Genomic DNA, 112073 nt, shown 5'->3' on the forward strand with positions numbered 1-112073 from the left:
GCCTGGATGAGATAGGCTGCAAGGTTGTCCTTGGCCTCCTGAGGCAACGGATCCCAAACGAGATGGGGCAGCAATTTCATGGCAAAGCCGATGGCGGCCAGCTCAACTTGCCGTTGGTCGGTGCCGTTGACCGCACCCCAATATTCGGGATGGTTTGGGTCCGTGCCATTGGCAAGCCCACGCCGGTAGAGCTCCCAGTGCCCGAAGTCGGCGCCACCCGCGGCCAGTGGCGCCAGACCCCAAAGCGGCCGGGCAAAGCCTTCAAGATCGGCGGCGGCGCGATCGAAGTGTGCGCCTGCTTCGTCCAGTCGCACGCGCGCGCCACCCTTGGAGAAAAAGGGCAGAAGCGGCGCAAACAGATCGCGCAGGCCCTTTTCAACGTCCTCACGGGTTTGCAGAGGATTTCCGAAGAGCGGATTGGCAGTGACTGGATCGTAGGTCATCAGGCATGAACCGGTTGCGGCGCTGGCTCGTAGGCGCCCTGAAGATGGAGTGTCTCGGCGAAGTGGCAGGCTGCGAGTTGGCTAGTGCCGTTGATCGGGCGCAAAGCGGGCTTATCGGCGCGGCAGATGTCCTGCGCGTACTTGCAGCGTGTGTGGAATGGACAGCCCATGGGGCGATTGCCCAAATAGGGAATCTCCCCTCTGAGTTCCTTGTTTCGCCCCTTGCGGCGTGTGGGATCGGCTATGGGCAGCGCTTCCAGGAGCATTTCGGTATAGGGATGACGCGGACGCTCAAACAACAGTTCGGTCGGCGCGTTCTCGACCACATGGCCCAAATACATGACGACCACCCTGTCGGCGATGTAGTTGACCACACCAAGGTCGTGGCTGATGAAGATGTAGGTGAGCCCGAACTCCGCCTTGAGATCATCGAGCAGATTAAGAACCTGCGCCTGGATCGACACGTCGAGCGCCGACACGGCTTCGTCGGCAATAACCAATTTCGGGTCGAGCACCAGTGCCCGAGCGATGCCGATGCGTTGCCGCTGCCCACCCGAAAAGGCGTGCGGATAGCGGCCTGCGGCATCGGCAGCGATGCCCACCTTGGCGAGCGTATTGATCACCCGATCCTCGAGCTCACGGCCGCGAACAATGCCGTGCACACGAAGGGGTTCGGCGACGATGTCGAACACCCGCATGTTTGGATTGAGCGAGCTCATCGGATCCTGAAAGATCATGCGGATGTCCCGCCGGAACGGCTTGATTGCTCGCTTGTCGAGCGTCGTCAGATCCACCCGCGCACCATCGGGCTGGTGGTAGAAGACATGGCCGTCGGTAACCGGTTGCGCCTTGATGATGCAGCGCCCGAGGGTGGTCTTGCCGCAACCGCTCTCGCCAACGATGGCGAGCGTTTCTCCCGCCTCGACCGTCAGGTTGATGTCGTTAAGCGCCACCAGCTCGCGGCCCTTGCCAAACAGGCCGCTGCCAAGGGTGAAGACTTTCGAGAGGTTTTCGACCGTTAGGAGCGTCGTCATGCCAGGGCCTCCTCGCGCACATGGGTGAGAAGGTGGCAGCGTGCGAAATGACCTTCGCTGATCGCCGTCCGTTCCGGCCGCACCGTTGGGCACGGTGCAAAGGCATAGGGACAGCGGCTGGTGAAGGCGCAGCCTACCGGTCTGTCCTTGGGCGAAGGCACAGTGCCTTTTATGGGCGATAGTCTCTGCCGTTCCGCCCGGCGCATCAGCTTGGGCACTGAATTCATCAGCGCCTGCGTATAGGGGTGCTTGGGCGCGCGGAAGACGTCGAACACATCGCCCTGCTCTACCACATCGCCCAGATACATGACGGCAAGGTCGTCGGCGATCTCGGCCACGACGCCCAGGTCGTGCGTGATAAACAGCATGGCCATGCCATAGTCGTCCTGCAACTGGCGCAGGAGATCGAGGATCTGCGCCTGCGTTGTCACGTCGAGCGCCGTCGTCGGTTCGTCGGCGATCAGGAGCTTGGGCGTGCAAGCCAGAGCCATGGCGATCATTGCCCGCTGCCGCAACCCGCCTGAAAGCTCGAACGGATAGGCATTTGCCCGATCGCGAGCGCCTGGCACCCCCACCTGGTCCAGAATGCCAATCGTACGCTCCCGCGCCTGCTTCTTGCTCAGCCCTTCGTGGAGGATGATGATCTCGTCGATCTGGTCGCCGATCGTGTGCACCGGCGACAGAGAGCTCATCGGCTCCTGGAAGATCATCGAGATCTGCGCGCCACGGATCGAACGCATCGCAAGGCTGTCCGGCTTGAGTTGGGCGATATTCACCAAGCCGCCAGTGCCGTCGTAAACGATCTCTCCGGTTCGAATATCAGCGTTTTTGTCGAGCAGACGCAGCACGGCACGCGCCGTCACCGACTTGCCGCAGCCGCTCTCACCCACCAACGCCAGCGTCTTACCTGGTGTCAGTGTCAGATCGACCTGACGAACGGCCTCGATGTCAGCCTCATCGGGAGAGGTGAAAACGATCGACATGTCATTGATGGTCAGAAGAGGTTTAGCGCCCATGGGGATCTGCAGCATCGCGGAGGCCGTCTCCAAAGAAATTGAGGGCAAGGATGACAACCACGACGCAAAGACCTGGCGCCAAGAGCCAGGGTGCCGTGGCGAGGGTCCTGATATTCTGCGCGTCCTGCAGCAGGGTTCCCCAGCTGACGATCGGCGCCTGCAAACCGAGCCCCAGGAACGAGAGTGCCGTTTCGGCCAGAATCATGCCGGGAATGGCAAGCGTTGCCGCTGCAATGATGTGGCTGGTGAAACTGGGCACCATGTGTCTCGTGACGATGCGCCAGTCGCTGGCGCCATCAAGCTGGGCGGCCGTAACGAAGTCCTCCGTGCGCAGCGAGAGAAACCGCCCGCGCACCACACGCGCCAGCTCGGTCCAGCCGATCAGCGACAGGATAAGGGTAATGGCGAAATAGGTCTGGAGCGCGCTCCAATCCTTGGGCATGGCGGCAGCAAGCCCCAGCCACAGCGGAATCGTGGGCATCGAGCGGATGAACTCGACGACGCGCATCACCGCGCTGTCGAACCAGCCGCCGTAGAAGCCCGCGAACCCACCAATCACCACGCCGAAGAACAGGCTCATGACAACGCCGGCTAGGCCGATGGATAGCGAAACGCGCGTCCCATGAATCAGCCGGCTCAACATGTCACGTCCGAGGCGATCGGCGCCCAGGATGTAGAACGGGTCGCGAGGGTTCTCCACGCCGATGAGCTTGATCGACATCGGAATGACGCCAGCCAGCAGGTAAGGTTCGCTGGGGGCGAAAAATCGCACCGGCAGGCGCACTTCTTCGTCCACCACAAAGGTGCGCCGAAGCGCGACCGGATCGATCTCGGTCTTGTAGCCGTTCACGTATGGTCCGAAGGCCCAAGACCCGTCCCCGTTTTGCGCAAGGAAGTGCAAGCCCTGTGGCGGCGCATAGGTATAGCGCGCGCTGTAATCTGATGGATCTACCGGTGCGAGGAACTCCGCAAAGACAGCAACGAGGTAGAACAACCCCACGACCCAGAGGCTCACCAGAGCCAACTTGTGCCGGCGGAAGCGGCGCCACATGAGCCCCATCTGGCTTTCGCGCCGGGCGCGCGGCTTAGCGATTTCGGCATGTGCGGTAGGTTGGATCGTGTCCACGGCCATCACCTGCTCCCGTAGCGAATGCGCGGGTCGATGAGCGCCAGCAAGATGTCCGAGATGACTGTGCCGACCACTGTCAAAACGCTGAGCAGCAGGATGATCGCCCCAGCCAGATACATGTCCTGGGTGGTCAGCGATCGCAGCAGCATGGGGCCCGCCGTCGGCAGATTCAGCACGACCGAAACAATGACCGAGCCAGACACCAGCGCCGGCAGGAGCCATCCGATGGTCGACACCAGCGGATTGAGCGCCAGCCGCACAGGGTATTTCAGGATCACCTTCCACTCTGGCAGGCCTTTGGCGCGCGCTGTCACTACATACGGCTTCTTGAGCTCGTCGAGCAGGTTGGCGCGCAGGATGCGGATCAGTTCGGCTGTTCCGGCCATCGAAAGCACCAGGATCGGCGCCCAGGCATGCGCAAGAAAATCCCAGATGCGCGGCAGGCTCCAGCGTGCATTTTCGAATTCGGGTGAGAACAGTCCGCCCATAGTCGTGCCAAACCAGATATAGGCCAGGTACATCAGGATCAGCGCAAAGAAGAAGTTTGGAATGGCAAGGCCGATGAACCCGGCGACAGTTGCCAGGTAGTCGCCCAGCGAATACTTGCGCACCGCGGCATAGATGCCGATGGGCAGAGCGATCAGCCACATGACGACGACGGCGAGCCCTTCGATCAGCACCGAGTTGCCAAGGCGGCCCCAGATCAGCTCCCAGACGGGCCGCTTCCATTCAAAGCTATGGCCAAAATCGCCCCGCACAATGCCGGAAACCCATTTCCAGTACTGGACGTAGAACGGTTCACCCAAGCCATATTGGCGACGCAGGTTTTCAACGACCCTTGGATCAACCTGGTCGCCGGTGGACGAGAGCTGGGCGATATAGCTCGTCAGGTAGTCGCCGGGAGGCAACTGGATGATGGCGAAGGCCACGATGGACACGGCCACCAGGGTCAAAAGCATTGCGATGATGCGTCTAAATATGAAGCCGATCATGAGTGCTGCCTCTGGGCAAAGTGATCAGGTTTCCCTCGCGGCAGGGAGGCCGCGAGGGAGCAAAGCGGGAGGGAGGTCAGGCCCGCTTACTCGAAGTACCAGACGATAGGGTCCATCGGCGCCGGCGTCGGGAACAGCCAGGCGTTGAACATCGTCTCGGGCACGTTCTTGAGGTTGTTGCGGATGATGGAGTAGCTGTTCGGCATCAGGCTCACGCCAATGACCGGGAACTGCTCCTTGGTGATCGCCAGCACCTGGTTGAAGAGCTCCGCGCGCTTTTCTGGGTCGGCTTCGGCGCGGACCTGATTGTAGAGGTCCATCTGCTGTTTGGCCCAATCAGCGGGTTCCTGCGCAATTTCGGGCCGAGTTCCGTTGAACCACTGCGCCCAGCGGTAGGCCCAAACTGACTCATCGGAGAACGGGAAGTAGTAGCGCGGCTCCTGCAGCGCTTCGATGCCGCCGTCTCCAGCCCAGATCTGGGCGTCGAACTCACCGGCCGGGCGCTTCTCATAGAACAGCGTGCGGTCGATGTTGTTGAGCTCAAGGTCGATGCCTGCTGCCTGCAGCTGCAGTTGCATGATTTCGAGCATGTCGATCCATTCCGGGCGCAGCGCCGAAATCACGTCGACCGTGATCTTGGCCGGATTTCCATCGCTCATAAGATAGATGCCGTCGCCGTTGCGCTCGGTGAGACCGGCTGCCTCGAAGTGTTGCGCGGCAAGATCGGGATCAAACTCGGTATATTGCTTGGCCAGTTCCTCATCGTAGAACTGGGATTCAGGGCGCGGTGCGACCTGGAAGGGCTCCCCCTGCCCCGTGAACACCACTTCGATGATTTCCTGCCGGTCGATGGCGTGCGACAGGCCGATGCGGAAGTCCCTGCTGTTGAACAGCGCGTTCTTGACCGGATCGAGATGATTGAGGTTGAGCTGTAGAACCAGGGTATTGGACGCCGAAGGGATCACCTCGCCGAGGTGATAGCCGCCTGCTTCCTGGCCGTCGAAGAACAGAGGCTTGCTGACATTGGTGGCGATGTGCCGTTCCTGGAAATCAATCTCGCCGTTGAGCGCGGCAAGCGTCAGCTCCTCAACACCGCCCTGGCTCACGCGCATGTCGAGATTGTCGATGTAGGGCAGCTGGTTGCCCTCGGCATCGGTCTTCCAGAAGAAGGGATTGCGGGTCCAGGTGACGCGCTGGGCATTTGCCGACAGCGGCGTTTCGATCACCCAGCCATAGATGGTGGGAAGATCAGGGTTGGAAAAGCGGATGGTCTCCCAGCCCCACGCGCAGCGGTCCTGAAGATAGAGCGCCCAACCGTCAAAACCTGCCGCTTGCGCATCGGCGTCGGCATTCTCGTTGTAGTTTGGATGGAACTGGCTGCAATAAGCCTTCTGCAGCGATGTGATGTGAATGCCGTCCGTCGAGGCCAGGGTTTCGAGGAACATGCCGTTCGATTTTTCGAACGTGAACTTGAAGTTGTAATCATCGATGACGGTCAGCGTCATCGGGTTGTTCTTGTTGTCGATCCAGCTGTTGGCCGCGTAGTCGGGATCCTGGTACATTTCGACAGTGAAGGCGATGTCCTCGGTAGTGTAGGGCGTGCCGTCAGACCACTTCACGCCTTCGCGCAGCTTGAAAGTGAACTCGGTTGCGTCGTCATTGGCCTCCCAGCTTTCGGCCAGGTTAGGCAACACGCTCTTCCATTCGTGGTCGTAGCGAACCAGGCCTTCATAGGCCACGGTCTTGACGATCAGCCCATTGTCGCCGCCGCCATTCATGCCCATGCGCCAAGTACCACCGTATTTGCCAACACTGTCGCCTTCGACAACCAGCGGATTGGTCGGCAAGCGCTCTGCTACCGGCGGCAGCTCGCCGCTCTCCACCAAGGCGTCGAGCACCGGGGATTGCTGTTGCGCCAGGGTAGGCACTGCCGCCACCATCAAGGCCGCGAGGGCCACTGCCCCGGCAAGGCCGGTCTTTTTGTCCATCCTCATCACTTCCTCCCATATCCGGACTTTCCGCCCGGGGTTTCCACTGGCGTCGGCTGTTCCTCAAAAGCCGTCACCACCGTCCGATGTGCCCTTCAGGGCAAAACTCCCCACTCAATTGAGCGGCGAGATTTCGAGGCTGATCCGTCCCTCCCGGGCTTTGCGCCGTGGGGTGAACACCACGCGGGTAAGATCGACGGCAGGCTGGTATTGCTTCTCTACGCCAGGATGCCGGTCGAGCCTCACGTCGAGCGCTGCACTGTCGTAATCGATGCGAAGACCCGCGTTGCGGTCCCCGATACGCACTACTCCATTCGCCGCGTCAGCCAGAAGCGGCGTCACCAAGACCGATTCCAAGTCGCCTTCGGCATCGGCGAAGGCAAACTGGTCTTCCAGCAACACGCGGCCCCCGTTGGTCTTTCGGTCCAGTGTCAGCGTGCGCTGCAACGACGCCAGGCCCGCTTCCACTGGATAAGCGGCAGCCATCTCCAATTGCAGCCGATCCGCCTGCTCTGAGTGAGAATGATGCAGGACCCGAGCGCGGTGCTCGCGACCTTCGGCCTGCTCCAAGCCGTTCACGACCGGCACGGAGTGCCCGCGCGATGAGGCCATCAAGTTCTGATAGCGCTCCGGACCAAAATAGCTTTTGGAGTAACGCCCACGGCCCGGGTCAGTGAGAACCACCTTGCCGCCGGTCACCACCATGAACGAGCCCACGTCGTTCTGGTTATGCATTTCACCATTATGTCCGGCCTTGATCGCTAGACAGATGGATCGGGTATCAGCCGGATCGAGGCGGCTGATCATCCACCCCATGTCCTCGTACCAGTCATGGGAGCTGAGCTGCACCGGAGCTGCCTCAGGCAAGGGCCACGCAAACTGGCGCAGCGGCCAAGCGAACTGGTTGAACCCCGAGACTGCGAATTCATTGTGCATGCCCAAACCCAGGAGTTCAGGCATATCCATGTGCCGCGCCAGTAGCGTCAGCAGCCCAGGATGGAAGCTCGGATTGCTGTCGGAATCGGAAAAGCTGACCCAGACCCCCGGCGACAGCATGGTGCGCACGGGAAACTGCGCAATCGAACGCAGATAGTCGCCTTGCAGAAGATCGATCTTGCCGCCGCTGCGCTCCAACAGCAGATGAGCGAGCACGGCGTAGTTGCCAAAGCCATAGGTCCAGTAATCCGGACCTTCCGAGGATCCACCTTCGCTATCAAAGGCTTCAAGGTAGTCGGCAAGGCTGTGGATGCCACGCGTGACAATCTCGGCCAACCGGCTGGTGTCGGTTTCGAAGTAGAGCGCTGCGCCGACGGCTCCAGCCACGCAGACTGCGGTCCAATTGTTGACCTGCTTTGCTGGCGTTGTATGCAGCCACCAGTGATCGTTGCGATGAAGGAATGGCCCGACCACTCGTCGCTCGACTTCTGCCCGCAGCCGCGCACGCAGGTTGGGTGAAAGCCGATCGCTTAAAAGGTAATCCATCTCAGCCATATCCAGCGCCGTCATCGCTGCTGCCAGATCGAGCGTAGGGCGATCAGGATGGTCGAGATCCCTCGCGTGGGCCGGCCAAGCCCAATTAGTTTCCTCTAGCCGCGCCCAGGCGATCTCCTCCAGAGCGTCGAGGAAGCGTCCCTGCCCTTCCAGCCATTCGGCAAGCGTCAGCCGGTAGAGCATCGAACGGCGTTCGCGCTGCGCATCTTCGTAGCCTTCGCGCCGCCCCGTTTCACGGAACTCGGCATAAAGCCGCGCGGGCAGTTCAGGCATCGGCCTTTCGGTGTCACGTAGGGCAGTCGCGAGCAGATCGGCGATAACCTTGTGGCCAAGAGCCACCTTCAGCGCCTCCAACGCAGATCCGTTGCGTGGGAACGGCATGAAATCAGGTGCAGCCTCGAGCACCATCCTTACATGCTTGACGTTCCAACGCCTCAAATCCACCGATTGTCCCCCGCACCGCGTTAGCTGTTAACAATCTGCTAGCCGAACGTGCACCGACGTGGCCCGCAGGAGACAAAATACGCACGCCTTTAGCGCAAGTTCAAGAAATTTGCGTATTTCACGCAAATTACGCAAATCGGCAGGAATTCGATTGCGCTTTCAGCACAATAGCTTCAGCAAAGCCTTGGAAAACTGACGCGTTTCCACATGCAAGGGCAAAAAAAGCGCCCAACGACCTTAGGCAAGTTTGTGAACGGTCTCACCCTCAACCAGCGACACGCCTATTTCCAGCTGCTGCACTGCACTCTCACCATCAAGCTGACTGGTTAGCAGGCGCACGACACCCCGCCCGATCGCTTCGCGGTCGACGCGTATGGTGCTGAGCCGCGGATTGGCCATGCCGGCGATAGGCAAATCGTCGAAGCCGATCAGGGAGAAGTTTTCAGCCATGGGCGAATCCTGGCCCAGAAGTGCATCCACCATGCTGACCGCCACACTGTCGTTCCAGCAGAACACCGCCGTCACATCGTATTTGTTCTCGAGCAGGCCCGACAGCAATTCGCGGCTGGAATGCTCGTTGGAAATGACCACTGCGCCCTCTGCATCCGGATGATCGGCGATAGCCGCCTCGAAGCCGCGGCGCCGTTGCCGGATGGTCGGCCGATGCTGGTAAGTGTAGTGGAGGATCTTGCGATGACCTTGGTCGATCAGGTGCTTGGTCGCCATGTAGGCGCCGTAAAAATTGGCAGGCGAAACAGAGCTAAACCGCATCAGCGGGTCGCTACCATTGGCAAGGATGATTACGGTCCCTGTTTCCTCAGCCCACTGCGCCATGTCGTCATCCGGGTCGATGCCGGCGAGCACAACTGCCTGGGCGCCAGACTTGGCGACTTGTTTACGCACGAGGTCCAGCGTCACCTTGTCTTCATGCACCAGCCGTACATCCAGCGCGATACCTGCCTCCGCAGCCTGGGCGCGCATGCCCTCAACAATGCCGTGGTAGAAGCTGGCAAGATTTCCAATGGCGCTGTTGAGCGGCACCAAGGCCAGCGCCCTTCTGTCTACCTTGCCACTCACTAAGGGAGGATGCTTGCTCCTATAGCCCAGACTACGGGCTACCCGCTGCACCTCGCGTCGCACCGCGTCGCTGATCCCGATTTCATTGGCCAGTGCGCGCGACACCGTTGAAACGGAGACGCCCAATTGCTCAGCAATATCGGCCTGACTGGCCCGCTTGACTAGCGCCATCTGCACCCTCACCCAATATGCAATATTTGCGTTTATTGCACAAAGCAAGTGATAAATGCGCTTCGCCGCGTGCTGATGGATGCTGAAGGCCATAGACATGCCCGTGAAGATTTGGATCGGAGCGAGAGACACGATCACACCGCCCAGCCAGGCCATGTTCCTGCAGGACGCCTTGTCAGCTCAGACGTCGACCGAAGTCGCTATCGACGAGCATGCCGCCCACTTTACCTATATGAACGAGCCGCCGCCCCACACTGCCGATCCGCATCCCAATCGGCCGACGTTCCTCAAAACCCTCGCCACCGATCTCAACAGGTTCTTCACTACATAAAGCAGCGCCTCAAGAATTCGGCCTGCGGCGTGCCGCCTGCCCGACCGCCCCATCTACTCGGCCTCACCGTACTTTACGGCACGTTAAGCCTAAACCGTCAATATCGAGCTCGGACGCAGGATCACTCGACTGCGGCGATGGGGATCGCCGTGACATGTTGATGGTCGGCACAGACGGTCCGGGCGGCACAGCCTCCCCGGCCAGGGAAGGTCAGGTTTGGCCGTCTCTTTTCTCCCTCCATTGCATGCAGAAAAAGGTTCGGCTCCGCCTTGTCCGTGACAGGCGAGGCCTCGGTGGGAGGTGTCTTCATGCTCGGTTTGGGCAAATCGGCTAGGCGGAACACGAGGGACGACAACCAGGCCACCGTCGATGCCATCATGCGCAGTCAGGCGGTCATCGAGTTCGACCTGGATGGGACGGTGCTTTGGGCCAACGAGAATTTCCTGGCCACCCTGGGCTACGAGCTCGGCGAGCTCGTGGGCCGGCACCACAGCATGTTCGTGGACCAGGAGCATGCAGGCTCGGCGGAGTACAAGCATTTCTGGGACGACCTGCGCGGCGGCACGTTCCAGTCGGCGGCGTTCCGGCGCATCGGCAAGGGTGGCCGCGAAGTCTGGATCCAGGCCAGCTACAACCCGGTCTTTGATCGCAAGGGCAAGCCGGTCAAGGTCATCAAGTTCGCCACGGACATTACCGAAGAAAAGAACCGGGCCGCCGACCACGCAGCGCGAACTGCAGCCCTCAGCCGCGTGCAGGCCGTGATCGAGCTCAACCTCGATGGTACCGTGATCTGGGCGAACGACAACCTGCTTAAGACCATCGGCTATGAACTCGACGAGATCGTGGGCAAGCACCACCGGATGTTTTGCGACCCCTCCTATGTGCGCACTCCGGAATACGAGCAGTTCTGGGCGCGCCTGCGGAGCGGCGAGATCATTGCCGCTGAGTTCCAGCGCTTCGGCAAGGGCGGCAAGGAGATCTGGATCGACGCCTCCTACAACCCCGTCTTCGACGCGCAGGGGCGGCAGACCAAGATCGTCAAGTTCGCCAACAACATCACCGAGCGCAAGCGGTCCGAAGGCATCATCGCGCAGCTGACGGGGAGCCTTGCCAAGATGGCAGAGGGCGACCTCAGCGGCCGGATTGACACGCAGTTTACCGGCCAATACGAAGAGCTGCGGATTGCCTTCAACCAGTCGCTGGGGCGGCTTCTGGACATCGTCACTGGTCTGCAGAAGACCTCGCGATCGCTCAAGACGGCGACCAGCGAGATCCTGGCCGGCGCCAACGACCTTTCCGAACGCACCACAAGGCAGGCGGCCACCATCGAGGAAACCTCGGCGGCAATCGAACAGCTGTCCTCGGCGGTGGGCGAAAATGCCAGGCGCGCCGCGACGGCCAGCCGGAAGGCCAGCGCCGTTGCCGCAGACGCGACCGAAGGCGGACTGGTGATGGGCCAGGCCAACTCGGCCATGGAAGCCATCGAAGCGAGTTCAGGCAAGATTTCCAATATCATCGGGCTGATCGACGACATTGCCTTTCAGACCAACCTCCTGGCGCTCAATGCCTCGGTGGAGGCGGCGCGGGCCGGCGACGCGGGCAAGGGTTTCGCCGTGGTGGCGGTCGAAGTCCGGCGCCTGGCGCAATCGGCGGCGCAGGCTTCAAGCGAGGTGAAGGCCCTGATCGAGGCCAGCGCCAGGGAGGTCAAGGCCGGCTCAGGGCTGGTGGCTGCTGCCGCTGAAAAGCTCTCGGACATCCTTGCCGGAGCGCAGGACAGTTCGACGCTGATCGACTCCATCGCCCAGCTCAACAGCCAGCAATCGGGGGCGCTCGATGAAGTGGCCGTTGCCGTGCGGCAGATGGACGAGATGACCCAGCACAATGCAGCGCTGGTGGAGCAGACCAATGCTGCAATCGAGCAGACGGAAGCTCAGGCGGCTGAGCTCGATTCCGTAGTGGATATCTTCAAGCTCGAGGGGCAGCAGCAATCCGCGCCCTCGTTGCGCCCTGTTCGTCTAGCACGGCGAGCCTAGAGCGTTTTCCCCGCGGCCCGATCGCCGCTACGGGACGAGGAACAGCCTGATCACAAGACCAACCGCGGTGACGGCGAGGACGCCCGCCACCCAAAGGCCGACGAACCAAAGCCACTGCCGGGGCTGGGGCGCTGCCATCAGTGGTAGCCTTCGTCCGGGTCCATCTTCCCGCGGAACACCCAATAGGCGTAGCCGGTATAGGCAAGGATCGTCGGGACGAGGACGAGGGCGCCCACCAGGAGGAACAGCAGCGATGAGTCAGGGGCTGCTGCCTCTTCAATGGTGAGGGCGCCGGGCACGATATAGGGATAGAAACTGATACCGAGGCCCGCAAAACTCAGGATGAAGAGACCCAGAGCGGCCAGAAACGGCTGGAGGTGCTTGTCCTTGGTCAGCCCGTGCCAGAGAGCAAAGGCGCACAAGGCGATCAGTGCCGGCACGAGGAACGAGAAGATCGCCGTCGGCCAGCCGAACCAGCGGTCGAAATAGACCGAATTGATGAAGGGGCTCCAGAGCGAAACGGCACCGATCAGCGCCAGCATCAGCACGCCGCAGCGCAGCGCCACCTGGCGCGCCTTGTCCTGGATCGGTCCGACCGTCTTGAGGTTGAGCCAGCAGGCGCCAAGAAGAGCATAGCCCACGACGACTGCGACGCCGGTCAGCACGGAAAAGGGGCTCAGCCAATCCCACCAGCCGCCCACATACTGCCGGTCGGCGATATCGATGCCCTGGACAAGCGCGCCGAGGGCAACACCCTGGGTGAAGCCGGCAATGGTCGAGCCGATCCAGAAGCCATAGTCCCAATAGTGGGAGGCGCGCTGGGTGCGCCAGCGGAACTCGAAGGCCACGCCGCGAAAGATCAGCCCCAGCAGCATCAGGATGATGGGTATGTAGAGGGCGGGCAGCACGGTCGCGTAGGCCACAGGGAACACGGCCATCAATCCGCCACCGCCAAGCACCAGCCAGGTCTCGTTACCGTCCCATACCGGCGCAATGGAATTGGTCATGAGGTCCCGTTCCTTGCGATCGGCGAAGAAGGGAAACAGAATACCGATGCCCAGGTCAAAGCCATCGAGCACCACATAGGCCAGGACCGCAAAGGCGATGATGGCAGCCCAGACGGTGGGGAGATCAATCGGCATTCGGCAGGCCCTCCCGGATCGGTTCTTCCTGGGCCGGACCTGGCATGATGCCAGCGGCGCGGTGCGGCCCCTTGTCCAGCTCGTGATCTTCATCCATCACCGGCACGCGACGCATCAGGCGGAGCAGGTAGAAGACCCCGGCACCGAAGACCAGGAAGTAGACGATGATGAAGGCGACCAGCGAGGCGCCGACTGCCGGTGCGTCCACGGGCGACAGGCTGTCGGCCGTGCGCATGATGCCATAGACCGTATAGGGCTGCCGCCCCACTTCTGTCGTGTACCAGCCGGCAAGCACGGCAACGAAGCCGGATGGTCCCATCAGGAGCGCCGCACGATGCAGCCAGATGTTGCTGTAAAGCGTGCCCTTCCAGCGCGTCCAGAGGGACCAGAGCCCGACGCCCAGCATCAGGAAACCGATGCCCACCATGATGCGGAAGGTGAAGAACGGGATCAGCGCGGGCGGACGATCCTCGGGCGCCCACTCCTTGAGCCCCTTGACCTCGCCGTTGAGATCGTGGGTCAGGATCAGCGATCCGAGCTTGGGGATTTCCACGGCGAAATGGGTTGTCTCTGCCTTGTCGTCGGGAATGCCAAAGAGGATGAGCGGCGCACCATCTTCATGCGTCTCATAGTGGCCTTCCATGGCGGCGATCTTGGCCGGCTGGTGCTCGAAGGTGTTGATGCCATGCATGTCACCAACGAAAATCTGTACCGGCGTCACCAGGGCGGCCATCCACATGGCCATGGAGAACATGATCTGCGCCTGCCGGTTGGTGCGGTCGCGCAGAAGATGCCAGGCACCGACACCGCCCACGGCGAAGGCGGTGGTGAGGAAGGCCGCCAGCACCGTATGCGTCAGGCGGTACGGGAAAGACGGGTTGAAGATGATGGCCCACCAATCCTCGGGGAGAAAGGCGCCGGTTGCGTCGATGCTGTAGCCGGCAGGCGTATGCATCCAGCTGTTGGCGGAGGTGATCCAGGTCGCCGAGATCAGCGTGCCCACCGCCACCATGGCAACGGCGAACATATGGAGTTTGTCGCCCACCCGCTTGCGGCCGAAGAGAGCAATGCCCAGAAAGCCAGCCTCAAGGAAGAAGGCCGTCAGCACCTCGTAGCCCATCAACGGCCCGATGACGGCGCCGGCTCTTTCGGAGAACACGGACCAGTTGGTGCCGAACTGGTAGCTCATGACGATGCCGGACACGACACCCATGCCGAAGGTGATGGCAAAGATCGTCTTCCAGTATTCGAAGAGCTTGAGGTAAACCGGGTCGCGCTTCCAGAGCCAAAGCGCGTTGAGCACCGCGAGGAAACTAGCGGTGCCGATGGAAAATGCCGGGAAGATGAAGTGAAAGGATACGGTGAAGGCAAACTGTATCCGCGCCAGTATTTCGGCAGTCAGTCCGAAGGTCATCTCGTCCATCCCGGCACAAGGCGGTTCCGGCAGCGTTCGATCACTCGGGGTGAAACGCTGTTGCCTTTATGTGATGAGACGGGTGGGCAAAGATCAAGGCTCGCGCGGGCGCACTGTTGTCGCAGGTGGCTGCGGCGCTGCGCAAGGGCATCAGTTCTGCGTGCCGGGTTCCAGCGACACATCGCCGGGTGGCAGCACGGCACTGTCGCCTGGCATGAACCCGCCATAGTTGAGGGCAAAGGCCACTGCCAGAATAACGATCGCCAGCACGAAGCCGCCGATGATCAGTCTGCCGACCGTGCGGCTGTCTTTGGTGTTTGCCATATGCGACGTCCACTTCTTCGGTGAGAACGGCAGGCCGAAGGCGGAGTTGCAAAGCGTAATCCACAGCAAGCCACAAGGGCATAGCTCCTATCCGGCCCGAGCAGTTGAGGGCCTGTTAACTTCCTGTTAAAGCGACGCAGCCAGCCTTCGGGTGTCCAGGTGGGAGAGCGCATTTGAGCAACATGGATGTTTTCAGCGTGCAGCGCGTATCGCGCGACGGTGTTGTGGACGCTTCAGATTGCGTCACGATCCAGGCGCAATGCGCAGTGCGTGCCGGAGAGGTCGTGCTTGCTGAAAGGCTGTCGCTGCATGGCGAAGTCATCCGCGCCAAGGTTTGGACCCTCAAGGACGATTTCACGCCCCATTCCATCAGCCTCTATGCGGCCCAGCAGGGCTGCTAAGTCCCTACATCATTCCAGCCTGATCCAGGTCGGCGCATGATCGCTGGACTTGTCCCAACCACGTACATGCCGGTGGACGCCCGCGTCGGCCAGGCTTGAGGCGACGGCTGGCGCCAGCAGCAGGTGGTCGATGCGCAGGCCCGCGTCACGGGCATAGGCGTTGCGGAAGTAATCCCAGAAAGTGAAGATCCGCTCCCCGGGGTGCAGCGTGCGCAGCGCATCAGTCCAGCCCTGCCCCACAAGGCCATGGAACGCCGCGCGCACTTCGGGGCGGAATAGGGCATCGTCCTGCCAGCGCTCCGGCTTGTAGACGTCGAGGTCCGTGGGCATCACGTTGTAATCGCCCGCCAGGATCACCGGCAGCTTGCTGTCGAGCAGACCCTGCGCATGCGCCGTCAGCCGCTCGAACCAGCGTAGCTTGTATTCGAACTTCGGGCCGGGCGCCGGATTTCCATTTGGCAGGTAGAGGCAGCCAATGATCAGGCCCTGGACTGCGGCCTCGAGATAGCGGCTGTGCTGGTCCTCTGGATCGCCGGGCAGGCCGCGCCTGGTTTCTACCGGTGTCGCACCGCGCGCGAGAATGGCAACGCCGTTCCAGCTCTTCTGCCCGTGCCAGATGGCGCCATAGCCGGCCTCTTCGATTGCCTTGATGGGGAAGCGTTCATCCGGCGCCTTGAGCTCCTGCAGGCACACCACGTCGGGCGCCTCTTCGGCGAGCCAGCGCAAGAGCACCAGCAGGCGGCCATTGACCCCGTTGACGTTGTAGGTAGCGATCTTCATGGCGGGCCCTTGTCTCGTGACGGCACACAGAAGAGGTGGTGCCGCTCCTCCAATGAACTTTCGACCCGGGGCAGCGTTGCACCGCAAAGCGAAGTGGAGGCCGGACATGGCGAGCGACGACAAGAACCGCGACGGATTGCCGACGGGCGAGCAGCCCGGGATCAGCAATGATGTCGCCGATCCCCATCCCTCTACCGAAGAGCATTACGACCAGATACCGAACCCTGGCGGCGACACGGCGCACGAGCACGACGACATCGGCCCCAACAGCTATATCCACGACGGCAAGGCCGCGCCGCGCCCAAAGAACAAGGGTTCGAGGCCGAAATGACGGCGATCAAGCTCGACGACGAGCTCCTGGACGGGCTGGAGCGCTTCATTGCTGACCGCAACGAGCCGCCTCGCGGCAAGATGAGCTACGAGGACGCCGTAAACGTCATCGTCAACGATTGGCTGATGGCGCAGGGCTACCTCGCCCTGCCCAACGATCCTGACCGCATAACGCCTGCCCTCGAAGCGGCACACGTGGACAAGTGATGAGCACCGAAATCGACCTTGCTGATCCAGCAACCAGCGGCAATGCCCTCCCCGCTTTGCGCGAAGCCAACCAGCCTGCTCGAGCGTCGTTCCGCCTTGCTTGGCGCAACAGCCAAATCCAGGCCAACGCTGAAATCACGCCCCTGGGTCTTCTTGCCATTGGCGGCATGGTGGGCGCCATCCTCCTGGCCGTCGCGCCGATCGTCAGCGCAGCACGAAGCGGACGGCGCCACCGCTAGCGGCGCCACCGGTCAGATCTGGTCGTTGTGCGGGCCCTTGGTCTCACCGACCATCCGGGCGAGTTCGCCGAAGGTGGGCACCCCGGCACCGTCGGCCATGTTATTGGCAAGCCTCAGGAGCCTTACGGGAAAGGCAATGGCATCGCGGTTTGCCGGCGACAAGTCTTCCATCACGCGATCGTCGCCCAGCGCAGTCTGCTCGGCAACGGCAAGGGCGTGATCTATTTCAGCGGTGGAGAGCAGCCCCTTGCGTGCCAGGGCCTGGTTCAGGCTGGCAACGGCGATGAGCAGGCCTTCGAGCTGGAGATTTGCGGTGTTCATCGAGCATCCTCTCATGATCTTTGGTGAGGAACGACTTCAATCCCATACCGTTGCCTTGCCAAACAGGGGAGGCGAGCAATGACGACGCCCAACGATCTCAGCGACAAGGCATTGGCGGTGTTCGCCTTTGCCATCTACCACCAGCTCGAAAGCGGTGACGCAGTCACCAGCGTCGTGACGAGCGATGCCTCTGGCCACAAGGCCGATCCCGGTGCGATTGCGGAACTGGTGGCAGCGGAGCTTGCCACCGAGGGCGAGGGGCGGCTTCACTTCACCCCCGCCGGGCAGTTGATGCTGTCGCAGATCGTTGACCGCATCCGGGGCACTTGGTGATGACGGGCTCGAAAATCCTGATCGTCGAGGATGAACTCGACCACGGTCGTGAACTCAAGGCCATTCTCGAGCGGCATGGCCATACCGTCCTGGGGCCGGCGCCCGACTGCTCATCGGCGCTCGAACTGCTCTGGCGCGAACGGCCCGACTTCGCCTTTGTTGATACCCACCTGGGCTCGGAAACCTGCGAAGCTGTGCTGGAGGAATGTGACCAGCAGGACGTGCCGGTCATCATCACGGCGCCGGAAGCCAGCCTACCGCATTTCGTCGGCAACCGGGGCAGCGTCAACAAGCCGGTCGACGTCACTGCGGTTTCCGGCGCCATCGACCGGCTGTCGGCCTAGCATCAGGTGGGTGCCGACTGGTCGCGGATCACGGGCTTGCCGAGGTCGCCAATATCCTTCTCCAGATGCTCGGGATCCTTGTCTTCGCCGGGCACCGGCACATGGGCTAATGGGTCGCGCTCGCGTTCTTCCTTGAGCGCCTCAGCAGCGAGGCGCTCGGCCTCTTCGCCCTCGGAGAGCAAAGCGGCGGCACGACGCGGCGGAATGCCAAAGTTCTCGGCGAGAAACCGAACCTCCTCGACCTTGTCCTCGTCACGCTGAATTGAATCGGCCATCACCGCCTCCTTAAACCTGGGCATCATCTGGCCAATAATCCGTGGCGGTCGCGAAGGTTCATAAGCGTCTGACGTCTTCAACGATATTGACTCTCAGGTACTCGGCATCTGTCGAATGCCGCCCACAAGCGGCCTGATCGGGCCGGAACCTCCATATCATCCATCAGTTGTCCCCGGACCAACGTGAGGACATCCCATGACACACCATCATGACAAGCCGCATTTCTCCGTCGTCACCGGAGCATCAAGCGGTATCGGCCTCGAACTGGCCCGCATCGCCGCCGAAAATGGCTCCGACCTCTTGATCGCATCGGACGGGCCGGACATCCACGCAGCCGCTGCCGAACTCCGGGCCATCGGTGTTCAGGTCGAAGCCCTCGAAGCCGACCTCGCCACCACGGCGGGAGTAGACGCCCTTTATGAGCGCGCTCGCCAGGGCGGCCGCCAGGTTGACGCCCTCTATGCCAATGCCGGGCGTGGACTGGGCAAGGGTTTCCTGGACCAGGACATTGCTGACATCGAGCGGGTAATCGCCACCAATGTCACCGGCACGACCTATCTGCTGCACCGCTTTGTCCGGGACATGCGGGACCGCAATTCCGGCCGGGTGCTGATCACCGGCTCGATCGCCGGGCTGATGCCAGGCAGTTTCCAGGCCGTCTACAACGGCACCAAGGCCTATATCGACTCTTTCGCCTATGCGCTGCGGAACGAGCTGCAAGACACTGAAGTCACCATCACTGTCCTGATGCCGGGGCCGACGGATACCGACTTCTTCGAGACTGCCGACATGCTCGATACGAGCGTGGGCCAGGGCAAGAAAGACGATGCCTACAAGGTGGCGAAAGCCGGCTATGACGCGCTGATGCGCGGCGATGCCCATGAAGTGGCAGGCTTCGCCAACAAGATGCAGGCCATGATGACCCGTTTTACCCCGGACAAGAAGCTGGCCCAGATGCATCGCGGCATGGCCGAGCCGGGCAGCGGCAAGCACTAGGAGCGCACCATGGCACACGACAAGGACGATGCGCCGAAGCGCGCACGCAAGGACGACAAGGACGGCCAGTTGGCCATCGTCGGCAAGAGCATCACCATCAACCGCCCGCGCAGCGAACTCTTCGCCTTCTGGCGCGACTTCACCAACCTCCCCTCCTTCATGCATGCCGTCGACAGCATCGAGATGGTTGGCGACAAGCGCTCGATCTGGAAGATCAAGGCTCCAGCCGGCCAGCAGGTGACGCTCGAGACCGAGCTTACCGCTGTGGTCGAGAACGAGTCGATCGGCTGGCATTCGGTGGAAGGATCCCAGATCCGCACTGCCGGCGTCGTGACCTTCCGCGACGCGCCCGCCGATCGCGGCACGGTGGTGACCGCCGAAATCGCCTATGAGCCGCCCGGCGGCGACATCGGCCGACTGGCGGCCAAGCTCTTTGCCGCCGAGCCCAACATCCAGGCGCGGCACGAACTCAAGCGGTTCAAGATGCTCATGGAAGCAGGCGAGATCGCCACGGGCGCCAACCACAAATCCAATAACGGAGAAGCCTGATGCGGGCATTGACTTGGCATGGCACGAACGACGTTCGCGTCGATACCCATCCCGATCCGGAGATCATCAATCCGCGCGATGTCATCCTCAAGGTGACCTCGACGGCGATCTGCGGCTCGGACCTGCACCTTTATGACGGCGTTATTCCCGGCATGAAGTCGGGCGATATCCTTGGCCACGAATTCATGGGCGAAGTGGTGGAAGTAGGCGCCAAGAGCACCCTCAAGAAAGGCCAGCGGGTTGTGGTGCCGTTCACCATTTCCTGCGGCCAGTGCTTCCACTGCAAAAAGCAGCAGTTCTCAGCCTGCGACAACAGCAATCCCGTCGAGAAGCAGGATGCGTCCGAAATGCTCTATGGCCATGCCATGGGCGCGGCTTTCGGTTATTCGCATCTGACGGGCGGCTATGCCGGTGGGCAGGCGGAATATGTTCGCGTACCCTTCTCGGATGTGGGGCCCATCGTCATTCCCGATGGCATGGACGATGACACGGTGCTCTTTCTGTCAGACATCCTGCCGACCGGCTGGATGGCTGCTGAAAATGCACAGATCGAGCCCGGTGATACCGTCGCCGTCTGGGGTGCAGGACCTGTGGGGCTATTCGCCGTGCAAAGCGCCGTGTTGATGGGCGCCGAGCAGGTGATCTGCATCGATCACCATCCGCGCCGCCTGGACCTGGCCAAGAAGTTCGGCGCCCAGGTGATCAACTTCGAGGAAACCCATGTGCGCGAGGCCCTGATGGAGATGACTGGCGGCATTGGCCCTGACGCGGTCATTGACGCCGTTGGCATGGAGGCCCATGGCTTTGTGGTCGACAACGTCCTTGATGTGATCAAGCAGAAGATCGCGCCCGGCGCCGATCGCGGCCATGCCCTGCGCCAGGCGATCCTTGCCTGCCGAAAGGGCGGTCGCGTGTCGGTCCCCGGCGTTTATGGCGGCATGCTCGACAAGTGGCCCCTGGGCGCCATGATGGAGAAGGGCCTGCAGATCAAGACCGGCCAGACCCATGTGCAAAAGTACAGCCAAGACCTGCTGCGCCGGATTCAGGAGGGCGAAATCGACACCACCTTCCTGATCAGCCACCGCCTGCCGTTGGAAGAAGCTCCTACGGGCTACAAGAACTTCCACGACAAGCAGAACGAGTGGACTAAGGTGGTCCTGAAGCCGGGCATGTCGGCATAACGACTGCCTGTCGCATGTTCCACTCAGCCCTTTGCAAGCCGCGCGGTCAAACGCGCGGCTTAATCTTTTCGGGAGGCGGAACGGCTTTGTCACAAGGGCGTTGGCCTTCCTACTCAGCGAGGAGCAAAAACATGAATCCCTCCGATCCCCAATATCCTCAGTCCGGACAGGAAAACCTGTCCTCCAACGACAAACTGACCGACCGTGTACAGGCCGATGGCAGCGCTGTCGCCGAAACTGCCATGCGCGATTTGCAAGGCATAACGGAAGAGGCTGCGGCTCAGGTAAGGGCCTTGCAGCAGCAGGCCGGTGAGCAGATTTCTGGTGCGACCGAGAAGGCGAAGTCCTTCGCAACCGATCAGAAGGACCTGTTCGCGGGCCAGATCAACGGCATTGCCGACGCCGTATCCAAGGTGGCCGGTGAGCTCGACCAGTCCGAGCAGCAGACAATCGCCCGCTACGCGCGTGACCTGGCCGGGGGGATTTCCCGTATGGGTCGCGAGGTGGAAAACAACGACGTCGACCAGCTGATGAACAAGGCGCAGGCCTTCGGTCGCCAGCAGCCCCTCGCCTTCTTGGGCGCGGCGGCGCTTGCCGGTTTCGTGGCAAGCCGCTTCGCCCTCGCTTCGGCCCAGCGCCACCAGCAGACCACGTCGGGCAGCTCGACCGGATCGAGCTCCTATTCGCCTTCCGGTTCGTCCAGTTCCTACACGCCGTCGGGTTCCTATGGCTCCACCGGCACCTCCGGCAGCAGCTCGGGATCGTATGGCTCCACCGGCACGTCTGGTACGGGGACAGGTAGCGGCACAAGCAGCTACGGCTCCACCGGCACGTCCGGCACCGGAACCAGCAGCGGTTCCGGCTCCTATGGCTCGTCCTCGACCGGCTCCACGTCGTCGGGCACCAACTGGTCCAGCAACTCGACCTCGGGAGGAAACCAATAATGTCCCAGACAAACGAAGGCCGTCCTCTGGCGGAACTGCTGGGCGGGTTGGCAAGCGACATCTCGACCCTGTTCCGCAAGGAAATCCAGCTCGCAAAAGCTGAAGCGTCCGAGAAGCTTTCGGCGACCATGGCCGGCGTTGTGTCGCTGGTCATCGGTGCCATCCTCGCCCTTGGCGCACTGGGCGTTCTGCTCAGCGCCATCGTCATGCTCCTTGGTGCCTTCTTCATCAACCAGGGCATGGATCCAACCCTCGCCAACGCGATTGCGGCGGGCATCGTCACCGTCGTCGTGGGCATCATCGGGTTCATTTTCATCAACCGCGGCATGCACGCTTTGAGTGCAAGCAACCTCAACATGAACCGAACCGCTGCCTCGCTTGGCCGCGATGCCGACATTGTTAAAGAGAGGCTCTGATGGCTCACGATTCAGAACATAAAACGTCCGCCGAACTGCAGCGCGAGCTCGAACAGCAGCGCAACCGGGTGGAAAACACCATCGACGAAATCCAGCAGAAACTGTCGCCCGGCCAGCTGGTCGACGAAATGCTGGCCTATACCAAGGGCGGCGGCGGAGAATTCCTGTCGAGCCTGCAGCGCAACGTCACGGCAAATCCGCTGCCGGTTGCCCTGCTTGGCGTAAGCCTTGCTTGGCTCATGGCCAAGCCGGCACCAGCCGCCGGTTCGTCCGACGCGCAATGGGACAACTCCATCAACCGCAACCGCGGCTATACCGGCGACGTCGATGACTTCGACGATGGCTTCGATGACTATGATTATGACGACGTGGATTATCCCGTCGCCACCATCAGCGGCTCCAGCCTAACCCGCGTCAGCCAGACTGGCGAAAGCCACAACCGCTTTGCCGAATTCCTCGACGAAAGCGGCAAGAAGTTCCGCGCACGCACCGACTCCATGGGCCGTCGTGCCGGACATTTCACCGACGAAACTGGCAACCGGTTTAAGGGCTTTGCCAACTCGGCGGGTGAGCGCGTCGTCCATATTCGCGACGAAGCGGGCAACCTCCTCGACGAAGCGTCGGGCTGGGCCTCGCATACCTGGAAGATGGCACGGGAGCGCATGCATGATGCACGCGACGCCCTCCATGCCGGCCGTCGTCGCGCCGGCCACGCCGGCTCGAACATGATGGGCCAGATGGGCGGTCTCAACGAGACCATCATCAACCAGTTCCGCGATCAGCCCCTGGTTGGCGGCGCCCTGGCTTTCGCTCTGGGTGCAGCTCTGGGCACGGCCCTGCCACATACGGAGCAGGAAGATGCCGTGATGGGCGAGGCTGCAGATAAGCTCAAGGCGAAAGCCACGGAGCAGGCCGCGAGCCTTTATGAAGAAGGCAAGGAAAAGGTCGCCGACCTGCATGACAAAGTCGCCGGAAAGACCGGCGAAATCTACCAGCAGGCCAAGGACGGCATCACGCAAACCTCCAGCAGCCAGACCTGATAGCAATTGACCGACGAAGCGCCGGCGGCCCCTGAACTCGATCTTGACCGCCAGAACGCGGCGCAACCAAATCGCGGCCGTCATGCCACCGACCCGACCCAGATTCCTGGGCCGGGTCGGCTTGATATTGTCTGGCGCCTCTACCGTGCCATCATGGAAGACCGGATCCTGCTGGTTGCGGCAGGTGTGACCTTCTACATGCTGCTGGCCCTGGTGCCGTCTTTGACAGCTGTGGTCTCGATCTATGGCCTGTTCAATGATCCCGCTTCGGTGGTGGCGCAGGTCGACCTGCTGACGGGAATTGCCCCGCCCTCCGTCCTTCAGGTGCTGCGTGACCAGCTGACGCGGCTCACGACCGAAAGCAACAACACGTTGGGGATCACCCTCATCTTCTCCCTTGCCGTCGCGCTTTGGAGTGCGAGCGCCGGCGTGAAGGCTCTATTTGAGGCCATGAACATTGCCTATGGCGAGGAAGAGCGGCGCTCCTTTATCCGGCTCAATGCGATGGGCCTGCTGTTTACCTTCGGCATGGCCGTATCGGCCGTGATCGTGCTGGCGGTGATCATCGCCCTCCCCGCGATCATCGGTTTCCTGCCGCTGGGCGAGGGGCTGCAATGGGCGGTGCGGATTGCGGGCTACATCATCATGCTCGCGGTGTTGCTGCTGGCTCTCGCCACGCTCTACCGCTGGGGGCCCAGCCGCGAATTGGCCAAATGGCGCTGGATCACGCCTGGGGTCATCCTGATCGTTCCACTCTTCGGGCTCGTTTCGGTGGTGTTCTCCTGGTACGTCTCGAACTTTACCGACGACAACGCTGCATACGGCTCCCTCGGCGCCACGATCGGGCTCATGACCTGGCTCTGGATCACGGTCACGCTTGTGATTATCGGTGCCGAGCTCAACTCCGAGATTGAGCATCAAACGGCGCGCGACACGACAACCGGCCCAGAAGAACCGCTTGGCGAGCGGGGCGCGCACATGGCCGACAGCGTGGGCCGCGCCTGGCCCCCCGATCGTCACAAGCTGGAAAAACCTATTCGGCCGCCGCGCAAGCGCATCTCTTGGGCGACCATGGCCTTTGCCCTACCGGCCGCATTGGCGCTGGGCGCGCTGCGCCGTCGTGACGGCCAATAAGGCGACACCGACCATTCCCGCAACCTTGGAAGCGACAATGCCAACCACCTCGAACGACAACGATCCTCGCCCGGAGACGGATATCGCCCTGACCGAGCAAGGACGCGGCGCGGCAGAACGCGCGGTCTTGGGGAAGAACCCGATGGGATCCATGGCAAGGGTCATCCTGGCGGTGATCCTGTTCATCGTAGTCTTCGGCACGATCTTTTATTTCGTGCAGCGCTGAGCCCTACGGTGCAGCGATCAGCACGATGACGACGATCGCGACCGCAAGCGCGGCAATGGCCGCGAAATACAGAGCCGAACCTGTGGCGGGATGGGCAGGCGCTCGCTCGTGCCGTGGCGTGGACTTGACGTCAAGCCGTCGCTCCTGCGCCGTTGGCGTGTTGCCTCCAGCCTCGGCATCAGTGCCAAGTGGCGCAGCAGCGGGGTCAGGCATGCGGACCTTTTCGCCGGTCTTGCCGCTGTCGATGCTGTCTCGGATCTGGTCAGTCGTGGGTGCTTGCATAACTCTATCAAGCCACGCGCGCCGATCTGGTTCCCACCCGGTGCCGAACCGCACCAAGTGCTGCGCAACCAAATGAACAAAAAGCGGATTTGAGGGTTGATCCTCTACAACACCCGCAGGGAGCCGATATGCCTGAAGCTGACGACCCGTGGATCGACAAGGACTTTGAAGCGCAAGTGCGCGACACGGCCTATTTCCTCTGGGAGAATGACGGTCGTCCGCACGGGCGGGAAAAGGAATATTGGTTCACCGCGCTCGACCGCTGTCTGCGCCAGCGGGAGGCGGACGCCTTGCTGCAGAAGGAGCCACCTCAGGATCAGGGTCAGTCCGGCAGTGCAGAAGGCCGCGATACGCACCTGTCCAGGAAACAGGCTTAGCATGTGTTTGCTGCTCGGCGGCGAGCAGCGCAGGTTGAAGTGGGGGCCAACATGACGGCACAACCAGATCTGACCGGCATGCGGATTGTCGTGGTCGAGGACGATACGGTGCTCGCCAACGCGATCTGCCGGGACTTGCGGGAAGTGGGCGCTACAGTACTCGGCCCTGCCCCGACGCCATTCTACGCCACGCAACTGATCGGCCGCCGCAAGATCGATGCGGCCGTACTAGACCTCTACCTTCACGGCGAGGCCGTGTTCGGCGTGGCCGACCTCCTGCTCGAGCAGGGTGTGGCGATCCTTTTCCTCACGTCCTATGAGGGTGAGCCCATCCCAGCGCGTTTCCGCGGCTGCAGCGTCATGGTAAAGCCAGTGGAGGCAGAGAAGCTCATCGGCGAGATTGTAGCGATGACGCAGCGCCCCAAGGCGCATAAGATTGCCGCTTCCATGCCAGCGATCCTGTCGCGCCAGGCACCGATGCAGACCTTTGCGCGCGCTCTGGCGCGCGGCATATCCTCGACTAATTAGGCAGGAGATAATGGCCATCAAACGAGGCCAGCCCGGATAGTCCGGCGAAATCGAGGATAGTCACCTTGCCATTGGCCAGGGTGATCAGCTTTTGCTTGCGCAGCTGCTGGATCGTGCGGTTCACGTGCACGGTGGAGAGACCAAGGGCCTCTCCCAGTTCAGCTTGGGTCAACGCCAGGTCGAACTGGCCCGAACTGCTCACCAGTCCGACGACCTTGAGCCGGCTGTAGATTTCACAAAGGCAATGCGCCATGCGCTGCATGGCGTCTCGCGCACCAAGGCTGATCACCAGTTGCCGCGCGGAGGCCTGCTGGATGGAGGCACCACGCATCGCTGCCACGATGATGTTGGGCAACTTGTCGGCAAGTGCTGAGAGCTGTTCGAGCTCGATGCGGCCAATGGTGCTCGATCCCAGTGACATCACCGACTGGCGGACCGGGCTGGACGAAAGGAAGCCAAAGTCACAGAGGTCACCGGGGACAATGAAGCCGGTCATCTGCCGCCGGGCTGTATCCAGCACCTGATAATGGCAGGCAAGTCCTTCCAACAGCACCACCGCTTCCTTGGCCGGGCGCCCCTCGGGCAGTATCTCAGTATGACTCGGGACTGTTCTCACATCCTTGATCAGGCCAGCGACCGCAGCCGCCTCGTGCGCCTGTAGCGGATAGAATGCGTGGAGGCGCCGGATGAAGACGTCTGAGATAAGCGCCGGCCGCGCGGCAGCCGCTTCCACGAATTCGTGCCTGTCAACAACTTGCGAAGTGATCATGGATCGAGAGTCTCATTTCCAAGCGGATTGGATGATGCCGTCACCAAGCCAGCAATGGTGGGGACCATAGCACCCGTAACCATCGCCTTTGCTAACATACGTTATCAACGTTGCTCACCCAAGATGGTTCAAGGTTGAGCCAAGTAAACGCGCCGCACGATCTTCATAGCGTCGGAGCAATGCCTTGATTCGCTGGCGCTCGACTTCGCCGTTTCTGGACTGCGCCATGGTCCAAAGTCCAATTTGAAAGGCAATGTAGCAAAGCTCCATTGCCCGAAGGTAGTCGGGAGGGATGGTGCGGCCGATGCGCTGTTCCAGCGATGCGGTCAGTTCCTGTCCCTGTTGCTCTGCCAGACCCAGTTCCACTTTCGCTCCGGCGAGGTCCCAGGCGATGTCCTGACAGCCGATCAGGTCGTGCGCGGCATGGTGATCCAGGCCATCGAGCTTGAGCCAGGTGCCGTCCGCCTGCACCCATTCCCATTCATGCATGCGGTTGTCGGTGGCGCAGTAAATGGGCGTGAACCGCTCCGGGTTCCTGAGGACACTGCCGATCTTGTCAGCAGCGCCCTTTCCCAAAGCCTCGCCCAGATTGTGCAGCGCCATTTCAAACAGCGCTCCCGTGCTCGCACCCGGCACGCTGACGGGCAGGCTGGCTCTCCGCGCCAGGTAGTCAGCTACTCGCTCGAGCGGCGGTCCGGCGGAGCTGTTGGCATCCCTCTCCACCCACGGCATGATCAGGAAGCCGTGGCAAAGGCCGCGAGGCTCAGGTGCAAAGCCAGCTTCGGCGAGGTGCTGCGCCAGCAAGTGCTTCTCCTCGCCGCTGGCGCCGAGGCCAACGAACTTGGCCAGCCACGCCTTGCCTCCGGCACGCGCCAGGAACTTGCGCTTCTCCATCGCTGGATCGGCCGGTGGCCAGATCTGTTCGGAACCACACCAGCGTTCCCTCCAGGCGCCGCCCGAAAGGTCTACAAGCGGGCCTTCAAGCGGGCCGACAGCGGAGGCAATCCAGTGCTTAAGACGCTGATGGTGCTTCGCGGGATTGAGAATGACCTGTTCGAAACTGAGGACGTGCTTGCGGGCACGAGTCCACCGTTCCCAGTGCTCGGAGCTGGCATGGCTACCCAGGTCACCAGCGTGGCTGGGAAAGAAATGGATGCGGCTGTCGTCCACGCCATGCTGCACCAGCCAGTCAGCAACACAGTTGAACGAGCTGCCGGACAGACCCGGCCCCTCATCAACGATCGCGAAGTCGCCCCTCCCCGCCAGGATGTTGGCGGCAAGATCAGGTCCGATCTCGACACGCCGCGCAAACGGGTGGCCGACCGGCCGCACCGTGTGAATGCGGCCGACACCAAGCCCCGCAGCGACGACGGCGGCAAGCCCCGCCCCTATGCTGCGGATGCCGATGACCGTCGTATCCGCTCCTAATCCGGCCTCGCGCGCAGCCGCGAGATAGGCCTCAGGGTAGAGGGCGTAAAAGGCATAGCCTTCCGCCCGCTTTGTCTCGAGACGACCAGCATCAGCCAGGGTACGCAGAGGGTCCAACCAGTCCACCGGCACGACCTCGCGCCCATCGCTATCCCACGAGGCGGCAACTGCCCGTGCCAATCTGACCAGCAGTGCCTCGCCGATATGACGCCGTTCAGTGGTTTCATCACATTTGCTTTCCGCGAACTCGCTGTCGACCACTGCCTGCACCAGTTCGCCGGTGCGGATAAAGGCTCCGGCCAGTTGCTGGTGCCGCTTCATGCCCGGGGACGCCGCGAGCCAATCATCGAAGCGGTGCGCGATCTCGGCCGCCATCTCCTGGGCCTCTTCCCACCGCGCAACGTCCCCGAAAACCAGCATAATCGGCACTTCTCCCTGTTTGAGCAGGAACAAAGCTTGCGGGGTCCCGTTGGTCTCATGATCAAGGGTTTTTCAGGAGCATTCAATGACGGCACGCAAGGTGCGCATCGGCATAGTTGGCGTTGGAAACTGCGCATCTTCACTGGTGCAGGGACTAACCTACTATCGTGATGCCGATGGTAACGAACCGGTGCCGGGATTAATGCATGTTAATCTGGGTGGCTATCATGTCTCCGATATCGAGGTGGTCGCCGCCTTTGATGTCGCCAACACCAAAGTCGGCCGCGATGTGGCAGAAGCTATCCATGCCGCTCCCAACAACACCATCCGCTTTGCCGATGTCGCGCCCACTGGGGTGATCGTGAAACGCGGCAACACGCTGGACGGCATCGGCAAGTATCTCGAAGACGAGATCGAAGAAGCTGAGGAACCCGTTGCCGACGTGACGGAAGAACTGCGCCGCGCCGAGGTGGACGTTCTTGTCTCCTACCTGCCGGTTGGCTCGGAACTGGCCACGCAATGGTATGCCGAGCGAGCCCTGGAAGCTGGCTGCGGCTTCGTCAACTGCATTCCCGCCTTCATCGCCTCCAAACCCGAATGGGAGCAGCGCTTTGCTGCCGCCGGCCTGCCCATCGTCGGCGACGACATCAAGAGCCAGGTCGGCGCGACCATCGTGCACCGTATGCTCGCCAACCTGTTCCGGGAGCGCGGGGTCAAGCTCGACCGGACCTACCAGCTCAATTTCGGCGGCAATACCGATTTCCTCAACATGCTGGAGCGCGAGCGGCTTCAGTCCAAGAAGATCAGCAAGACCCAGGCGGTTACCAGCCAGATCGATGTGCCGCTGCCCGCCGAGGATATCCATGTCGGGCCCAGCGACCACGTGCCGTGGCTCAGTGATCGCAAGTGGGCCTATATCCGCCTTGAGGGAACAACCTTTGGCGGCATTCCGCTCAATGCCGAACTCAAGCTCGAGGTCTGGGACTCGCCCAATTCGGCAGGCGTGGTGATCGACGCGGTCCGCTGCGCCAAGCTCGCGCTCGATCGCGGCATCGGCGGCGCCCTGATCGGCCCTTCGAGCTATTTCATGAAGTCGCCGCCCACGCAGTTTACCGACGCCGAGGCGCGTCGGCGCACGGAAGAGTTCATCGCCGGCGTCGACGAGCCCCTGCTTGGCGCGGCCGAATGACGGCAACCATTTTTCTGCTGCGCCACGCCGCGCATGACCAGGTGGGCCTCTACCTGGCTGGACGCACGTCTGGAATTACCCTCGGCGTTGACGGCCTCGCGCAGGCGCAGCGCCTGGGCGAACGAATGCGCCGCGAACAGTTCGACGCGCTTTATTCCAGCCCGCGGGAGCGGGCGCAGCAAACCGCCGAGGCCGTTGCTGCGGCTCGTGGTGGAATGCCGGTCGAAACCGTCGAGGCATTGGACGAAGTGGACTTCGGTGAATGGTCGGGAAGCACGTTTGACCAGCTCAACACGCGCCCCGAATGGCGGCACTGGAACGAGCAGCGCAGCCTGGCAGCCACGCCGACCGGCGAGACCATGCTCGATGTCCAGCGCCGCGCCATTGATGTCGTCCGGCAGCTCGTTGCGCAACCGGGCGACACAAGAAGCGCCCTGGTCAGCCATGCCGACGTGATCCGTGCCATCGTCGGCCACCTCCTCGGCCTGCCCATCGATGCGTGGCAGCGCTTCGACATCTCCCCCGCCTCCATCACCACCCTGGTGGTGGGCGACTGGGGCAGCAAACTGATCACGCTGAACGAGATCACCCCCTAACCAGAGCAAGGTACGCGTCATGCCATTGTCTGCCGTAGAAATTCGCCAGCAGGTCGAAGCCTTGGGACCTTGGTTTCACAATATCGATCTGGGCGGTGTTCGAACCGCGCCCGACCACTTCCTGGGCGACTACCCCAACATGAAGTGGCGCAAATTTGCCAATGCCATTCCAGCCGATCTTACGGGCAAGACCGTGCTCGATATTGGCTGCAATGCCGGGTTCTACTCCATCGAGATGAAGAAGCGCGGCGCCGATCGCGTGCTCGGCGTCGATTTCGACGACGTCTATCTCAACCAGGCCCGGTTCGCGGCGGAAGTGGCGGAAGTCGACATCGAGTTCCGGAAGCTCTCCGTCTACGACGTTGGGTCGCTCGGCGAGAAGTTCGACGTCGTGATCTTCATGGGCGTCCTGTACCACCTGCGGCACCCGCTACTGGCGCTAGACCTCATCCGCGAGCATGTCGCCAAGGACCTCCTGATCTTCCAATCCATGCAGCGGGGCAGCAAGGAGGTGGGAGAAGTGGCCGAAAACTATCCCTTCTCGGAAGTGGCCCTGTTCAACGAGCCGTCCTATCCCAAGATGCACTTCATCGAGCATCGCTATTCCGACGACCCCACCAACTGGTGGGTGCCCAATGCCGCCTGTGTTGAAGCCATGCTCCGCAGTTCCGGCTTCGAGATCACGGCTCATCCAGAAGCCGAAGTCTATGTGTGCCGCACGGCTCAACAGCCAGAGCACGCCATTCCAGTCTATCCAAAGCAGGGAGCCAGAACATGATCGAAGCCGCAATGATCTGGAACGAGCCGAACAACAAGTCACACTGGGATCCAGAGCTAGATCCGGAATGGGTGCGCTTCGGCCAAATGGTCAACCTGGCCGCTGATGCCATCGCGGCCGCCAACCCCGACGTGACCCGCGTGCTGGGCGGCATCTCGCCGATCGATCCCGGATTCATGACCCGGATGAAGGAATATGGCGTGCTCGATCGGGTCAACGCCGTTGCCGTGCATGGCTTTCCGCTCGACTGGAACCTGTGGCAGATCCACGAATGGCCGCAAAAGCTCGAGGACATTCGCGCCATCACTCATCTTCCCGTCTGGGTCAGCGAGGTCGGCGTCTCGACCTTTGGTGCTGAAGAAGTGCAGCTCTGGGGCCTGCAGCGCACGGCCGAACTGCTCCGGGGCAATGCCGCGCGCATCCAGTGGTACAGCCTCTATGACCTGCCACGCGAGTGGGAAGCGACGACTCGCCACCGCGAGGCGGAGGGCTCCTCCTACTACCGGCACTTCTATATGGGCCTGCTCCGTCAGGACGGCACGCCCAAGCCGGCCGCGGAGGAGTTTGCAAAGCACACGCCGGAAATGGGCGTGGTGCAGTGGTTCCACTACCATGACCATCGGCTCGACGATGCCGTGGCCTGGATGAAACGCCTGGGCGTGACGCATTTGCGCACCGGCCTCTCCTGGGCCGACAGCTTCCGCCCCAATGCGCTGGATTGGTTCGACCGCCAGATGCAGGCGCTGGAGGACTTCGACGTCACCGTCACCTTCTGTTTCACGCCCGAGCATCGCGGCATTGCGCCTCATCACACCAGTCCACCGCAGGTGCCCGAGGAATTTGCCGCCTTCTGCTCTCAGATGATCGAACGCTACGCGCCCCGCCAGGCCGTCCAGGCAGCGCGGCCTCTCGAAGCGGAAGCTGCCCTGGTCTAGGTTCTGCCTATGCCAAGCAAAAAGGCCGATGCAGCGCTGGCTGCATCGGCCTTTCGTTTATTGGTTCACCGTGTCAGGGGTAAAGCACTAGCGCCTTGAGGAAGCCATCGGGCCGGTCGCGCGTCGCATCCAGCGCTGTGTCGAGCTCTTCCAGGGGATAGCGATGCGTATAGAGCGGCGCAGGATCGAGCCGCCCTTCCACCACTGCATCAATCGCGTCGCGAATACCCTGAATATAGATGCGCGGATCGCGCTCATGCGCATTGATCACGTCGAGACCGCGCCAGTTCCACATCTGCATGTTGACCTGACGCGGGCCGTCCTGATGGTAGCCGGCGATCACCAGCCTGCCACGCTCGCGGGTGAGTTCGGCGGCAAGGTCGAGCGGCCACTGCTTGCCCACGGCCTCGATCACGCGGTCGCAGAAGACGCCATTGGTCAGCTCCTTGACCCGCTCGATGATCTTCCAGTGGTCATCCATCAATATGGTCTCGGCCGCGCCGAGCTGTGTGGCGAGGTCGAGCGCAAAGGGACGGCGGGCGATGGCGATAACCCTTGCGCCGGCCGCTACAGCCAGTTGCGTTAGAAGGGCACCGAGAAAACCGATGCCAATGATGGCAACCGTCTGGCCTTCCGAAATCTCGGCGCGCTTGAAGATATTCATGGCACAGCCCAGCGGCTCACCGGGAAAAGGCACGCCGTCGAGGGCGGCCGGCAGCTTTACCACCGCATCGGCCTCGGCAATGTCGTGGGTGGCATAGCTATGGTAGGAAAGCGCAGCGACCCGGTCTCCCACCTGGAGGTCCTGGACGCCTTCGCCCACGGCATCGATGACACCCCAGCCTTCATGACCTAGGCCGCCGGGTTCGGTGGGAAACTTCATCCATTCCGGGCCGGCCCATGGTGTGAGGTTGGACGCACAGACACCGCAGCCTTCGAGCCGCACGCGGACCTGGCCGGCGCCCAGCTGTGGAAGCGGATGGGTCTCGACCGTCATGGTGCCCGGACCGGTGACCACCGCCGCCTGCATCTGCGACGGCGGGGACATAGCAACGTTCATATCGACCTCAGTCGCGGTTCACGAATTTGTTGAAACGGCTCTTACCGCCGTCGCTGGTCTCTTCCTGGTAAAGGAAGTCGAGCTTGTTCTCGTCAAAGATCTTGAAGAACTCGTCCCACTCGATCTGGGTGAGATTGTCCTCCGGCTCACCGAAGTCGATGCGCAGGATGCCGCCCTTGCCGCCGGTATCGACCTTGGCCGGATGGCCGTCGCGGGCTTCGGCCCATTTGCGGATTTCGTCGTGATCGGTGGTCTTGTGGGAACTGCTCATGTTCAGGCTCCTCTTCTGATTATGCTGGCGATGCGGCAACCTGTAGGCTGGCGGCGCTTCCCTGCCCGCGCCGCACCGGCTTCGGGGCCACGGAAGGCCGGCCGATGCCGTGGTAGTGGAGGCCCGCCCGAGCAGCCGCCTCCCCGGTCAGGATGTTGCGGAAATCAAGGAGCTGCCGCCCACGCATGGTCTTGGCCAGCCGCAGGAGATCGAGGGCGCGATACTCGTCCCATTCGGTCAGGACCACCGTGACATCGGCACCCCGGGCCGCCTCCATCGCCGTGTCGTGCCACTGCACGCCTGTCAGCAACGGCTTGGCAGCACCCGGCTGCGGATCGTGGGCATGGACTTCGAGGCCGGCTTCGATCAGGCGCGGCACGATGGTCAAGGCCGCGGCCTCGCGCACATCGTCGGTATTGGCCTTGAAGCTGGTGCCAAGCACGGCGACCCGGCCGCGCGCGGGGGTGGCGGTGATGATGCGGTCGGCAAGGGCGGCCTTGCGCGCCTCGTTGCTGTCGATCAACGTTTCGATCAGCGGCTGGGGCGCGCCGAACTTGCGGCCCGTACTGGCAAAAGCACGCGTGTCTTTGGGGAAGCAGGAGCCGCCAAAGCCGGGGCCGGCGGCGAGGAACGCCCCGCCGATGCGGTGGTCGCGGCCGATCCCGTCGGCAACTGCGGACACGTCGCCGCCCAGGGCTTCGCAGAGATCGGCCACGTCGTTGATGAAGCCTATCTTGAGCGCCAGAAGGGCGTTGGCCGCATATTTGATGAGTTCGGCATTGACGGTCTGCGTGGCCAGCAGCGGAATGCCGGTGTCGGTCAGCGGCTTATAGAGATCGAGCAGCAGCGCCTCGGACGACGCGTCGTCGACGCCAATGACGATGCGGTCGGCACACAGGAAATCATTGATCGCCGATCCTTCGCGAAGGAATTCGGGATTGGACGCAACGGCGATGTCGCTCGTGCCGCGGCTGGCGTCGACCAGCTTCTTGACGCGCCGCGCGGTGCCCGCGACCACGGTCGACTTGATGATGACAACAGCGTTTTTCCGCAGGTGCGGCGCAATGCCGATCGCTGCCGCCTCGACATAGGAGAGGTCGATGTCGCCGTTTGGTGCCGAAGGGGTCCCGACGGCGACAAACACGGCTGCAACGTCTCCGGCCATGGCCTCGGCGTCTGCAGAAAAGCGCAGCCGGCCCGCTTCCATCTGTGCGGCGATCAGTTCGGACAGGCCCGGCTCAAAAATTGGAACTTCGGCCCGGTTCAGGGAGGCCACCCGGGTATCGTCGATGTCGCAGCAGGTCACCTCGTGACCCAGTTCGGCAAGACATGCGCTTGTGGTCAGACCGACATAACCTGCACCCAGAACCAGGATCTTCATACTCGACGCCCTTTCGATCTGCTTCAGCGAAGCTTATTCCAGCAACAGGGCAATGACAGCTTTGTTCCTGATGAAGATGCTTGCGCGGGTCGAATGCTGGTGGCGGCGGCACCGGGATTCGCCCCGTGGTTGGGGGCCACAGCTCTACAACGTCGAATTTCGTTTGCGGCAACGAGGAGATGCATCGATTAACGCAGGATAATCGGCACACCCTTCCGCCGACCTGACACCAAGCTTTCACTTACGCCTCTCGGGCGCCGGTTCCGGGCGATTCATCCACGGTGCCTTCGGTTCCTACACGCTTGAGTCAGCGGCGATCAAATCTTTGGCGGAACTTGTCCGCCCAGGAACGCTTCCTGTCGCAGCTACTTACCTTCGCAATGGGCACCATGAAACAGATACTGATTACCGGCGGCTGCGGCTTCATTGGACGATACGTAACCGAGGAACTGCTTGAACAGGGCTATAAGGTTCGGGTGCTCGATAGCCTCATCGACCAGGTGCACGGCGAAGCGGCAGCGGCCGTGCCGGAAGGCGTTGAACTGGTGCGTGCCGATGTGCGCGACAAGGCTGCGGTGAGCGAAGCTCTGCAGGGCATCGACGGCGTGGTTCACCTCGCAGCCGAAGTCGGCGTTGGCCAGTCCATGTATGAGATTGCCCGCTATGTCGGCGGCAACGACCTTGGCACCGCGGTGCTGCTCGAGGCCATGATCGACTTGCCGATCAAGCGCATCGTCGTCGCCTCCTCGATGAGCGTCTATGGCGAAGGGCTCTACCGCTCCGAAGATGGCGCCACTTTCGGCTCGGTGCGCCGCCGCAGCGCGGACATCAAGGCCGGTCGCTGGGAGCCCGTCACCGCTGATGGCGTTGCCCTCACGCCTGCGCCGACCGATGAGCAAAAGCCGGTCGACCTCGCCTCGATCTATGCGCTGACCAAATATGCGCAAGAACGCGCCGTGCTGATCTTCGGCGAGGCATATGGTGTCGAGGCGGTCGCCCTGCGTCTCTTCAACGTCTTTGGCCCCGGCCAGGCGCTCTCCAACCCCTATACCGGTGTGCTTGCCAATTTCGCCTCGCGCCTCATCAACAACCAGCCGCCCATGATCTTCGAGGACGGCAAGCAGAAGCGTGACTTCGTGCATGTACGCGACGTCGCCCGCGCCTTCCGCCTGGCGCTGGAGCAGCGCTCGGCCGCCGGCCACGTCATCAACGTGGGCAGCGGCAATGCCTATGCCATTGCCGACATCGCCAACATGCTGGCCCGCGCCATGGGCGTGCCCCACCTGGGCCCCGACATCATGAACAAGGCGCGTTCCGGCGACATCCGCAACTGCTTTGCCGACATCTCCAAGGCGCGCGAGCTGCTCGGCTTCGAGCCCCGCTTCCGGCTGGAGGACTCGCTCGACGAAATGACAGAATGGGTCCGGCAGGCCCAGGCGGTCGATCGCGGCGCCGAGATGCGGCGTCAACTCGAAGAGCGAGGCCTTGTTTCATGATGGATGCAAACCCGTCCGGCACCAAAGGGGGGAACATCGTCATCACCGGCGGTGCGGGCTTCATCGGCAGCAACCTTGCCGATGCACTGCTGGGTGACGGCCAATCCGTCACCGTCCTCGACAATCTTAGCCGCAATGGCGTCAACCAGAACCTCGACTGGCTGAAGCAGCGTCACGGCGACCGCCTCACGGTGGTCGTCGCCGATATTCGCAACGCTGCCGCCATCGAGCCAGCGCTTGCGGGTGCCAGCGCCGTGTTTCACCTTGCCGCGCAGACGGCGGTGACCACGAGCCTCGTCGACCCGGGCGAAGACTTCGACATCAATGCCCGCGGCACGCTCAACGTGCTGGAAGCCGTGCGCAAGGGCGGCCGCAAGGCCCCGGTGATCTTTTCGAGCACCAACAAGGTCTATGGCGGCCTCGACGACCTCCGCCTGTTCGAGCAGGACGGCCGCCATACGCCGGCCGACGAACTGATCCGCGCCCGCGGCATAAACGAGGACCGGCGGCTCGATTTCTGCACGCCCTATGGCTGTTCCAAAGGCGTGGCCGATCAGTATGTGCTCGACTACGACCGCTCCTACGACATCCCCACCGCCGTGCTGCGCATGAGCTGCATCTATGGTCCGCGTCAGTTCGGCACCGAGGACCAGGGCTGGGTCGCCCACTTCCTGATCAGGGCCCTGCGCGGCGAAGCCATCACCATCTATGGCGATGGCAAGCAGGTGCGTGACGTGCTGCATGTCAGCGACGCCGTCGCCGCCTACCGGGCAGCCCTGGCGCAGATCGAGACTGTGCGCGGCCGCGCCTTCAACCTGGGTGGCGGACCGCGCAATGCCGTCAGCCTCAATATGGTGCTCAAGGAAATCGAGCATCTCGTCGGCTCGCCGTTGACCGTGGGGCATGACACGTGGCGCGAAGGCGACCAGCTCTACTTCGTCGCCGAAACCAGCCGGCTCGAAGCCGAACTGGGCTGGCGCATGCGCATCGGCTGGCGCGACGGGTTGCGCGATCTCGCCGAGTGGCTGATGGCCCGCGAACAGCAGACGGCACCCGAGGCGCGGCAGGTGCGGGCATGAGCCTTGCGGTGTCCGCAACGACGTCTGGGGCAGGACAAGGGCCACACATCCTGATGACGCTCGACGCCGTCGGCGGCGTGTGGCGCTATGCCATGGATCTTGCCATCGCCATGACGCGGGAAGGTTATCGCTTCACCTTTGCCGGCCTCGGGCCCCAGCCAAGTGCGGCGCAGCGCGCGGAAGCAGAGCAGATCGGTCAACTGCTCTGGCTCGATGCGCCGCTCGACTGGATCACCGAGGACGAGACGGCGCTTGATCGCATTCCCGATCTTCTCCGCCAGATCGTTGAGGCACACGAGATCGATCTCGTTCACCTCAACCTGCCGTCCCAGGCGGCAGGCCTCAGCCTCGATATTCCAGTTATCGCTGTTTCGCATTCCTGCGTCGTCACATGGTTCGCCGCCGTCCGGCACAGCGCGGTTCCCGCTGATTGGGACTGGCAGCGCCGGCGCAATCGCGAGGGCTTCGACCATGCCGATGCGGTGGTGGCGCCCAGTCATGGGCACGCGGCCATGTTGGGCGACAGCTATGGCAAGATCGCCAACCTCCATGTGGTCTGGAATTGCTCCACGGCCCGCCCCGAAAGCTTGGCCAAGGAAGAGCTCGTCTTTGCCGCTGGCCGATGGTGGGACGAAGGCAAGAACGGCGCGCTGCTCGACGAAGCTGCACCGCATTCTGCCTGGCCCCTTTTCATGGCCGGTCCCGTCCATGGCCCAAGCGGTCAGTGGCAAGAGCTCAAGCATGTAAAAGCGCTCGGTGAACTGCCGCATTCCGAGGTCAAGCAGTGGATGACCAAAGCCGCAATCGTCGCCTCGCCGTCGCGCTATGAACCCTTTGGCCTCGCCGCGCTCGAGGCAGCACAGGCGGGCGCGGCGCTGGTTCTTGCCGACATCCCGACATACCGCGAGCTCTGGGACGGTGCCGCGCTGTTCGCGCCCGCCGACGACCCCCAGGCTTTCGCAGCGGCACTCAATCAACTGGCATCCAATGATGTGCTGCGGCACGACTATGCCGCCCGCGCGCAGGAACGCGCCGGGCGCTATACGCTCGCCGCGCAAGCCGCCGCCATGCAGTCGATCTATGCCGATCTGCTGCAGCCCGCCCATATTCAGGAGGCGTGACCTTGCGCTTTGTCTTCTATACCCATTCCCTCGTCTCCGACTGGAACCACGGAAATGCCCATTTTCTGCGCGGCGTGATGCGCGACCTGGTGCGGCGCGGCCACCGGACGCTGGCGCTGGAGCCGGTGGATGCCTGGAGCCGGCAGAATCTCATCAAGACGCAAGGACAGGCGGCGGTCGACCGTTTCGCCCGCGAGTTCCCCGAGCTTCGTTCCGAGCAGTATGGGCCTGGTTTCGACCATGAAGCGGCGCTAGCCGATGCCGATGTGGTTCTGGTGCATGAATGGACCGAGCCGGCGCTTGTGGAGCGCATCGGCCGCATCCGCCGCGATGGCGCCCCTTTCACGCTCCTGTTCCACGACACCCATCATCGGGCCGTATCGGCCGAAGAGGATATCGCGGGCCTTCTGCTCAAGGACTATGACGGCATCCTTGCCTTCGGCGAGACGCTGCGCGAGCGCTACCTCAGGGCCGGCTGGGGCAGCCAGGTCTTTACGTGGCACGAGGCGGCCGACGACACGCTGTTCCACCCGCACCCCGAGATCGAGCGCGAGCAGGACCTGATCTGGATCGGCAATTGGGGGGACAACGAGCGCACCGCCGAGATCAGCGAGTTCCTGATCGAACCCGCTGCCGCCCTTGGCCTCAGCGGCACTGTGCGCGGCGTGCGCTACCCCGAAGAGGCCATTACCGCGGTGCGCCGGGCAGGTCTCTCCTATGGCGGCTGGATCGCCAATGCCGATGCGCCCGCAGCCTTTGCCAGCCACAAGGTAACCTTGCACATCCCGCGCCGGCCTTATGTGCAGTCGCTTCCCGGCATTCCCACCATCCGGGTCTTCGAAGCGCTTGCCGCCGGTATTCCGCTGCTGTCGGCCCCGTGGAACGATGCCGAGGGCCTGTTCCGCCCCGGCAAGGACTTCCTTTTCGCCAAGAATGGCGAGGAGATGCAGCGCCTCCTGCACGAGGTCACCACCGATCCTGCCCTGGCGCGCAGCCTTGCCGCCAGCGGCCTTGAGACTATTCTTGCCCGCCACACCTGCCGTCACCGCGTCGATGAACTGCTTGCCGTACTCGGCCAGGTCGGCAGCGCGCAGGTCACCCGCCAACTCGAAACCCTGGAGCCCGTCGCGTGAAGATCGCCTTTTATGGATCGAGCATCCTTTCAGCCTACTGGAACGGCGCGGCTACCTACTACCGAGGCATGCTGCGGGCATTGGCCGAAAAGGGCTATGATATCACCTTCTACGAGCCGGACGTCTACGACCGGCAGAAGAACCGCGACATTGATCCCCCCGATTGGTGCCGGGTCGTCGTCTATGACGGCACGGTCGAAGCGCTGAAGCAGGTCACGGCAGAGGCCACCAAGGCCGATATCGTGATCAAGGCCAGCGGCGTCGGCTTCGAGGACGACCTGCTGCTCGAGGAAGTTCTCCGGCATGCCGCCCCGCACGCCCTCCGCATCTTCTGGGACGTGGATGCACCCGCAACCCTGGCCGAGCTGCGCGCCAATGCCGGCCATCCGCTGCGCAAGGCGCTCGAGACTATCGACCTGGTGTTGACCTATGGCGGCGGCGACCCGGTGATCAATGCCTATCGCGAGATTGGCGCACATGAGTGCATCCCCATCTACAATGCCCTCGATCCGCACACGCACCACCCCGTGGAGGCCAATCCACGCTTCTTTGGCGATCTCGGCTTTTTGGGCAATCGCCTGCCCGACCGCGAAGCACGGGTGGAGGAGTTTTTCCTCGCGCCCGCCTCGCGCATGCCGTCGCAGCGGTTCGTGCTGGGCGGCTCCGGCTGGGGCGACAAAGGCATGTCGAGCAATGTCAACTATCTCGGCCATGTCGGCACCGCCGACCACAATGCCTTCAACATCTCGGCCAAGGCCGTGCTCAACATCTCGCGCTCCAGCATGGCGGAGACCGGCTTCTCCCCGGCAACGCGCGTTTTCGAGGCGGCCGGCGCCAGCGCCTGCCTCATCACCGACTACTGGGAAGGCATTCCGCTTTTTCTGGCACCCGACGACGAAGTTCTAGTCGCCCGCGACGGGCAGGATGTCGCCGAAATCCTCTCCGGCCTGACGCTTGAACGCGCGCGCCAGATCGGTGCCGCCGCCATGGATCGGGTGCTGCGCGAGCACACCTATGCCCATCGGGCCGAGGAGGCCGACCGCGTGTTCCGCAGCGCCGCCCGCCGCCACAGCGAGGCCGCCGAATGAGCGGCCACTACGACATCGTCATTCTGGGCCTGTCGCTCTCTTCGTCCTGGGGCAATGGCCACGCGACGACCTATCGGGCGCTGATTCATGGGCTGCAGACGCATGGGCAGCGTGTCCTCTTCCTGGAACGGGACGTGCCCTGGTACGCTAGTAGCCGCGACCTGCCCAATCCCGATTTCTGCACGCTCGACTACTATGGCAGCGTCGCCGAACTGCTGGAGCGCCACACCGAAACGCTCAGGCAGGCCGGCGCAGTGATCGTGGGCTCCTATGTGCCCGAAGGGGTCGCCGTAATCGACGCGCTGTCGGCGATGGCGCTGCCCAACTGGCACTTCTATGACATCGACACGCCGGTTACCCTGGCCAAGCTCGGTCGCGGCGACGAGGAATACCTGGCGCGGCGGCAGATACCGCTGTTTGACAGCTATCTCTCCTTTTCCGGCGGACCGCTTCTCCGGCGGCTCGAAACTGAATTCGGCGCCCGCGCCGCGCTGCCGCTCTATTGCTCGGTCGATGCCGACCGCTATGGTCCGACCGGCGAAGCACAGGAATGGGATCTGGGCTACCTCGGCACCTACAGCCCCGATCGCCAGCCGGCGCTGGAGCGGCTGCTGCTGGAGCCGGCCCGGCAAATGCCGGAGCGCCGCTTCGTGGTCGCGGGCTCGCAGTTCCCCGCCGACATCGTCTGGCCGGACAATGTCGAGCGCATCGAACACCTGCCCCCTTCCGAGCATCGTTCGTTCTATAACCGCCAGCGTTTCACCCTCAACGTTACCCGCGCCGACATGATTGCTGCCGGCTGGTCCCCCAGCGTTCGGCTGTTCGAGGCCGGGGCCTGTGGTACGCCGCTGATCGGCGACATCTGGGAAGGGCTCGACCAGATGTTCCCCTCTGGCAGCATCGTGCTTGCCCTCGATACCGCTACCGTGATCCGCACCCTGCGCGACACCACTGATGCCGAGCGCAATGCCATGGCCACGGCGGCGCGCCGCCATGTCCTGGCGGAACATACCGCCACGGCGCGCGCCGGCGAACTTCTCGCCATCCTGGGCAAGCATGCCCAAGCCATTCGTCCCTCTGCTTGAAAGGTCACGCCATGAAACCCACCAACGGCAAAGGCAAGACCATCATGGTGACCGGCGGTGCCGGCTTCGTCGGCTCGCACCTCTGCGACGCCCTGCTGGCGGAAGGGCACCGGGTCATCTGCGTCGATAACTATCAGACCGGCTCCGAAGCCAATGTCCGGGCGCTAGAGAACCATCCCGGCTTTCGCCTGATCGAAGCCGATATCTGCGAACCGGTCAGCGTCGAAGAGAAGCTGGACCAGATCTACAACCTCGCCTGCCCCGCTTCCCCACCACAATACCAGGCTGACCCGCTCCACACGATGATGACCAGCGTGGTAGGCACTGCCAACCTGCTGCGCCTCGCCGAGCAGCATGGCGCGAGCTTTCTCCAGGCTTCGACCAGCGAGGTCTATGGCGACCCCCAGCAGCATCCGCAGCAGGAGGATTACTGGGGCAACGTCAACTGCACCGGCCCCCGCGCCTGCTATGACGAGGGCAAGCGCGCCGCCGAAACCATGTGCTTCGACATGCTGCGCGCCGGCCGGGTGGATGCCCGGGTCGTGCGCATCTTCAACACCTATGGCCCGCGCATGAGCCCCGAGGACGGGCGCATCGTCTCCAACCTCATCGTCCAGGCGCTGAGCGGCGAACCGCTTACCATCTACGGCACTGGGGAGCAGACGCGCTCCTTCTGCTATGTCAGCGACCTGGTCGCCGGGCTCATCAGCTTGATGAATGTCGATCCCAATCCCGGGGCCCCGGTCAATATCGGCAATCCCGGCGAATTCACCATCGCCGAGCTGGCCGACCTGGTTCTGGAGATGACCGGCAGCACCTCACCGATCGTGCACCGCCCCCTGCCGGTCGATGACCCACAGCGCCGCCGCCCCGATATCACGCGCGCCAAGCAACTGCTCGGCTGGGAGCCGCGCATTCCGCTGGCGCAAGGGCTCGAGCTCACCATACCTTGGTTCGCGCAGTCCCTGCGGGACAGCCAGGCTCCCAGGGGTAAACCGATCCAACCGGCGCGCCATCCCGTCGCCGCAGCGCCCTTGTGAGCCATCATGACCGATCACGGGAAGATACCTGACCAGGAAAGCATCCCGCGCTCGGTGCTGCGCAACATCAAGTCGATCCGGCAGTGGCGCGAGGAGCGCCGCGCCAAGCGCTCGCGCAGCGACAAGGTCGCCGACGCGATCAGCCAGTTCGCGGGCAGCATGCGCTTCGTCTATATTCACCTAGTCGTCTTCGGTGGCTGGATCCTGGCCAATGTCGGCTTGATCCCGGGCATCCCGCGCTGGGACCCGTCGCTGGTCGTCCTGGCCATGGCCGCCTCCGTGGAAGCGATCTTCCTCTCGACCTTTGTTCTCATCAACCAGAACCAGATGACCGAAGAGGCCGAGGAGAAGGCCGAGCTCGATTTGCAGGTGAGCCTCCTCACCGAGCAGGAAACCACACGGCTGATGGTCATGACTCAGGCGATCGTCGATCATCTCGGCATCAAGACCGGGACCGGCTTCGATCTAGAGGATCTGGTTCAGGAGACCCAGCCTGAAGTTATCCTTGATGCCGTGGCCAAAGGCGCGCCTGGCGAGGAATGAGCCTGAGCCGACCCAGTTGCCGAAAAAGTTCCAAACTTAACCTTCTGCTAACGTGGATTAATTGACGCCGCTATGCGTTGGCCGCATGGTGGAACCATGTCAGGAGGCGGATGACATGGAGCGGCAATCCCAGATTCTCGAGGTCGAGGTGGAGCACGGCGGCAGTCCGTATCGTGCCAGTTATTTCGTCGAACAATCCACCATTCATGCAAGCATCGGCGGGCGCGTCATGACGCTTCCGCTGGGGCCGTGCCCGGCGGCAGATACGGTGCGAACCATGCTGTCGGGCTATCTCAACCAGGAAGCGCGCCGGCGCAAGCACCTGATGAGCTGGAGCCACGGCTAAGCAAAAAGGGCGCCCTCGCAGGCGCCCTCTTTTATTCCGCAGCTTCCGCGCCGCTTGAGCCCGTCTGGGTCTCGGTGCCGGCAGCGCCGGAGCCTGCTGGCCCAGTGGGTGCCGACGAGCCATCGGCGCCAATAAAGCCGCCCGTGCGGCAGGCTTCAAGATCGACCGTGGCAAGATCGAGCGTCGCGAAATCCACCGGGGCTCCAGCCGCCATCGCACCAGAAGTATTGGTCGCGGCAGCCGTTTCGCTGGCCGACTGATTGGCTGCCGCAGCGGCGCCCGCGCCCTCAGCCACATCGGACTCAGCGCCGGCATCGGCACTGCCGGCCGGGGGCGTTGCCGTTTCGTCCGCAGGAGCCGTCGCGGAACTGCTGTCTTGGGCTGATCCCTCCTGCTTGGCCTGCAGGGCATCGCAATGCGCCTGAAGCCGGCCGACCTGATCGGCAGGCACGGCTGCTCCGTTGAGGGTGAACGACTGCGCAAAGGCCGGTGTTGTCAGTGCGCAAAGCATGGCAGCGGCCGAAGTGGCCATGAAGTTCGATGTCATGGAATTCTCCTTGGCTGGGATAGAGCCCTTGCGTCCGAAACGGCCTCTGTCGTCCGTCGTTGCGCTGCTCCGGCACATCCAACGCAGGTTAAAGGGCTGCTCACGGGCTCCAGATCGCCGCATCGGCGGCATTATTTGCGCCGCCTGGCTTCAACAAGGCAACCGGTGCCGGGCACCCGCCGTTGCTGGAAGCAAACAGAGAGATCCCATGTCCGACAACATTTCGACTTCCCGCCAGATCCTGCCCGGCGACTACTCCGTCCTGGGTGCTACATGGGACGGCGAAGGCACCAACTTCGCCCTTTTTTCCGCCTATGCCACCCGGGTCGAGCTGTGTCTCTTCGATGCGGCAACGGGCGCGGAGACGGACCGGATCACCCTTCCCGAATATACCAACGAGATCTGGCACGGCTATGTGCCCGGCGTCGGTCCTGGCACACTCTATGGCTATCGTGTCCACGGCCCGTTCGAACCGGAAAACGGTCACCGCTTCAATCCCAACAAGCTGCTGCTCGACCCCTATGCGCGCGAGCTTGTGGGCAATGTGGAATGGTCTCCAGCTCATTTCGGCTACCTTGCCGATGCCGAGGAGAAGGACCTCTCCTTCAACGATGCCGATAGCGCGCCCTTCATGCCCAAGGGCAAGGTGATCGACCCGCGCGGCTATGACTGGGGCGACGATCAGAAGCCCAATATCGACTGGGCCAAGACCATCTTCTACGAGACCCATGTCAAGGGCTTCACCCAGCTCCATCCGGCAGTTCCGGAAGAGCTGCGCGGCACCTTCGAAGGCCTGAGCCAGCGCGAGGTCGTCGACTACATCAAGTCGACCGGCGTCACCTCGGTGGAGCTGCTACCCATCCACTTCTTTCCCGACGACGACTTCCTGCTGCAGAAGGGCCTGCGCAACTACTGGGGCTATAACACGCTGGGCTTCTTCGCCCCGGCCAGCCGCTACTATGGCCCCAACGGCATCAACGGCCTGCGCAACACCATCCGCGCCTTCCACGATGCTGGCCTCGAGGTCATCCTCGACGTGGTCTATAACCACACCGCCGAAGGCAACGAGATGGGCCCGACCCTTTCCTGGAAGGGCATCGACAACTTCTCCTACTATCGCACCATGCCCGGCGAGGCGCGCTACTACATCAACGACACCGGCACCGGAAACACGGTCAATACCAGCCATCCCCGCGTACTGCAGATGGTCACCGATAGCCTGCGCTACTGGTCCGAGGAAATGCATGTCGACGGCTTCCGCTTCGACCTCGGCACGATTCTGGGACGCGAACCGCAGGGCTTCGATCAGCGCGGCGGCTTCTTCGATGCCGTCGGGCAGGATCCGGCGCTGAGCAAGGTCAAGCTCGTTGGCGAGCCCTGGGACATCGGCCCTGGCGGCTACCAGGTCGGCGGCTTCCCGCCCGGCTGGGCCGAGTGGAACGACAAGTATCGCGACACCGTGCGCGACTACTGGAAGAACACCGACGACACGTCGCAGGACTTTGCCGCCCGCTTCACCGGCTCGGGCGACGTCTATGACCTGCGTGGCCGCCGGCCCTGGTCGAGCGTCAACTTCCTCACCGCCCATGACGGCTTCACCCTTCACGACGTCGTCTCCTACAACGACAAGCACAACGAAGCGAATGGCGAGGACAACAACGACGGCCACAACGACAATCGCAGCTTCAACTATGGCGCCGAAGGCGAGACCGACGACGAGGGCATCGTCGCCACCCGCGAGCGGCAGAAGCGCAATTTCCTGGCCACGCTATTCCTCTCGCATGGCACGCCGATGCTGCTGGCCGGCGACGAGTTCAGCCGCACGCAGGGCGGCAACAACAATGGCTATGCCCAGGACAGCGAGATCAGCTGGGTCCATTGGGATCACAGCGACAATGCAAAGGCTTTGACAGACTTCGTTCGCCGGCTGATCGAACTCCGTCAGGCACAGCCCCTGCTCCATCGCAGCAACTGGCGCGATATGATGGGGGTTACCTGGTACAACCCTGGTGGCGGGGAGCAACTGCCCGAGCACTGGAATGACAGCGGCGCCACGACGCTTGGCCTGCGCCTGTCGCGCGATGATCTCAAGGACCAGGACGGTATCTGGTGGGAGCTGGTGATCCTGTTCAATCCCCATGACGGCGATGTGGACTTCGTGGTGCCTGAGCGCAGCGAGGGTCGCACTTGGACCGTTGAGATCGACACGTCCGAGCCTGAAGAAACCCGCACGGTGCGGACCGGCCGCACCATCACCATGGGCGCCCGCTCCTTGCTGCTTCTGCATTAGAATCGATACGTCTGCCAGATCGACCCCGATCTAGCCCCCCAAGCGGAAGCAGCCCCACCGGCTGCTTCCGCCTTTCCTTGCGGCGTGGGTCAGTAGCTCCAGTGGAGGAAGCTGCGCTAACCGCAGAATAGCCCACCAGCCGTCACCCTCGGGGGTCCGAAGGTAACGGTCTGGCTGTCCCTGCGCAGTAACCCACCAGCCGTCACCCTCGGGCTTGACCCGAGGGCGCTGCACTTGCGGAACGTTGGTGAAGCAAGACCCCTCGGGTAAAGCCGAGGGTGACAGTCTGGCTGTGCACGAACCCCGCCACCCGTCAGCGGGGCAGTCCGCCGAGCCGGCACCCGGGCGCCGTTATTGCTGAGCCGCCTCCGCACCCTCCGGAAGCGCATAGGCGATAAAGTAGTCGCCGATTGTCGTCTCCATGAAGTCATGCCCGCCGGCATTGATTACTACGATCTGCCGTCCACCGGCTTCATAGGTCATGGGCGTTGCCTGCCCACCCGCCGGCAGTTCTGCCTGCCAGACTTCCTCGCCGGTCTCGATATCGATGGCGCGCAGGATATCGTCGGTCGCCGCCGAGATGAAGAACAGGCCGGAAGCGGTGATGACGCCGCCGCCATTGTTGGGCGTGCCGATGTCGACCGGCAGCATGGAGGGGATGCCGAAGGGGCCGTTCTTTCGAGCGGAGCCGAAGGGGCGATCCCACAGCACTTCGCGCGTGTTGAGGTCGATGGCCGCGATCCCGCCATAGGGCGGCGTCGAGCAGAGGAGCCCGGTAAAGGGCACGCGCCAGCCGGCATTGACCCTGATGCCATAGGGCGCACCGGCCTGCGGGCTGAGGCTGCCATGCGAGCCGCCGCCCGCATCGGCATCGTAGTTCGGATCGGTGATCGGCAAGACGCCGGCAGCGTCCACCTGCTCCCGCGGCACCAGTTGGTTGTAGTTGGGCATGTTGTTGTAGTTGGCGATCATGATGCCCTTTTCGGGATCGATCGCCACGCCACCCCAGTCCGTGCCGCCATTATAGCCGGGGAACTGAATCCAGGGCCGATCGACGGTGGGCGGCGTATAGACGCCCTCATAGCTCGCCTGCCGGAACTGGATGCGGCACCAGAGCTGGTCGAGCGGCGTCGCACCCCACATATCAGCTTCCGTGATGTCGGCCTTGAGCAGGTTGGGGAAGTCCGTGACGTAGGGCTGGGTCGGCGACAGGCGCTCGGGCTCGACGCCGCCTTGCGGTGCAGGACGCTCCTCGATGGTGACCAGCGGCTCGCCGGTTTCACGGTTGAGAATGAAGAACTGCGCCTGCTTGGACGGCATGACGATAGCCGGCACCGGACCCTCTGGCGTGGGGAAGTCGATCAACGAGCCCTGCGCCCCCAAGTCATAGTCCCAGACGTCGTAGTGGACCGTCTGGTAGTGCCAGGCGACATCGCCGGTCTCCACGTCGAGCGCCACAATGGCGGTCGAATAGGTGTTCTCCGCCTCGGAGCGGTCGCTGCCCCAATAGTCGACGGCCGAATTGCCCATGGGCAGGTAGACGAGGCCCAGGTCATCGTCGCCGGACATGATGGTCCAGACATTGGGCGTACCGGGCGTGTAGACCTCGCCTTCGGGCGGCAGTCCCTTCTGGTCGGGACGTCCCATGTCCCAGGCCCATTCCAGTTCGCCCGTCACGGCGTTGAAGCCGCGGATGACGCCAGACGGCGCTTCGCGAGACTGTCCGTCGCTGACCTGGCTACCGACAACCAGCACATCGCGCACCAGCGTCGGCGGCGAGGTCGGCGCATAGAAACCGGGCGCGGTATCGCCGATGCCTTCAAGCAGGTTGACCACGCCGCCATTGCCGAAGTCGGCGCACGGCTGTCCGGTTTCGGTGTCCAGCGCGATCATGCGCGCGTCGTGGGTCAGGTTGACCACGCGGGTGGCGCAAAGATCGGTCTCGCCAGCGGTCGGGTTCTCGAAATAGACGAGACCACGGCAGGAGGCATTGTAGCCGATGGCGTCGGTCGGTGTTTGAGGGTCATAGGTCCAGAACTCGGCACCGGTCGCCGCGTCGAGGGCACTGATCTTGTTCAGCGCCGAGCAGAGATAGAGCCGGTCGCCGACCTTGACGGGCGTGTTCTGGTTGCCGAAAGGCTCGTCATCCTCCGGCAGGTCGCCGGTGCGGAATTCCCAGATCTTTTCCAGCTGATCGACATTGTCGCGGGTGATCTCTGTCAGCGGCGAGTAGCGCGTCGCCCGATGCGTGCCGCCATAGGCTGGCCAGTCGGCGCCGGTTTCCAGGGCCACATAGGTGGGCTCGGGTGGCGCGGGTGGGGCAGCGGCGGCTGGTGCTGGCTCAGTTGCCGGTCCTGCCGACGGCTCGGCTGGCGTTTCAGGCGCGGCAGCGGGTGGAGCGGCCGGCGCTGGCGTAGCTTCCGGAGCGGCAGGAGCGGGAGAGGTCTCCTGCGCCTGCAGCGGCTGGCCGCTATTGCTGCCGATGCCGATGGCACCGACAAGACCGATGATCACCGTCGCGGCAGCCGCGACGCTGCTGCGCCACTGCCCACCCTGGCGCCGAAGCGCTGGCAGCGTCGTCAGCACCAGGACGAGAACGATCGTGGGCGCAACGAGGCGCGGCACCTGCGCCCAGCCGTTGAGGCCTGCTTCCCAGAGGGCCCAGGCGACGGTGGCCACATAGGTGACGAGATAGATCCACAGCGCCGCAATGTTGCGGCGGAACAGGAAATAGGCCGTCGCAACGAGGGCCAAACCTGCCGGCAGATAATACCACGAGCCGCCCAGCGTGATCAGATACAGGCCGCCGGCCGCCAACGGCAGGCCAAAGGCCAGCAGCAGCAGCGCCATCAGCATCGTCCACCAGAAGGAAAAGGTGCGGCGGCTGTGGTCGCTATAGCTGGGTGGCATCTTGGTCTCCTTGAACAGTCGGGAGCCAACGCCTCAATCGCGCCACAGTTCCGCCACGCGGTGCAACCTTTTTGCCCCGGCGGGCGTTTGTGGCGCCCGCCGCCTAGCCGACTTGTCGGTAACCCACGAAGATGCTGTCCAGCGCAGACGACGCCTTGAGCTCACCCAGCGCGTCGATCCACTCGCCGGTACCCGGCAAAGGCGTGACCTTGCCCGAACCCGTCGCCCGCAGGTCGACCGCCACCAGCAACTCGCCGGTGCCGTACTGCCGCCGGAAAGCCAGTTTGTCGGGCGTGGTCGGCACCGGCTCGTAGCTGCCGAGGAGAAACAGGTCCGGCATGCGCTGCCTCAGCTGCAGGAGCGCCTGCGTCAGCACCAGCTTATCGTCAAGCGCGCCCGAGGGCGCGGCCAGCCGCCTACATAGTCCTTCGAAGTCCACCGGCCGGCGGTTGTCAGGGTCGACGAAGCTCTGCTCCCAGTCCTCGGCACCACGGTAGATGTCGGGCACACCCGGCACGGTCAGCTTCAGCGCCACCTGCACCAGCGCCTTGCGCAGCCCCGTCTCGAGGAACAGGGCACGATCCTCCTGGAACCGAGAGAGGAATGCCTCGTCCGAGAGGGCGCGATCGATGAAGGCGTTGACCTCGCCCTCGTAGGCGCCGTTGCTGAAAGCCCAGTCGCTCCGCTCGCGGCCCTCGCGCAGGGACTTCTCCATGGTCGCATTGAGCCGCCCGGCTAGACCCTCGGCCTCGCCGAAGGCCGGCCAACCGCCCAGCAGCAGCTGGAAGAAGAGATAAAGGTCGTTGCGGTGAATGGCATCGCTCGGCAGCATGTCCCGCCAGGTCAGCACCGCCTTTTCCCATTCCTCTGGATGTTCGGCGATGGCGCCGCTGATAGCGCGCAAATCCTCGCCCCGCTTGGTGTCGTGCGTGGACGTCGCCAACAGGGCGCGCGGGAAGTTGGCCAGCCGCCGGCGATTGCCGTCATGGAAGGCTTCAGGGCTGACCGAGAAGCGCTCTGGATGGGCGCCCACTTCATTGAGGGCGATCAAGCGGTGATACCGATAGAGCGCCGTGTCCTCGAGCCCCTTGGCCATGACCGGGCCGGTATATTGCTGGAATTTGCCTACGGCCTGCGCAACCAGCTTGGGATCGTAGTGGTGGCCCAAATTGCCGCCTAGGAGCTTTTCGATGAAGTCGAACAGGGCTGGCGCGAAATAGGGGCTGGTGCGCCGCGCCTTAGCGACCGCCAGGCCAATCTCGCGCCGGTCCAGCTCAGTGGAGCCCGCGTCGTCCATATAGGTGCGATAGACCGCGAGATGGGCGACGACGTCACGCGCCGCCTTGCGCAAGCCGTTCTCGGTCAGCTCGCGCGTCTCCGGCACCGCCCAGGCTACCTCTGCCAGGTACTGTGCTAGCGTGGTCAGCTCGGCGGCAAGCTCATTGTCCATGACTCGCAGCTTGCACTGATATTCCAGTTCCTCAGGCCCCCGCACCGGGCCGGCAAAGTCGAGATAGATGTCGGTGAGCCGCTTCTCCGCCTCCCCCGGCACCAGCACACGGGTCAACTGCTCGCCAAACTCGTAGCCGGTGGTGCCATCGATCGGCCAGTCCTGCCGCAGGTGCTCATGCGGCGCCAGAATTTTCTCGATGAACAAGAGAATGGGGCGCGGCGACTTAACCCTGAGGTTCTCCAGATATCCCTTGGGGTCGAGCAACCCATCGACGTGGTCGATGCGCAGGCCCTGCACCAGCCCTTCCTCGATCAGCTGGAAGATCAGCTTATGTGCATGATCGAAAACTTCGGGTCGGTCGATGCGAATGCCGGCTAGGTCCGCGTTGATGAAAAAACGCCGGTAGTTCATTTCGTCGGCGGCCACCGCATGGTGAACCAGCCGCCAATGCTGCCGCTGGATGAGTGCGTCCAGCGAATTGCGGCCGGAAGGCTCGGAAAGAACCGCTGCAGCAGTAGACGGATCGCCATGGAGCCCGATCAGTTCCTGCTCGTCCTCCGGACGAATTGGCAGTTTCTCGGCGCGATAGGCCCAGACGGCGAAACCGTCTTCATCGCTGCGCAGCTCGATGTCGCCATCAGCCAGAACCTCGGCATAGGTCTTGCCCAGGAACGGCACCAGGATCTTGCCATCCAGCTCTGCCCGGTCCGGGTGCCAGTTGATGTCGAACCAGTCGGCATATTCGCTGGCTTCGCCGTGCTTGAGTACGTCCAGCCAAAGGCGATTATGGGCGCCGCCGACGCCCATGTGGTTGGGCACGAAATCGAGGATCACGCCCATTCCTGCTTCCTGCACCTTCCCGACTAAGGCTCGGAAATCCTCGATCGTGCCCAGTTCGGGGTTGATCCTGGTGTGATCCACCGTGTCGTAGCCATGCGTGCTGCCCGGCCGCGCCATCAGGATCGGCGAGAGGTAGACGTGGCTGATGCCGAGATCAGCCAGATAGGACACAAGGTCCGCCGCCTGGGCGAAGGTGAAGTCCTTGTTGAGTTGAAGACGATAGGTGGCGCGGAGAAGGGGCTGTGTTGACATGGCACCGCAACGGCAGGCCTGCGGCTTTGTTCCGCCATTCTGGTTGCGTCTAACGCAAGTCTGCCATCAGTTTGTCCCGTGCCGGACAAGTCACCACAGCTGCCGCTCCCTCGATCCATTCATCTAAATGACTGACACCGAACAACCTTTAAGCATAGATGTCCTCCACAACAATATACTTGCCAATTTAGTAAAAATGCAGGAGGCTCCTGCTGCACATGTCAGAGGCATCATCGATCGCTGGGAGGCAATACGATGTTTGTTCAAGACTATCCTGGTTCCACAACAACAAGTATCAATGATCTCCCCTCCGTCTCCGGGAGGGCAGTCGCCATTTCAATTTCCGATCCAATGACGAACGTCAGCCTCGACTACGGGGAGCCCGTGGTGCCCTTGTGAAAGAGCGCTGCCATGTCCGAAGCCCTTAGCCTGCTCAATGCCATCCTGGCTGACAATCGGCTTGAGGAAGCCCAACTCGCGGCAACGCTGGATGCGGCACTGGCGAGCGAAGTCGACGTCTTCCGCTATTGTGCGACCACGCTAGGCATTCCCCCTTCCGTCATCATGGAACGCGCCGCGGGGTGGAGCGGCTATCTTTTTGCCCACGCCATTCCGCCCGGCCTGCGCGGCAGTGTCGAGCCCACCCGGCTTGAGGCGCTGGCGGAAGTGCGCCTGTTCCGGATCAACGTCCATGGCCGCGACATTGCGTTTGCAGCGCCGGAGTTCTTTTCGGTGATCCGCATGAAGCGGCGCCTCGCAACCAAGCCGATCCTGCACGACTACATCTGCCTCGTGCCCGAAGCGGCGTTGCGCGAATACCTGGTAGACGCCGCCGGCCCGGCGCTGGTCGACGGAGCGCGGCAAAACCTGGCGCGCCGCTGGCCCTATGCCACTGCACAGCTGGAACTGACGCGCACTGTCCGCCTCGGCTTTGCCGTCGGGCTTGTTGCGCTGGTCATCATCGTGCTGATAGCGCCCCATTTCGCCCAGGTCCTGCTGCTGCCCTTCGTCGTGGTGCTCCTGCTGGCGCCGACGGCCATTCGGCTTGCCGCCCTGTTTGAGCCGCTGCCATCCCCGCCGGTGCTGCGGCGTCCAGCTGACGAGGAACTGCCGGTCTATACGGTCCTTATTCCTCTGCACAGCGAAGCCGCCATGGTGCCGCAGCTCTTTGCTGCCATGCGGGCGCTCGACTACCCGGCGGCCCGGCTCGACATCAAGTTCGTGGTGGAAGAAACCTCCAGTGAAACTATCGCCGCCGTTCGCGCCGGGCTGGGCGATCCGCGCTTTTCGCTGGTTGCGGTGACCGACTCCCGGCCGCGCACCAAGCCGAAGGCGCTCGACTTCGCCCTGCCGCTTTGCAGGGGTGACTTCGTCGTGGTGTTCGACGCCGAGGATATTCCTGACCCGGACCAGCTCTGGAAAGCCGCCGTGCGTTTCCGCGACGATCCCGAGCTTGTCTGCCTCCAGGCGCACCTGGTGATCAGCAATGGTCGCCGCAACTGGCTGGCTGGTCAGTTCGCCGGCGAATATGCCGGTCTCTTCACCGTGCTGCTGCCCGCCCTCGCCCGTTGGCGCATGCCCATGCCCCTGGGCGGCACGTCCAATCACTTCCGCCTCGATGCCCTCCGCCACATCGGCGGCTGGGACGCCTTCAATGTCACCGAAGATGCCGACCTCGGCACGCGGTTGGCGCGGCGCCGGCTCCGGGTTGATGTCCTGGCGTCGGCAACGCGCGAGGCCGCGCCCACCCGGTTCCGGCCGTGGTTCGGGCAACGAACTCGCTGGATGAAGGGCTGGATGCAGACCTATATCGTTCACAACAACAGCCCCACGCGGCTGCGTGAGGAGATGGGGCTCCATGCCTTCCTGGTGTGGGAGGCCCTTGTCCTGGGCATGATCGTGGCGCCGGTGCTCCACTGCGCCTTTCTCGCAACCTTCGCCATCCGGGTAGCGCTCGGCGCCCCCCTGCTCGATGGCTCGCTGTGGCCGGCCTTCTACTTCGCCATCCTGGCAGTAGGCTATGGCAGTGCCGTGGCGACGGGCCTTGTCGGCCTCGGCCGGGTTGGCGCCGCACACCTGCGCCTTAGCCAATTGTCGCTGCCGCTCTATTGGGCACTGGTGGGAGCCGCAACAGCCAATGCTGCATGGGATCTGGTCCGGCGTCCGTTCCACTGGTTCAAGTCGCCGCATCAGCCGGTCTCGGCCGCCGACAGGGCAACGAGCCCCAAAGCCACGACAGGCCAGCCGCAGCTTCAGCCGGTGCCGCAGCTCATAACTTGACCACTTCGTTCATGATAAGCTAGCACGGGCAGTGGCGTGTGGCGGCAGTCTCCGTCACTGCCCTTGTGCAAGACGGGATGGACGCCATGGCGGGAATGTTCTTTGAGGCGACGCTCCAGTCGCGCAGGCACCTTACACCGCGCATGCTGCGCCTGACCTTTGGCGGCCCCGGCCTTGCCGATTTCCGCACCACCGGCATTGCGGACGAGTATATCCGGCTGTTCTTCCCAAACGAGAAGACGGGCAAGCTGCACCTGCCCGAGATCAGCGAGGACGGCCGCTGGACCTATCCGGACGGTCAGGATGCGATCCGCTACTCCACTTATACGATCCGCCGCTATCGCGAGGATCCAGTAGAGATCGACATCGATTTCGTGATCCACGAGGGTGGCCTGGCCTGCGCCTGGGCGCTTGCGGCGCCACTGGGCGCATCCGTCACCATCAACAAGCCGCGTGGCCTTTATGCCCCGCCAGGCGACACACATTGGCAATTGCTGGTCGCCGACGCGACAGGCCTGCCCGCCGTGGCCCGGATCCTGGAGCAGGTCTCACCGCAGATCGAGACCCGCATCTTCCTCGAAGTCGCGGCGCCGGAAGACGAACAGGTGCTGCCGCTGCCCGCCAGGACCACCGTGACCTGGCTGCATGGGAGCGGCAATGGCGTGGCGGCCAGCCGCATGGACGAGATCGTGCGCAGCGTGCCGCTGCCCAAGGGACCTGGCTATGTCTGGGTGGCAGGCGAACAGAAGGTGGTGCGGGCCATCCGCAAGTTCGTGCGCCAGCACCTGCAGCTTCCGCCCGAGCGCTACCAGCTTGTCGGCTACTGGACCCATGAGGGCGAGGAATGGGACGCCAGGTGGGCCGCGCTCGACCCAGCCATCAAGGCGCAGATCGATGCCGCCTGGAGTTCGGGTCGCGATGCCGAGACGGTGCGCGACGAATATGACGCGACGCTGGAAAAGCTCGGCCTCTAGCCCTTGAAGCTATTCATGCGCGTAGCGCGCCTGCTTGGCCTTGACGCGCGTACCGAACACCCGGTCTCGGCCGGCCGCCTTGGCACTGTAGAGCGCCTCGTCGGCGGCCTGGATCAGTTCTGAAGCGCTGCGGTGGAAGTTATCCGGCATGTAGGTGGCCACACCAACACTTGCCGTTAGGATGCCACGCTCGCTGCCCTCGTGCGGGATGCGCGCATCGGCCAGTGACTTGCGGAAGGCCTCCGCCACAAGATAGGCGCCGTCTTCGTCCGTCTCGGGCAGGATGGCGGCGAACTCTTCCCCGCCATAACGCACCGCCAGATCCGCCGAGCGCTTGAGGCTCCTCTGCAGATGGCTGGCCACCAGCTTCAGGCATTCGTCACCCGACACATGACCATACTGGTCGTTATAGGCCTTGAAGCGATCCACATCGATCAGCAGCAGGCTCATGGGACTGCCCGCGCGACCGCTGCGGCCGATCTCGGTGTCCATGGCGCTGTCGAAGGCGCGGCGATTGAGCAGCCCCGTCAGCGCGTCGGTATTGACCAGTTCGTTGAGCTTGTCGGTCGCCGAATGCAGCGCCAGCTCCGCCTGCTTGAGCCGCGTGACGTCGGTGACCACGACCAGCGTCTTGCTTTCGCTCGTCGGACGCGTACGGACCTGCAGCCAGCGCCCGTCGAACAGGCTGATGATCTCTTCGCTCTCACGGTTCAAGTTGGCGAGGATGCGCTCGATCCATTCGGCCGGCGCCGTCGTCGGCTCGATCACCTGCTCACCCGACTTGATGACCTCCTCGAGGATTTCACGCATGTGCGCGCCGGGCTGGCGCAGCTTGCCTGTATAGGGAAAGCATTCCCGATACTGCTCGTTACAGAATTCGAGCCGCCCCTCACTGTCGAACATTGCAAGGCCATCGGACATCTCGGCGAGGGCAAAGGACAGCATGTTGCGGCTGTCGATCAACTCCTGGCGCAACTGCTTGTCCTCGGTGACATCATAGGTCACGCCGGCAAGCCCAATGAGTTCGCAGCTTGGACTATAGAGAGGCACCTTGGAGGTGCTGAACCAGCGCATGGTCCCGGCCTTGTCGGGGATGTGCTCCTCGATACCATACTGCCCCTTGCCGCTGCGCAGGATGGCTTGTTCGGTTTCGTAAAGCTCCTGCGCGCGCTCCGGCGTTGTCAGTTCGAAGTCGGTCTTGCCAATCATCGCCTTGGCGCTGGAATAGCTATTGAAGTCCACCACCCGCTGGTTAACGGCAACGAAGCGGCTGTGGTGATCCTTCACGTAGAAAAAGTTGGGTGACTGGTCGAGTGCCGCCACCAGCAGGTCGCGCTCCGCAGCGCGCCGGCGCGCATGCAGCACCACCAGGCCCGCCAAGATCGTGGCCGCGAAGTTCAGTGCCGCCGTGGGGTAGATGTAGATGGCAAGTGCCGACAGCATCGCATCCACCGGCACGGCGACTGTCAACAGCAGCACCAACAAGGTCACGCAGAGTGCCAGCGCCACGACCTGCGTCAGGTCGGTGTTCCAGCGTGCGGTCAGCACCCGAAGGCCGAGACCAGCGCCGGCGGTTGCCACCATCAGCAGTAGGCCCGGCACCACCCCTGAACCACCCAGTCCCAGGCGCCAACCGGCCGACAGGGCAGTGGCGACTGCTGCTGCCACCGGGCCACCGAGAAAGGCCGAAACGGCCACGAGCGAAAAACGCAGATCCAGGAAAAGGCCCGGACGCACCTCGGCGGCCATAAGCATGGAGCTGACCGCACCGACACCCATGGTCAGGCCGAACAGCGCGCTGCGGATCGGCCCGCGCACGGCGCGCAGCCAATAGCGCGCATGCCCCCAGCCGAGCACGAAAAGCGCAACGACAGCAAGGTTGCCGGCAAGCATCTGCCAGAATGACGTCACGACGCCTCCAGATCCAAGGGCACGCCTGGCCCCTCCTAGGTCATAGCACCTAAGAGTTTGTCATTCCTGAATCCCTTGCGACGCTTTCCAGTTGTTCCGGTCACGGCACCGTCAACTGCGCAGGCCCGGCGCCTCCTTGCCGGTCGACTGCACATATTCGGTATAGCCGCCGCCATAGGCATGCACGCCCTCGGGCGTCAGCTCCAGCACGCGGTTGCTGAGCGCCGCAAGGAAGTGCCGGTCGTGGCTCACGAACAGCATCGTGCCCTCATACTGCTGGAGCGCCGCGATCAGCATTTCCTTGGTGGCGATGTCGAGGTGGTTGGTGGGCTCGTCCAGCACCAGGAAGTTGGGTGGATCAAACAGCAGCATGGCCATGACCAGCCGCGCCTTCTCGCCGCCCGACAGGACGCGGCACTTCTTTTCGATCTCGTCGCCTGAAAAGCCGAACGCTCCCGCCAGTGCCCGCAGCGGTGCCTGGCCGGCCTGGGGAAACGAAGATTCGAGCTGCTGGAACACGGTCAGGTCGCCATCGAGCACGTCCATGGCATGCTGGGCAAAATAGGCCATCTTGACCGACGGCCCACGCGACACCGTGCCGGCATCGGGGTCGGCCGTGCCGGTCACGAGCTTGAGCAGCGTCGACTTGCCGGCGCCGTTGACGCCCATGATGCACCAGCGCTCTTTGCGCCGAACATGAAAGTCGAGCCCGTCATAGATGGTGCGCGCGCCATAGCTCTTGCTCACACCCTTGAGCAGCGCCACGTCTTCGCCCGAACGGGGAGCGGGGCGGAACTCGAACTCCACCGTCTGGCGGCGCTTTGGCGGCTCCACCCGGTCGATCTTGTCGAGCTTCTTGACCCGGCTCTGCACCTGTGCGGCATGCGAGGCGCGCGCCTTGAAGCGGGCGATGAAGTCGAGTTCCTTGGCAAGCATGGCCTGCTGCCGCTCGAACTGCGCCTGCTGGTTCTTGTCGGCAATGGCCCGCTGCTGCTGGTAGAATTCGTAATTGCCCGAATAGGTGGTCAGCGAGCCGGCATCGATCTCGACGATCTTGTTGCAGATACGGTTCATGAACTCGCGGTCGTGCGAGGTCATGAACAGGGCGCCCTGATAGTTCTGGAGAAAGTCCTCCAACCAGATCAGCGATTCAAGATCGAGGTGGTTGCTCGGTTCGTCGAGCAGCAACGCGTCGGGGCGCATCAGGAGGATCCGCGCGAGCGCCACGCGCATTTTCCAGCCCCCCGAGAGGCGGCCGACATCGCCGTCCATCATCTCCTGGGAGAAACCCAGCCCGTCCAGCACTTCACGGGCGCGGCCATCGAGCGAATAGCCGTCCAGTTCCTCGAACTGATGCTGCACCTCGCCATAGCGCTCGATGATGGCATCCATCTCGTCGGCCTTGTCAGGGTCGCCCATGTCGGCTTCGAGCTGGCGCATTTCGGTGATCAGCGCCGAGACGGGCCCGGCACCGTCCATCACCTCGGCCACGACGCTGCGGCCACTCATCTCGCCCACATCCTGGCTGAAATAGCCGATCGTGGTGCCGCGATCGATCGAAACCTGCCCCTCGTCGGGCTGTTCCTCGCCGGTGATCATGCGGAACAGGGTGGTCTTGCCAGCCCCGTTGGGACCCACGAGGCCGATCTTTTCACCCTTTTGCAGCACGGCGGACGCGTCGATGAAGACGATCTGCTTGCCGTTCTGCTTGCCAATGCTTTCGAGACGTATCATGCGCTTGCCAAAACCAGTTCTTCGGCACGCTCATAGGCTGATCAGCTTGAGCCGTATAGCCTCGACGACGGTATGGACGCGATTGCTGGTGCCAAGGCGCTTCTGGGCATTCTCGCAATGCTGGTTGACGGTGCGAGCCGTCATGCCGGTGATGGTGGCGATCTCGCCGGCGGTCTTGCCGGCCGCAACCCAGCCGAGCACTTCGCTTTCGCGCCTGGTAAGGGTGGGACGCTCCCCCTGCCTTTCCGCCAGCCTGCTCAGGAACCGCAGCTGGCCATAGGCATAAAGCGAGAGCATATGCACTTCGAGCCGCTGCCGCTCATCGAGCCGCTTGGGGTCCCCGGCAAAGGATACGACCCCCTGCAACTGCCCTTCGATATGAATCGGCACGCACAGCCCGTTTTCCATGCCGTGCGCCCTGGCCTCCTCCATGACGCGGTGCGCCATGGGGTCGGCCTCGGCGTCATAGCGGACCTCGGCCCACTCGAACGGCAGGCTGGTGACATAGCAATTGCGCGCCACCGGATCATGCTGGGCGTAGTTGAGGCTGGTATAGCGCTTGTACCACTCGGCGTTCCAGCCGGAGAGGAGAATGGCCGCCTCCGGGTCCAGGTCATCCTCGGGCAGGCCGGAAATGATGAAGCTGGTAAAGCCGTAGTGGCCAATGGCCTCCTGCATGATCCGGAGAATACCTTGGCTATCCTGCTGGTGCTGGATAGCGTCGATAAACTTCATGAGGTCGGCGTTCACCGGCATGCCCTCGCCAGAATCCATGTCCCAACTAAGTGACCATATTCCGCGCCGGGTGCAAGGCAGCCTTGCGACGAATGCTTAGGCAGGGCGACGGCGCCCTGCCTTTGCTCAGTGCTTGGCTTCAAACTGATGGGGGTTGAAGTGGTAGGCGGTTGAACAGAACTCGCACACCACCTCGATCTCGCCATCCACGGCCATTTCCTCGCGATCCTCCGCGGTGAAGCTCGTGGCCAGCATCTCCTCGATACGGTCGGCCGAGCAGGAGCAGCGCTCCACCACCTGCATGGGGGCAAAAACGCGCACACCGGTTTCATGGTAGAGCCGGAACAGAAGGCGTTCCGAGCTCAGGTCCGGGTCGGCCAGTTCGAGGTCGTCCAGCGTCTTGAGGTGCACCTTGGCCTCGTTCCAGCCATCGGCCTCGACAAAGTTGGGGTCCGCCGTCTCGGGATTGTTGAAGTCCCCGTCGCCCGGCAGGTCCGCCATATGCGAGATACCGTGCTCGGGCAGATGCTGGATCAAAACGCCGCCGGCCCGCCAATGGGGGCGATGATCGCCCTTCTTGGTGAACTCGGCCACCGCCAGGCGCACCTGGGTCGGGATCTGCTCGGACTGCATGAAATAGGTATGCGCCACTTCCTCGAGCGAATTGCCTTCAAGCGCGACGATGCCCTGGTAGCGCTCGGTATGCGGACCCTGGTCGATGGTCATGGCCAGATGCCCCTTGCCCAGCAATTGGCCAGGCTGGGTGCGGCCCTCTTCGGCGGCCTTGAGCAGCGCTTCTTGGTCGTAGCGGGCATAACCGCGCAGCCCGTCCGGCGCGTCGAAATCGACGACCAGCAGGTTCACCGGACCATCGGTCTGGGTCTGCATGATGAACTTGCCCTCGAACTTGAGCGAGGAGCCGATCAGCGCCGCCAGAACCACGGCTTCTCCCAGCAGCCGGGCAACCGGCGCGGGATAGTTGTGGCGCGACAGGATGGTGTCGAGTGCCTCACCCAGCCGCACGCTGCGGCCGCGGGTATCGAGCTTTTCCAGCGTGAACGGCACGACCGTGTCATCGCCGCTTTCCGGCCGGTCCAGCCCCAGGGCATTCATCAGGTTGTCGGTCATGGTCGTATCCGTTGTCATGTGGTCACGTCGCTTTGGGTGATACTAGGCCTGACCAAACCAGGAGTAGACCTCATCCTGAGCCTGTCGAAGGACGAGGTCGTGGCACCATTGCGTCACGCCCTCGTGGTTCGACAGGCTCACCATGAGGGCTACTCACGCACCCGATCAATATCGGGACTAATTGACATCAGCCCCGAAGGCCCAGCACAGGATAGCTTTTTGTGCATGCAGGCGGTTTTCGGCCTCGTCCCACACAACCGACTGCGGACCGTCGATTACCTCGTCGGTCACCTCGTCACCGCGATGGGCGGGCAGGTCGTGCATGAAAAGGGCGTTCTTGTCCGCCAGTGCCATCAAATTGGTGTTGACCTGGTAGGGTTTCAAGACCCGGCGGCGCTCGGCGATGTCCACGTCGCCCATCGATACCCAGGTGTCAGTGATGACGAGGTCGGCGCCCTCCACCGCCTCGCGCGGGTCCTCGATCAGCTTGACGAATTCGCCCGCCCGCTTGATGTCGTCCATCAGGTCCTTTTCCGGGCTGTATTCTTCCGGCGTCGCAATGGTCAGGTGGCACTGGAACAGTTCGGCGGCATTGACCCAGGAATGAAGCACATTGTTGCTGTCGCCCACCCAAGCGACCTTGGCGCCCTTGATCGGCCCGCGGTGCTCCTCGAAGGTCAGGAGGTCGGCCATGATCTGGCAGGGATGGGCCCGCCGAGTCAGGCCGTTGATCACCGGCACGGTCGCCGCCTCGGCGAGGTCCAGGAGGTCGGCATGGCTGAGGATGCGGATCATGATCGCGTCCACATAGCGGCTCAAGACCTTGGCCGTATCGCTCAGCGTCTCCTCGCGCGAGAGCTGCATTTCCTGGCCCGACAGCATGATGGTCTCGCCGCCCAGCTGGCGCATGCCGACGTCGAAGCTGACGCGGGTGCGGGTGGATTGACGCTCAAAGATCATGGCAAGGACCTTGTCCTTGAGCGGCTGCGGCCGGTCGCCATCCTTGAGGCGCGCCTTGAGCGAAGCTGCCGCATCGAGCATGCCGCGCAGTTCGCCATAGGTGAAATCGTCGATTGAAAGAAAATGCCGTGGGGTGCCGGTCGAGGTCATGGGCCGGGTTCCTTATGTGACGCTGAAGCTGGTCGGTTACACCGAAGTGGTTCCCCTCCCCCTTGAGGGGAGGGGTTAGGGGTGGGGGTTCTGGGCTCGCCTATGCTGCGAGCACGCGGATGGGTCGGAACCCCCACCCTAGCCCTCCCCTCAAGGGGGAGGGAACAGACCGCGTCGTCGGCGCCTTGCCTGCGCGAATTCAAGCATCTTCAATCAATCCACCGCCGGAACGGAAGCCTTTTCGGCCTCGATGGCATCGAAGGCCGCGCCGAGCTTGCTCATGGCCTCTTCGATTTCGGCCTCGGTGACGATCAACGGCGGGATCAGCCGCAAGACATTGTCGCCGGCGCCGATGGCCAGCATGCGGTGATCGTCGCGCAACCGCGCCACGAAGTCGCGCACCGGTGGCGCGATCTTGATCCCCGCCAGCAGGCCCTTGCCACGCAATTCGAGCACATAGTCGGGATATTTCTGCGCCAGCTGCTGCAGGTGCCAGGCGAGCTTTTGCCCCATCTGGTTGACATGGTCGATGAAGCCCGGCGCCAGGATACGGTCGAGCACGGCATTGCCCACTGCGGTCGCCAGCGGGTTGCCGCCATAGGTCGAGCCATGGGTGCCTGGCACCATCGAGGCCGCCACGTCGGCCTTGGCGAGGCAGGCGCCGAGCGGGAAGCCGCCGCCGATGGCCTTGGCCACCGCCACAATGTCGGGGGTGATCCCCGACCACTCGAAGGCAAAGAACCGGCCCGTGCGCCCGTAGCCGCACTGCACCTCGTCAAGGATCAGCAGCATGCCGTGCTCGTCGCACAGCGCGCGCAGCCCCTGCATGAATTCGGTGGTCATGGCGGTAACGCCGCCTTCGCCCTGCACCGTCTCGATCAGGATGGCGCAGGTCTGCGGCGTGATCAGCGCCTTGACCGCTTCGAGGTCGCCCGGCGCGGTGTGCTTGAAGCCGGGCATGGGCGGGCCGAAGCCTTCGAGATAGCTCGGATTGCCGCCGGCCGCGATCGTGCCCATGGTTCGCCCATGGAAGGAGCCGGTAAAGGCAATGATCTCGTAGCGGTCGACCTCGCCCTTGGCCCAGAAATAATGCCGCGCCGTCTTGATCGCGCATTCCAGCGCCTCGGCACCCGAATTGGTGAAGAACACCGAGTCGGCGAACGTATTGTCGACCAGGCGCTGGCCGAGCCGCTCCTGCTCGGGAATGGTGAAGACATTGGACGTGTGCCACACCTTGTCGGCCGCACTCTTGAGTGCGGTGACGATGTGCGGATCGCCGTGGCCGAGCGCGTTGACCGCAATGCCGGAATGGAAATCGAGATAGTCTCGGCCATGCTGGTCATACAGGCGCATGCCCTCGCCCCGCTCGAAGGCGAGATCGGACCGGGCATATGTGCCGTAGAGCGCAGACATGGTTATTTCCTTTTCAACAGGCTTCGGTGGTGCAGCGTTGCAATCGCGCCACAAATGGCAAAAACGCGCTCGTTGCGCAGCGCGTTTCGGAGCCGGAGTAAGGCGGTTTTTGCAAGATAAGTCAATGATCACGCCCCAAGTGCCTGATTTGACTCAGCTCTTCGTTAAGCAGATTTTAACCACTGAATAACCGGGGAAAGTTGCCCCCGACTCTTGATCCTGATTCCACCGATGTCGTAATCTCCCTGTCATTGGGAAACACGATATCTCGTGTGGCGGACCCATCTAGCATACGACGCCTAGCGTTTGACGGCTGCCATGGCCATTTGGCAGCGCAATGAAGGATTCTGTTTTGACGATGGTTTCAGGAGCACAAACGGCGGGCTGGACTGACGAGCGCGTCGAGACCTTGAAGAAGCTCTGGATGGAAGGGCTGAGCGCCAGCCAGATCGCGGGCGAACTGGGTGAAGGTGTCACCCGCAACGCGGTGATCGGCAAGGTCCACCGCCTCAAGCTTTCTGCCCGCGCCAAGCCCACCAATACAGCACCGCGCGCCCGGCCCGCAGCCCGTCCGGCGCCGCGCCGCGTGGCGAGCCCTGCCCCAAGCATGGCCGGCATAGTTGGCGGCGCCGCCAAGGCTGCGCGCCCGACCATGACGTCTGCCCGTCCGCAAACCATGGGCGCGACCGCGCTCGCCATGGAGCCGCAGATGGATACCGAAGTCTACGTGGCACCGGCCGCGGCCGAACTCTTCATCCCCGAAGACAAGCGCCTCAACCTCCTCCAGCTCAATGAGCACACCTGCAAGTGGCCAATCGGCGACCCGCTCAGCAAGGACTTCTACTTCTGCGGCCAGCATTCGCTCGACACCGGCCCCTATTGCGAATTCCACTCCCGCCGCGCCTACCACCAGCTGGACAAGAAGCGCCGCTGAGCGATCACCAGGAACTGCAAAGGGCGCCGCAAGGCGCCTTTTTTGTTGCGTGCTCAGACGTCGCCGAGTGCACCGGGTGAGCTTCCCTCCCCCTTGTGGGGAGGGAATGAGGGTGGGGGGCGGTCCAGCGCCTGAAGGACGAGCGTCAACACCCCGTCCATATTGCGCATGACGTCGCGATTGCTCACCCGCAGCACGCGATAACCTTCACGCCCAAGCAGTTGATCACGCCTGGCGTCATCGGCAATTGACCCGTCCTCGAAGTGCGTGTCCCCATCGACCTCGATGATCAGACGGTGCTTGTGACAGCAGAAGTCGGCATAGAAATAGCTGATCTGCACCTGCCGCCGGAAATGGTGTCCCATCGGACGCAGCTCACGCAGCGCGTTCCAGAGCTTGGCTTCCGGCACGCTCATGGTCTTGCGCAACTGACGCGCCCGTTCGACGCTCATTCCCCCACCCTTGGCGCTACGCGCCGTCCCTCCCCACAAGGGGGAGGGAGACGCCAGATCCGCCGCCAGAGCTTATCCTGATCTATGCGGCCGCTGCAGCCCCCCTCACGGCAGAAACACATCTACGCGCATGCCCTCGCCCGGCTTGCTCTTGAAGCTGAGCTGCCCACGATGGCGGTTCACGATGTGCTTGACGATGGCGAGGCCAAGCCCCGTGCCCTTTTTCTTGCGGCTGGCATCGGCGTCGATGCGATAGAAGCGTTCGGTCAGGCGCGGCACATGCTCGGGCTCGACGCCCGGTCCGCGGTCGATCACCGTGACCTGCTGGGCGAAACCGGGGCGGCTCGATGGCGCCAGGTCGATCTCGATATACTTGCCGCCCGCGCCATATTTGATGGCGTTCTCGACGAGGTTTTCGAACACCTCGTAGAGCTGCCCGCGGTCGCCCGTCACCGTGCTGGGCCCGTCGAACAGGGTCATGCGGATTTCGAGGTCCGCCGCCTTGGCCTGCATCATCAGTCCTTCGCGCACCTCGCGCAGCAAGCCGGCCAGCTCGATGGTGCCGGTGGGCCGCACATGCTGGTGCATCTCGATGCGCGAGAGGCTGAGCATGTCGTCGATCAGCTTACTCATCCGCTCGGCTTGCCCACGCATGATGAGGAGGAATTTTTCGCGCGCCGCCGTGTCGTTCGCCGCGGGCCCAAGCAGCGTGTCGATGAAGCCGAGCAGCGATGCCAGGGGCGTGCGCATTTCATGGCTGGCATTGGCGATGAAGTCGCTGCGCAGCGCGTCGACGCGCTTGAGTTCGGTCAAGCTCTGAAACGTCACCAGCAGCTGCCGGTCCTCGTCTTCGAGCCAGTCCTGGCCCTCGTGGCGGAGCGGGGAAAGAACCACCTTGTCCCAGGTCTCGGACGGAATGGTTTCGTGCAACTCGATGGTGCGCACATTGCCGCTGCGCATCGCAAGGTCGAAGGCTTCCACAAGTTGCGGATTGCGCAGGGAAAAGGTCAGCGGATTGCCGCTACGCACGGAAGGGAACTGGCGGTGTGCAGCCGCATTGGCATGAAGAACCACGCCGCGCCGGTCCAGCACCAGGCAGGGATCGGCCAGCGCATCGGCAACGGCGAAAACCGTGGCATCCTCGCTGGCCTCGGCCGGCGCCGGCACTTCCACGGTGCGGGTGACGACCTGCTGCGGCAGCGGCAGCATGGCGACACCCGCCACGACGACAAGGAAACCGATGACTGCAGCGACAAGGCTGATCTCACCAAACAGGGCCAGCACGGCGAAGACGCCGAAAATGCCGGCGATCAGCCCCGCCTGCGCCAGCAGACGAGCCCCGGCTGCGCTGGCCCGGGAGGCCGGCGAGTTGAGCTGCGGCTGGTCCATGTCGTTTTTCTGTGAATCAGTCAGTTGCGACGCCCCTTGCGCGCAAGTCTGGCTTCATAGCACGCTGAACATGACAATGGAGCGACACCTGTGACCGATCCCCTCGACGGCTTCGACCTTGAAAATCCCGTCCTGCCCAAGGCCATAAAGCACGGCGCCATGACTTCGGGCGGCTATCCTTACGAGGATAAGCTGGATGGGGACATCTATGAAGCGCAGATGTACGAGTTGCAAAAGCAGCTGGTGCGGCTGCAGGCGCACCTGGCCAGCAGTGGCGAGCGGATAATGATCGTTTTCGAGGGGCGCGACGCCGCCGGCAAGGGCGGCACGATCAAGACCTATCTCGAGAACCTCAATCCCCGCTACAACGTGATCGCCGCCCTGCCCAAGCCCAATAGCCGCGAAGCTTCGCAATGGTATTTCCAGCGCTATGTCGACTGGTTCCCCGCCGGCGGCGAGACAGTGCTCTTCGATCGCTCCTGGTACAACCGGGCCGGCGTCGAGCGGGTGATGGGCTTTGCTAGCCCGCAACAGGTCGAGCATTTCCTCGAGGAAGCGCCCGAGTTCGAAAAGCGCATCACCAAGGACGGTATCCACCTCTTCAAGTTCTGGCTGTCGATCGGTCGCGAGATGCAGATCAAGCGCTTCCACGCCCGCCGCCACGATCCGCTCAAGGTCTGGAAGCTCTCGCCCATCGATATCGAGGCGCTGCACAAGTGGGACGACTACACCGCCGCCCGCGACGAGATGCTGGCGCGCACCGATTGCCCGCATGCCCGCTGGACGGTGATCCGCGCCAACGACAAGCGCCGCGGCCGCATCAACGTCATCCAGAGCGTGCTGAGCCGCCTTGATTTCGCCGGCAAGGACGAGAAGGCCATCGGGCAGGTGGACCCGCAGATCACCCTCAAGGCCGACGAATTCCTCAAGCTGCACAAGACCGACTGAGCCATAACACTGATGATTGACAGCCATCCTCAGTGTGAAACTACTGTCGCCAAGTTCGGCGACCGGTTCGCAGGGGCAAATTGAACGTCAGCAGCCAAAAAGCGGTCCTGGTATCCAATGCGCGGGGGCAATCGCCCTTCGTGCTCGTCTGCGACCATGCCAGCAACCGCATTCCCCCTCAATATGGCGACCTGGGGCTCACCCCAATACAGCGCCTGACCCATATCGCCTGGGATCCTGGTGCCCTCGCCGTCAGCCGGCGCCTCAGTGAACTCCTGGATGCGCCGCTGGTGCAATCCACCGTGTCGCGCCTCATCATCGACTGCAATCGCGACCTGTCGGCACCGGACCTGATCTGGACCCTTTCGGAAACCACGCGCATCGCCGCTAATGAAAACCTCGACGCAGCCGAGCGGCAGTACCGCATCGATCACTTCCATCGCCCCTACCATGCCTCAATCGAAACGCTGCTGGAGGCGCGCCGCCATGCCGGGCGCGAGACCATCCTGGTCTGCGTCCACTCCTTCACCCCGGTCTACCATGGCGTGCCGCGGCGCTGGCCGATCGGGCTGATCCACGGCCTCGACACTGGCTATACCGCGGCGCTTCGCAACGCCCTGCAGAACGCCGACCCCAGCCTCGACATCGGTTGGAACGAACCCTACGCAGCCCTTGCCGGCGTGACTCTGACGCTGGAGAAGCATAGCGACGGCAGGGGCCTTGAAGCCACCATGATCGAGCTGCGCCACGACGAGATCCTCGAGCCCGCCGGCGTGACCCTCTGGTCCAACCGCCTTGCCGCCTGCCTTGAGACCGCCCGGCTGGCGCGCCGGCAGGCGATGGGCCTCTAGCGTCACATTCCCAACCTCCGGATACCAGCATGACCGAGACCAGACAGGTGGGCAGTATCGCCTATGCCACGCGCGACCGGCGCTATTTCGAGCGGCGCGGCCTCCAGCGCTATGCCGGCATCTGGAGCCTCTGGGCGCTCGGCGTCGGTGCGGTGATCTCGGGCCACTTCTCGGGCTGGAACTTCGGCTTCATCACCGGCGGCTGGGGCGGCATGCTGGTTGCCGCCGCCATCATCGCCGTCATGTATCTGGGCCTGGTCTCGTCCATCGCCGAAATGAGCGCCGCCCTGCCCCATACCGGCGCCGCCTATAGTTTCGCCCGCACCGCAATGGGCCCATGGGGCGGCTTCGTCACCGGGCTCTTTGAAAACGTGCAATACGTCCTCGCCCCCGCCGTGGTCTGCACCTTCATCTCGGGCTATTTCGGCTCGCTCGCCGGGCTGGACACGGCCTGGTACCCGCTGCTCTGGATCGCCGTCTTTGCCCTCTTTCTCGCGCTTAACATTTTCGGCGTGGCGCTGAGCTACCGCGTCACGCTCCTAGTGACTTTGGTGTCGCTGGGCGGGCTGATGTTTTTCTGGATCAGCGCCCTGCCCCATGTCGACTACGCCCGCTGGGCTCTCAACGTGGGTGCAGGCCCCGACGGCGCCGCCATCGCGCTGCCGGCGGGCAATGGTCCCTGGCTTCCCTTCGGCTGGCAGGGCATTCTCGCCAGCCTCCCCTTTGCCGTCTGGCTGTTTCTGGCCATCGAGCAGGTGCCGCTTGCCGCCGAGGAGGCGGTCGACCCCCAGCGCGACCTGCCGCGCGGCATCCTCCTCGCCTTCGGCACACTCCTTCTGTCCGCAGTGATGATCGTCCTTCTCAACCCGGCCATCCAGGGCGTCGGCAGCTTTGCCCTCAGCACCTCGCTCGAGCCGGCACTCGACGGCATTCGCGCCATCTATGGCGACGGCGCCGCCCCCGCTTTCGGCGTCGTGGCGCTGGTCGGGCTGGCCGCGTCCTTCCACACCATCCTCTATGCCCAGGGCCGGCAGGTCTATTCGCTGAGCCGCGCCGGCTATTTCCCCTCGGGCCTCTCGGTTACCCATCCGCGACACCGGACGCCGCACCTGGCCATGATCGCCGGCGCCGCACTTGGCCTCCTCGTGATGCTGGGCATCTGGTTCAACAATGGCGGCGGCGGACCGGGAGAAACCCAGCTTGGCGACGACATCATCGGCTCGGTGCTGCTCAACATGGCGGTCTTTGGCGCCATGCTGAGCTATATCATGCAGGCGCTGAGCTTCATCATCCTGCGCCGCAGGCTCGGGCACATCCACCGCCCGTTCCGCTCGCCGCTCGGGATCCCCGGCGCGCTTCTCACCATGGTCATCGCCGTGGTGACGCTGTTCTACCAGCTGCAGGACCCCAGTTTCTCCAAGGGGGTGATCTGGGTCGTGCTGTGGTGCGCGCTAGGGATCGGCTATTTCGCCCTGTTCGGGCGCCGCCGGCTCATCCTCTCACCCGAGGAGGAATTCGCCCTGGCGCACGGCGCGTGAACCGATGGCGCCGCTCAGGCGCCGTGCACCACCCCCGCCACGGTCTCGCGCACGCCCACCTCGAACAGGTTGTCGAGATGCGTCGCCACCGTTTCCCCGAACTTCTGGCTTTCGCCCAGGTCGGTGCCGAACACTTCGGTCAGCGCCACCAGACCTTCGTAGAGCGCTTCGGCATCGTCGCCAGCGTCGGCGGCAATGGCCATCATCCGCATGGCGAGCGGATCGCGCACATCGATGCTTTCGCCCTTCTCGTCGATGCCAACCACATAGCGCATCCACGCCGCCACCCCGAGACCCAGCCGCTCGAATTCCATTCCAGCAGCCAGCCGGTCGCGGATCGTGCCCAGCAACCGCTGCGGTAGCTTCTGCGATCCGTCCATGGCGATCTGCCAGGTGCGGTGCTTGAGCGCCGGATTGCGGAAGCGGTCGAGCAGCTGGTCGCGATAGGCGGCAAGGTCGACGCCGGGCATGTCGAGCGTCGGCATGACCTCCTCGGTCATCAGGCCACGAATGAGCCCCACGAAGTCCGCGTCGCCCATCACGTCGGAAATATATTCATAGCCCGCGAGGTAGCCGAGATAGGCCATGGTCGAATGGGATCCATTGAGCATCCGCAGCTTCATGCGCTCAAAGGGCTCGACATCCTCAACCAGCTGCGCGCCGGCGCGCTCGAATGGTGGGCGGCCGTCCGGGAAATCATCCTCGATCACCCATTGGGTGAAGGGCTCCGTCATGATCGGCCAGGCATCCTCGGCGCCGATCAGCTCCGCCACCGTCTGCCGGTCAGCATCGGTCGTCGACGGCACGATGCGGTCCACCATGGTGCCGGGGAAGGCCACTCGGGAGACGAACTCTCCAAGCGCCGGATCGCGCAGGGCCGCGAACTTGGTAACGATGCGCTTCACCGTCGCCCCATTGCTGGGCAGATTGTCGCAACTCATCACCGCAAAGGGCGCAATGCCTGCCGCCTGCCGGCGCGCCAGCGCCTCCACCAGCATGCCCGGCGCCGAGCGCGGCGCGCCGGGATTGGCCAGGTCATGGACGATGTCGGGGTGGCGCTGGTCCAGCTCGCCGGTTGCCGGGTCGTGGCAATAGCCCTTTTCCGTCACGGTCAGCGACACGATCCGGATCTGCGGGCTCGCCATCAGCGCCAGAAGGTCCTCGCGCTCGGTATTGGCGTCGAGCACCTTTAGGATCGAGCCGATCACCCGTGGATGGGTGCCCGCGGCATCGCGCACGGCAATTGTATAAAGCCCATCCTGCGGTGCCAGGGCCTCCTTGGTGTCGGGACGGCGGAGGCTTGCGCCAACAATGGCCCAGTCTGGATGCTCGCGCAGGAGGTCGTCGACATAGACCGCCATATGCGCGCGGTGAAACGCGCCGATCCCCAGATGCACGATCCCGGGCGTGATCTGCTCGCGGTTATAATCGGGCACCCGAACTCCGGCTGTGACTTGGCTGAGGGTGCTGGCGCTGAGACGCGTCATAGTCGACTCCGATCAATGGTTGAACCACCATAAAGCCTGTGCATCTTGTATGGAAGATAGTGACTTGCAGGTCCGTTCGCTTTACCGGCATAACCCACAACGAGGCAATGGAGGGGTCACCTTGGCACAGCAGCGTTTCGTCAGCATCGGGGAATGCATGATCGAGATGAGCGGCGGCGAAGATCGCCAATACCGCCTCGGCTATGCCGGCGACACGCTCAACACCGCCTGGTACATGCGGGCCCTGCTTGGCGGCGACTGGTCGGTCGACTACTTCACCGCCCTGGGCGAAGATCGTTATTCCAATGATATCCGCGCCTTCCTTGACAGCAACGGCATCGGCACGCGCCACATTCGCCGCATAGCCAACCGCCGGCCCGGCCTCTACATGATCCATCAGGAAAACGGCGACCGCCACTTCACCTATTGGCGCGATACCAGCGCCGCCAAGCTCCTGGCCGACGACAAGAGCGATCTTGCTTCGGCAGTCGGCGGTGCCAGCATGATCTACTTCTCCGGGATCACCCTCGCCATTCTCCCGCCCCGCGCCCGCGGCCGCCTTCTTGGCGCCGTGGTCAAGGCCCGCGATGCCGGCGCGCGCGTGGTGTTCGATACCAATATCCGCCCCGCCCTCTGGAGCAGCCCACGCGTCATGACCGCGGTGCTGACCGCTGCGGCCACGTTGTGCGATGTAGTCCTGCCCACCCATGGCGACGAGGCGCCGCTCTTTGGCGACAAGTCGGTCGACGACACGGCAGACCGCTACCTCGAGCTTGGCGTTGAGGAAGTGGTGGTCAAGGACGGCGCAGGCGAGGCGCTGATCGCCACCGCCGGTGAGCGCGTGCGCGTTGCACCCCCAGGCGGCGCTACGGTCGTGGACGCCACGGGCGCCGGCGACAGCTTCAATGGCGCTTACCTTTCGGCACGGCTGGCGGGCAAGTCGCTGCGCGAAGCCGCGGAGGCCGCCCACCGGGTCGCCGGTGTCGTCATCGGCCAGAAGGGCGCCCTGGTCGATCCGGCGTTGCTGCGCTAGCGCCCTTCGCGATCTTCCTTAACATATTCCTGCCGTGTGGCAGCGGCGGTCAGGTTCTTCTCCGCCTGCGTACGGCTGCGGTTGCGCGAAGCACCATAGGCCATGGCGGCGCCCAGCAGCACCACGCCAATCGTCAGCAGGATCAGCCAGAAGGATGGGCCTGAAGTTTCCATGATCGTTCTCCTTGCTCAGCCAACGACTTGGCTGGGCAAGAGTTGCGATCAAAACATGCTGTCGCCCTGAGCCTTCATATAGGCCACTTCCTCGGGCGTGCTTTCGCGACCCAGCGCCGCATTGCGGAAGGGGAAGCGTCCGAAGCGGGCGATGCAGTCGCGATGTCTCGTCATGAAATCGAGCATTTCAGGTCCGAACTGCACGAAATGCCGGCACCCCTCCTCCTGGATTACCAGCGACTCGGCATGCATGAACGGCATGAACAAAAACATGCGCCGGTCCATGGTAATCTGCTCATCTGCCCCCGCAGCGATGGCCTCCTGCGCGAGGACCAGCGCCATCTTGTCCTGCGCAAAGGCTTCGGCTTCGCCGCGATGCAGCTGCCGGCTGAACTGGTCCAGCACGATGATTTCGGCCAGCCGTCCGTCGGGCGTTTCGCGCCAGGTCCAGGCCTCGCCGCGCGCCACCGCAGCATGGGTTTCGCGGAAGGCGACCGCCAGTTCCCGGTCGAATTCGGCCTTGCCGCCAAACCAGTCGTCACGCCCATGCTCGACGAACCAGAACCGGAGAACATCCTCGACACTGCGCATGCAAAGCTCCCGCTGTTGGTCGGTGGTTCTAGAGCAAAGCCCGCGATCGGGCCAGTTAGCCGACGAGGATATGAATGCGATTGCCGAACGGATCCTCGGTCTCGATGCCACCATCGAGCCGCGCGATCGGTGCCTTTGCCTCTTGGAGCCTCGCCTCCACGCCAGCAAGCGTTTCCGCATCGGGAACGACAATGGTGAACCAACGCAGGCCCGCCGATCCCGGTGGCGGCGGCGCGGCATTGGGGCCCGACCAGATGTTGAAGGCGAGCGTATGCGGCATGTAGTCGAGCCCCACATCGCCCATGCCAAAGGAATGGATCAGCAGGAAGCCGGCAAAGCCCAGCACATCGCGGTAGAAATCCATCGCCTCCTGCAAGTCGTTGACATGCACATGGACATGCCCGATCCGCGTACCGGCCGGCATGCGCGGCTCCAGCCTCGGCGCCTCGCCCAGCTCGGCCAGCAAACCGTCGAGGTCGATCGGCTCGCGCCCGGAATGGGGCTGCCCATCCGCCGTCACGGCATAGGTTTGGCCCTTGTCGGGATCACCCAGCGTGCCGCGCCACGGCGTCTCAAAGGTAATCTCGATGCCGTTGCCGTCCAGGTCCCAAAGGTAGATCGCTTCGGAAACGAGGTGATCGGTCGGGGAAATGCGCACATTGCGCTGCAGCGCCCGCACCGCCATCTGCGCCAGCGTGGCGCGGTCGGGCACATGGATGGCCACATGGTAGAGCCCGATGGTGCGCGGCACGACCGGCCGGATAGCGCCAGTTTCGAGCACGATCAGCACCTTGCCGCCCGCACCGAGCCGCAACGCATTGCCGCGCTGCTCGATGAGCTCGAGCCCCACCACATCCTGCCAGATCGCCAGCGCGCGGCTGCGATCGGTCACGGCAAGATGCACCGGGCCCAGCGCCGTTGCGAGAGGCAGGATCGGCTCGGATCGGACATTGGTCTGCACGGATGCGTCGATCATGACGAGGCTCCTGGTTAGCTGAACCCTTTATATAGGGGCGCCCCTCCGCCCTCCATCACGCCCGCGCCGAAGGCATCGTTCACCGATCAATCTGCAATGCGGGGCATGCCAGCCATGCAGGGCATGGTCAGAACTCAAATTTCATAAGAATTTAAGCAGTTTCGCTGACTTCTGTTGCCAAAGCCCTCGGGAGAAGCCGTGGGCAATAATCGGGGCATCAGGTTTTCCATCATGAACTTTCGAAATATTCCGATCCTGCAGAAGCTGGTTCTGACCGTGCTGCTGATGGGCGTTGTCGCAACAGCAATCGCCGCCATTGGCTGGCGCGAGCTCAACTCAATCAGCGATGTCATGGAACAGGTGGGCGCCAAGGAAGTGGCGGCGCGCGAGGCGATGGACCTGCGCATGGACGTGATCGCCATCAGCCGCATGACCTACCAGCTGGTTCTCGATCCCGCCAATCCCGAATTCGTCGAGCAGGCACAGCGGCGCATGGACGAAATGAAGGCGCGCTTCCCCATCATCGAAGCTGCAGCCGACGAGACCGAAATGAGCCAACTGCAGGCGGTCAAGCCGGTGATGGACAGCTATTTCGGCAAGATCAACAACATGCTGACCGTCGCCGCAGCGCAGCCCTTCGACCCAGCAGCCCTCGACGCCGCGCTGGCAGAAGCCCTTGCCGCACAGAAGGTCGTCACCGACACGATCAAGGTCTATTCGACCTATTCGGGTGAGCTGATGGCCCAGATGCGCACCGACGCCGAAGCGTCTGCCTCCCGCGCCATGATGACCCTGATCATCTCGGCCGTCGCCGGCATCGTCATCGGTCTAGCCGCCAGCTTCCTGATCGGCCGCCGCACCATCGTCAATCCGGTGCGCAACCTCACCAGCACCATGATCGAACTGGCCGATGGCAAGCTCGACGTCGAGATCGCCAATGCCGACGCCAAGGACGAGATCGGCGCCATGGCGCGCGCCGTGGAAGTGTTCCGCCAGAACGGCAAGCGCGTCGCCGCCCTCAATGCCGAGGAAGCCGCGCGCAACCTCTCGATCGTGGAACGCGCCGACATGATGGCCCTCCTCCAGTCCGAACTCGCTTCGGTGATGCGCGCCGCCAGCTCGGGCAACTTCACCCAGCGCGTACCAACCGACTTCAGTGACGACGAACTCAATCACCTCGCCGACAGCGTCAACGGGCTCGTGGAAACCGTCGACCGGGGCCTTGCCGAAACGGGCGCGGTGCTTTCGGCCATCGCCAATACCGACCTGACGCAGCGCGTCACCGGCCACTACGAGGGTGCCTTCGGCGCGCTCAAGGACAACACCAATGCCGTGGCCGAGAAGCTGGCCGACATTGTCGCCCAGTTGCGCGGCACCTCCCGTTCGCTCAAGACCGCGACCAGCGAAATCCTGGCCGGTGCCAACGACCTCAGCGAGCGCACCACCCGCCAGGCCGCTACCATCGAGGAAACCTCGGCGGCCATGGAACAGCTCGCCTCCACCGTCATGGAAAACGCCAAGCGCGCCCAGGACGCCAATGGCAATGCCGCCCAGGTCACCGTTTCGGCCGAACAGGGCGGCGAAGTCATGGCCCAAGCCACTGGCGCCATGGAACGCATCACCACCTCCTCGGCCAAGATTTCCAACATCATCGGCCTCATCGACGACATCGCCTTCCAGACCAATCTCCTCGCCCTTAACGCGTCCGTGGAAGCGGCTCGCGCCGGTGACGCCGGCAAGGGTTTCGCCGTGGTCGCGGTGGAAGTCCGTCGCCTCGCCCAATCCGCCGCCTCGGCCTCGGCCGACGTGAAGGTTTTGATCGAGCAGTCGGCCAAGGAGGTCAAGGACGGCTCGCGCCTCGTCGCCGACGCCGCCGAACGGCTCAATGCCATGCTCGAAGGCGTGCGCGCCAGCTCGACCCTGATGGAAGGCATCTCGCGCGACAGCCAGGAACAGTCCACCGGCATCACCGAAGTCTCGGTCGCCGTCCGCCAGATGGACGAAATGACCCAGCACAATGCCGCCCTGGTCGAAGAAATGAACGCTGCCATCGAGCAGACCGAAAACCAGGCCACCCAGCTCGATGCTATCGTCGAGATCTTCAAGGTCAGCGACACCGGCACGAGCACCCGCCGCATGGCGCGGGCGGCCTAAGCTTGCACGGACCTTCCCTCCCCCTTGCGGGGAGGGAAGCGAGATAGGACTTAGCCCTTCGCTAAGTCCGTCCATCGAGCAGGGTGGGGGTATGAGAGCCCCGATATTCGGGCCAAACCACCCCTCCTACCTCCCCACGCCTGTGGCACCACCTGACCGCACCCACGAAGCAGCACCTCCCCCTTTAGGGGGAGGCTGGGAGGGGGTGGCGGGAAGCCCCGATATCCGGGCCAAGCCACCCCCACCCTCGATCCCTCCCCCGCAAGGGGGAGGGAAGGTCGACTTCAGCCTCCTGGCTACGCCACCAACCCCTTGGTCAGCTCCAGCGCCTGCTGCTCGAACAGCCGGCGGTAGATGCCGCCATCGAGCCGGATCAGCGACTGGTGGTCGCCTTCTTCCACGATCCGGCCCTTGTCGAAGACCAGCAGCCGGTCCAGCGCCCGGACCGTCGACAGGCGGTGGGCGATGACCAGCGTGGTCCGCCCCACCATCAGCCGCTCCATCGCCTCCTGGATCTGCACCTCGCTCTCGCTGTCGAGGCTCGAGGTCGCTTCATCGAGGATCAGCACCCGCGCATCGGCCAGAAAGGCCCGGGCAATGGCCACGCGCTGCCGTTCGCCACCCGAAAGCTTGACGCCCCGCTCGCCCACCAGGGTCTCGTAGCCCTTGGGCAGGTTGACGATGAAGTCATGCGCGTTGGCCTGCCGCGCCGCCCGCTCGATCTCGGCGCGCGTGGCGCCGGGCCGTGCATAGGCAATGTTCTCGGCCAGCGTCCGGTGAAACAGGATCGGCTCCTGCTGCACGATGGCAATCTGCGACCTGAGGCTCGACTGCTGCACCTCGGCGATGTTCTGCCCGTCTATGGTGATGCGCCCGCCATTGACGTCATAGAGCCGCTGGATCAGCTTGACGAAGGTCGTCTTGCCCGATCCCGAATGGCCGACCAGGCCCACCCGCTCGCCCGGCGCGATCGAGACCGAGAAGTCGCGATAGAGCGGGGTCGGATGCGAGCCATACTGGAAGGTCACCCGGTCGAAGGCGATTGCCCCCGCTCCGATGCGGATCGGCGGCGCGCCCTTGCGGTCCTCGATGCCCAGCCGCATCCTGTCGAGCGCGACCAGTTCTTCCATGTCGTTGACCGCCCGCTGCAGGTTGCGGATATGCTGGCCCACGTCGCGCAGATAACCCTGCAGGACGAAGAACATGGCGAGGACGAAGGTGATGTCTCCCGGCGAGGCCAGCCCCTGCTGCCACATCAGCAGCCCGGTGCCCAAAATGCCCGCCTGCATGGTCACCATCATGAAGCCCTGGATCGTGCCGCTCAGCGTGCCGCGTTTCCAGGTGCGGCGGGTGCGGATGTCCCACTTGCCCAGCACGTGGCGCAAGCGATCCTCCTCGCGATCCTCGGCACCGAAGGCCTTGACCACCGAGTTGCAGCTCACCGCATCGGCCAAGGCGCCGCCCAGCTTGGTGTCCCAGGCATTGGCAAGGCTTGCCGCCGGCGAGACATAGCCCATCGACAGCATGACGGTGACGGCGATGTAGATCACCGAGCCCAGCGCCACGATCAGGCCCATCACTGGCCAGTAGGAGCCCAGGATAACGCTCGCACCCACCAGCATCACCACCGATGGCAGCAGCATCACCAGCAGGAGGTCATTGAGCGAATCCAGCGCCCACATGCCGCGCGTGATCTTGCGCACCGTGGACCCGGCAAAGCTGTTGGCGTGCCAGTCGGTGGAAAAGCGCTGCACGCGGTGAAATCCATCGTTCACCAGCTCGGCCATCATGCGGATGGTCAGCCGGATGACGCCCTGGAAGATGAACCAGCGCAAAACCACGCTGGCCAGCCCCAGGCCAACCACGATCAGGAAGGCGCGAACCGCCTCGGCAACCGCCGAGGTCTGCCCGCCGGCAATGGCGTCGACGATCTGGCCGGAAAACACCGGCACCATGACCTCGGCCAGCGTGGAGGTGATCACCAGCAGACAGATGACGGAGATGATTGCCGGCCGGGAAGACCACCGGCGGAAGACAAAGCCGAGCACGTTGCGATAGGCGTCGGCACGGAAATCGAGTTTCTTGCGACTCATTTGGCAGTCCGGCGCCGTTCTCCGGCAACCGGCCCTCAACAAGGGGATGAAAGGCACAGCCGAAGCGGGAGGCGAGATGATCCCGTCAGATCAAATGGGCTGTGATGGAGAAACCGCTGCGGTCGACTGGGAGGACCGCGGGCAAGAACCTAACGACGAGGCTTGCCGGAAAGGAGGTCGATGAATGTGCCTGCCAAAACAACGCCTCCCTTGTTCGTGATCTGAAGCGGTGGACGTTTTGTAGCGAAGCCGTTCGCCTTTGCCAACCGCCTAATTGCAGCGTTGCAGAAGATGATGCAAACCGGCAACGCTGTTCTACTCACCCACCGGTCTGCGGGCGCGTCTCCCCTCCCCCTTGCGGGGAGGGGCAGGGGTGGGGGGTGGGCTTGCTCCGCAGCAGTTGCTCCAGCGCCAGATACACGCTCTCCGGATTGCTCAGCACCTCCACATTGCTGAACCGCAGCACCTCATACCCGCGCGAGCGTAAGTATGCCGTACGCCGCGCGTCATAGTCCTGCGCCGCTTCATTGTCGTGGCTGAGGCCATCCAGCTCCACCACCACGCCGGCATGGTGGCAGGCAAAGTCCGCATAGAAGGGGCCGATCTGCACCTGCCGGCGCCAATGGTACCCTTGCTTGCGGAAGCTCCAGACGATCTGCCAGAACCGGCGTTCGGCTGGCGTCTGGTCGGCGCGAAGTTGACGGGCACGAGCAATGGACATGCCCCAGCATACCCCCACCCCAACCCCTCCCCGCAAGGGGGAGGGGAGAAGGGCAGACTAGCCCGTTTCAGACAAGTCACCGATACGCACCGCTGCTCGGGCCTCGTCTCCCCTCCCCCTTGCGGGGAGGGGCTGGGGGTGGGGGTGGGTTTGCTCCTCGCCAAGAGGGAAGCAGAAATCACCCGCCGCTATTCGCCCCCCCCCAACTACCCCGGACTGAACACCGTCACCGCACTCGGCCGAATGACAAAATGCGCCGGCGTCTGCGTCACCAGGTCCCCATCCGTATTGATCGGCATCGGCTCGCGGGTGCGGATGTCGAACTCGGTGCTCTTGGCGGTGCGCACTTCGTCCCAGGCGCCGTGTTCGCCGCGACGGAAGGCGCCCAGCATCAGGCCGAATTTCCAGACATTCTTGAGCTCGAGCGAATAGAGGTCGAGGTGCCCGTCCTCGATGGTCGCATCGGCATGGATCACCGTGCCGCCGCCATAGTGGACACCGTTGCCCACCGCGATCTGCAGCGTCTTGACCGAGACGCGGCCCTCGTCGCTGATGATCTCCGCCCGGAACGGCTTGGCGCGCATGAGCACCTTGAACGCTGCGATCGCGTAGCCGAGCTTGCCCCAGCGCCGCTTGCTTTCGGGCGTCAGGCCCTTGGCGAGGTCAACCGAAAGGCCAAGGCTTGCCACGTTGAAGAATGGGTGGCCATTGACCTCGCCCAGGTCGACGCGGCTGGTATGGCCGGCCAGGATCACATCGGCCGCCTTGACGAGATCGTCGGGAATACCCAGCGTCCGGGCCAGGTCATTGGCCGTGCCCATGGGCATGATGCCCATGGGCAGGCCAGTTTCGAGAATGCCCTTGGCTGCCGAATTGATGGTGCCGTCGCCGCCGCAGACGATCACGAGGTCTGCCTCGTGCCGCCGCCGGGCAATGTCGGCCGACACTTCGGCGGACGTGTCGAACCGCTCGATCACCGCATCCACCCCGCCCGCGCGCAATCGCGCGATCACCGGCTCGAGCGAAGCGCCGCCCCGGCGGGAATTGGGGTTCACCAGCATCAGGGCGCGGCGGCGGGCAGGTGGAGCTGACATGGGCGTCCCGGGTTCGTGTCCCCCGCACATGGCGCGCCCGGAGCCCTAAAGCAAGGGGGACGACCTCGGGCGCCCCGTGGCTATTCCGCGCGGTGCACCTCGATGCCGCGCGTGCTCCACTGCGCGTAGCCCAGCGCGGTCATGAATATGCCGAACAATCCGGCTACCGCGAGCGCCAACATTCCCAAACCTGCTGCCATTTCATGTCTCCTTGACGTGTCATGGCATTTGAACCCCGATAGCCGTCGGCGACTTGATCCAGGTCAAAATTTAGCACTTTTCCCGGGCTGGCCTTGCGCTGCCCACCGGACTAGGCTCCGGCCAACCAGACTCAACAGAGGCAATCGCCCAGATGACCACTTCCCCCATCGATCCCGTCAAGCTCGACAAGCTGGCCCAGGTCGCCATCAAGGTCGGCCTGCAGCTGGCCGAAGGCCAGGACCTGGTGATGACCGCGCCGATGACGGCAGCGCCCCTGGTGCGCCGCATCACCGAGCATGCCTATAAGGCCGGCGCGGGCCTGGTCACCACCATCTATTCCGATGAGGAAGCAACGCTGGCCCGCTACCGGCATGCCAATTCGGCCAGCTTCGACAAGGCCGCCGGCTGGCTCTATTCGGGCATGGCCGAAGCGTTCAAGAACAACGCAGCGCGCCTCGCCATTGCCGGCGACAACCCGATGATGCTGGCTGGCCAGGATCCCGACAAGGTCACCCGCGCCATGCGCGCCAATTCCGCCGCCTACCGCCCGGCGCTCGAACTCATTACCGGCTTCGACATCAACTGGAACATCGTTTCCTATCCGAGCCCCGCCTGGGCCAAGCTGGTCTTCCCCAACGACAACGAGGAAGAAGCGGTACGCAAGCTCGCCGACGCCATTTTCAAGGCCTCGCGCGTCGACCAGGACGATCCCATCGCCGCCTGGGCCGAGCACAATGCCAACCTCAAGCGCCGCTGGACCTGGCTGAACGACAAGAACTTCTCTTCCCTCAAGTATACCGGTCCCGGCACCGACCTCACCGTCGGCCTCGCGGACGGACATCGCTGGAAGGGCGGCGCCTCGGAAGCCAAGAACGGCATCACCTGCAATCCCAATATCCCGACCGAAGAGGTCTTCACCACGCCGCACAAGCTGCGCGTCGACGGCTATGTCGCGGGCACCAAGCCGCTGTCGCACAATGGCGCGCTGATCGAGGAAATGCAGGCCCGCTTCGAAGGCGGCCGGCTCGTCGAATTCAAGGCGGCCAAGAACCAGGACCTGTTCAACAAGGTGCTCGACACCGACGAGGGCGGGCGGCGCCTCGGCGAAGTGGCGCTGGTGCCCCACTCCTCGCCGATCTCGGCCTCGGGCATCCTCTTTTTCAACACGCTCTATGACGAGAATGCCAGCTGCCACATCGCGCAGGGCCAGTGCTATGCCGACTGCTTCGTCGACGGCAAGTCGCTGACGCCGGAGCAGATCGCCGAGCGCGGCGGCAACAGCTCCAACATCCACATCGACTGGATGATCGGCTCGGACAAGATCGACATCGACGGCGTCCATGCCGACGGCACGACCGAGCCCGTCATGCGCGGTGGAGAATGGGCCAACTGATGCAAGCCGGTCAGGCCTCTGCCAGCGAATGGTGATCCGGGCGCTGGCACGGCGCGTCTATAAGCTCATCCTCGCCGTGACGGTGCTGGTGCTCGTGGTCAGCGGCGGCATCGCCTTCGACATCTGGCGCTATGCTGGCGCCAGTTCACCCGACAAGGCCGATGCCGCGCTGGTCCTGGGCGCGGCCGTCATTGGCTCTACTCCGACCCCCGTGCTGGTCGAGCGGCTGCGCCATGCGCGCGACCTCTACAGGTCGCGCCAGGTCGGCCATATCGTGGTCACCGGCGGCCTCAGCCCGGAAGACGACCTGACCGAAGCCGAAGCCAGCCGCAACTGGCTGCTGGCCGAAGGCGTGCCCGCCGAGGCCATCCTTCTCGAGGACAAGTCCCGCACCACGATCGAGAACGTGGCATTCGCCCGCGCCGTACTTGCCGAAAACCGGCTCGCCTCGGTCCTTGTGGTCAGCGACCCGCTCCACATGCGCCGCGCCGTCCTGATCGCCGACCGCCTCGGCATTGCCGCCCAGCCCTCCCCCACCCCCACCAGCCGCTACCAGACCTGGCAAACGACCCTGCCCTTCCTGGCGCGCGAGGTGTGGTTCATGGGGCAGTATCTGGTGGCGGGGTTTTAGGGCCTACCCCTGAATACATACTCCCGGATCGCCTCCGGCTTCATCTCGATCCAGAACCCCGCCACTTCTTGCAGCATGTAAGCGGCGTTGCGGATCACGCAGGGATCGAGGAAATGCTCATGCAGGTGATCCACATATTCGATCACCCCGCTTCCCTTCTCCCGCAAGGGTAGAGGGGAGCTACGCCGTCCAGCCGCCATCGATGATATGGATCTGCCCCGTCGTATAGGTCGCACCTGCCAGGTAAACCGCCAGGTCCGCCACCTCCTCCGGCCTTGCAATCCGCCCGATCGGCTGGCGCGCGATAAACGCTGCCTTGGCCGCCTCGAAGTCGCCCGTGGCGTGCCAGCGTTCATGCAGGCTCGGCGAATCCACCGTGCCGGGGCAGATCGCGTTCACGCGGATGCCCTTGGTGGTGTAGTCGGCGGCGATCGACTTGGTCAGCCCGATCACGGCGGCCTTGCTGATCGTATAGGCCGCCCGGTTGGGCACGCCTTTGATCGAGCTGGCCACTGTCGCCATGTTGATGATGGCGCCATCCCCGCGCTCCAGCATCTGCGGCAGCACGGCCTGCACCGTGCGGATCTGCGCCTTGATGTTGAGGTCGAAGGCGAAGTCCATGTCCTTGTCGCTCATTTCGAGCACCGTGCCGGAATGGACGACGCCGGCGCAGTTAAAAAGGACGTCGATACGCCCGATCTCGTTCACCGCCTGCTGCACCGCATCAGCCGAAAGAACGTCAAGCACCCGCGTGGTCACCCCCGCCATGCCCTCGAGCTCGGCCAGCTTGACCGCATTGATGTCGGTGGCGATCACCTTGGCGCCCGCAGCAACAAAAGCCTCGACCGAGGCGCGCCCGATGCCTTGGGCGGCGGCGGTGATAAGAACGATCTTCCCGGAAATGTCGGCCATGCTGTGTTCCTACTGAATGGTGTTGCGGCTGCCCTCGACCGCCATTCGGTCTATGGCGGCAAAGTCCCAGGCAATGCCAAGTCCGGGCGCGTCGGACGGGCGGGCGCGGCCGTTCTCGATCAGCATGCCTTGGGTGGTAAGCTCGTCCAGTTGCGGAATATATTCAACCCAGCGCGCATTGGGCACTGCGGCGCAGAGCGACACGTGCAGTTCCATCAGGAAATGCGGGCAGACCGCCACGTTGAACGCCTCGGCCATATGCGCCACCTTGAGCCAGGGCGTGATGCCGCCGATGCGGCCCACATCGACCTGGATGACGCTGGCCGCATGGTGCTGCAGATATTCGCGGAAGTGGCTGACCGAATAGAGGCTCTCGCCTACTGCAATGGGCAGACTCGTATGTTGCGATAGCCTGATATGCCCCGAAATGTTGTCGGCCGGCAGCGGCTCCTCGAGCCAGCCGAGGTCGAGCCCTTCATAGGCACGCGCCCGGCGGATCGCCTCGTCGACGGCAAAGGCCTGGTTGGCGTCGGTGAAGATTTCAAAACCCGGCCCCACCGCCTCGCGCACCGCCGCGATGCGGCGCACATCCTCGTGCAGCGGGCGGCCCACCTTGAGCTTGCAGCCGCCGAAGCCGTTTTCCCGAGCGCGCAGCGCATCCTCCACCAGCGCCGCCTCCTCCAGATGCAGCCAGCCGCCTTCGGTCGTATAGAGCGGCACATCCTTTTGCGCCCCGCCCGCCAGCTTGTGGAGCGGCAGGCCGAGCTTGCGGCACTTGAGGTCCCAGAGCGCCGTATCGATCCCGGCCATGGCAATGGCCGTGATGGCGCCCACTGTCGTAGCATGCGTCAGGAACAGCAGATCGCGCCAGATGCTTTCGATGTCATAGGCATCGCGGCCGATGATCGCCGGCGCCAGCGTGCGCTCCAAGAGCGCCATGACCGAGTGGCCGCCGGTGCCGATCGTATAGCTATAGCCCGTCCCCACCACCCCATCGCTGTCGGTGATCCGCACGATCGGCGTTTCCTGCGAAACAAAGCTCTGGATCGCATCGACCCGCTTCACCTTGGGCTTGAGGTCGACCATGACGAGGTCGACGCGGACGATCCTAGCCATGGTGACGCCCTCCCATCAGGGCAATAGCCCCGCGACCCCCTCCCTCGGTCCCTCCCCTCAAGGGGGAGGGATGCAAAAGAGCCGAGAAAGCTGGTGCATGTTCGCCGAGCGCGCCACATCGCCTCCCTCCCCCTTGAGGGGAGGGACCGAGGGAGGGGGTCATCGTGCAGTGCACAATCACAGGCGCACACTCCGCCCCGTGGCCTTGTCGAAGACATGCAGCCGCGTCAGGTCCAGCGTGAAGTCCAGCTCTTCCCCCGGCGCTACCACGCGCGGATTGAGCATCTTGCCCTGCACATCCTTGCCGCCCAGCGACACGAAGAGGATCGTCTCCGTCCCCAGCGGCTCGGCGATGATCACCGTGCTACGCACAGCCAGCGCCTGCCCATCCCCATGCAGCGAGTGGCCGCGCGGGGCAAAGCTTTCGGGGCGGAAGCCCAGGACGATCGCCTGCCCTTCGCTCACCGGCAGCCCGGCGGGAAGCGGCACCTCGATGCCGTCGCTCAGCCGCGCCCGGCCGCCCACCACCACCGCATCGAGCTGGTTCATCGGCGGCGAACCGATGAAGCCGGCAACGAAGGTATTGACCGGGTTCTCGAACACTTCGCTGGGTGTCCCCACCTGCTCGATATGGCCGTCGCGCATGATGACGATGCGGTCGGCCAGCGTCATGGCCTCGATCTGGTCGTGCGTGACATAGATCACCGTGGTCTGCACCCGCTGGTGCAGCTTCTTGATCTCCACCCGCACCTGCCCGCGCAGCTTGGCATCGAGATTGGATAGCGGCTCGTCGAACAAAAACACGTCCGGGTGGCGCACGATGGCGCGGCCCATGGCGACGCGCTGGCGCTGCCCGCCCGACAGGTTGGCCGGCAGGCGGTCCATATAGGGCCCCAGCCCCAGGATTTCAGCGGCCTCGTCGACGCGGCGGCGGATTTCCGCCTCGTCGGTCCTCGCGATCTTGAGCCCGAAGCCCAGATTGTCGCGCACCGTCATGTGCGGATAGAGCGCGTAGGATTGGAACACCATGGAGATATTGCGTGCACGCGGCGGCAGGTCGTTGACCACGCGGTCGCCGATAGTGATCGTGCCGCCCGAGATGTCCTCGAGCCCCGCGATCATGCGCAGTGTCGTGGATTTGCCGCAGCCCGAGGGCCCCACCAGCACCACGAACTCGTTATGGGCGATCTCGAGGTCGATGCCATGCACCGTTTCGAGCTTGCCGTAGCTCTTGCGAACCTTGTCGAGGCGAACCTGTGCCATCGGCTTTCCTTACTTGACGCCGCCAAAGGTCAGACCGGCAATCAGGTGCTTCTGCACGATGAAGGTCAGGACCAAAGCGGGAATGATGATGAGGACGGCCATGGCGCTCATGCCGGTCCAGTCCACGGTAAACTGGGCGGTGAAGTCCATGAGGCCGACCGGCATGGTCTTGCTCGCGGTGGTGCGCGTCAGCTGCGATGCGAGGGCATACTCGTTCCACGAGGTGAGGAAAGCGAAGATGCCCGCCGATGCCAGGCCCGAGCGGGCCAGCGGAAACTCGATCTTCCAAAAGGCTTGCCAGGGCGTGCAGCCATCGATCTGCGCCGCTTCGCTCAAATCCACCGGGATCTGGCGGAAGAAGCCGTCGGTCAGCCAGATGGTGAAGGGGATGTTGATGGCCATGTAGACCAGGATCAGCCCGAAGCTGGTATCGATGATGCCCAGCCGCGCCCAGAGGATAAAGAGCGGCAGCGACAGGGCGACGCCCGGCACGGTACGCGACAGCATGAAGGCGAGGAACAGCGTGGCCTTGCCGCGGAAGCGATAGCGGGCAAAGGCATAGCCGCCCGCCATGCCGATCACCACCGCGACCACGGTCGAGGTGACCGAAATCACCAGCGAATTGATGAAATACTGCGCCACCGGCAGGCCCTGCTGGGCGCTCGACAGGCCGAATAGGCGCTGGAAATTGTCCAGCGTCCACTGCTGCGGGATCCACACGGCGGGCCGCGCCAGCACTTCGATATTGGGCCGGAAGGCGGTGAGCACGACCCAGAGGCCGGGCACGGTCAGGATCAGCATGGCGATGAACACGCCAAGGCGGATCAGCCAGCGCTGCCAGGGTTTCTCGATGGTCATGGCGCTCATTGGGCCCCTCCCATGAAGGTGCGGGCGGCCGTCAGCTTGCGATAGAAATAGAAGGTGAAGACGATCGAGAGGATGATCGACACATAGCCCATGGCATTGGCCGCACCCATTTGCGAGTTCTGGTAGCCGATGCGGGTCATCAGGGTCCAGATGAGCTCGGTCCGCCCAGCCGGCCCACCATTGGTCATGATGCGGATCATGTCATAGGCCCGGGCGACATCGAGCGACCGGATGGTCATGGCGATATAGACGAAGGGCATCAGGAAAGGCAGTGTGATGTGGCGGAACACCTGCCACGGATTGCAGCCATCCACCTTTGCCGCCTCGATCGGCTCCTTGGGCAGGGCCATCAGCCCCGCCAGCAGGAGGATCGCGAAGATCGAGGTCGACATCCAGATTTCGGCGAAGATGATCGAAAAGTTGGCCAGCGTACCATCGACCAGCCACGGGATCGGCTGGTTGATCAGGCCCAGGTCGAACAGGGCATTGTTCACCAGCCCGATCGAGTCATTGAAGATGTACTTGAACTGGAAGCCCACGAGGATGGGCGAGAACATCATGGGAAACATCATGATGGTGCGCAGCGCTCGCTGCCCATAGGTGATCTTGTTGACCAGGAGCGCCAGCCCCAGGCCCAGCACCATTTCGAGGTTGAGCGTGATGGTGACGAACAGGAACGTCCGCCCGAACGCCCACCAGAACTCGTCATTGCCCAGGAGGCGCTGGTAATTGCGCAAGCCGATGAAGTTGAACAGCGTATCGGGCTTGGTCAGGTTGTAGTTGGTGAAGCTCGTCCAGAACGAGACAATCAGCGGCACCAGCACCACCGCCACGATGACGATCATCGCCGGCAGCAGCAGGAGGTAAGGCACCGCGCGCGGCGAGCGGAAGAACGCGGTGATCCCTTCGCTCGCCGTCGGCTGGGAATATGTGTGGGTGGCTGTGGTCAAGACCCTGATCCTACGGCTGGTCGAATCCCCAGCTATCAACAACACGGAGTCATCCCGGCGCAGGCCGGGATCCATGTCCGAATTCCTCCACATCGAAGATGCGGAAAGCCTTGCGCATGGATTCCGGCCGGAGCCTGCCTTCGTGCGCGAAGCGACACGTAGGCCGGAATGACATCGCGTGTGGAATGGTGCCGGACATTACCCCGGCATCCGATGCTTACAGTATCCCCGCATCCTCAAGGATCACGCGGGCATCGTCCGCCGCCTGGTCGAGGGCTTCCTGCGGGGTCTTTTCACCCACGATCGCCGACTGCAGCTGTGGCCAGAGCACGTTGGAGACCTCGATCCACTGCGGAATCAATGGCGGCGTGCGGGCTTCGGCGAGCGAGGCCTGGAAGATGGGGAACATCTCGGCCAAAGCCGGCTTGTCGTTGGTGTTGAAGTATTCGATGGCCTGGTCGAAGGTCGCGGTACGGGTCGGCAGGTTGCCGGCCTGGGCCTCCATCAGCTCGCTGTCGTCATTGGTCATGAACACGGCAAAGCTCACGGCTGCCGGCTTGTTGTCGCAGGCTTCGGTCACCGAGAAGGAATGCGAGCCTGACCAGGCGCCGCGCTTGCCGGCAGAGCCCACGGGAGCCACGGCGAAGCCGAGATTGTCGGCAACCTTGGAGGCCGCCGGGTCGCTGTAGAAGCCGGCAAAACCGGGCCAGTCGAGGTCGAAGGCGAGCTGGCCGGCAGCAAAGGCCTGGCCGATATCGTCCCAGGTATAGTTGACCGTACCGGCCGGAACCGCACCAGCCTCATAGATGTCGACGAACCACCGCAGGGCGGCCACGCCCTCGGGCGAATTGAAGGTCGGGTTCCAGTTCTCGTCGAACAGATCGCCGCCATTGGCGCGCAGGATTTCCATGAAGCGGCCGGAGAGGCCTTCGTCCTTCCCGGCAAAGGCGGTGCCGTAAAGGTTCGGCGGATCGGCAAAGAAGATGATCTGCTGCTTGAGCTCGTCATAGGTCGTGGGCACGGCAAGGTCCACGCCGAACTCGGCCTTGTAGGCTTCCTGCTTGGCCGGGTCCTCGTAAAGGTCCTTGCGGTAGTAGAGGTTGGACACGTCGGTGACGCGCGGCAGCTGCACCAGGCGCCCGTCCACCATGGCGGACTGCAGCGTGCCCGGCACATACTTGGCCAGTTCTTCGCCAGGGATCACCTGTGCCAGGTCGATATAGAGATCGCCATACTGGGGGGCGAAGCTCGTGTGGTTGGAACCCACGCACCAGGTGATCTGGCCGGTCGCGATATCCTGCTTGATCTCGCGGTCGAGGTCGAAGTGGTTCTTGGACGAAACGATCTCGACCTTGGCGCCGGTCAGCGCCTCCCATTCGGGAATGCGGGTATAGAGCTTCTCGTATTGCGTGCCGCCGATCAGCTTGACCTTGAGGGTATAGCCGTCGAACTTGCCGTAATCGAATTCCTGCGCCCCAGCCGAACCGATGACGGCCGTCAACGCGCAAGAGGCGAGGAGCGCCCTCGCCAGAAACCTGGTTGCCATTGTTTTCCTCCACTGACCTTCCGGAGCAGCCCCTTTGGGCTTGATCATCCATATTTGAAAAGTCTATTCGTAGGTAAGCAGATGTGACAGCGCTCGTCAACCGGCAAGGCGGGATCGCCCAAGGCGCGCCCGCGCTGCTGGCAATGTGCTAACACTCTGCTGGCGTTTGGCAGGTTTTCGGATAGCGTTTCAGCGCCGTTGGGGGACATATCGGTGACGATCGACGAGGATGCAGACCGCTATCGCGCGCCGGCGCTGGACAAGGGGCTCGACATTCTTGAGCTCCTCGCCGCCACGGCCGACGGGTTGAGCCAGGCGGAAATCGCCAAGGCGCTCGACCGCACGCCCAACGAGATCTACCGCATGCTCGACCGGCTGGTGCGCCGCAACTATGTGCGCCGCACCCAGGAAGACCGCTACGAAATCACCCTCAAGCTCTTCGAACTGGCCCATGCGCGCCCGCCCATGTCGCGCATGATCAGCCAGGCCATGCCGGTCCTCCGCTCCTTTGCCCTCAAGGCCGAGCAGGCCGTGCATCTGGTGGTCCAGGACCGCAATATCCTCGTCGTCATCGCCCAGGTCGACGGGCCCGGCTACTGGAACGTCTCGATCCGCGTCGGCTCACGCATCGGTCTGGTCAATACCGGCTCAGGCCACGTTTTCCTCGCCTTCGCGACGCCCGAAGAGCGGCGGCTGATGCTGGAAGAGCAGGATATCGGCTCTCCCGAAAAGATGCCCAAGGGGCTCGAAGCGCGGCTCGAGGGCGTGCGCGAGCAGGGCTACGAAACCATGCCCAGCGCCCAGGTCTCGGGCGTTTCCAACCTTTCGGTGCCCATCTTTGGCCCGCTCGGTTCGGTCATCGCGGTCCTCACCTGCCCCTATACGCAGCGCCTCGACAAGCTCGACGCCCCCAACATGAACGCCGTGCTCAAGCTCCTGCAGCAGGCGGGCCAGGAGATCTCACAGCGTTCTGCAAGTTAGGATGGCGCCACGCCCTGGTGCGGCGCTTCAGTAGCCCTCATGGTGAGGTGCGAGTTCTTCACGAGCCTCGAACCACGAGGGCGTGGCACATGGGAGGAAACCAAGATGCGCATCCTCGATACGCACCTGCACCTGATCTACAACGAGAAGTTCTCCTATCCCTGGCTCTCGGGCGCCCCGGCCATCAACAAACGCTGGAGCATCGAGGACTACCTTGCCGAAGCGGTGCCGCTCGGCATCGAATCGGCGCTCCACATGGAGGTCGACGTCGCCGAAGCCGACATGCAGGCCGAGACCGAGTTTGTCCTAGAGTTGCCGCAAGTGGTCGGCGCCATCGCCGCCTGCCGGCCCGAGCACACGACCTTTGTCGACCACATCGAGCGCCTTAGTGACCAGCCGCAGGTCAAGGGCGTGCGGCGCATCCTTCACGAGGCGCCCGACGAGCTCAGCCAGTCCGACCTCTTTGTCGAAAACATCCGGCACCTGCCCGATTACGACCTGAGCTTCGACCTCTGCGTCCGCGCCGACCAGCTGCCCATCGGGCAGATGCTGGTCGAGCGTGCACCCGATGTCAGCTTCATCCTCGACCATTGCGGCGTGCCCGACATCACCGGCACCGGCCTCGACCCGTGGCGCGACAATATCCGCCGCATCAGCCGCCTGCCCAATCTCAACGCCAAGATTTCCGGCGTCGTCGCCTATGCCGGCCCCGGCTGGACCGTGGACACCATCCGCCCCTATGTCGAGCATGTCATCGACTGCTTCGGTTGGGATCGCGTCGTCTGGGGCTCCGACCACCCCGTCGTCACCCTCACCGGCTCGCTCACCCGCTGGGTCGAGGCCACGCACGACATCATCAAGGGCGCCAGCGACGACGAAAAAGCCAAGCTGCTGCACCGCAATGCCGAGCGGATCTACAAGGTCTAGCGTCACACCCCCTCCTAACCTCCCCCTGAAGAGGGGGAGGGACCGATCCAGTTTCTGGCACGATCCTGCCCACCCACCAGCCAGTCCCTCCCCCTAACAGGGGGAGGTTAGGTGGGGGTCCGCCCATGAAGGAGAACACCAAGATGCAACGCTACGGGTCCGTCATCGGCCTCAAGCCCGAGCAGATCGCCGAATACAAGCGCATCCACGCCGCCGTCTGGCCCGACGTGCTCCGTCAGATCAAGGCCAGCAATATCCGCAACTATTCGATCTTCCTGCGCGAGCCGGAAAACCTCCTTTTCGCCTATTACGAATATGTCGGCACCGACCACGACGCCGACATGGCGAAGATGGCCCAAGACCCCCGCACGCAGGAATGGTGGGCCGTCTGCATGCCCATGCAGGCCCCGCTCCCCACCCGCCAGGACGGCCAATGGTGGGCCTCCACCGAAGAAGTTTTCCACGTCGACTGATCGAGGCGCATACTCGCTCCGGCACCCCCGGCCGGCACCCCAGGGCCGTCACCCTCGGCCTTCAGCCGACCGGCCGTCACCCTCGGGCTCGACCCGAGGGCCCTGCACAACCACATCGTCATTCCCGCGCAGGCGGGAATCCCCCTCCCCACCCCCACCACGCCAACGCTCGTCACCACACCCCTTGCCTCCTCCCCTCGTATGTGAAAAGATTATTCACATAAGAATGACGCCGCTGCGTCTTGAGGAGGAGGGGCAGCTTGCCCATCGATGTTTCCAGCCTGCGCCAGAGCTGGCCGGCGCCCAGCCAGCCACGGCCCATCGTCATCATCGGCGGTGGCGGCATCGTCAACGATGCCCATCTTCCGGCCTATCGCCTGGCAGGCTTTCCCGTCGCCGGGGTTTATGACCTCGATACCGAAAAAGCCCGTATGCTGGCTGCCATGTGGGACATTCCCGCCTTCATGACGCTGGAAGAAGCCATCGCCACGCCCGGCGCCCTCTTCGACCTTGCCTTGCCGCCGGCGGCGCATCTGGGCGTCCTCCGCCAATTGCCGGACGGTGCCGCCGTCCTGCTGCAAAAGTCGATGGGCCGCGACCTCGATGAAGCCACCGCCATCCTCCGGCTCTGCCGCGAGAAACATCTCGTAGCCGCCGTCAATTTCCAGCTGCGCTTCGCCCCCATGATGCTGGCCGTTGGCCATGCGCTGGAGCAGGGCTTTTTCGGCACGCTGATCGATACTGAAGTCCACCTCAACCTCGTCACGCCCTGGGAGCTCTTCCCCTTTCTCAAGGGCATGCCGCGGGTCGAGATCGCCGTCCATTCCATCCACTATCTCGACCTGACCCGGGGCCTGCTCGGCAATCCCGTCGGCGTTCACGCCCGCACCATGGGCCATCCCTCGACCGAACTGGCGCAAACCCGCACCAGTGCGCTGATCGACTTCGATGCCGGCCTGCGCACCACGCTATCGATCAACCACAACCACCACTTCGGCCGCCAGTTCCAGGACGCCACCTTCCGCTTCGAAGGCACCGAAGGCGCAGCCGTGGTGAAGCTGGGGCTCCTCCTCAACTATCCCGAAGGCGAACCCGACGAGCTCTGGTTCGCGCGCAAGGGCGAGCCGTGGCAGCAGGTGGCACTGCGCGGCGGCTGGTTCCCCCACGCTTTCATCGGCACGATGAGCAACCTCCAGCGCTTTGCCGTCGGCGAGGACGCGGTCCTCGTCACCTCCGTCGAGGACGCCTGGCACACCATGGCCCTGGTGGAAGCCGCCTTCGCCTCCGCCGCCGCGCCCTCCACCCCTGTCGCAGCTAAGCCTTGAGCGCGAGTTCCGCACCATGACCGACACCAACACGCCCCTGCTCGACGGCCTCGTCGTGGTCGACCTCTGCCAGTTCCTGTCCGGCCCCTATGCCAGCCTGCGCCTGCAGGATCTGGGCGCCCGCGTCATCAAGATCGAGCGGCCCGATGGTGGCGACCTCAGCCGCCGGCTTTACCTCAGCGACACCGAAATCGGCGGCGATTCCACCATCTTCCACGCCATAAACCGGTCCAAGGAAAGCCTCGCGCTCGACCTCAAGAACCCCGATGACCTCGCCGCCCTGCGCAAGCTGCTGGCCAGAGCCGACGTGGTCCTGCAAAATTTCCGCCCGGGCGTGATCGAGCGGCTGGGGCTCGACTACGATGCGGTCAAGGCCATCAATCCGCGCATCGTCTATGCCTCGATCACCGGCTATGGCAGCGAGGGGCCGTGGGTCGATCGGCCGGGACAGGACCTTTTGGCCCAGGCCCGCTCGGGCGTGATGTGGCTCAATGGCGATCATGACCAGGGCCCGGTGCCGTTTGGCCTTGCCATCGCCGACATGCTGGCCGGCGCCGCCATCGCCCAGGGCGTGCTGGCGGCCCTGGTGCGGCGCGGTCTTTCCGGCCAGGGTGCGCATATCGAAACCAGCCTCCTCGAAGTCCTGGTCGATTTCCAGTTCGAGGTGCTGACCACCCATCTCAACGACGGCAAGCGCCTGCCCAAAAGGAGCGAGTTCCGCTCCGCCCACGCCTATCTCTCCGCCCCCTACGGCGTTTATCCCACCGCCGACGGCTTCATCGCCATCGCCATGACGCCGCTGCCCAGGCTCGAAGCTCTGCTCGGCATCGCGGAACTGGCGCCCTTTGCCGACCCCAGGAGCTGGTTTGCCCATCGCGACTCCATCAAGCAGATCATCGCGCAGCGCATCGCCACCGAGACCACCGCGCACTGGCTCTCGATCCTCGAGCCCGCCGATATCTGGTGCGCCAGGGTGCTCGATTGGCCCGAGCTCATGGCGAGCGAAGGCTTCCAGGCGCTCGACATGCTGCAGACCGTGACGCGCGAAGACAATGTTTCCATCACCACCACGCGTTCGCCGCTGCGGGTCAACGGCGTCCGCGCCCGCACCAGCCGCGCCGCGCCGCTGATCGGCGAGCAGAGCGAGCGCATCCGCGCGGAGTTCGGCCTATGACCATCACCCTCAAGGGCATGACCTGGCGCCACCCGCGCGGCTACGACCCCATGGTCGCGACCTCAGCGCAGTGGCAGCAGCAAACCGGCGTCGCCATCGCCTGGGACCAACGCAGCCTGCAGGATTTCGAGACCTTTCCGGTCGAAGACCTGGCGCGCCAGTATGACCTCATCGTCATCGACCACCCCCATGTCGGGCAGATCACCAAGGAGGGATGTCTCGCCCCCCTCGACGTCCCCGGCTGCGAGGCCGAACGCGCCGACATGGCTGCGCATAGCGTTGGCCAGTCCTATCCGAGCTACCACTTTGCCGGTCACCAATGGGCCTTTCCCATCGATGCCGCCGCGCAGGTCCAGGTCTATCGCTCCGATCTCCTGCCGAAGCCGGTCACCAGCTGGGCCGAGGCAGCAGCGCTGGCACGCATGGGCAAGGTCATCCTGCCTATGCGCGCGCCCCATTCGCTGATGAGCTTTTTCACCCTCGCCGCCAATCTGGGCACGCCCTGCCGGCACGAGGGTGCTGAACTGATCGCCCTCGACGACGGCATCCGCGTCATCGAAACGCTGCGCCAGGTCACCGACCATATCGCACCCGACAATTTCGACATGGACCCGATCGCCGCCTACGAAGTGATGGCGACAGGAGACCAATTCTCCCTGATGCCGCTCGGCTACGGCTATGTCAGCTATGCGCTCGATGGCTTCCGCCTCAGGCGGCTGAAATTCGCCGACATCCCCGCCGCCGGCAGCCATGGCCCCGTGGGCTCAGCCATCGGCGGCACCGGCATCGCCGTCTCCGCCTTTTCGGAGCACCGGGAGGCCGCCGTCGCCTATGCCTACTGGGTAGCAAGCGCCGCGACGCAGGCGGGCCTCTATGCTCAATCAGGCGGCCAGCCCGGCCACGGCCTTGCCTGGGAAAGGGAAGCGGTCAACGCACCGGTCGACAACTTCTACCGCGACACGCGCCAGACGCTGGAAGGCGGCTGGCTGCGGCCGCGGCACGACGGCTACATGCCGTTCCAGGACGCCGCCTCGGGCCGGCTCAACCAGGGCCTCGTGGCGGGCGAGGACGCCGCGTCAATCCTTTCGGCCATCAACACCATGTTCGGGGAGAGCTTCTGATGGAGCGGCCGCGCCATTTCGAAAACTACCAGCTGGGCGAGGTCCGCAAGACCTATGGCCGCACCATTACCGAGACCGACTTCGTGGTCCATGCCGGCCATACCGGGGATTTCTTTCCCCACCACATGGATGCCGAAGCGATGAAGGATAGCCCATGGGGCCAGCGCATCGCCCATGGCACCATGACCTTTGCCATCGGCATCGGCCTCACCGCCAGCGAGATCAACCCCCTCGCCTTCTCCTACGGCTACGAGCGCCTGCGCTTTCCCAAGCCGGTCTTTATCGGCGACACCATCCACACCGAGCTCACCATCACCGGTCTCGACCCGGACCCCAAACGCCCCGACCACGGCCGCATCACCGAACAGGTCCGCGTCCTCAACCAGCGCGGCGAAACGGTCCTCGCCTGTGACCACATCTACCTGGCCAAGCGGCAGGCAAGCTAGTTCGCCGCTTGCGCGGAACCGCGCGACATCGCACAGTCTTATCCAAAAACCACAAGGGATGAGATCATGAGCGTCAGCGCCGAGCGTATCGCCGTTTCCACCTGGTCGCTGCACCGCCTCCTCGGCGCGACCTATCCGCACGACCTCACGACCCATGACGTGGGGCCTATGCAGGAGACCTATGGCGAAGGTACCGAGTCGCTCTTGGGCCTCCCCTCGGTCCTGGCCAATCACGGTTATCACCGGCTCGAGATCGTTTCCTTCCACCTGCGCAGCCGCGACCCCATCTACCTCACCGAGCTCAAGGACCAGCTGCGCATTGCCAAGGTGCGCCTGCAGACCCTCCTGATCGATGCCGGCGACATCAGCCATCCCGAACATGGCGAGCGCGACATGCGCTGGATCGCCGGCTGGATCGAGACCGCCAATGAACTGGGTGCCGAGCACGCCCGTATCATCGCCGGCAAGCAGAAGCCCACGCGCGACGCACTCGACCGCTCCATCAAGGCCCTGACCGCCCTCGCCGACAGCAATAGCGGCTCGCCCCTTCGGCTCGTCACCGAGAACTGGTTTGACCTGCTGGCCGAACCCGCCCATGTCCACTACCTCCTTGACAAGCTCGATGGCCGCATCGGGCTGCTGGGCGATTTCGGCAATTGGCAGGGTCCTGAGAAATATTCGGACCTCCGCTCCATCTTCGGCCGGGCCGAACTCTGCCATGCCAAGGCCAGCTTCATCGACGGCGACCTCGACGAAGCCGATTTCGGCGCCTGCGTCCGCCTTGCCGAAGAAGCGGGTTACAAGGGCCCCTATACCCTGATCTTTGACAGTGAAATCCCCGGCGAGTGGCAAGGCCTGGCGCAGGAGCGCGATTTCATTACTTCGATCAACTTGTGACACATCCGCTCAACTGCCTGCCTCTTCAGCAAGTTGTTAACAGGCCTGACGGAGTATGAGCCATGCCCCGGCGCACGCTGAACACCAAGGCGACGACCCTCGACCGCATCGATGAGATCGGACCACTGCTGGCCCGCATTGTCGACAGCGCGGCCGTAGGCATGATCGTCTCGGACATGAGCGGGCGCGTGGTCTACATCAACCGGGCGCTGACGGCGCTGCTGGGCCACACGGCCGAAGACGCGGCCGGCAAGAGCGTGCTCGACATCATCCACAAGGACGACACCGCTACCGCACGGCTGCAGCTGCGCCGCCTCATGCGCAACGAGGCCGAGGAATATCGCGGCGAGCACCGCTTCTGCCACAAGGACGGGCACCCGCTCTGGGTCATGGTCGCGGCGGCTTTGCTGCGCGACGAAACGACGGGCAAGCCGGCCTTCGTCATCACCCAGCTCACTAATATCGAGCTGCAGAAAAAGGCGGAGGCGGCGCTGGCGCATTCGGAAAGCCGCTGGAACTTTGCGCTCGAAAGCGCCCGGCAGGGCGTGTGGGACCACGACATCGTCAACGACACGATGTTCTACTCCCGCATGTGGCGGGTGATGCGCGGCATCCCGCCCGAGGAAGAGGTGGATGGCAACCAAAGCGAGTGGCTGAAGCGCATCCATCCCGACGATCTCCAGCACGTCATCGACAATGTCGATCGGCAGGACAAGGGCGATGAGGGCCTTGATGGCCTCGAATACCGCGAGCGGCGGCGCGACGGCTCCTATGTCTGGATCCTCAGCCGCGGCAAGCCGGTGGAGTGGGATGAGGAGGGCAATCCCACCCGCACGCTGGGCACCGACACCGACATTACCCACCTCAAGCTCACCGAACATGCTCTGGCGGCGGAAAAGGAACGGCTGCGCGTCACGCTCGACGCCATCGCCGATGGCATGATCGCGACAGACGAGCAGGCCCGGATCGTCCTGATGAATCCCGCCGCCGAGCAGTTGACGGGCTGGACTTCCGCCGAGGCCATGGGCCAGTCCGTGGCGACGGTGTTCGTCGTCGGCGATGGCGCGACCAGGGCAGCGCAGCCCTGCCCCGTGGCCCAATGCCTTTCGGAGAACGCCCCGGTGCAGCTCGACGGTGACGTGGTGCTCCTGGGCAAGGGCGGTACCCGGCGCGACGTGCGCTGCACGGCGGCACCGCTCAAGACAGCGGGAGAAAAGGCGACCGGAGCTGTCCTTGTCTTCCAGGACGTGACGCAGAGCCGGGCCATCCAGCGCGAGCTCGCCCACTCAGCCGCCCATGATGCCCTGACAGGCCTGCCCAACCGCAATGCCTTCGATCGCGCCCTCAACAGCGCCATCGCCTCGGCGCGCGACAGCCGCGGCCATTGCCTCCTCTATGTCGATCTCGACCGCTTCAAGCCGGTCAACGACACGTCCGGCCATGCCGCCGGCGATGAACTGTTGCGGCAGGTGGCGGAAACCATTCGCGGGTCGTGCCGCAGCCATGACGTTGCGGCCCGCATCGGTGGCGATGAGTTCGCCGTGCTGCTCCACGATTGCCCGCTCGAGAGCGGCAAGCGCATTGCCGACAAGATCGTCCATGCCATTGGCGCTCTCGACTTCTCCTGGGCCGGGCGGAACTACCGGATCGGCGCCAGCGTCGGTCTTACCACCGTCGGCGCCCAACCAGCCTCGCCCCTGGGCTTCATGGGAGAGGCAGATGCCGCCTGCTACGCCGCCAAAGCCCGCGGCCGCGGCATGGCTGTCGCCTTCGGTGATCTCTAGCGCTCGTCTACCGGCACCCTGTCACACCCACCAGCCGTCCCGAGCCCGCTATTCCAGCGGCTTCAGCCCGCCCAGCAGCGTCGGCAGCAATTCGCTGACGGTGGGATGGATGTGCACCGTTTCCATCATGGTCGTATAGGGCGTGCCCGCGGCCATCAGCTGCAGCAGGGAATGCACCACCTCATCGCCGCCAATGCCCAGGATGGCCGCGCCAAGGATCTGCTTGCTCCTGGCATCCACCAGCACCTTCATCAGGCCCTGTGTTTCGCTCCGCTCGCGGGCGCGCGCCACCTTGCTCATGGGCATCACGGCCATCAGCGCCTTCTTGCCCGATTGCCGCACCTCCGCCTCGCTCATGCCGATACGGCCGAGCGGGGGATCGATAAACAGGCCATAGACGGGGATGCGCCCCTTGATCGAGCGCTTGCCGCCGTCCAGCACGTTGTTCGCCACCACCTCGAAGTCATTATAGGAAGTGTGCGTAAAGGCGCCGCGCCCATTGACGTCGCCCATGGCCCAGATGCCGTCCACCTTGGTGCGCAGGTGATCGTCGACCGGGATAAAGCCCCGCGCATCCGTTGCCAGCCCCGCCGCCCCGAGGTTGAGGCCGGCCGTGTTGGGCGTCCGCCCCAGCGCCACCAGGAAATGCGTGCCCTCCACCGACGCCCGCTTCTTGCCCGTCTGCAGCGACAGGAGGATGCCGTGCCCCGCCTTGGCCACCGCCTCGATCGTGGTGTCGAAGAGGAAGGTGACACCCTCCGCCTCCAGAATCGAACGAATGGCGGCCGAAATGTCCTCGTCCTCGCGGCTGGCGGGGCGCGGCCCGCGCTCGATCACCGTCACCTTGGCGCCGAAGCGCGCATACATCTGCGCAAATTCCAACCCGACATAGCTGGCGCCGGCAATGATCAGGTGGCCCGGCAGGGTGTCGAGCTGCATCATCGAGCTATTGGTGAGATAGGGCACGCTGTGGATGCCCGGCCAGTCCGGCACGGTGGCCGAAGCGCCGGTATTGATGAAGATCTGCGGCGCCATCAGCCGCCGCTTGCCCACGGCCACTTCGGTGGGGGAGACGAAGCTCCCCGCGCCCTTGATGAATTCGAGCGTCTTGAGGCTCGCCACCCAGTCGGTGAGGCTCTTGATCGAGGCGCCGACCACCTTGTCCTTGCGCGCCTTGACCGCCTTCATGTCGACGGTGATGGGCCCGCCCACGCGCACGCCGAGGTCGCCGGCGCGGCGCACCGTCCAGGCCGCCCGGGCGGAGGCGACGAGGGTCTTAGTGGGCGTGCAGCCATCGTTGACGCAGGTGCCGCCCAGATGCTCCCGTTCGACCAGCGCCACCTTGCGTCCCGCCTCGGCAAGCCTGGCGGCAAGAAAGGGGCCCGACTGGCCCGCGCCGATCACGATGGCATCGAACTGTTCAGACATGAAAAACTCCGCAGGCGCAGATTACGAGATAGGGGCGACAGGCGCCAGCAGGATAACCACGAGCCACCACCTCCCACAGCACGTCCCGCCACAGCGCGTCCCGCCACAGCACGTCACCCCCCACAGCGCGTCCCATCCTCACAGCACGTCATACCTCCCACAGCATGTCACCCTCGGGCTCGACCCGAGGGCTCTATACTTATGATGCTGTAGCAAAGTCTAACGTCCTCGGCTCAAGCCCGAGGATGACGTTCAGCGGGGTGCCAACTCAACTGCAGCCCTATCCCACCTGCGCAATCGGCGTATGCCGCGGCATGCGGTTCCAGGCATCGAGCGCGGCAATCTTGTAGGCCTCGGCCAGCGTCGGATAGTTGAAGGCGTTCTCCACGAAATATTCCAGCGTCCCGCCCAGGTTCAGCACCGCCTGGCCGATATGGATCAGTTCGGTCGCGCCCTCGCCCACGATGTGGACCCCGAGGAGCTTGCGGCTGTCGAGCGCGAAGATCATCTTCATCATGCCCGACTGCAGCCCCATGATATGGCCGCGCGAGGTTTCGCGAAAACGGGCGACGCCCGCCTCATAGGGAATGTTCTGCGCCCGCACCTGCTGTTCGGTCAGGCCTACGGTCGAGATTTCCGGCACGGCATAGATGCCATAGGGGAAGAATTCCGGCGCCGGCGGCATGGGCGCACCACAGGCATGGAGCGCTGCGATCCGGCCCTGTTCCATCGACGTCGAGGCCAGCGAGGGCCAGCCGATCACGTCGCCGGCGGCATAGATGTTGCGTACGCTGGTCTGGAAGGTCACGGGATCGACCTTGAGCCGGCCGCGATCGACCGGGGTGATGCCCGTATTCTCCAGGCCCAGGTTCGCCGTGGCGCCCGAGCGCCCGGCGGCATAAAGCAGCATGTCCGAACGAAGGCGCCGTCCGTCCGCGAGGATCGAGATCGGCCAGCCCTGCTCGTCGAGCTCGACGCTTTCCACCTTGGCGCCGAGGCGAATGGTCATGCCGCGCTTGCGCAGGTCATGGGTGAATTCCTCGATGATCTCGCGATCGATGAAGTCGAGGATCGTGTCCTTGGGCTCGATGATGGTCACCGGCACGTCGAGGGCCGAAAAGATCGTGGCATATTCGATGCCGATCACCCCCGCACCCACCACCGTCAGGCTGCGCGGCACGCGCGGCTCGGAGACGAGGCTATCGCTATCGAGTACCGAATAGTCGTTGAAGGGAATGTTGGCTGGCCGGTAGGGCGTCGTGCCCACCGCGATCACCGCATGATCGAAGCTGAACGTGGTCTCGTCGCCATCGGGCGCCGTCACCACGACATGGTTGGTATCGGCAAATCGCGCCATGCCGCCAAAGGTGCGCACGCCATTGCGGTTGAACTGATGCTCGAGCACCTGGATCTCGTGGTCCAGCGTCATGCGCAGCCGCGCCCCGAGATCCTTGCCCTCGATGTCCTTCTTGACGCGATAGGAGAGGCCATAAAAGCCCCGCTCGCGCCAGCCCGAAAGGTTGAGCACCGTTTCGCGCAGCGTCTTGGACGGGATCGTGCCGGTATGCACCGACACGCCACCCAGGCGCAGGCGGTTTTCCACCACCAGCACCGATTTGCCGAGCTTGGCCGCCTGCACCGCAGCACGGCGCCCGGCCGGGCCACTGCCGATGACGATGATGTTGAAATGATTCAAGACGACCTCGATTCGACGCTGCCAAGCCCTAGATCAAGAATGTGACGCCGACGCAAACGTTGCAACGTGTGCCCAGAGCAGGGCTGGGTTGCTGGCGAAAACCGATCCGACAGGGCACCCACCAGCCGTCACCCTCGGGCTCGATCCGAGGGCTCTACACTTGCGGAACGAGGTTGAAGCAAAGACCCTCGGGGCAAGCCCGAGGGTGACGCTCCGGGGCTGGCACTCACTCCCGGCGCTCACCAGAAGAAGGTCCTAGCTTCCTCTAGCCGCGATGTAGAAGTCGTCTCCCTCCCCCTTGAGGGGAGGGATCAAGGGTGGGGGTTCTGCGCCTTCCACCCGCTCAGGCGCCAGTCAATCCGCCGGAACCCCCACCCTCACTCCCTCCCCTCAAGGGGGAGGCTGGGAGGGGGTGTTGTTTAGCCCCTGTCCATCCACCCCACCACCAGCCTTCACCCTCGGGCTCGACCCGAGGGTGACGTTCGGCGATTGCACTCACACAAACTTATCCCCGCCCCCTCTTGCCCGGCATATCCTCCTCCCATCCACCCCGCGCAGGCGGCCTGCAGGCGACAGTGGCGGGAGTGGGCCGGGCGCATGGCGACGTCAGCCAGGGCGGGTCGAGGCATGGGCCGGAATCTTCGCGAGCGTTGGAGATCCCGCGAGTCCCGTGTCCGGCATAAAACCGGACGTCCCGAGACGGCAATCGTCTCACACTATAATCCCACAGAGGCGAAAGCCGTCTCGGGATCCGCCTTCGCAGCCGGTCTGCGAAGCAAGCGAAAACCGCAACCCAGGCGGCGCTTTTGCACGCCCGCTCATTGACACATGAACGCTCGCCGCTATGGTCCCGCCAGCATCAAAGAGGACCCCGCCCCATGTCGCATGCCGATCTCGCCAAGACCATCGATGACGCCTTCGAGGCGCGCGCCGAGCTCGGCTTCAACACCCAGGGGCCGGTGCGCGAGGCGGTCAACGAAGCGCTGCGGCTCCTCGACAAGGGTGAAGCCCGCGTCGCCGAAAAGGTTGATGGCCAGTGGCAGGTGCATCAATGGCTAAAAAAGGCCGTCCTGCTCAATTTCCGCCTCAACGACAACCGGCTGATCGAGGGCGCAGCGGGCGGTTCGCACTTTTGGGACAAGGTCCCGACCAAGTTCGAGGGCTGGAGCGAGAACACCTTCCGCGAGGCCGGCTTCCGCGCCGTGCCGGGCGCCGTGGTGCGCAGCCCCGCCTTTATCGCCCGCAACGTCGTCCTCATGCCCAGCTTCGTCAATGTCGGCGCCTATGTCGATGAAGGCACGATGGTGGATACCTGGGCCACGGTGGGCTCCTGCGCCCAGATCGGCAAGAACGTCCACCTTTCGGGCGGCGTCGGCATCGGCGGCGTGCTTGAGCCGCTGCAGGCCGGCCCCACCATCATCGAAGACAATTGCTTCATCGGCGCCCGCTCCGAAGTCGTGGAGGGCGTCGTGGTCGGCGAAGGCTCGGTCATCTCCATGGGCGTCTTCATCGGCGCCTCGACCAAGATCGTCGACCGCGCCACCGGCGAAATCCACATGGGCAAGGTGCCCCCCTATTCCGTGGTCGTCTCGGGCTCGCTCCCCGGCAAGCCGCTGCCCAATGGCCAGCCCGGCCCCAACCTCTACTGCGCCGTGATCGTCAAGACGGTGGACGCCCAGACCCGGAGCAAGACCGGCATCAACGAGCTCCTGCGCGACTGATGGCCATCGATCCCGTCGAGCTGCTCGAGCGCCTCATCGCCTGCCCCTCGGTCACCCCGGCCGAAGCCGGCGTGCTCGACCTGCTCGCGCGGGAACTCACGGCGATCGGCTTCACCGTCACCCGCCTGCGCTTTGACGGCGACGGCTCCTACGAAGTCGACAACCTCTTTGCCATCCGCGGCGATGGGGGCCGGCGGCTCCTCCTTGCCGGCCATACCGATGTGGTGCCGCCCGGTGATCTCGCCACCTGGAGCGCCCATCCGTTCACGCCGCGCCAGCATGAGGGGAAACTCTATGGCCGCGGCACGGCCGACATGAAGTCGGGGATCGCCGCCATGGTGGCCGCCGCGGCCGCGGTGCCGGCCGACGCGGGCACGGTGATGCTGGCCATCACCAACGATGAAGAGGCCGATGCGGTCAACGGCACGGCCAAGCTCATGGCATGGGCCGAGGCGCAGCAGCAGCATTTCGACTTTGCCATTGTGGGCGAACCCAGCTCGGCAGCGTTCCTGGGTGACAGCATCAAGATCGGCCGGCGCGGGTCCTTTTCGGGCACCATCATCGTTTCGGGCGTGCAGGGTCATGTCGCCTATCCCGACAAGGCCAACAATCCGCTGCCGGCGCTGGCGCGCATCGTTTCCGCGCTCGACACGCCGCTGGACGAAGGCACCACCCATTTCCCGGCCAGCAATCTCGAAGTCACCTCGATTGATGTCGGCAATCCCATCGGCAATGTCATTCCGGCCGCCGGCACCATCCGCTTCAACATCCGCTTCAACGACCTTTGGGCCCCAGACACATTGCGGCAGTGGGTCGAGACGCGCATTGCCAGCGTCGACCTCAAGGGCGCGACTGCGACCTTCGCCGTCTCCGGCGTGCCGTCGCGCAGTTTCCTGTCGCCACTCAGCGATGACGTCGCGCGGCTCGGCGACAGCATAGAGGCCGTAACCGGCATTCGCCCCGCCTATTCCACCGGCGGCGGCACCTCGGATGCCCGCTTCATCGCGCAGTATGGGCCGGTGGTCGAATGTGGCCTGGTCGGCACCAGCATGCACAAGGCCGACGAGCATATCCTGGTCAGCGACCTCACCGGCTTGACCGAAATCTACCGCAACTTCATGCTGCGCTTTTTCGGGGCGTCCGCATGAAACTCTGGTCGGCCGTCAGCAACGCCGCTTTCGGCTGGGCGATGATCCTGCGGGGCGAGCCCGGCTGGCGTGACCGCTTTACCCTCACCCCCGCCGGTGTTGCCACGGCGCTGATCGTTTTCGCCCTTGTCGCCTTTGTCGCCGTCGCCATCGCCGCCATGGGCATCGGCATGCCCAGCCTCCCCGGCGTCCTTGCCGCCATCCTGGTCCTGGCCGTGCCGATCCTCGCCCTCTGGCTGGCCCTGGTATTCACGCGCAAGCTGCTGAAGCAAGGCACGCCCTTCCTGCCCATCCTCGTGCCCGGCGTCTATGCCCTTACCGCCTTCCTTCTCGTGGAAGGTTTCCTTGCCATGATCGGCGGTCCCATCGTGATGCTGGCCTGGGCCGGCATGGGCTACCTCGTTTATTGCCTCGCCCGCCGCGCGACCGAATGGAATACCGGCATTGCTGCGGCATTTTCAGTTTTGAGCGTGGTGCTGCTTGTCGCCCTGCGCATGGCGCTCTACATGCTGAGCACCCTTGCTCCGCCGATCTGACATCGAGAGTTTCCTTGGCCAAACCGACCACCTTCCTCGATGAAATGACCGCGGCGATGCGCGGCTGCGCCGCTCTGGTGATGGGCCGGCGCGAAGCCTCCAGCTTCTTCGATTTCAGCCAGCGCGGCCTTGTCGGCAGCCTGATCGCCACGACCATCGCCATGGCGCTCGCCGGTTTCGGGCCCTTGCTGCTGGGCGTTCCGCTTCCTTCAGGGGCTGCGACGCAGTCGATCATCGTCAACTTCGTCCTCTTCGTCACCCAAGCGGTCACCGCCATGATCGCCCTGCGCCAGATGGGGCGGCAGGACGGCTTCATCCCCTATTTCGTCGCCTCCAACTGGGTGACCCTCGCTTCGGCGCTGATGCTGCTGGTCTCGACGCTGTTCGGACCGCTGGGCATGATCCTGCTGCTGTTCATCGCAGTCTTTGCCATCCTCACCTTCATCAACATCGGCCGTTTCATCGTGACGCTGAAGCCGGTGCAGATCGCCTTGCTCTTCCTGTCGCAGGCCGTCGGGGTGTTCCTGGCCATCGGCCTTGTCACGCTGGCCCTCGGCCCGCCGGTCGCCTAGTAGCTGACGCCGGTGAGATAAAGCCCGGCAGCGGGCGCCATCGCCCCGCAGCGGCGGCGGTCGCGGGCATCGAGCGCCGCCCGGAAATCGGCGGGCGACCACTTGCCCTCGCCCACGAGGCGCAGCGAACCCACCATCGAGCGCACCTGATGGTGCAAAAAGCTCCGCGCGCTGGCCGTGATCACCACATGGTCCATTTCCCCCCGGACGAAAAACTTATCCAACGTCCGCAAAGGCGAGTTAGCCTGGCATTCCGATGAGCGGAACGTGGTGAAGTCATGGAGGCCCAGGATCAGACTTGCAGCATGGTCCATGGCCTCGGTGTCGAGCGGCTTGGGAATGTGCCAGACATGGTCGCGCTCGATCACCGGTGGCGCCCGGCGCGTGAGGATGCGGTATTCGTAATGCCGCGCCGTAGCCGAAAACCGCGCCTCGAAACTATCGGGCACCGCCTCGGCGGCGATGATGGCGATGGGATCGGGCCGCAGATGGTAGTTCAGCGCCTCGCGGATGCGAAACGGGTCCCACTCCCTGCTGAGATCAAAATGCGCCACCTGCCCCAGCGCATGCACGCCGGCGTCGGTGCGGCCCGCCGCCTGGGTGGTGACCGTCTCCCCCGCCATGCGGAAGATCGCCTCCTCCAGCGCCTGCTGCACACTGGGCCGATCCGCCTGCCGCTGCCAGCCCGAAAAGAGGGTTCCGTCATATTCGATGGTGAGCTTATACCTGTAGGTGAGGATGGGAGACACTCATGGCTTTGGTTCGACGGTTCGAAAAGCTCGATAGTGAGCGTAATCAGCTACACCAAGAGGTTGAAGCTCGGTACGCTATCTTCGAGCGTGATGGCGTTGGTTTTGTTCAGATCAATACCTACGGGCGGCCGGATCGAGAAATGCCGGGCATCGCGTCTCAGTCTATTCAACTTGATCGTCAAGGAGCCGAAGCGTTGGTCGACATTTTACGACGCGCCTTTTCGATCAACTAACCCGCTCCGGCAGCTCCCCTGCTCCGCGCAAGAACGTTTGCGCGTCCATGGCACCCTTGCCTTCGCGCTGCACCTGCGTCAGGCGGACCGCGCCGGTGCCGCAAGCCACAGTCAGGTTGTCGAGCAGCGTTCCAGGCGCCCCACTGCCCGTGCCCAAGGTCGAGCGCAACGCCTTCACCCGCACCGGCTTGCCGCCGAGCTCCAGCTCGAACCAGGCACCAGGAAAGGGCGAGAGGCCGCGGATATGGTTGTGAACCTCGTCGGCCGGCCGCGACCAGTCGATGCGCGCCTCGGCCTTCTCGATCTTTTTGGCATAGATCGCGCCCTGTTCGGGCTGCGGCGTGAAGTCGAGGCTGCCGCGCTCGAGCGCCGCCAGCGCCCGGCCCATGAGGTCGGCGCCCGTCCGCATCATCGTGTCGTGCAACTCGCCCGCGGTCATGTCGGGCCCGATCGGAGTCACTTCGCCCAGGGCCACCGGCCCAGTATCGAGCCCCTCGTCCATCTGCATGACCATGACGCCGGTCTGCGCGTCCCCCGCCATCACCGCCCGCTGGATCGGCGCCGCCCCGCGCCAGCGCGGCAAGAGCGAACCGTGGAGGTTGAGGCAGCCCAGTTCGGGCGCATCGAGAATGGGCTTGGGCAAGAGCAGCCCATAGGCCACGACGATCGCAACATCGGCGCCATGGCTGGCAAACACAATCTGCTCGGCCTCGCCCCGGAGCGACTTGGGCGTGAACACCGGCAGCCCGAACCCTTCGGCCGCCAGATGCACCGGCGACTTGCGCTCCTCCTGCCCGCGTCCGGCAGGCTTGGGCGCACGGGTATAGACCGCCACGACCTCATGGCCCGAAGAGACGATCTCGGTCAGCGTGGGAACGGAAAATTCCGGCGTGCCCATGAAAATGACGCGCATTGGCAAACTCCTGGGCACGACCTCGTCCTTCGACAGGCTCAGGATGAGGTCTTCGGCAAACGCAGTGAACGAGCAGTAGGCCTCATGGTGAGCTTGTCGAACCACGAGGCCGTGGCATTAGCCGGCAGCTCGCTTGGCCTGCTTGTCGAACTTCTTGATCACCCGGTCGCGCTTGAGGCGGCTGAGGTAGTCGATATAGAGCACGCCATCAAGGTGATCGAGTTCGTGCTGGATGCAGACGGCGAGCTTGCCCTCGGCCACCTTCTCCACCTGGTTGCCGTCGAGATCGGTATAGGTCACCGTCACGTCGTTGGGCCGCTCGACCTCGTAATAGAGCTCGGGGATAGAGAGGCACCCTTCCTCGGTCACCTGCATCTGCTCGCCGAAATGGGTGATCTCGGGGTTGATCATCACCAGCGGGTCCGGCTTTTCGCCCTCGGGCGCCACGTCCATCACCACGATGCGCTTCATCACGCCGATCTGCGGCGCGGCGAGGCCGATGCCGGGCGCATCATACATGGTCTCCAGCATGTCCTTGGCCAGCGTCTTGATCTCGTCGTCCACCTCGACGATCGGATCGGCGACGGCGCGCAGGCGCGCATCGGGAATGACAAGAATGGGGCGGATAGCCATGGCATTGGTCCGGCAAAGAGGGATTTTCCCTTCGATATGGTATTTCCGCCTCCGGGGTCAACCATGACGCGGAACCGCGCTCCCTTCCCGTCGTTGCCCGCTGAGGAGGAACACCCCATGGCTCACACCTATGAAGGCGGATGCCGCTGCGGCGCGGTGCGCTACACCCTGACCGGCGAGCCCTACAAGTCGGGCCTCTGCCACTGCACCGAATGCCGCAAAGAAACCGGCTCACCTTTTCTTTATTATGCCGACTGGCGGCGTGACCAGTTCACCGTCACCGGCGACTATGCGACCTATGAAGGCCGCAGCTTCTGCCCGGTTTGCGGCGGAACGCTGTTTCATCTCAGCGACGACCATGTCGAAATAGCCCTGGGCTCACTTGACGAGGCGCCGGTTGCCATCGTGCCGCAACGGGAAGGCTGGATCAAACGCCGCGAACCCTGGCTGGTCGCGGTTGTGGATGCAGGGCAATTCCGCGAGGACACCGACGTCTAGAACATTCCGCGAACAGGCGAATCGGCTTAGACTTGGGAAATGGACACCGTCGTTTTCGCCATTGCCGGCTTCCCTGTAACCCTTGCCATGGCCCTGGCCGCGGCTGGAGCAACGATCGCCGTCGGCGCCCTTGTCGCCGTCATCATTCTCTCTGGCAGCAGTGCAAGGCGCGCGGCCGAGGCCGGTGAGCAGTTGGTGGGGCAACTGCGCGAGAGCTTTGCCACCCAACTGGCTGACCGGGACCGGCGCATCGGCGAACTGGACCATCAGGTGCGGGTGGAGCGCGAGCGCGGTGCGGACCAGATCGAGCGGCTGCAGGAAAAGAATGCCGAACTCCTGGCCGAGTTGTCCGCCGCCCAGGCCCGCATGGCCGAACAGGCCGCACAGGCCCAGGCCAGCGAGGCGCGGTTCCTCCAGGCCCGGCAGCAGATGACCGACGAGTTCAAGGCCATTGCCGGCGAGGTGCTCAAGAACCAGAGCGAGACCTTCACCAGACAAAATCGTGAGCAGGTCGACACGCTGCTCAAGCCGCTCAACGACAAGATCGGCGAGTTCCATAAGGGGCTGATCGAAGATCGCTCCACCATGGGCGAGCGCATCCGCCAATTGCTGGAAAGCAATACCCAGATCACCACCGAGGCCAATAACCTGACCCGCGCGCTCAAGGGAAATGCGCAGACGCAGGGCGCCTGGGGCGAAATGATCCTTTCGACCATCCTGGAGCGGTCGGGCCTGAGGGAGGGCGAGCAGTATCTGACGCAGCAGAGCCATGCCGGCACCGACGGCTCGCGACTACGCACCGATGTCGAAATCCTGATGCCCAACGACGACCGGCTGGTGATCGACTCCAAGGTGTCACTGACCGCTTTCGAGGCTTACACCAACTGCGCGGACGACACGCGCGACGTCCACCTGCAGGCGCATCTGGTTTCCGTACGCGGCCATATCCGTACGCTGGGCGAGAAGACCTACCACAAGCACGCCAAGTCCAGCCTCGACTATGTCATGATGTTCGTGCCGATCGAGAGCGCCCTGGCGACGGCCATCCAGGCCGATCCGAAGCTCGTTGAATATGGCATGAGCCAGGGCGTGATGCTGACCACGCCGACGACGCTGATGACCGTGCTGCGCACCGTGCGCAATGTCTGGGACATCGAAAAGCGCCATCGCAATGCCGACGAGATCGCTGAGCGGGCGGGAGCGCTTTACGAGAAGGTCGCAGGGTTTCTTGCCAGCATGGACAAGGTCGGCGAAAGTCTCGACAAGGCCCAGCAGAACTATGCCAAGGCCAAGGACCAGCTTTCCTCGGGCCGCGGCAATGTCGTGCGCCAGGTGGAAATGCTGCGCGAACTCGGAGCCAAGACCGGCAAGACGCTCCCGGCCGGCTGGGATGGCGGCGCCGAGGAAGCGCCGCTGCTCAGGATCGTCGGCAAGGACGAACCGGGCGACCTCGCCTAGTCGAGGCTGAGCTCGCTCCGGCTCTTGAGCACCTTATCCCCGTCCGCCTGTTCTATGAGATAAGCAGGCTCCTTCTGGCTCGCCTCGCGGGTCACTTCCGTGCCCTTGATGGTGCGGGTCACCTTGCTGGTGAAGCGCTCCACGATCTTGCCATGGGCGGTATTGGCGCCCCACTTCCAGCTCACCTTGGAGCCTTTGCGAATGGATCTGGTCAATGTTCTTGCCTCCGTTTGGGGAGACGAACGCACGGCAGCGCTGCCGGTTCGCCCAGAGGAGTTGATCGCCCCCGTCTGAACCTGACCGGTGCTGGGGCGTTGTCGCTCAGACCACTTGAAAGGAGTTCACTCCATGGCACCCAATAATCCAGGCCATATCATTCCCCAGGATATCCAGCCCGGCGACGCATCCGAAGCCTTCGGCCTTGCCGAGCCCTATACGCAGACCGAGATCGAAGACCTGCTTTACGGCGATGACCGCCCCGCCAGCCACCGCCTGGCCCGCCTGCGCGAACTGCGCGAAGAGGCCACCGTGCGCGAAAGCGGCGACTGGGGCGACCAGGATCCGGCAGCGTCCCTGGACGAACTCGATCGCGCCATCGACGAGCTCAGCGCCATGATCGCCAATGGCGATGACGGCGACGACTATGCCGGCCTCGCGCCCACCTTCGACAACGATCCCAATGACCGCCTTGATGCCCTGTCGCCCGACGATGAAGACAGCCGCCACGCCATCGAAGGCGACGACGTGGACGAAGAGGAGCTTGCTCCCCTCGACGAGACCGAATGGGAAGACGGCGATGGCTTCCGCCCCGAAAAGGGCGTGCACTAGATCGTGCCCAACAGCCCCCTCCCCGCCTCCCCCTTCCCAGAGGGAGGTGCCGATCTGTGCATGAGCACGATCGTGCCACAAGAGTGGAGCCACCCCTCCCCCTCTAGGGGGAGGCTGGGAGGGGGTGACGGTTAGCCACTAACATGACCGAAAAAGGTCAAATCACCGTCCGCGCCCGCAACGCCTGGCTCAGCGTCCCTTCGTCGAGATAGTCAAGTTCACCCCCCACCGGCACGCCATGCGCCAGCCGCGTGACCTTGGCCCCCGAACCCGCCAGCCGATCGGTGATGTAGTGGGCCGTCGTCTGCCCCTCCACCGTGGCATTGACGGCGAGGACAATCTCACCGAACTGCGGGGCCCGCGCGATCAAGGCATCGGCGCTGATGTCATCCGGCCCCACGCCATCGAGCGGCGACAGGACGCCGCCCAGCACGTGGTACTTCACCAGCCCCACCCCTGCCCGTTCCAGCGCCCAGAGATCGGAAACATCCTCCACCACGATCAGCATGCTATTATCGCGGCGTGGATCGGCGCAGATGGAACAGGGGCTCTTGGTATCGATATTGCCGCAAACCTCGCAGGTGCGCACCGCCGCAACGGCACGGTCCAGTGCGGCCGACAGGGGCAACATCAGCTGCTCCTTCTTTTTCACCAGATGCAGCACGGCCCGCCGTGCCGAGCGGGGTCCAAGCCCCGGCAGGCGCGCCAGGAGCTGGATCAGCTGTTCGATCTCGGGTCCGCCGGTAGCCAATTGCTAGAACGGGAACTTCATGCCCGGCGGGATGGGAAGCCCTGCGGTAACTTCGCTCATCTTGCGCTGCATCTCGGCTTCCGACTTGGCCTTGGCGTCGGCATGGGCGGCGATGATCAGGTCCTCGAGCACCTCGACATCGTCTTCCTTGAACAGGGACGGGTCGATCTTGACGCCCTTGAGGTCACCCTTGCCCGAAAGCGAGACAGTGACCATGCCGCCGCCGGAACGGCCTTCCACCACCAGTTCGGCAAGCTCGGCCTGCATGGCCTCCATCTTGCCCTTCATCTCGCTGGCGGCCTTCATCATTCCCATGATGTCTTTCATTCGTCGTCCTCTTCTTGTGGGGGCGGTGGCAGATCCGGTTCGGCAGCGACGGCATCGTCGCGCACCTTCACGTTGACCAGCTTGGCGCCGGGGAAAGTTTCGAGAATGGCTTTGACCAGCGGGTCGTCATGCGCGGCGGCATGAGCTGCCTCGACCCGCTGCTGCTTTTCCTGTTTCAGCGTCAGGCCCTCGGGCGGCTTGCTCGAGACGTTGACCAGCCAGCGCTGGCCGGTCCACAGCTGCAGCCGCGCCGACAGTGTTGCGATGATGCCTGGGTCGACCCCGTCGGCCAGCGCCACCTCGATCCGTCCCTGTTCAAAGGACACAGGGCGCATCGAGCCTTCCAGCGCCAGCTTGACCAGCACATCGCGCTTGGCCTGGGCCAGGGCAATCAGCTCCTTGTAGGAACTGACGGTGGAAAAGGCGGGCACCACTTCAGGCTTGGCCACCGCCTGCGGCACGGCAGGCTGAGTGGCAACAGCCTCGGTCATCACCGGGCGCGGCGCCCCGACGCGCATGGCCGAAGCGCCGCCGCCACCACTGGAGGTGGGACGACCGAGGGGCGCCGCAGGCGGCAGGCTCGGTGCAGGCGCCGGCTGGTTGGCCAGCTTGGCGATGAGTTCATCAGGGCTGGGCAAGTCCGCAGCATAGGCCAGGCGGATCAATGCCATCTCGGCCGCCTGCAAACCGTTGCTGGCCCGCGCGACTTCCTCGTGGCCTTTGAACAGGATTTGCCAGGCCCGCGTCAGCGCGCGCATTGGCAGCCGGGCAGCGAGTTCAGCACCGCGCCGCCGCTCGTCTGGCGTCAGCGACACATCGTCGGCGGCAGCGGGCACGACCTTGATCCGGGTAACGAGGTGGGTGAAATCG

At 63.7% G+C, this 112073-nt stretch carries 111 protein-coding genes and 3 pseudogenes (2 of these 114 running past the window's edge); 60 read left to right on the forward strand and 54 right to left on the reverse strand.

What is annotated here, in order from left to right; genetic code table 11:
* From VIL88_RS06525 to VIL88_RS06560, 8 genes are all read right to left on the reverse strand, one after another.
* Positions 1 to 443: the 5' portion of a DUF2264 domain-containing protein gene (locus tag VIL88_RS06525; protein ID WP_331987113.1), read on the reverse strand. Its footprint begins 1411 nt before the window's first position; the window shows 443 of its 1854 coding nt (coding positions 1-443); it begins with the start codon at positions 441 to 443; its stop codon lies off the left edge, out of view.
* Positions 443 to 1477: an oligopeptide/dipeptide ABC transporter ATP-binding protein gene (locus tag VIL88_RS06530; RefSeq protein ID WP_331987114.1), complete on the reverse strand. Its 1035-nt coding sequence runs from the start codon at positions 1475 to 1477 to the stop codon at positions 443 to 445. Before VIL88_RS06530 ends, VIL88_RS06525 begins: the two co-directional genes overlap by 1 nt.
* Positions 1474 to 2493 (reverse strand): ABC transporter ATP-binding protein, encoded by a 1020-nt coding sequence (locus VIL88_RS06535; RefSeq protein ID WP_414650116.1) that lies wholly within the window; start codon positions 2491 to 2493, stop codon positions 1474 to 1476. The genes VIL88_RS06530 and VIL88_RS06535 overlap by 4 nt, the downstream gene beginning before the upstream one ends.
* A complete protein-coding gene (locus VIL88_RS06540) occupies positions 2483 to 3553 on the reverse strand; it encodes an ABC transporter permease (RefSeq protein ID WP_331987507.1) in 1071 nt (356 codons plus the stop codon). The genes VIL88_RS06535 and VIL88_RS06540 overlap by 11 nt, the downstream gene beginning before the upstream one ends.
* Positions 3554 to 3624: 71 nt before the next feature.
* Positions 3625 to 4614 carry an ABC transporter permease gene (locus tag VIL88_RS06545; protein WP_331987118.1) on the reverse strand — a complete coding sequence of 330 codons (990 nt, stop codon included), beginning with the start codon at positions 4612 to 4614 and terminating at the stop codon, positions 3625 to 3627.
* An 86-nt stretch (positions 4615 to 4700) separates the two neighbouring features.
* Complete coding sequence (locus VIL88_RS06550; protein WP_331987120.1) at positions 4701 to 6608, reverse strand: ABC transporter substrate-binding protein; 1908 nt, start codon at positions 6606 to 6608, stop codon at positions 4701 to 4703.
* A 108-nt stretch (positions 6609 to 6716) separates the two neighbouring features.
* Positions 6717 to 8501: a heparinase II/III domain-containing protein gene (locus VIL88_RS06555; RefSeq protein ID WP_331987122.1), complete on the reverse strand. Its 1785-nt coding sequence runs from the start codon at positions 8499 to 8501 to the stop codon at positions 6717 to 6719.
* Between the two features lie 273 nt (positions 8502 to 8774).
* Positions 8775 to 9878, reverse strand: a complete 1104-nt coding sequence (locus tag VIL88_RS06560) for a substrate-binding domain-containing protein (RefSeq protein ID WP_331987124.1) — start codon at positions 9876 to 9878, stop codon at positions 8775 to 8777.
* Positions 9879 to 9888: 10 nt separating this feature from the next.
* Here VIL88_RS06560 and VIL88_RS06565 point away from each other — a divergent pair, with 10 nt between their 5' ends.
* On the forward strand, positions 9889 to 10116 hold the full coding sequence (locus VIL88_RS06565) for a hypothetical protein (RefSeq protein WP_331987126.1): 228 nt from the start codon (positions 9889 to 9891) through the stop codon (positions 10114 to 10116).
* A 308-nt stretch (positions 10117 to 10424) separates the two neighbouring features.
* On the forward strand, positions 10425 to 12149 hold the full coding sequence (locus tag VIL88_RS06570) for a methyl-accepting chemotaxis protein (RefSeq protein ID WP_331987128.1): 1725 nt from the start codon (positions 10425 to 10427) through the stop codon (positions 12147 to 12149).
* Positions 12150 to 12286: 137 nt separating this feature from the next.
* Here VIL88_RS06570 and cydB read toward each other — a convergent pair whose 3' ends face one another.
* From cydB to VIL88_RS06585, 3 genes are all read right to left on the reverse strand, one after another.
* Positions 12287 to 13291 (reverse strand): cytochrome d ubiquinol oxidase subunit II, encoded by a 1005-nt coding sequence (gene cydB / locus VIL88_RS06575; RefSeq protein ID WP_331987130.1) that lies wholly within the window; start codon positions 13289 to 13291, stop codon positions 12287 to 12289.
* A complete protein-coding gene (locus tag VIL88_RS06580) occupies positions 13281 to 14705 on the reverse strand; it encodes a cytochrome ubiquinol oxidase subunit I (protein WP_331987132.1) in 1425 nt (474 codons plus the stop codon). The genes cydB and VIL88_RS06580 overlap by 11 nt, the downstream gene beginning before the upstream one ends.
* A gap of 150 nt (positions 14706 to 14855) precedes the next feature.
* Positions 14856 to 15029 (reverse strand): hypothetical protein, encoded by a 174-nt coding sequence (locus VIL88_RS06585; protein ID WP_331987134.1) that lies wholly within the window; start codon positions 15027 to 15029, stop codon positions 14856 to 14858.
* Positions 15030 to 15202: 173 nt separating this feature from the next.
* Here VIL88_RS06585 and VIL88_RS06590 point away from each other — a divergent pair, with 173 nt between their 5' ends.
* Entirely contained in the window at positions 15203 to 15430 is a 228-nt protein-coding gene (locus VIL88_RS06590) for a hypothetical protein (RefSeq protein ID WP_331987136.1), read from the forward strand.
* Between the two features lie 9 nt (positions 15431 to 15439).
* Here the strand turns inward: VIL88_RS06590 and xth are convergent, their stop codons facing one another.
* Positions 15440 to 16210, reverse strand: a complete 771-nt coding sequence (gene xth / locus VIL88_RS06595) for an exodeoxyribonuclease III (RefSeq protein WP_331987138.1) — start codon at positions 16208 to 16210, stop codon at positions 15440 to 15442.
* 106 nt (positions 16211 to 16316) lie between these two features.
* Here xth and VIL88_RS06600 point away from each other — a divergent pair, with 106 nt between their 5' ends.
* Genes VIL88_RS06600 through VIL88_RS06610 form a run of 3 tightly spaced genes read left to right on the forward strand, consistent with a single transcriptional unit; the run spans position 16317 to position 16986 of the window.
* Complete coding sequence (locus VIL88_RS06600; RefSeq protein ID WP_331987140.1) at positions 16317 to 16541, forward strand: hypothetical protein; 225 nt, start codon at positions 16317 to 16319, stop codon at positions 16539 to 16541.
* The gene (locus tag VIL88_RS06605; RefSeq protein WP_331987142.1) at positions 16538 to 16747 is read left to right on the forward strand and encodes a hypothetical protein; all 210 of its coding nucleotides are present in this window, start codon (positions 16538 to 16540) and stop codon (positions 16745 to 16747) included. Before VIL88_RS06600 ends, VIL88_RS06605 begins: the two co-directional genes overlap by 4 nt.
* Positions 16747 to 16986, forward strand: a complete 240-nt coding sequence (locus VIL88_RS06610) for a hypothetical protein (protein WP_331987144.1) — start codon at positions 16747 to 16749, stop codon at positions 16984 to 16986. Before VIL88_RS06605 ends, VIL88_RS06610 begins: the two co-directional genes overlap by 1 nt.
* 12 nt (positions 16987 to 16998) lie before the next feature.
* Here the strand turns inward: VIL88_RS06610 and VIL88_RS06615 are convergent, their stop codons facing one another.
* A complete protein-coding gene (locus tag VIL88_RS06615) occupies positions 16999 to 17307 on the reverse strand; it encodes a hypothetical protein (protein WP_331987145.1) in 309 nt (102 codons plus the stop codon).
* A gap of 78 nt (positions 17308 to 17385) precedes the next feature.
* On the opposite strand from VIL88_RS06615, the gene VIL88_RS06620 reads away from it, so the two are divergent.
* Positions 17386 to 17640: a hypothetical protein gene (locus tag VIL88_RS06620; protein ID WP_331987146.1), complete on the forward strand. Its 255-nt coding sequence runs from the start codon at positions 17386 to 17388 to the stop codon at positions 17638 to 17640.
* Positions 17640 to 17984 carry a response regulator gene (locus VIL88_RS06625; protein ID WP_331987148.1) on the forward strand — a complete coding sequence of 115 codons (345 nt, stop codon included), beginning with the start codon at positions 17640 to 17642 and terminating at the stop codon, positions 17982 to 17984. Before VIL88_RS06620 ends, VIL88_RS06625 begins: the two co-directional genes overlap by 1 nt.
* A gap of 2 nt (positions 17985 to 17986) precedes the next feature.
* Here the strand turns inward: VIL88_RS06625 and VIL88_RS06630 are convergent, their stop codons facing one another.
* Complete coding sequence (locus tag VIL88_RS06630; RefSeq protein WP_331987149.1) at positions 17987 to 18259, reverse strand: hypothetical protein; 273 nt, start codon at positions 18257 to 18259, stop codon at positions 17987 to 17989.
* A 196-nt stretch (positions 18260 to 18455) separates the two neighbouring features.
* Here VIL88_RS06630 and VIL88_RS06635 point away from each other — a divergent pair, with 196 nt between their 5' ends.
* The 8 genes from VIL88_RS06635 (at position 18456) to VIL88_RS06670 (ending at position 24746) form a co-directional block, all read left to right on the forward strand.
* Positions 18456 to 19256 (forward strand): SDR family NAD(P)-dependent oxidoreductase, encoded by an 801-nt coding sequence (locus tag VIL88_RS06635; RefSeq protein WP_331987151.1) that lies wholly within the window; start codon positions 18456 to 18458, stop codon positions 19254 to 19256.
* Positions 19257 to 19265: 9 nt separating this feature from the next.
* Positions 19266 to 19805, forward strand: a complete 540-nt coding sequence (locus VIL88_RS06640; RefSeq protein WP_331987152.1) for an SRPBCC family protein — start codon at positions 19266 to 19268, stop codon at positions 19803 to 19805.
* Positions 19805 to 20986 (forward strand): zinc-dependent alcohol dehydrogenase, encoded by a 1182-nt coding sequence (locus tag VIL88_RS06645; protein ID WP_331987154.1) that lies wholly within the window; start codon positions 19805 to 19807, stop codon positions 20984 to 20986. Before VIL88_RS06640 ends, VIL88_RS06645 begins: the two co-directional genes overlap by 1 nt.
* A 131-nt stretch (positions 20987 to 21117) precedes the next feature.
* Complete coding sequence (locus tag VIL88_RS06650; RefSeq protein WP_331987155.1) at positions 21118 to 21930, forward strand: hypothetical protein; 813 nt, start codon at positions 21118 to 21120, stop codon at positions 21928 to 21930.
* Positions 21930 to 22346 (forward strand): phage holin family protein, encoded by a 417-nt coding sequence (locus VIL88_RS06655; RefSeq protein WP_331987156.1) that lies wholly within the window; start codon positions 21930 to 21932, stop codon positions 22344 to 22346. The genes VIL88_RS06650 and VIL88_RS06655 overlap by 1 nt, the downstream gene beginning before the upstream one ends.
* Positions 22346 to 23386, forward strand: a complete 1041-nt coding sequence (locus VIL88_RS06660; RefSeq protein ID WP_331987158.1) for a DUF3618 domain-containing protein — start codon at positions 22346 to 22348, stop codon at positions 23384 to 23386. Before VIL88_RS06655 ends, VIL88_RS06660 begins: the two co-directional genes overlap by 1 nt.
* A gap of 6 nt (positions 23387 to 23392) precedes the next feature.
* Entirely contained in the window at positions 23393 to 24520 is a 1128-nt protein-coding gene (locus VIL88_RS06665; protein WP_331987159.1) for a YihY/virulence factor BrkB family protein, read from the forward strand.
* A gap of 37 nt (positions 24521 to 24557) precedes the next feature.
* Complete coding sequence (locus tag VIL88_RS06670) at positions 24558 to 24746, forward strand: hypothetical protein (RefSeq protein WP_331987160.1); 189 nt, start codon at positions 24558 to 24560, stop codon at positions 24744 to 24746.
* Between the two features lie 3 nt (positions 24747 to 24749).
* On the opposite strand, the gene VIL88_RS06675 is transcribed toward VIL88_RS06670, so the two are convergent.
* Positions 24750 to 25028, reverse strand: coding sequence for a hypothetical protein (locus tag VIL88_RS06675; protein ID WP_331987162.1), 279 nt, complete (start codon positions 25026 to 25028; stop codon positions 24750 to 24752).
* 128 nt (positions 25029 to 25156) lie between these two features.
* Here VIL88_RS06675 and VIL88_RS06680 point away from each other — a divergent pair, with 128 nt between their 5' ends.
* Together VIL88_RS06680 and VIL88_RS06685 are read left to right on the forward strand one after the other, a co-directional pair.
* Positions 25157 to 25405 carry a DUF2934 domain-containing protein gene (locus VIL88_RS06680; RefSeq protein WP_331987163.1) on the forward strand — a complete coding sequence of 83 codons (249 nt, stop codon included), beginning with the start codon at positions 25157 to 25159 and terminating at the stop codon, positions 25403 to 25405.
* 51 nt (positions 25406 to 25456) lie between these two features.
* Entirely contained in the window at positions 25457 to 25933 is a 477-nt protein-coding gene (locus VIL88_RS06685; protein WP_331987165.1) for a response regulator, read from the forward strand.
* Here VIL88_RS06685 and VIL88_RS06690 read toward each other — a convergent pair.
* Both VIL88_RS06690 and VIL88_RS06695 read right to left on the reverse strand, forming a co-directional pair.
* A complete protein-coding gene (locus VIL88_RS06690) occupies positions 25926 to 26702 on the reverse strand; it encodes a Crp/Fnr family transcriptional regulator (protein WP_331987166.1) in 777 nt (258 codons plus the stop codon). The genes VIL88_RS06685 and VIL88_RS06690 overlap by 8 nt on opposite strands.
* 114 nt (positions 26703 to 26816) lie before the next feature.
* A complete protein-coding gene (locus VIL88_RS06695; protein WP_331987167.1) occupies positions 26817 to 28583 on the reverse strand; it encodes a hypothetical protein in 1767 nt (588 codons plus the stop codon).
* A 52-nt stretch (positions 28584 to 28635) separates the two neighbouring features.
* Between VIL88_RS06695 and VIL88_RS06700 the strand changes: the two genes are divergently transcribed.
* From VIL88_RS06700 to VIL88_RS06715, 4 genes are read left to right on the forward strand one after another with little or no spacing between them, the layout of a single operon-like run.
* The gene (locus tag VIL88_RS06700; RefSeq protein ID WP_331987169.1) at positions 28636 to 29739 is read left to right on the forward strand and encodes an inositol-3-phosphate synthase; all 1104 of its coding nucleotides are present in this window, start codon (positions 28636 to 28638) and stop codon (positions 29737 to 29739) included.
* Complete coding sequence (locus VIL88_RS06705; RefSeq protein ID WP_331987171.1) at positions 29736 to 30335, forward strand: histidine phosphatase family protein; 600 nt, start codon at positions 29736 to 29738, stop codon at positions 30333 to 30335. Before VIL88_RS06700 ends, VIL88_RS06705 begins: the two co-directional genes overlap by 4 nt.
* 19 nt (positions 30336 to 30354) lie before the next feature.
* Positions 30355 to 31113, forward strand: a complete 759-nt coding sequence (locus VIL88_RS06710) for a TIGR04290 family methyltransferase (protein WP_331987172.1) — start codon at positions 30355 to 30357, stop codon at positions 31111 to 31113.
* The gene (locus VIL88_RS06715; RefSeq protein ID WP_331987173.1) at positions 31110 to 32048 is read left to right on the forward strand and encodes a beta-xylosidase; all 939 of its coding nucleotides are present in this window, start codon (positions 31110 to 31112) and stop codon (positions 32046 to 32048) included. Before VIL88_RS06710 ends, VIL88_RS06715 begins: the two co-directional genes overlap by 4 nt.
* Positions 32049 to 32121: 73 nt before the next feature.
* Here VIL88_RS06715 and VIL88_RS06720 read toward each other — a convergent pair whose 3' ends face one another.
* Genes VIL88_RS06720 through VIL88_RS06730 form a run of 3 tightly spaced genes read right to left on the reverse strand, consistent with a single transcriptional unit; the run spans position 32122 to position 34760 of the window.
* Positions 32122 to 33108 (reverse strand): MDR/zinc-dependent alcohol dehydrogenase-like family protein, encoded by a 987-nt coding sequence (locus VIL88_RS06720; RefSeq protein WP_331987175.1) that lies wholly within the window; start codon positions 33106 to 33108, stop codon positions 32122 to 32124.
* A gap of 7 nt (positions 33109 to 33115) precedes the next feature.
* Positions 33116 to 33379 carry a hypothetical protein gene (locus tag VIL88_RS06725; RefSeq protein WP_331987177.1) on the reverse strand — a complete coding sequence of 88 codons (264 nt, stop codon included), beginning with the start codon at positions 33377 to 33379 and terminating at the stop codon, positions 33116 to 33118.
* A gap of 19 nt (positions 33380 to 33398) precedes the next feature.
* Positions 33399 to 34760 (reverse strand): UDP-glucose/GDP-mannose dehydrogenase family protein, encoded by a 1362-nt coding sequence (locus VIL88_RS06730; protein WP_331987178.1) that lies wholly within the window; start codon positions 34758 to 34760, stop codon positions 33399 to 33401.
* Positions 34761 to 35149: 389 nt separating this feature from the next.
* Here VIL88_RS06730 and VIL88_RS06735 point away from each other — a divergent pair, with 389 nt between their 5' ends.
* The 9 genes and pseudogenes from VIL88_RS06735 (at position 35150) to VIL88_RS06775 (ending at position 43691) form a co-directional block, all read left to right on the forward strand.
* Entirely contained in the window at positions 35150 to 36256 is a 1107-nt protein-coding gene (locus VIL88_RS06735) for an NAD-dependent epimerase/dehydratase family protein (RefSeq protein ID WP_331987179.1), read from the forward strand.
* A gap of 5 nt (positions 36257 to 36261) precedes the next feature.
* A pseudogene (locus VIL88_RS06740) lies at positions 36262 to 37335 on the forward strand (NAD-dependent epimerase/dehydratase family protein); the annotation flags it as partial.
* Positions 37332 to 38456 (forward strand): glycosyltransferase family 4 protein, encoded by a 1125-nt coding sequence (locus tag VIL88_RS06745; protein WP_331987181.1) that lies wholly within the window; start codon positions 37332 to 37334, stop codon positions 38454 to 38456. The pseudogene VIL88_RS06740 and the gene VIL88_RS06745, both read left to right, overlap by 4 nt.
* Positions 38457 to 38458: 2 nt before the next feature.
* Entirely contained in the window at positions 38459 to 39589 is a 1131-nt protein-coding gene (locus VIL88_RS06750) for a CgeB family protein (protein ID WP_331987508.1), read from the forward strand.
* The gene (locus VIL88_RS06755; RefSeq protein WP_331987182.1) at positions 39586 to 40677 is read left to right on the forward strand and encodes a CgeB family protein; all 1092 of its coding nucleotides are present in this window, start codon (positions 39586 to 39588) and stop codon (positions 40675 to 40677) included. Before VIL88_RS06750 ends, VIL88_RS06755 begins: the two co-directional genes overlap by 4 nt.
* On the forward strand, positions 40674 to 41762 hold the full coding sequence (locus tag VIL88_RS06760) for a CgeB family protein (protein WP_331987184.1): 1089 nt from the start codon (positions 40674 to 40676) through the stop codon (positions 41760 to 41762). Before VIL88_RS06755 ends, VIL88_RS06760 begins: the two co-directional genes overlap by 4 nt.
* Positions 41763 to 41773: 11 nt before the next feature.
* Complete coding sequence (locus VIL88_RS06765; RefSeq protein ID WP_331987185.1) at positions 41774 to 42802, forward strand: UDP-glucuronic acid decarboxylase family protein; 1029 nt, start codon at positions 41774 to 41776, stop codon at positions 42800 to 42802.
* Positions 42803 to 42808: 6 nt separating this feature from the next.
* Positions 42809 to 43345, forward strand: a complete 537-nt coding sequence (locus VIL88_RS06770) for a DUF1003 domain-containing protein (protein ID WP_331987187.1) — start codon at positions 42809 to 42811, stop codon at positions 43343 to 43345.
* 115 nt (positions 43346 to 43460) lie between these two features.
* Positions 43461 to 43691 (forward strand): hypothetical protein, encoded by a 231-nt coding sequence (locus VIL88_RS06775; protein WP_331987188.1) that lies wholly within the window; start codon positions 43461 to 43463, stop codon positions 43689 to 43691.
* Positions 43692 to 43722: 31 nt separating this feature from the next.
* Here VIL88_RS06775 and VIL88_RS06780 read toward each other — a convergent pair whose 3' ends face one another.
* Positions 43723 to 44238 carry a hypothetical protein gene (locus VIL88_RS06780; protein ID WP_331987189.1) on the reverse strand — a complete coding sequence of 172 codons (516 nt, stop codon included), beginning with the start codon at positions 44236 to 44238 and terminating at the stop codon, positions 43723 to 43725.
* 208 nt (positions 44239 to 44446) lie between these two features.
* Between VIL88_RS06780 and glgX the strand changes: the two genes are divergently transcribed.
* Positions 44447 to 46528, forward strand: coding sequence for a glycogen debranching protein GlgX (gene glgX, locus VIL88_RS06785; protein WP_331987191.1), 2082 nt, complete (start codon positions 44447 to 44449; stop codon positions 46526 to 46528).
* A 351-nt stretch (positions 46529 to 46879) separates the two neighbouring features.
* On the opposite strand, the gene VIL88_RS06790 is transcribed toward glgX, so the two are convergent.
* Positions 46880 to 49438 (reverse strand): membrane-bound PQQ-dependent dehydrogenase, glucose/quinate/shikimate family, encoded by a 2559-nt coding sequence (locus tag VIL88_RS06790; RefSeq protein WP_331987192.1) that lies wholly within the window; start codon positions 49436 to 49438, stop codon positions 46880 to 46882.
* 103 nt (positions 49439 to 49541) lie between these two features.
* Positions 49542 to 51983: a malto-oligosyltrehalose synthase gene (gene treY / locus VIL88_RS06795; RefSeq protein ID WP_331987194.1), complete on the reverse strand. Its 2442-nt coding sequence runs from the start codon at positions 51981 to 51983 to the stop codon at positions 49542 to 49544.
* Between the two features lie 411 nt (positions 51984 to 52394).
* On the opposite strand from treY, the gene VIL88_RS06800 reads away from it, so the two are divergent.
* Positions 52395 to 54263, forward strand: coding sequence for a glycosyltransferase family 2 protein (locus tag VIL88_RS06800; RefSeq protein WP_331987195.1), 1869 nt, complete (start codon positions 52395 to 52397; stop codon positions 54261 to 54263).
* A 38-nt stretch (positions 54264 to 54301) separates the two neighbouring features.
* The gene (locus VIL88_RS06805; RefSeq protein WP_331987197.1) at positions 54302 to 55237 is read left to right on the forward strand and encodes a siderophore-interacting protein; all 936 of its coding nucleotides are present in this window, start codon (positions 54302 to 54304) and stop codon (positions 55235 to 55237) included.
* Positions 55238 to 55246: 9 nt separating this feature from the next.
* Here the strand turns inward: VIL88_RS06805 and VIL88_RS06810 are convergent, their stop codons facing one another.
* From VIL88_RS06810 to VIL88_RS06835, 6 genes are all read right to left on the reverse strand, one after another.
* Complete coding sequence (locus VIL88_RS06810) at positions 55247 to 57148, reverse strand: diguanylate cyclase (protein WP_331987198.1); 1902 nt, start codon at positions 57146 to 57148, stop codon at positions 55247 to 55249.
* Between the two features lie 111 nt (positions 57149 to 57259).
* On the reverse strand, positions 57260 to 58882 hold the full coding sequence (locus VIL88_RS06815) for an ABC-F family ATP-binding cassette domain-containing protein (protein WP_331987200.1): 1623 nt from the start codon (positions 58880 to 58882) through the stop codon (positions 57260 to 57262).
* Between the two features lie 30 nt (positions 58883 to 58912).
* Complete coding sequence (locus VIL88_RS06820) at positions 58913 to 59656, reverse strand: LuxR family transcriptional regulator (protein WP_331987201.1); 744 nt, start codon at positions 59654 to 59656, stop codon at positions 58913 to 58915.
* 87 nt (positions 59657 to 59743) lie between these two features.
* Positions 59744 to 60745, reverse strand: coding sequence for an Hsp33 family molecular chaperone (locus tag VIL88_RS06825; RefSeq protein ID WP_331987203.1), 1002 nt, complete (start codon positions 60743 to 60745; stop codon positions 59744 to 59746).
* Positions 60746 to 60922: 177 nt separating this feature from the next.
* The gene (gene argF, locus VIL88_RS06830) at positions 60923 to 61855 is read right to left on the reverse strand and encodes an ornithine carbamoyltransferase (RefSeq protein WP_331987204.1); all 933 of its coding nucleotides are present in this window, start codon (positions 61853 to 61855) and stop codon (positions 60923 to 60925) included.
* A 213-nt stretch (positions 61856 to 62068) separates the two neighbouring features.
* Positions 62069 to 63268: an aspartate aminotransferase family protein gene (locus VIL88_RS06835; RefSeq protein ID WP_331987206.1), complete on the reverse strand. Its 1200-nt coding sequence runs from the start codon at positions 63266 to 63268 to the stop codon at positions 62069 to 62071.
* Between VIL88_RS06835 and VIL88_RS06840 the strand changes: the two genes are divergently transcribed.
* Entirely contained in the window at positions 63267 to 63458 is a 192-nt protein-coding gene (locus VIL88_RS06840) for a hypothetical protein (RefSeq protein WP_331987207.1), read from the forward strand. The two genes, VIL88_RS06835 and VIL88_RS06840, sit on opposite strands and share 2 nt — an antisense overlap.
* A gap of 168 nt (positions 63459 to 63626) precedes the next feature.
* The gene (locus tag VIL88_RS06845) at positions 63627 to 64202 is read left to right on the forward strand and encodes a GcrA family cell cycle regulator (protein WP_331987510.1); all 576 of its coding nucleotides are present in this window, start codon (positions 63627 to 63629) and stop codon (positions 64200 to 64202) included.
* Positions 64203 to 64255: 53 nt separating this feature from the next.
* On the opposite strand, the gene VIL88_RS06850 is transcribed toward VIL88_RS06845, so the two are convergent.
* Both VIL88_RS06850 and VIL88_RS06855 read right to left on the reverse strand, forming a co-directional pair.
* Positions 64256 to 64654 carry an endonuclease domain-containing protein gene (locus VIL88_RS06850; protein WP_331987209.1) on the reverse strand — a complete coding sequence of 133 codons (399 nt, stop codon included), beginning with the start codon at positions 64652 to 64654 and terminating at the stop codon, positions 64256 to 64258.
* A gap of 105 nt (positions 64655 to 64759) precedes the next feature.
* Positions 64760 to 66043: an ATP-binding protein gene (locus VIL88_RS06855; RefSeq protein WP_331987210.1), complete on the reverse strand. Its 1284-nt coding sequence runs from the start codon at positions 66041 to 66043 to the stop codon at positions 64760 to 64762.
* A gap of 90 nt (positions 66044 to 66133) precedes the next feature.
* On the opposite strand from VIL88_RS06855, the gene ppk2 reads away from it, so the two are divergent.
* The 3 genes from ppk2 to VIL88_RS06870 all read left to right on the forward strand — a co-directional run bounded on the left by ppk2 (position 66134) and on the right by VIL88_RS06870 (position 69380).
* Complete coding sequence (gene ppk2 / locus VIL88_RS06860; RefSeq protein ID WP_331987211.1) at positions 66134 to 66991, forward strand: polyphosphate kinase 2; 858 nt, start codon at positions 66134 to 66136, stop codon at positions 66989 to 66991.
* Between the two features lie 80 nt (positions 66992 to 67071).
* Complete coding sequence (locus VIL88_RS06865; RefSeq protein WP_331987213.1) at positions 67072 to 67842, forward strand: N-formylglutamate amidohydrolase; 771 nt, start codon at positions 67072 to 67074, stop codon at positions 67840 to 67842.
* Positions 67843 to 67871: 29 nt separating this feature from the next.
* Entirely contained in the window at positions 67872 to 69380 is a 1509-nt protein-coding gene (locus VIL88_RS06870; RefSeq protein ID WP_331987214.1) for an amino acid permease, read from the forward strand.
* A 14-nt stretch (positions 69381 to 69394) separates the two neighbouring features.
* Here VIL88_RS06870 and VIL88_RS06875 read toward each other — a convergent pair whose 3' ends face one another.
* Complete coding sequence (locus tag VIL88_RS06875) at positions 69395 to 70867, reverse strand: mannitol dehydrogenase family protein (RefSeq protein WP_331987216.1); 1473 nt, start codon at positions 70865 to 70867, stop codon at positions 69395 to 69397.
* Positions 70868 to 70988: 121 nt separating this feature from the next.
* Here VIL88_RS06875 and VIL88_RS06880 point away from each other — a divergent pair, with 121 nt between their 5' ends.
* Positions 70989 to 71900 (forward strand): sugar kinase, encoded by a 912-nt coding sequence (locus VIL88_RS06880; protein WP_331987217.1) that lies wholly within the window; start codon positions 70989 to 70991, stop codon positions 71898 to 71900.
* On the opposite strand, the gene VIL88_RS06885 is transcribed toward VIL88_RS06880, so the two are convergent.
* Genes VIL88_RS06885 through VIL88_RS06895 form a run of 3 tightly spaced genes read right to left on the reverse strand, consistent with a single transcriptional unit; the run spans position 71897 to position 73640 of the window.
* On the reverse strand, positions 71897 to 72073 hold the full coding sequence (locus VIL88_RS06885) for a hypothetical protein (RefSeq protein WP_331987219.1): 177 nt from the start codon (positions 72071 to 72073) through the stop codon (positions 71897 to 71899). The two genes, VIL88_RS06880 and VIL88_RS06885, sit on opposite strands and share 4 nt — an antisense overlap.
* Before the next feature lie 48 nt (positions 72074 to 72121).
* Positions 72122 to 72664, reverse strand: coding sequence for a DUF924 family protein (locus VIL88_RS06890; RefSeq protein WP_331987221.1), 543 nt, complete (start codon positions 72662 to 72664; stop codon positions 72122 to 72124).
* A 55-nt stretch (positions 72665 to 72719) separates the two neighbouring features.
* Positions 72720 to 73640 carry a VOC family protein gene (locus tag VIL88_RS06895; RefSeq protein WP_331987222.1) on the reverse strand — a complete coding sequence of 307 codons (921 nt, stop codon included), beginning with the start codon at positions 73638 to 73640 and terminating at the stop codon, positions 72720 to 72722.
* 231 nt (positions 73641 to 73871) lie between these two features.
* Here VIL88_RS06895 and VIL88_RS06900 point away from each other — a divergent pair, with 231 nt between their 5' ends.
* Positions 73872 to 75794 (forward strand): methyl-accepting chemotaxis protein, encoded by a 1923-nt coding sequence (locus VIL88_RS06900; protein WP_331987223.1) that lies wholly within the window; start codon positions 73872 to 73874, stop codon positions 75792 to 75794.
* A 296-nt stretch (positions 75795 to 76090) separates the two neighbouring features.
* Here the strand turns inward: VIL88_RS06900 and VIL88_RS06905 are convergent, their stop codons facing one another.
* The 3 genes from VIL88_RS06905 to VIL88_RS06915 all read right to left on the reverse strand — a co-directional run bounded on the left by VIL88_RS06905 (position 76091) and on the right by VIL88_RS06915 (position 79702).
* Complete coding sequence (locus VIL88_RS06905) at positions 76091 to 77887, reverse strand: ABC transporter ATP-binding protein (RefSeq protein WP_331987225.1); 1797 nt, start codon at positions 77885 to 77887, stop codon at positions 76091 to 76093.
* Between the two features lie 319 nt (positions 77888 to 78206).
* Positions 78207 to 78608, reverse strand: coding sequence for an endonuclease domain-containing protein (locus VIL88_RS06910; RefSeq protein WP_331987226.1), 402 nt, complete (start codon positions 78606 to 78608; stop codon positions 78207 to 78209).
* Between the two features lie 206 nt (positions 78609 to 78814).
* Positions 78815 to 79702 (reverse strand): lipid kinase, encoded by an 888-nt coding sequence (locus VIL88_RS06915; protein WP_331987228.1) that lies wholly within the window; start codon positions 79700 to 79702, stop codon positions 78815 to 78817.
* 352 nt (positions 79703 to 80054) lie between these two features.
* On the opposite strand from VIL88_RS06915, the gene VIL88_RS06920 reads away from it, so the two are divergent.
* The gene (locus tag VIL88_RS06920; protein WP_331987229.1) at positions 80055 to 81296 is read left to right on the forward strand and encodes an aminopeptidase; all 1242 of its coding nucleotides are present in this window, start codon (positions 80055 to 80057) and stop codon (positions 81294 to 81296) included.
* Between the two features lie 28 nt (positions 81297 to 81324).
* Complete coding sequence (locus tag VIL88_RS06925; RefSeq protein WP_331987231.1) at positions 81325 to 81927, forward strand: YdcF family protein; 603 nt, start codon at positions 81325 to 81327, stop codon at positions 81925 to 81927.
* On the opposite strand, the pseudogene VIL88_RS06930 reads toward VIL88_RS06925, so the two are convergent.
* The 7 genes and pseudogenes from VIL88_RS06930 to VIL88_RS06960 all read right to left on the reverse strand — a co-directional run.
* A pseudogene (locus tag VIL88_RS06930) lies at positions 81924 to 82085 on the reverse strand (fuconate dehydratase); the annotation flags it as partial. The gene VIL88_RS06925 and the pseudogene VIL88_RS06930 overlap by 4 nt on opposite strands.
* A 22-nt stretch (positions 82086 to 82107) precedes the next feature.
* A complete protein-coding gene (locus VIL88_RS06935; protein WP_331987232.1) occupies positions 82108 to 82839 on the reverse strand; it encodes an SDR family oxidoreductase in 732 nt (243 codons plus the stop codon).
* Positions 82840 to 82848: 9 nt separating this feature from the next.
* Positions 82849 to 83955, reverse strand: coding sequence for a mandelate racemase/muconate lactonizing enzyme family protein (locus VIL88_RS06940; RefSeq protein WP_331987234.1), 1107 nt, complete (start codon positions 83953 to 83955; stop codon positions 82849 to 82851).
* A 177-nt stretch (positions 83956 to 84132) separates the two neighbouring features.
* Positions 84133 to 85218 carry a sn-glycerol-3-phosphate ABC transporter ATP-binding protein UgpC gene (locus VIL88_RS06945; RefSeq protein WP_331987235.1) on the reverse strand — a complete coding sequence of 362 codons (1086 nt, stop codon included), beginning with the start codon at positions 85216 to 85218 and terminating at the stop codon, positions 84133 to 84135.
* 9 nt (positions 85219 to 85227) lie between these two features.
* Entirely contained in the window at positions 85228 to 86076 is an 849-nt protein-coding gene (locus VIL88_RS06950; RefSeq protein ID WP_331987511.1) for a carbohydrate ABC transporter permease, read from the reverse strand.
* 5 nt (positions 86077 to 86081) lie between these two features.
* Positions 86082 to 86930, reverse strand: coding sequence for a sugar ABC transporter permease (locus VIL88_RS06955; protein WP_331987513.1), 849 nt, complete (start codon positions 86928 to 86930; stop codon positions 86082 to 86084).
* A gap of 322 nt (positions 86931 to 87252) precedes the next feature.
* The gene (locus VIL88_RS06960) at positions 87253 to 88581 is read right to left on the reverse strand and encodes a sugar ABC transporter substrate-binding protein (protein WP_331987237.1); all 1329 of its coding nucleotides are present in this window, start codon (positions 88579 to 88581) and stop codon (positions 87253 to 87255) included.
* Positions 88582 to 88794: 213 nt separating this feature from the next.
* On the opposite strand from VIL88_RS06960, the gene VIL88_RS06965 reads away from it, so the two are divergent.
* The 9 genes from VIL88_RS06965 to VIL88_RS07005 all read left to right on the forward strand — a co-directional run bounded on the left by VIL88_RS06965 (position 88795) and on the right by VIL88_RS07005 (position 97709).
* Positions 88795 to 89562 carry an IclR family transcriptional regulator gene (locus VIL88_RS06965; RefSeq protein ID WP_331987238.1) on the forward strand — a complete coding sequence of 256 codons (768 nt, stop codon included), beginning with the start codon at positions 88795 to 88797 and terminating at the stop codon, positions 89560 to 89562.
* A 105-nt stretch (positions 89563 to 89667) separates the two neighbouring features.
* Positions 89668 to 90489: an amidohydrolase gene (locus VIL88_RS06970; protein ID WP_331987240.1), complete on the forward strand. Its 822-nt coding sequence runs from the start codon at positions 89668 to 89670 to the stop codon at positions 90487 to 90489.
* Positions 90490 to 90632: 143 nt separating this feature from the next.
* Complete coding sequence (locus VIL88_RS06975; RefSeq protein WP_331987242.1) at positions 90633 to 90962, forward strand: L-rhamnose mutarotase; 330 nt, start codon at positions 90633 to 90635, stop codon at positions 90960 to 90962.
* 260 nt (positions 90963 to 91222) lie between these two features.
* Positions 91223 to 92287, forward strand: a complete 1065-nt coding sequence (locus VIL88_RS06980; protein WP_331987243.1) for a Gfo/Idh/MocA family oxidoreductase — start codon at positions 91223 to 91225, stop codon at positions 92285 to 92287.
* Between the two features lie 16 nt (positions 92288 to 92303).
* Positions 92304 to 93461 carry a CaiB/BaiF CoA-transferase family protein gene (locus VIL88_RS06985; protein ID WP_331987244.1) on the forward strand — a complete coding sequence of 386 codons (1158 nt, stop codon included), beginning with the start codon at positions 92304 to 92306 and terminating at the stop codon, positions 93459 to 93461.
* On the forward strand, positions 93458 to 94582 hold the full coding sequence (locus VIL88_RS06990) for an extracellular solute-binding protein (protein ID WP_331987246.1): 1125 nt from the start codon (positions 93458 to 93460) through the stop codon (positions 94580 to 94582). The genes VIL88_RS06985 and VIL88_RS06990 overlap by 4 nt, the downstream gene beginning before the upstream one ends.
* Entirely contained in the window at positions 94582 to 95028 is a 447-nt protein-coding gene (locus VIL88_RS06995) for a MaoC/PaaZ C-terminal domain-containing protein (protein WP_331987247.1), read from the forward strand. Before VIL88_RS06990 ends, VIL88_RS06995 begins: the two co-directional genes overlap by 1 nt.
* Before the next feature lie 66 nt (positions 95029 to 95094).
* On the forward strand, positions 95095 to 95925 hold the full coding sequence (locus VIL88_RS07000; RefSeq protein WP_331987248.1) for a sugar phosphate isomerase/epimerase family protein: 831 nt from the start codon (positions 95095 to 95097) through the stop codon (positions 95923 to 95925).
* 62 nt (positions 95926 to 95987) lie between these two features.
* Positions 95988 to 97709, forward strand: coding sequence for a PAS domain S-box protein (locus tag VIL88_RS07005; RefSeq protein WP_331987250.1), 1722 nt, complete (start codon positions 95988 to 95990; stop codon positions 97707 to 97709).
* 48 nt (positions 97710 to 97757) lie between these two features.
* Here VIL88_RS07005 and VIL88_RS07010 read toward each other — a convergent pair whose 3' ends face one another.
* Together VIL88_RS07010 and sthA are read right to left on the reverse strand one after the other, a co-directional pair.
* Complete coding sequence (locus VIL88_RS07010) at positions 97758 to 99137, reverse strand: FAD-containing oxidoreductase (protein WP_331987251.1); 1380 nt, start codon at positions 99135 to 99137, stop codon at positions 97758 to 97760.
* Between the two features lie 280 nt (positions 99138 to 99417).
* Complete coding sequence (gene sthA, locus VIL88_RS07015) at positions 99418 to 100833, reverse strand: Si-specific NAD(P)(+) transhydrogenase (protein WP_331987253.1); 1416 nt, start codon at positions 100831 to 100833, stop codon at positions 99418 to 99420.
* Positions 100834 to 101711: 878 nt separating this feature from the next.
* Here sthA and dapD point away from each other — a divergent pair.
* From dapD to VIL88_RS07035, 4 genes are read left to right on the forward strand one after another with little or no spacing between them, the layout of a single operon-like run.
* Positions 101712 to 102554: a 2,3,4,5-tetrahydropyridine-2,6-dicarboxylate N-succinyltransferase gene (gene dapD / locus VIL88_RS07020; RefSeq protein ID WP_331987254.1), complete on the forward strand. Its 843-nt coding sequence runs from the start codon at positions 101712 to 101714 to the stop codon at positions 102552 to 102554.
* Complete coding sequence (dapE, locus tag VIL88_RS07025; RefSeq protein WP_331987255.1) at positions 102554 to 103702, forward strand: succinyl-diaminopimelate desuccinylase; 1149 nt, start codon at positions 102554 to 102556, stop codon at positions 103700 to 103702. Before dapD ends, dapE begins: the two co-directional genes overlap by 1 nt.
* Positions 103699 to 104238, forward strand: a complete 540-nt coding sequence (locus VIL88_RS07030; protein ID WP_331987257.1) for a hypothetical protein — start codon at positions 103699 to 103701, stop codon at positions 104236 to 104238. Before dapE ends, VIL88_RS07030 begins: the two co-directional genes overlap by 4 nt.
* Positions 104239 to 104252: 14 nt before the next feature.
* The gene (locus tag VIL88_RS07035) at positions 104253 to 104810 is read left to right on the forward strand and encodes a hypothetical protein (RefSeq protein ID WP_331987258.1); all 558 of its coding nucleotides are present in this window, start codon (positions 104253 to 104255) and stop codon (positions 104808 to 104810) included.
* Here the strand turns inward: VIL88_RS07035 and truA are convergent.
* Entirely contained in the window at positions 104807 to 105559 is a 753-nt protein-coding gene (truA, locus tag VIL88_RS07040; RefSeq protein WP_331987259.1) for a tRNA pseudouridine(38-40) synthase TruA, read from the reverse strand. The genes VIL88_RS07035 and truA overlap by 4 nt on opposite strands.
* A 2-nt stretch (positions 105560 to 105561) precedes the next feature.
* Here truA and VIL88_RS07045 point away from each other — a divergent pair, with 2 nt between their 5' ends.
* Positions 105562 to 105795 (forward strand): methionyl-tRNA formyltransferase, encoded by a 234-nt coding sequence (locus VIL88_RS07045; protein ID WP_331987261.1) that lies wholly within the window; start codon positions 105562 to 105564, stop codon positions 105793 to 105795.
* On the opposite strand, the gene fmt is transcribed toward VIL88_RS07045, so the two are convergent.
* Together fmt and def are read right to left on the reverse strand one after the other, a co-directional pair.
* On the reverse strand, positions 105788 to 106708 hold the full coding sequence (fmt, locus tag VIL88_RS07050) for a methionyl-tRNA formyltransferase (protein ID WP_331987262.1): 921 nt from the start codon (positions 106706 to 106708) through the stop codon (positions 105788 to 105790). The genes VIL88_RS07045 and fmt overlap by 8 nt on opposite strands.
* 117 nt (positions 106709 to 106825) lie before the next feature.
* The gene (gene def / locus VIL88_RS07055; protein ID WP_331987263.1) at positions 106826 to 107341 is read right to left on the reverse strand and encodes a peptide deformylase; all 516 of its coding nucleotides are present in this window, start codon (positions 107339 to 107341) and stop codon (positions 106826 to 106828) included.
* A gap of 117 nt (positions 107342 to 107458) precedes the next feature.
* Between def and VIL88_RS07060 the strand changes: the two genes are divergently transcribed.
* Together VIL88_RS07060 and VIL88_RS07065 are read left to right on the forward strand one after the other, a co-directional pair.
* The gene (locus VIL88_RS07060) at positions 107459 to 107839 is read left to right on the forward strand and encodes a GFA family protein (RefSeq protein WP_331987265.1); all 381 of its coding nucleotides are present in this window, start codon (positions 107459 to 107461) and stop codon (positions 107837 to 107839) included.
* Positions 107840 to 107878: 39 nt separating this feature from the next.
* On the forward strand, positions 107879 to 109297 hold the full coding sequence (locus tag VIL88_RS07065; RefSeq protein ID WP_331987266.1) for a DNA recombination protein RmuC: 1419 nt from the start codon (positions 107879 to 107881) through the stop codon (positions 109295 to 109297).
* On the opposite strand, the gene VIL88_RS07070 is transcribed toward VIL88_RS07065, so the two are convergent.
* On the reverse strand, positions 109294 to 109512 hold the full coding sequence (locus tag VIL88_RS07070; RefSeq protein ID WP_331987267.1) for a DUF2945 domain-containing protein: 219 nt from the start codon (positions 109510 to 109512) through the stop codon (positions 109294 to 109296). The two genes, VIL88_RS07065 and VIL88_RS07070, sit on opposite strands and share 4 nt — an antisense overlap.
* 133 nt (positions 109513 to 109645) lie before the next feature.
* On the opposite strand from VIL88_RS07070, the gene VIL88_RS07075 reads away from it, so the two are divergent.
* Positions 109646 to 110125, forward strand: coding sequence for a hypothetical protein (locus tag VIL88_RS07075; RefSeq protein WP_331987269.1), 480 nt, complete (start codon positions 109646 to 109648; stop codon positions 110123 to 110125).
* Positions 110126 to 110282: 157 nt separating this feature from the next.
* Here the strand turns inward: VIL88_RS07075 and recR are convergent, their stop codons facing one another.
* The 3 genes and pseudogenes from recR to VIL88_RS07090 form a co-directional block, all read right to left on the reverse strand.
* Entirely contained in the window at positions 110283 to 110876 is a 594-nt protein-coding gene (recR, locus tag VIL88_RS07080; protein ID WP_331987271.1) for a recombination mediator RecR, read from the reverse strand.
* Between the two features lie 3 nt (positions 110877 to 110879).
* Complete coding sequence (locus VIL88_RS07085; protein ID WP_331987273.1) at positions 110880 to 111203, reverse strand: YbaB/EbfC family nucleoid-associated protein; 324 nt, start codon at positions 111201 to 111203, stop codon at positions 110880 to 110882.
* Positions 111200 to 112073, reverse strand: a pseudogene (locus VIL88_RS07090) (DNA polymerase III subunit gamma/tau) (its annotated part continues 893 nt past the right edge of the window); the annotation flags it as partial. The gene VIL88_RS07085 and the pseudogene VIL88_RS07090, both read right to left, overlap by 4 nt.

It is taken from the genome of Devosia sp., from assembly GCF_036563435.1.
Taxonomy (GTDB): Bacteria; Pseudomonadota; Alphaproteobacteria; order Rhizobiales; family Devosiaceae; genus Devosia.

Bases quoted from the DNA above. Each gene is read 5' to 3' on its own strand.
- VIL88_RS06985 (WP_331987244.1), top strand. From the start codon at position 92,304: ATGACCGACACCAACACGCCCCTGCTCGACGGCCTCGTCGTGGTCGAC.
- VIL88_RS06940 (WP_331987234.1), bottom strand. From the start codon at position 83,955: ATGGCTAGGATCGTCCGCGTCGACCTCGTCATGGTCGACCTCAAGCCC.
- VIL88_RS06875 (WP_331987216.1), bottom strand. From the start codon at position 70,867: ATGACGCGTCTCAGCGCCAGCACCCTCAGCCAAGTCACAGCCGGAGTT.
- VIL88_RS06655 (WP_331987156.1), top strand. From the start codon at position 21,930: ATGTCCCAGACAAACGAAGGCCGTCCTCTGGCGGAACTGCTGGGCGGG.
- VIL88_RS06550 (WP_331987120.1), bottom strand. From the start codon at position 6,608: ATGAGGATGGACAAAAAGACCGGCCTTGCCGGGGCAGTGGCCCTCGCG.
- treY (WP_331987194.1), bottom strand. From the start codon at position 51,983: ATGTCAACACAGCCCCTTCTCCGCGCCACCTATCGTCTTCAACTCAAC.
- VIL88_RS06855 (WP_331987210.1), bottom strand. From the start codon at position 66,043: ATGGACCAGCCGCAGCTCAACTCGCCGGCCTCCCGGGCCAGCGCAGCC.
- VIL88_RS06610 (WP_331987144.1), top strand. From the start codon at position 16,747: ATGAGCACCGAAATCGACCTTGCTGATCCAGCAACCAGCGGCAATGCC.
- VIL88_RS06570 (WP_331987128.1), top strand. From the start codon at position 10,425: ATGCTCGGTTTGGGCAAATCGGCTAGGCGGAACACGAGGGACGACAAC.
- VIL88_RS06975 (WP_331987242.1), top strand. From the start codon at position 90,633: ATGCAACGCTACGGGTCCGTCATCGGCCTCAAGCCCGAGCAGATCGCC.
- VIL88_RS06730 (WP_331987178.1), bottom strand. From the start codon at position 34,760: ATGAAGATCCTGGTTCTGGGTGCAGGTTATGTCGGTCTGACCACAAGC.
- VIL88_RS06995 (WP_331987247.1), top strand. From the start codon at position 94,582: ATGGAGCGGCCGCGCCATTTCGAAAACTACCAGCTGGGCGAGGTCCGC.
- argF (WP_331987204.1), bottom strand. From the start codon at position 61,855: ATGACCTCGACCGGCACCCCACGGCATTTTCTTTCAATCGACGATTTC.
- VIL88_RS06660 (WP_331987158.1), top strand. From the start codon at position 22,346: ATGGCTCACGATTCAGAACATAAAACGTCCGCCGAACTGCAGCGCGAG.
- VIL88_RS07075 (WP_331987269.1), top strand. From the start codon at position 109,646: ATGGCACCCAATAATCCAGGCCATATCATTCCCCAGGATATCCAGCCC.
- VIL88_RS06960 (WP_331987237.1), bottom strand. From the start codon at position 88,581: ATGGCAACCAGGTTTCTGGCGAGGGCGCTCCTCGCCTCTTGCGCGTTG.
- VIL88_RS06915 (WP_331987228.1), bottom strand. From the start codon at position 79,702: ATGTCAGCTCCACCTGCCCGCCGCCGCGCCCTGATGCTGGTGAACCCC.
- VIL88_RS06775 (WP_331987188.1), top strand. From the start codon at position 43,461: ATGGAGCGGCAATCCCAGATTCTCGAGGTCGAGGTGGAGCACGGCGGC.
- VIL88_RS06825 (WP_331987203.1), bottom strand. From the start codon at position 60,745: ATGACCGACAACCTGATGAATGCCCTGGGGCTGGACCGGCCGGAAAGC.
- VIL88_RS06625 (WP_331987148.1), top strand. From the start codon at position 17,640: ATGACGGGCTCGAAAATCCTGATCGTCGAGGATGAACTCGACCACGGT.
- VIL88_RS06615 (WP_331987145.1), bottom strand. From the start codon at position 17,307: ATGAACACCGCAAATCTCCAGCTCGAAGGCCTGCTCATCGCCGTTGCC.
- VIL88_RS06920 (WP_331987229.1), top strand. From the start codon at position 80,055: ATGACCACTTCCCCCATCGATCCCGTCAAGCTCGACAAGCTGGCCCAG.
- VIL88_RS06935 (WP_331987232.1), bottom strand. From the start codon at position 82,839: ATGGCCGACATTTCCGGGAAGATCGTTCTTATCACCGCCGCCGCCCAA.
- VIL88_RS06765 (WP_331987185.1), top strand. From the start codon at position 41,774: ATGAAACCCACCAACGGCAAAGGCAAGACCATCATGGTGACCGGCGGT.
- VIL88_RS06905 (WP_331987225.1), bottom strand. From the start codon at position 77,887: ATGAGTCGCAAGAAACTCGATTTCCGTGCCGACGCCTATCGCAACGTG.
- VIL88_RS06990 (WP_331987246.1), top strand. From the start codon at position 93,458: ATGACCATCACCCTCAAGGGCATGACCTGGCGCCACCCGCGCGGCTAC.
- VIL88_RS06970 (WP_331987240.1), top strand. From the start codon at position 89,668: ATGCGCATCCTCGATACGCACCTGCACCTGATCTACAACGAGAAGTTC.
- VIL88_RS06885 (WP_331987219.1), bottom strand. From the start codon at position 72,073: ATGGAAACTTCAGGCCCATCCTTCTGGCTGATCCTGCTGACGATTGGC.
- VIL88_RS06725 (WP_331987177.1), bottom strand. From the start codon at position 33,379: ATGAGCAGTTCCCACAAGACCACCGATCACGACGAAATCCGCAAATGG.
- cydB (WP_331987130.1), bottom strand. From the start codon at position 13,291: ATGCCGATTGATCTCCCCACCGTCTGGGCTGCCATCATCGCCTTTGCG.
- VIL88_RS06955 (WP_331987513.1), bottom strand. From the start codon at position 86,930: ATGATCGTCATCGTGGCGGTGGTGCTGGTGCCGCTGATTGTCTCGTTC.
- VIL88_RS06925 (WP_331987231.1), top strand. From the start codon at position 81,325: ATGGTGATCCGGGCGCTGGCACGGCGCGTCTATAAGCTCATCCTCGCC.
- VIL88_RS06640 (WP_331987152.1), top strand. From the start codon at position 19,266: ATGGCACACGACAAGGACGATGCGCCGAAGCGCGCACGCAAGGACGAC.
- VIL88_RS06580 (WP_331987132.1), bottom strand. From the start codon at position 14,705: ATGACCTTCGGACTGACTGCCGAAATACTGGCGCGGATACAGTTTGCC.
- VIL88_RS07000 (WP_331987248.1), top strand. From the start codon at position 95,095: ATGAGCGTCAGCGCCGAGCGTATCGCCGTTTCCACCTGGTCGCTGCAC.
- glgX (WP_331987191.1), top strand. From the start codon at position 44,447: ATGTCCGACAACATTTCGACTTCCCGCCAGATCCTGCCCGGCGACTAC.
- VIL88_RS06635 (WP_331987151.1), top strand. From the start codon at position 18,456: ATGACACACCATCATGACAAGCCGCATTTCTCCGTCGTCACCGGAGCA.
- VIL88_RS06790 (WP_331987192.1), bottom strand. From the start codon at position 49,438: ATGCCACCCAGCTATAGCGACCACAGCCGCCGCACCTTTTCCTTCTGG.
- def (WP_331987263.1), bottom strand. From the start codon at position 107,341: ATGGCTATCCGCCCCATTCTTGTCATTCCCGATGCGCGCCTGCGCGCC.
- VIL88_RS06770 (WP_331987187.1), top strand. From the start codon at position 42,809: ATGACCGATCACGGGAAGATACCTGACCAGGAAAGCATCCCGCGCTCG.
- VIL88_RS06630 (WP_331987149.1), bottom strand. From the start codon at position 18,259: ATGGCCGATTCAATTCAGCGTGACGAGGACAAGGTCGAGGAGGTTCGG.
- VIL88_RS06545 (WP_331987118.1), bottom strand. From the start codon at position 4,614: ATGATCGGCTTCATATTTAGACGCATCATCGCAATGCTTTTGACCCTG.
- VIL88_RS06760 (WP_331987184.1), top strand. From the start codon at position 40,674: ATGAGCGGCCACTACGACATCGTCATTCTGGGCCTGTCGCTCTCTTCG.
- VIL88_RS06840 (WP_331987207.1), top strand. From the start codon at position 63,267: ATGGTTATTTCCTTTTCAACAGGCTTCGGTGGTGCAGCGTTGCAATCG.
- VIL88_RS06845 (WP_331987510.1), top strand. From the start codon at position 63,627: ATGGTTTCAGGAGCACAAACGGCGGGCTGGACTGACGAGCGCGTCGAG.
- VIL88_RS06890 (WP_331987221.1), bottom strand. From the start codon at position 72,664: ATGCGCAGTGTCGAGGATGTTCTCCGGTTCTGGTTCGTCGAGCATGGG.
- VIL88_RS06800 (WP_331987195.1), top strand. From the start codon at position 52,395: ATGTCCGAAGCCCTTAGCCTGCTCAATGCCATCCTGGCTGACAATCGG.
- VIL88_RS06700 (WP_331987169.1), top strand. From the start codon at position 28,636: ATGACGGCACGCAAGGTGCGCATCGGCATAGTTGGCGTTGGAAACTGC.
- VIL88_RS06820 (WP_331987201.1), bottom strand. From the start codon at position 59,656: ATGGATTCTGGCGAGGGCATGCCGGTGAACGCCGACCTCATGAAGTTT.
- VIL88_RS06675 (WP_331987162.1), bottom strand. From the start codon at position 25,028: ATGCAAGCACCCACGACTGACCAGATCCGAGACAGCATCGACAGCGGC.
- VIL88_RS07085 (WP_331987273.1), bottom strand. From the start codon at position 111,203: ATGAAAGACATCATGGGAATGATGAAGGCCGCCAGCGAGATGAAGGGC.
- VIL88_RS06780 (WP_331987189.1), bottom strand. From the start codon at position 44,238: ATGACATCGAACTTCATGGCCACTTCGGCCGCTGCCATGCTTTGCGCA.
- dapD (WP_331987254.1), top strand. From the start codon at position 101,712: ATGTCGCATGCCGATCTCGCCAAGACCATCGATGACGCCTTCGAGGCG.
- VIL88_RS06745 (WP_331987181.1), top strand. From the start codon at position 37,332: ATGAGCCTTGCGGTGTCCGCAACGACGTCTGGGGCAGGACAAGGGCCA.
- VIL88_RS06910 (WP_331987226.1), bottom strand. From the start codon at position 78,608: ATGTCCATTGCTCGTGCCCGTCAACTTCGCGCCGACCAGACGCCAGCC.
- VIL88_RS06690 (WP_331987166.1), bottom strand. From the start codon at position 26,702: ATGATCACTTCGCAAGTTGTTGACAGGCACGAATTCGTGGAAGCGGCT.
- VIL88_RS06850 (WP_331987209.1), bottom strand. From the start codon at position 64,654: ATGAGCGTCGAACGGGCGCGTCAGTTGCGCAAGACCATGAGCGTGCCG.
- VIL88_RS06535 (WP_414650116.1), bottom strand. From the start codon at position 2,493: ATGGGCGCTAAACCTCTTCTGACCATCAATGACATGTCGATCGTTTTC.
- VIL88_RS06670 (WP_331987160.1), top strand. From the start codon at position 24,558: ATGCCAACCACCTCGAACGACAACGATCCTCGCCCGGAGACGGATATC.
- fmt (WP_331987262.1), bottom strand. From the start codon at position 106,708: ATGCGCGTCATTTTCATGGGCACGCCGGAATTTTCCGTTCCCACGCTG.
- VIL88_RS06685 (WP_331987165.1), top strand. From the start codon at position 25,457: ATGACGGCACAACCAGATCTGACCGGCATGCGGATTGTCGTGGTCGAG.
- VIL88_RS06735 (WP_331987179.1), top strand. From the start codon at position 35,150: ATGAAACAGATACTGATTACCGGCGGCTGCGGCTTCATTGGACGATAC.
- VIL88_RS06900 (WP_331987223.1), top strand. From the start codon at position 73,872: ATGAACTTTCGAAATATTCCGATCCTGCAGAAGCTGGTTCTGACCGTG.
- VIL88_RS06715 (WP_331987173.1), top strand. From the start codon at position 31,110: ATGATCGAAGCCGCAATGATCTGGAACGAGCCGAACAACAAGTCACAC.
- VIL88_RS06540 (WP_331987507.1), bottom strand. From the start codon at position 3,553: ATGGGGCTCATGTGGCGCCGCTTCCGCCGGCACAAGTTGGCTCTGGTG.
- VIL88_RS06950 (WP_331987511.1), bottom strand. From the start codon at position 86,076: ATGACCATCGAGAAACCCTGGCAGCGCTGGCTGATCCGCCTTGGCGTG.
- VIL88_RS06555 (WP_331987122.1), bottom strand. From the start codon at position 8,501: ATGGTGCTCGAGGCTGCACCTGATTTCATGCCGTTCCCACGCAACGGA.
- VIL88_RS07005 (WP_331987250.1), top strand. From the start codon at position 95,988: ATGCCCCGGCGCACGCTGAACACCAAGGCGACGACCCTCGACCGCATC.
- xth (WP_331987138.1), bottom strand. From the start codon at position 16,210: ATGAAGATCGCTACCTACAACGTCAACGGGGTCAATGGCCGCCTGCTG.
- VIL88_RS06680 (WP_331987163.1), top strand. From the start codon at position 25,157: ATGCCTGAAGCTGACGACCCGTGGATCGACAAGGACTTTGAAGCGCAA.
- VIL88_RS06835 (WP_331987206.1), bottom strand. From the start codon at position 63,268: ATGTCTGCGCTCTACGGCACATATGCCCGGTCCGATCTCGCCTTCGAG.
- VIL88_RS06620 (WP_331987146.1), top strand. From the start codon at position 17,386: ATGACGACGCCCAACGATCTCAGCGACAAGGCATTGGCGGTGTTCGCC.
- VIL88_RS06710 (WP_331987172.1), top strand. From the start codon at position 30,355: ATGCCATTGTCTGCCGTAGAAATTCGCCAGCAGGTCGAAGCCTTGGGA.
- VIL88_RS06720 (WP_331987175.1), bottom strand. From the start codon at position 33,108: ATGAACGTTGCTATGTCCCCGCCGTCGCAGATGCAGGCGGCGGTGGTC.
- VIL88_RS06585 (WP_331987134.1), bottom strand. From the start codon at position 15,029: ATGGCAAACACCAAAGACAGCCGCACGGTCGGCAGACTGATCATCGGC.
- VIL88_RS06870 (WP_331987214.1), top strand. From the start codon at position 67,872: ATGACCGAGACCAGACAGGTGGGCAGTATCGCCTATGCCACGCGCGAC.
- VIL88_RS07045 (WP_331987261.1), top strand. From the start codon at position 105,562: ATGGCTTTGGTTCGACGGTTCGAAAAGCTCGATAGTGAGCGTAATCAG.
- VIL88_RS06605 (WP_331987142.1), top strand. From the start codon at position 16,538: ATGACGGCGATCAAGCTCGACGACGAGCTCCTGGACGGGCTGGAGCGC.
- VIL88_RS07010 (WP_331987251.1), bottom strand. From the start codon at position 99,137: ATGTCTGAACAGTTCGATGCCATCGTGATCGGCGCGGGCCAGTCGGGC.
- VIL88_RS06560 (WP_331987124.1), bottom strand. From the start codon at position 9,878: ATGGCCTTCAGCATCCATCAGCACGCGGCGAAGCGCATTTATCACTTG.
- VIL88_RS06705 (WP_331987171.1), top strand. From the start codon at position 29,736: ATGACGGCAACCATTTTTCTGCTGCGCCACGCCGCGCATGACCAGGTG.
- dapE (WP_331987255.1), top strand. From the start codon at position 102,554: ATGGCCATCGATCCCGTCGAGCTGCTCGAGCGCCTCATCGCCTGCCCC.
- VIL88_RS06815 (WP_331987200.1), bottom strand. From the start codon at position 58,882: ATGATACGTCTCGAAAGCATTGGCAAGCAGAACGGCAAGCAGATCGTC.
- VIL88_RS07030 (WP_331987257.1), top strand. From the start codon at position 103,699: ATGAAACTCTGGTCGGCCGTCAGCAACGCCGCTTTCGGCTGGGCGATG.
- VIL88_RS06530 (WP_331987114.1), bottom strand. From the start codon at position 1,477: ATGACGACGCTCCTAACGGTCGAAAACCTCTCGAAAGTCTTCACCCTT.
- VIL88_RS06645 (WP_331987154.1), top strand. From the start codon at position 19,805: ATGCGGGCATTGACTTGGCATGGCACGAACGACGTTCGCGTCGATACC.
- VIL88_RS06945 (WP_331987235.1), bottom strand. From the start codon at position 85,218: ATGGCACAGGTTCGCCTCGACAAGGTTCGCAAGAGCTACGGCAAGCTC.
- VIL88_RS07060 (WP_331987265.1), top strand. From the start codon at position 107,459: ATGGCTCACACCTATGAAGGCGGATGCCGCTGCGGCGCGGTGCGCTAC.
- VIL88_RS07065 (WP_331987266.1), top strand. From the start codon at position 107,879: ATGGACACCGTCGTTTTCGCCATTGCCGGCTTCCCTGTAACCCTTGCC.
- VIL88_RS06650 (WP_331987155.1), top strand. From the start codon at position 21,118: ATGAATCCCTCCGATCCCCAATATCCTCAGTCCGGACAGGAAAACCTG.
- VIL88_RS06895 (WP_331987222.1), bottom strand. From the start codon at position 73,640: ATGATCGACGCATCCGTGCAGACCAATGTCCGATCCGAGCCGATCCTG.
- VIL88_RS06600 (WP_331987140.1), top strand. From the start codon at position 16,317: ATGGCGAGCGACGACAAGAACCGCGACGGATTGCCGACGGGCGAGCAG.